Here is a 114,679-nt window from a genome sequence, read left to right as displayed (position 1 = left end):
TCGCCAGCCGCGTAGGCCGTATCACTTGCCAGCTCAAAGCTCGTGCCTGAGCCCGTCGTCCAGTTATCACCACCGTCTAGGGAGTATGCCCAGCTCGCTGCATCTGATGCCAAGGTCACGTTAATGGTGGCATCATTGGTCAGGCTATCGGTTGCAGAACTGCCGCTGTCTGTCGCTAACACAAAGCTTGGTGCGGCAATCGTCACATCTGTTTCAATGGCATTCGTGTTACTGGTTACTGAAGAGGTATTTCCCGCAGCATCGGTTTGACGTACTTGAATGTCGCCAGCCGCGTAGGCCGTATCACTTGCCAGCTCAAAGCTCGTGCCTGAGCCCGTCGTCCAGTTATCACCACCGTCTAGGGAGTATGCCCAGCTCGCTGCATCTGATGCCAAGGTCACGTTAATGGTGGCATCATTGGTCAGGCTATCGGTTGCAGAACTGCCGCTGTCTGTCGCCAATGCGAAGCTTGGTGCAGCAATCGTCACATCCGTTTCAATAGCATTAGTGTTGCTGGTTACTGAAGAGGTATTTCCCGCAGCATCGGTTTGACGAACCTGAATATCTCCAATGGCGTAGGCCGTATCACTCGCCAGCTCAAAGCTCGTGCCTGAGCCCGTCGTCCAGTTATCACCACCGTCTAGGGAGTATGCCCAGCTCGCTACGTCTGACGCCAAGGTCACGTTGATCGTCGCATCGTTGGTCAGGCTATCCGTTGCTGAACTGCCGCTGTCTGTCGCCAATGCGAAGCTTGGTGCGGCAATCGTCACATCCGTTGTAATGGCATTCGTGTTACTGGTTACTGAAGAGGTATTTCCCGCAGCATCGGTTTGACGCACCTGAATATCGCCAGCCGCGTAGGCCGTATCACTTGCCAGCTCAAAGCTCGTGCCTGAGCCCGTCGTCCAGTTATCACCACCGTCTAGGGAGTATGCCCAGCTCGCTGCATCTGATGCCAAGGTCACGTTAATGGTGGCATCATTGGTCAGGCTATCGGTTGCAGAACTGCCGCTGTCTGTCGCCAATGCGAAGCTTGGTGCAGCAATCGTCACATCCGTTGTAATGGCATTCGTGTTACTGGTTGCCGATGACGTATTTCCCGCAGCATCGGTTTGACGCACCTGAATATCGCCAGCCGCGTAGGCCGTATCACTCGCCAGCTCAAAGCTGGTTCCTGAGCCTGTCGTCCAGTTATCACCGCCGTCTAGGGAGTATGCCCAGCTCGCTGCATCTGACGCCAAGGTCACGTTGATGGTCGCATCGTTGGTCAGGCTATCTGTATCGCTTGCTCCCGTGTCACTCACCAATGTCATCGTAGGCGCATTCGGCGCAGTAACATCACTTTGCAACACGTTTATTAACACCCCATTACTCATCTGATCATCAAGGGTGTAATTTACTGAAATACTGCCATCACCAGCAGCTTCAACTACCGCAGAACTAATCTCTAACTGCGCAGTGCCATCCGAATTGATATCGGTTTCAGTGATCGTGTATTCAACGTCTTCACTTCCCCAATGCAATGTGAGCACGTCACCCACATTGAGTCCATTTATAGAAACGAATACACCACTTTGTACCTCTTCAGCAGATAATCCACCAGAAGCATTTAACACGACAGGAACTGCAAGTGATGCCGCCTCTACAGTCTCAGTCCCGTTTGATTCTGCTGCGGTGTTATAGGTATCTTCGCCTGAATCGAGTAGGTCCAAACCTTCCTGAGTTAGCGTAACGGTTCCGTCGTCATTTACGATGATAGCGCTCGCTAATTGCGCTAAGGTATCAGCAACACTACCAGTACTTGCGTCAACACCAGACAATATAGCTAATACCTGGCCATAAAGCTCCGCTGCATTTACACCATCACTTGAATCAAAATTACTATCTAAAACATCAGTAGCGGGGTCGGTTACAGAAACTAAATTAAATAACGTTGCAACAACATCGTTACTCGCCATCTGTGTTTCAGTGACTTGGTTGTCGTCTTCCACGCCTCCCATTATAGCTGCGAGTTCAGTGACTGGGGTAACGTTAATAGTGACATCCGATTCACCATCTACACGAGCCATTGCACGCAGACTAGAGCCCAAGCTTACACTTGTATTAGTGGTTTCGTCGTTATAGTCCCCTAAGTCACCGTTTATATCGGTAACCTTAACCAGTAACACACCTGAATATTCCGATTCATTAGCAAAAACATAGTCACCTTCACTAAAATCATGTTCAGTTTGTACAAGAACATTACCTTGTGCGTCATAAACTGTTACCTGCATAACTGAAGTAAAAGTACCAGCTGTTGCACTAATGGTAATATTGGATGGCGGGTTGGTTTCAATCGCGTCTATATTGGTCGCGACACCGCTCATGTTGCCCGCTACATCTGTCTGTCTAACCTGAATATCACCTGCCGCATATTCAGTATCTTCAGCCAATTCGAAACTCTGTCCTTCACCTGTCTGCCATGTAACACCACCATCAACAGAATACTCCCAACTTGAAACATCCGAGGCCAACGCCACGTCGATAGTTAAGTCACCGTTATAAGTTAATACGGCATCACTTGGCGGAGTTGTATCTGTTTCGATCGCTTGTTGGTTAGAGGCCGCGTCTGATACATTGCCCGCTGCATCGATTTGTCTAACCTGAATTCGTCCCGCTTCATACTGGCTGTTTTCAGCCAGTTCAAAAGAGTGGCCTTCACCTGTGTTCCATGTTTCCCCGGCGTCTAAGGAAAATTGCCATGTATCGGCATCATCTGCCAATTCAACCGTGATTTGTTGACTATTCGTCACCCCATCACTATCGCTGACACCCGAGTCATTAACTAAATAAAATGAAGGTGCCGGTGGCGGCGTGTTGTCTTTATGAGATGAAGGGTTGGTTATTGCGCCCAATCCAATAGCACCAATCGCGGCTCCCCAAAGAGCCTCACCTTTACTAATATCACCCACAAGAGGCTCAGCTAACCACGAGGATGAATCTGAGTGTTCCGCGCTAATTAATGTAGAATCGATATCATCGACAACCGCAACATTTTGCTCAAGGGATACCTGAATTGCATTGTCGTAGAAGTCTGCAATGACAAGAATAACGACGCCATTGTGTACAACTTTGAGGTCTTGACCATCACGTACTCCTGTGAGGTTTTCTGCCGCCTGACCAGTGTCGGCGTTGCTCACCAGTAAAGACATACCATTTATGGCTTGTATTGTTGTAATTTTTGAGTCTGAAAGTACTTGAGGTGAAGCGGTATTGTGATCAATGACGAGATGTAGCTTAGCCATACACATATTCCTTTAATTACGGCAGAAAGAGATTTTAGGCAGATGATTGGTATTCAACCATTGCTAGCGCGTGATAGATGATAATAATAAAAAAATAAATAGATTCAATACAATTTACATCATGCCCTTTTAAAACTGATTCCTTTGTCTTTACAGAGCAATAACCAACCGTCAGGCTTGGATACCCAAGCCCTCATGGCGCGACATCGCGCGGTTGCAGCACAGTTGGTGAGTTAGCACTCACCTGCTAATGTGAGTTTGTAATGAGACAAATAGGTGTCAACATCTACGTCACAACACACTTTTTGTACAGGGAAATCTGCCCATTCGTCGATGGGATAGCGTTTTTCTGCGACTTTCTGAATAGTGTGCCCAATGGCTGGTCCATCGGTTACCACTCGGATCGGGCCGGAAATGGTTTGATATAATTCTGGGGCGATGACGTACATCACTGCTGAAGAATCGTGTACGTAGATGCCATCTACCTGATCGGTTTTTTGATGGAAATCAGCATAAAAGCGAGTGATATCATAAATAAATGCACCGTACTTGGGCGAAGATTCACGCAAGTCAGCTAAGTAAGCATTACTCATGATCGTTTTGGTGGTGACATCTAACCCAACTACAGTTACGGGCCAATCTGCAGTGAGCACCTCATCAGCAGCATGGGGGTCGCCAATAATATTTGCTTCAGCAAAAGGCGTCACATTGCCGGTTTTCCCGTGATGACCAAAGGCGCCGCCCATGATCACAACCTGTTTAACCCATTGGGTGATTTCGGGGCATTTTCTCAGCGCCAACGCCAAATTAGTCATTCGCCCCACAGCAACAAGGGTAATCTCACCTGGGGAGGCTTTTACTTTTTCTATAATATAATCATGAGCTGGCAATTCGACCGTAGCGGGAAGATCGCTCTCATCAATGTCGATGTTGCCTAAGCCATTATCACCATGAACAAAGTCTGCTGGCTCGTCAACGGGAATAACAAGAGGCTCAGCAGCGCCACGAGCCACATCTGCCGCAAGACCAAATCGCTTCTTGAGATACAAAGCATTACGGGTGGCCGTTGCAATATTCGCATTACCAAACCCTGTAGTAATACCTATTAAATCTATTGATGCACTCGCCTCGGCAAATAAAATAGCCATCGCATCGTCGATACCTGGGTCGGTATCAAAAATTATCTTTTCCAATTCATCCTCCTCATGAAGTTGACGATGCTGGTGCTTTTCTTTCGATAGCCAAACACATGCCAAAGCATAGCGTGACTAAAGCATAGCCCAACCACGTCATCACAATTGCGCTTTTCACGCCGGCCAACTGTACCACCCAGCCAGACAAAGCGGGCGCTATAGTACTTCCAACACTACCGCTAAACAGTAGGAAAGTAACCAGCATCGCGGGCGCTCTAGCAATTTGCTGAGACCCAACCGACATCGCGATTTTATAAATACAGGTTGTTAATAAGCCAAATAAGTAGCTGGTACCCAAGAACCATTCTGCCGAGTCGGTCAAAACAAAGTTCAAGGTAATCACACACGAAACCAGCGCAACAATCATTAACAGCCAACGCTGGGGGACTTTATTCACGATAAATGAGGCGGTAATTAAACCGAATATCGACATCCCCCAGTAGTTGCCTACTACCGCTGCGGAAGCCTTTTCTTCCAGAGAAAAGGCCAATTGAAGGTAATTGGGTGCCCACGTCAAAAATGATGTTTGAGCTATTAAGTAAATACACACCCCGACGGCCATTAACCCCACTCTTGGGGTTAAAATAGACATAAACTGTTGCAGTGCATTCCCAGCGTCAGCGTCACTCGCTTCGGTCGACGGGAAACGCAAAAAGAATAACAGTGCCCAAAGCATCAAGGCTAATACGCCCACTGTGGCGTAACTCATCGTCCACGAAAAACCGGTAGCAACAATCGCTGCCGCGAATGAGGGAAAGAGATAACCCGCCGCACTAAAAGAACAGTCAGTGGCGATAAAAGCCGACGCCCGTTGCCCTTCGTGATAGGTTTTAGAAATAATGACAGCGCCACCAGAAAGGCCGCAACCACAGCCAAAGCCGAGCAGTAATAACATACTTGCTAGCACACTGAATTGTGTTGGCTGAATGAGAACAAGCGCCAACATTACTCCTAAGAACACGCTGTAGTTAGTTAACAACACCGGCTTAATAGGGTAGTTGGCGTAAAGAAAAAGGGAAGCAAATGTGCCGCAAAGTGCACCACCCGTTAACCAGGAGAACACAACCACAGTCTGTTCAGGTGATGCACCAAGCGACGCTGACACAGCATTGAGAATCACACCAATCTGGGTCAACAATCCTGCCATCACCATATAACTCATAAAAGCTACAGCGGTCAGAAGCACTCGGTTCATAATGTCTGATCCATGACGACGGCAAAACAATGTTATACCCAGTTATTGCCTAAACAACAATCCCTAAACGCCATTTTCTGGACCATTTGGTCAAATTTTTAGACCACTGCTTTATTTTGGGTAAGACGCACTATTATGGACCGCAAAAGGTACATTTATTTAACATTAAAATTACGTTTTTATGCTTAACCATTGAGCCAATTGGTGCAACAAGTAGAGTCAGTGGCATCTTATTAAGGGAAGCCACATCATGAAAAAAATTGCTTTGTGCGTCATCACCGGTTTAATGGTGGGAGCATGTGCGCCACCAGAGCACACCACTACGCAAGCGGTTGTAGAAAAACCACTTTATCTCGACACCACAGCGACCATTGATGACAGAGTGGCCAACTTAGTCTCTCGTATGACGTTGGAAGAAAAAGTTTCTCAAATGTACAACGCGGCGCCCGCTATTCCTCGTTTGAACATTCCTGCCTATGACTATTGGAACGAAGCATTACACGGCGTGGCCCGAGCAGGTAAAGCTACGGTTTTTCCTCAAGCAATTGGTATGGCGGCCATGTGGGACAAAGACCTCATGTTGGACGTGGCGACGGCCATTTCTGACGAAGGCCGAGCCAAGCACCATTTTTTCTTCGACAATAATGTGCACTATCGCTATACCGGCCTAACGTTTTGGTCACCGAACATCAATATATTCCGTGATCCTCGCTGGGGTAGAGGTCAAGAAACCTACGGTGAAGACCCTTTCCTCACTGGCGAACTGGCCATCCCATTCATTCACGGTTTACAAGGTGATGATGACAAATACCTAAAAACAGCGGCAACAGCAAAACACTTTGCCGTTCACAATGGCCCAGAGATTTCACGTCACTCAGACAATTACGTGGTCAGCGATCAGGATTTGTACGAAACCTATCTCCCAGCTTTTGAAAAAGCCGTGGTCGATGCCGATGTAGAAGCGGTAATGTGTGCTTACAATCGGGTTAACGGTTTGCCCGCCTGTGGCAGTGAGCAATTGTTAAAAGATGTGCTGCGAGGTGAATACGCATTCGATGGACATGTGATGTCAGATTGCGGCGCCATTGCCGACTTTTACGACCCCAAAGCTCACAATGTGGTTGCGGCACCCGCCGTTGCCGCAGCATGGGCTGTCGCCACAGGCACAGACCTCAACTGTGGTACGGGTAGACTCAGTACCTTCGCCAACCTGACCTATGCTGTTCAAGAGGGTCTGATTGATGAGTCTCTCATTGATCAAGCCGTTACTCGACTATTTAAAACCCGCTTTAAGCTAGGAATGTTCGACCCCAAAGCAGACGTTGCGTACGCCAACATTCCGCTGTCGGTTGTCGGCTCGCCCGCGCATTTATCGTTGGCCGAAGAAGCATCTGCACGCTCGCTGGTTTTACTCAAAAATGATGGTGTTTTACCCTTAAAAGGCGCGCCTAAAATAGCCGTAATTGGCCCCAACGCCATCAACGAAGATGTGTTGTTAGGGAATTACAACGGTTTACCCATTAACCCTGTCAATACACTACAAGGGCTGAAAAATGCCTTCGGCGAAGACAATGTTACGTTTGCCCCGGGGAGCGCCATTATTGCCGATGTCTATGGGCACTACACCACAGTGCCAGCTGACTTATTTACGTCAACAAATCAAGCCGGCATCGCAGTACAAGGCTTGCAGGGACATTACTTTACCGTAGTTAAAAATGCGATATCAGACTACACCCAGCTCGACAGCGCATACGACTTTGCTACCACGCCCTCCATGATCCGCACCGACGCCAATATAGATTTTTATTGGGAGCGCTCACCGCTGGATGACAAAGTAATGAGTGAGTTTGGCGTGAAATGGCACGGCACGCTGACACCAAAGATGAGTGGTGATTATCAGTTTAATGAAGTAGCGACGGTTCGTATAAACGGTGAAATAGTTAACGGCACTGTGAATTTACAAGCCGGGAAAGCCTATACGTTTGACGCAGAACAGCTCTTTTTACGCAATCCTTGGAATAACACCGTACCGGCAATTCAACTGCAATGGGTGAACACATCTGAGCCTCTGCTTCAACAAGCACTCGCCACGGCAAAGCAAGCTGACGTCATTGTAGTTGCAGCGGGAATATCACCGCGCGTAGAAGGCGAAGAAATGCCAGTTAAACTCGAAGGCTTTAATTACGGTGATCGCACCGACATTGATTTACCAGCAGAGCAACAGCGGCTAATAAAACAACTTCACACGCTGGGCAAGCCAATGGTGTTGGTCAACTTTAGCGGTAGTGCTATGGCGCTCAACTGGGAAAATAACAACCTCAATGCCATTGTGCAGGCGTTCTACCCAGGTGAAGCAACGGGAACCGTTTTAGCGCAAATACTCAAAGGCGAACGCAATCCATCCGGTCGCCTGCCCATTACTTTTTATCATGGAATTGAAGGTTTTGCGGCGTTTGATGATTACGACATGACAAATCGCACCTACCGCTTCTTTAAAGACGAGGTGCTGTATCCGTTCGGTTATGGCTTGAGTTACAGCCACTTTACCTATAGTGATCTCAAATCGCCAAACAGTATCACAGCGGGACAAGACTTATCTCTGTCTATAACGCTGAACAACCTTTCAGATATGGCAGGAGATGAAGTAACACAAGTGTATGTAAGCATGCCAGATGCGCCAGTGCGCACACCACAAGTTGCTTTAAAAGGCTTTACTCGCACAACAGTGTCAGCCAATGGAACACAACAAGTGAGCATCACGGTGCCAGCTGATGAGCTAGTCTACTTTAACGAACAGGGTGAAAAAGTACCCTACACAGGCAAACTACAGGTGAGTGTAGGCAGTGGTCAGCCAGCTTACACCGCTGAAACGGCAAAACAGACCGCGGTTGTCGTCATTCAATAAAAAGTAAGACGCACCTACGCGATATTACTGCGTAGGTGTGGTCTCACTCTCGATAGAGGCAACCAATGTCTCAATCGCGTCGACAACTAAGTCTGGCTGAAACTTGTGTATCCCATGCTGTTTTTCTCTCGTAAATATGACTGTACTTTCTGATGAGCGGCCAGCAATATCTTCTTGCAACAATGCCCAGCTATGTTCTCTTTTCTGTTCTGGCTTTAACTCAACAGAAGGTACGCCACGCGCTAGCACCACTACAGGTAAAGCATTAAATTGGGGGTGTAACGATGCGAGTTGAGCCAAACTCTCGGGGAATAATGCGGCTTCATCTAGGCTTGTGTATTGATGTTTTGTCGTGCTTTTTTTCGCTTTTTCTTCAGGGTTTTTATTCGACAAGTACAATCTAGGCAGCCCCAAGGGCGCAGCCCACATGCCAGCTCTAACCACTGCTTTTTGGATCAAGCTGGGAGATGGCATGTCTTTAATTTGGCGTTCATGTGCAGAGTCAACCAACACCAACCCAGCAACCTTGTCAGAATAAGACAAAGCATAATATTGCATTGTAATCCCCCCCATTGAATGACCAACAAGTATTATGGGGCCGCCAACATCTAATTGTGTTAATAGTGCGTGCAGCTCGGCAGCGATTGTTTGCGCGTCACGTACTGACTGGCTTTTTTCGCTCCACCCTAGCCCAGCACGATCATAGGTGATCACTGTTGCAAACGACGACACGTCAGCGGCAACGCGGTGCCATACTGACAAATCATCCCCCATACCAGACTCAAACACCACGGTTACGTTACCTGAGCCAGATTGCTCGGTATACAATTGAACCCCACCCACATCGACAAATTCACCCGACGGCCGGAATGCTTTTTTATCTGAGTAAGTAGCAAAGGATTGATAGACTCCACCCACAATAGCTAGAGTAATCACGCCTACCAGTATCAATTTAACGAGCATTTTCACTGTAACTTTTCCTTGTCAAAATTGTCTTTCTCGCTACATCTTGCCCTAACTGATAGAGATGTAAATCTTCAATAGCGACAACAATTCAAGGTTTCTGTCCGTGAAACCCACTGCACAATGCTTACTACCACTGATAGTTCACGCTGAGCATGAACTGACGAGGACGTCCCGGAAAATATCTATCGCCGCTGAATCCTGTGTAATCCGCTCGTTCGGCATAGTTTTCATCAAATAAATTGGTCACACGTGCATACACCGCCAACGACGGTGTGGCTTGCCATTGACCTCTAACACTGAATAAATCATGGCCCTCGTATTCATGCAGGTTTTCGGGATCAGTGTAGTACTTACTCACATGTTGCCACTCGATACTGACGTTTGCCGTACCCGTTGGTGACCAACGCAAACGCGCGTTAGCTTGGGTTCGCGGTGCTGAATCAATGTCGTTGCCATTGATATTTACCTCACCTGAAATCACATCATACTCATAAGTGTGACGTGCATGGGTTGCTGCCACAGCAATATCCCAAGTGGGAGATAACTGGTAGTTAACTTCCACTTCAATACCTTGATGGCGAGTTTGCCCATCATTCACGTTGAAATAATCACTGTCGCGGAAGATCACATTGTCTTTGTCCATCCAAAACGCTGAAACCGTATAAGTGGCATTTTCGGTTGCCCCTTTTACGCCAAACTCCACACTATCCACCGTTTCAGTGTCTAAATCTGCCACTGTTTGCGCCCGTTGTAGGCGATACAATTCGGTGGCTTGGGGGGCACGGTAGCCGCGCGACACATTGGCGTATAAATAATGGCCCTCGTCCAACGCATAACTCACACCTAATTTAGGCGATAAGTTGGAAAAACCGTCACTGCGGCTTTCAGGCCGTGTGTATCGACAGCCCCCCATTCCACAGGTTGTGCCATCTTCACGAACACGACCACTGTTCATGTTATTGGTGTAGTCGTATTGCATAGATTCAAAGCGCGCACCGGCTGTGATCAACCATGCATCAGCGTGCCATTCCACCTGCATAAAAGGCGCGATCGAGGTTGCATCTACGTCGTAATCATAATGCTTGCCTTCAGGCACGGTTTCGACCAAAAACGCCGAGCCAACCGTAGGCCCATCTTGATATTGCAGCAAACCGCCACGGGTAAACTCTGCATCAAGCCCCATGCTTAAGCGCGTACTCGCAGAGAACTGATGGTGCCACACACTCTGTACGCCCACGCCTTGCTGATTGTTTTTTTCCATCGGCGTGCCGGGCAAAAAGTGCATTAAAAACTGCATGTCCTGATCGCGTGCATAAGGCGTAATCACAAATTCGTCATCGCCATTTTGCCAACTCACACGAGACCACAAACGCATGGATTCTGCTTTGCGAAATGCTTCGGGGTTTTCGTTACTACGTGCTAACGCGTCATCTTTGTAACTCTCGAATCCCGTAATATAGCCAGCGGTTTCCTGATCAAGGTTGGTATAGGTAAACCCGGTATCCACCTGTAATCCATTTCCACGCCATTGATGACGAAGATTCACTTTTTCTTGGTCTACGCTCTCTTCATTGCGATAACCGCCATCGCGAGTCACACTTGCATTAACCCCCACACCGCCATTATCGAGAGCGGTGCCGGCGCGCAATTTGCCCCGAACATAACCATAAGACCCCACATCAAGCCCTAACATGCCACCACCTGCGGTGGTGTCGGGAGTAATCACATTAATCACACCATGAATGGCGTTAGCACCGTAAAATGCACTGCCAGGGCCTTTTAATACATCAATGCGCTCAGCCATTTCAGAATGTGCTTCAAACAATTCGTTGATGTTACAAAAACCCGCAGCGCGCAGAGGAATACCATCTTCGGCAGTTAACAAGCCACCGCAAGCGCCTGCACCCGAGAGTACGGGAGAGCGCAAAGCGGGCAAATACTCCATACCATTACCACGATGAAAGGTCGCGCCTGCCACATATCGCAACACCTCTTCGATATGTGTTAGCGCTGTGCGTACTAGGGTGTCTTCACCTAGGGTACTAATCGCTAGCGGCATGGCATTGGTGGCATCCGCAGTACGCGTAGCGGTTGTTGTGATCCGTTCTATTGAAGGCGCTTCTTCAGCTAGGACGTCCGCTGTACCTAATGCGCTTAAAACAGATAAAGACAAAAGGCGTATTGCCCACTTTTTTGGTTGCATCATACGTGTACTACTCATAACGATTACTCTCGAACCTACGTGGCTTTATTCACATTCTTGTAACAACTTATGGTAGGCAGTCGTTAAAAGAAAAGATAGCGCCGTAGTCTGCACTTTGAGTGGCATAAATCTAGTACTTTGATGCCAGCTACTGCTGCCCTGTCAGCACTACTCCTAAAGTAGTACTCCCTTTGACCCCCACTATTTGCCAACTAAAGTGTGAGACAACCTACCCGAATGAGGAGTACCCATTTTTCTTCATGCCCACAATACTCAACCCATAACAAAAAAGTGTGACGGCATGACCGATCACCAGTGAGAGTGACCATTGGGACAGGCAGTACCGGTGCTCCACGCAAAAATAACAACTTTCTATGAGGTTACATATGAAAAATAACAATTTTGCGTTCAAGCCGCTATCTATTGCCTGTCTAACATTGCTCTCATCCGCCGCGCATGCAGGAGTCACCATTTATGATGATCCTGAGGTTGCCACAGTGTCGGTGGATGCATCTTTCAACACCTTTTATGTAAACAGTACCAGTGAAAACCTTGCAACCAACGAAGAACGAGACCAGTCACGGGTCAAAATGGGCTTTTTGCCAAACTGGCTCGGTATGTCTTTTAGTAAAGATATGGGTGACGTCAAAGTGGGTGGCCGTTCGTCATTTTGGGTGACGATTAACGACAGCAATACAGGCGTTACATCAACGGGTATCGATGTGCGTCAGTTTTACGCCACCCTCGACTTTGATTGGGGTCAAATATTGGTCGGAAAAGATTTTACTTTGTTTAACCGCAGCAATATTTTTCTCGATGAGATCTTGCTGGGCTACGGCAACGTGAATGACACACTCGGTTTAATTGATGGCCAAGGCGTGTCGTTCGGCAATATCGGAACGGGTTATACCTATCCTTTCCCAAACGCGCAAATTCGCTATACCTCTCCTGAGTTTGCAGGCGGGTTTAAATTGGCGATTGCTGCTGTCGATCCTTCACCGGTGAACAACGCCGACGACCGACAAGAATCGGCTCCACGTTTTGAAGGGGAGCTTACTTATAACACCAAGTGGGACAACAGCAGTCTAAACGCATGGGTAGGCTTTTTGTCACAAACCAGTGAGTCTGACACCGCTGGCGATATTGATTCTACCGGCCTGTCCTATGGCGTAAAAGTTGGCATGGGCGGATTCTCGCTACACGCATCTGGATACAGTGGCGAGGGTATTGGTTTGCTATTGGGGCCAACAGAAGTCGCACTCACAACTGGCTTTATGTACGACACCAACTATAACGAATTAGACAGCGAAGGCTATTTGCTTCAAGGCGCATACACCATGGGAGCCAATCGGTTTGTCTTGTCATACGGACAAAATGAAATTGGCGACAAGGTATTGGTACAAGAAGGTATGCAAGCCGCAGTATTCCACAACTACAACGCGAATGTGACCTTCGTTTTGGAGTACTCAACAAATGAAATCGAAAACGTTGAAGATTCAGACACCATTGCCCTTGGCGCAATTGTGAATTTTTAACGCTGCTTTGGGTGCCAGATAAAGCAGCAATCAATCGGTACGGCTGTTAGAGCCGGTTGGTGCGGACTCAAGTTCGCGCCAGCACATCTAACAAATCTGGCAACGCTTTTATAACTGAATACCGGAGTAAGCAAAATGATTTACGCAGCACCTGGACAAGAAAACTCTGTCGTAAGCTTTAAACCTCGTTACGCAAACTTTATCGGCGGCGATTGGGTCGCCCCTGTTAAAGGCCAATATTTCAACAACGTATCACCTGTTAACAACGAAGTGTTTTGTGAAATTCCTCGTTCTAGCAAAGAAGATATCGAACTAGCACTCGATGCCGCGCACAAAGCAAAAACCGCATGGGGCGAAACATCGGTGACTGATCGCTCAAACGTGTTGTTAAAAATTGCCGATCGCATCGAAGCCAACCTCGAAGCCCTTGCTGTAGCGGAAACTTGGGATAACGGCAAAGCGGTTCGTGAAACCTTGAATGCAGATATTCCGCTGGCCGCCGACCACTTCCGCTATTTTGCTGGCTGTGTACGCGCACAAGAAGGCTCAATCGGCGAAATTGACAAAAACACTGTGGCTTATCACTTCCACGAGCCGCTAGGTGTAGTCGGTCAAATTATTCCTTGGAACTTCCCACTATTGATGGCAGCGTGGAAAATCGCACCAGCACTAGCGGCGGGTAACTGTATTGTGTTGAAGCCTGCTGAACAAACACCAGCCTCTATTCTTGTATTAATGGAAATCATTGGCGATTTACTACCGCCGGGTGTGCTGAATGTGGTTAACGGCTTTGGTAGAGAAGCCGGTGAAGCGTTGGCGACCAGCACGCGCATCGCGAAAATTGCCTTCACAGGCTCTACACCTGTAGGTTCACACATCCTAAAATGTGCTGCGGAAAACATCATTCCATCAACCGTTGAGCTAGGTGGTAAGTCGCCTAACATCTATTTCTCTGACGTGATGAAGCACGAAGATGAATTCCTCAGCAAATGTGTGGAAGGCACTGTACTGGCGTTCTTCAACCAAGGCGAAGTATGTACTTGCCCATCCCGTGCATTGATTCAAGAAGACATGTACGACGACTTTATTTCATTGGTTATTGCTCGTACACAGCAAATCAAGCGCGGCAACCCACTCGACACAGACACTCAAGTAGGCGCTCAGGCTTCTGCTGAGCAATACGACAAGATTCTTGGTTACCTTGAAATTGGTAAGAAAGAAGGCGCACAAGTGCTTATTGGTGGCGGTCCAGCTAATGTTGAAGGCTTCAGCAAAGGCTTCTACGTTGAACCTACGCTGTTGAAAGGCACCAACGATATGCGCGTGTTCCAAGAAGAAATTTTTGGTCCTGTTGTGGGCGTGACTACCTTTAAAGATGAAGCAGAAGCGTTAGCCATTGCTAACAACACTGAGTTTGGTTTGGGTGCAGGTGTGTGGACACGTGATACTAACCGTGCATATCGCATGGGTCGTGGTATCGAAGCGGGTCGTGTGTGGATGAACTGCTACCACGCCTACCCAGCACACGCAGCATTTGGTGGTTACAAGAAATCGGGCGTAGGTCGTGAAACGCATAAGATGATGCTAGATCACTACCAACAAACCAAAAACTTGTTGGTGAGCTACGACGTTAACCCACTGGGCTTTTTCTAAAAGCGTTGCCTGAAAAGGCGTAAGTCGGGGCTCCCGCTGTATTTGTGGGAGCCTTTTACCCGTTAGCGGGGCGGTAAAAAAACCGGAGTAACCATGAAATTTGTGTTGTGTATTTGGTTATCTAGTCTCTTTTTCTTGGCAGCCGCGCACGGGGCAACGCCAACGGTCAAAGTGGGCGTATTGAAATACGGCACCCTGAACTGGGAAATGGACGTCATCCGGCAACTCAACTTAGAGCAACAACACGGTATTAAACTAGAAGCTGTTCCACTGGGCTCATCACAAGCTTTACAAGTCGCCCTTCAAGGCGGGGCTGTCGATATGATTATTGGCGATTGGTTGTGGGTTGCACGACAAACCGAGATGGACCGCCACTTCTACTTCTACCCTTATTCTTCTGCTGCGGGCGTACTTGTCACTCACCCCGACGCAAATATCCGGTCTCTTGCTGACCTAAAAGGCAAAACCATTGGTATCGCAGGGGGCAAAGCCAATAAAAACTGGGTGCTTTATCACAGTTATATTGAACAACAAACCGGGTTGGATATCAGCAAAGACGCAACAGCTAAATTTGCCGCGCCACCAGTGCTTAATGCGCTGATCACACAAGGCAAACTCGACGCCGTCATCAACTTCTGGCATTACGGCGCGTTACTCAATGCGGAAGGAATGCCTACGTTACTCTCTATGCACGACGTACTCAAAGGGATAGGCGTTGAAAAAAACGTGCCCTTGTTAGGTTGGCTGTTTCGTCAAGATTGGGCAGACAAAAACGCAGAGTTGGTAGAGCGATTTTTAGCCTTGTCTTTTGCCGCAAGACAAAAAATGCAAAGGGATGACACACTATGGGCCACCTTGCCGTCATTCACACAGAAATACGATAAAAAAGCGCAGCCTTATCTTATCAAGGCTTACAGAGCGGGAATTCCAGCGCAATTTAACGCCAAAGACGTTACCCAATTAAAGCGCCTATTTGCGGTATTAAAACAACACGAAACCAAGCGCGCACTCACCGGCGACTTAGCCGCATTACCACCAGCCATTTTCTGGTCGAGCCACGTGCTCCCCTAACCTAAGACGCTTATGGAAGTTAACCAGTATCGTTCTCTCATCACGCGTATTGCCGCATTATCATTACTGATTTGCCTATGGCAAACCGCGGTATTCTGGTTACAACCTGCCATGCTACCGGCGCCCAATGCAGTGCTAATTCGCTTGGTTGAGCAGATACAAAATGGCGAACTTCCGTATCATCTGGCTGTCACGATCCAACGCGTTGCCGCGAGCTTTTTTATTGCGCTAGCTCTAGGAATAGTCATTGGTTTAGCTATGGGACATTTTCGCAAAGTGAACGATTGGCTAGACAGCTTGCTCGTGCTCGCGTTGAACATTCCGGCATTGGTTACCATTATCCTGTGTTTTATTTGGTTTGGACTAACCGAAACGGCGGCGATACTGGCTGTTGTACTGAACAAAACTCCCAATGTGATCGTTACCCTACGCGAAGGCGCAAAAGCCGTCGACCAACAGCTGCTCGACGTGGCTCGTTGTTATCATTTGCCGTTTACTCGCACACTCACCCAAGTGTATCTACCCCAGCTTTACCCCTACATACTCGCCGCGAGCCGAGGCGGCTTAGCACTGGTCTGGAAAATTGTCTTAGTTGTAGAGCTACTCGGTTGCAGCGAAGGGGTAGGATTCCAGCTCGGCATGTTTTTTCAATTCTTCGATATCACGAGTATTTTGGCTTATACACTCGCCTTTGCGGCGCTGATTTTAGCTTTAGAAGCAGGCGTATTAATGCCTATAGAACGCAAGATAAACCGGTGGCGATCATGATCAGTATTCGGATTAATCACAAGGCTTTTAGCGGCCAAGATCCCGTGATTCAAAACTTTAAATTGGATATATTGAAAGGCGAAATTGTCACGCTTATTGGCCCGTCAGGTTCGGGAAAAACCACACTTCTCAACCTTATCGCGGGTCTCGACCAATCCTACAATGGCTTTATCCATCTGCCTGACGACAACCGCACTGCCTTGATGTTTCAAGAGGCGCGTTTAATGCCTTGGCTAACTGTACTCGACAACGTGCTGCTGGTTAACCCCACCGTCTGTGATGCTAAAAACACAGCACTGTCGTTACTGGACAAAGTCGGTTTACGTGAACATGCCGACACCTTTCCCAATGCATTGTCTGGCGGCATGAAAAAGCGTGTCGCTCTGGCGCGCGCTTTTATGTATCAACCCAATGTGCTGTTACTCGACGAGCCATTCGCATCACTCGACAAACCTGCCGCTCAAGGGTTACGCGACTTAGTGATCGCACTTGCCCAACAACATGCCACAACCGTCGTTTATGTCACCCATGACTTGAACGAAGCCGTGAGTATTGCAGATAGAGTAATACTGTTGTCGCCCAACCCTATGACCATTCGCTCAGAAGAGGAGATATTACTCCCACGCCCCAGACACATCGACAGCCCGGCAGTGAACCTGCTTTGCCAACAACTGCGTCAGTGCTTCCCCGACTTACTGTCAGCACCTGACGAATACGCACGACAAGCGGCGGCTACGCGTGAAACCTCTTGTTAAGCAATTGTGAAAAAGATAACATTGCTTTACATATTCGGAGATTTTATGCACAGCCAATCTGTAAGACAACTGGATGTAGCCGAGCGCTCGGCTTACACCGCACAAGCCGGCTCTGAACAGTCTGACCCCGTACTAGCTGCACAAGAAATTTATCAAGCACTAGCCTCGGTAAAACCCGCTTGTGTGGTGTTTTATTGTTGTACCAGTTACTCATTGGAAATATTGTCTCAAGAGCTGCAAAAGTACTTCGGTCATACCACGGTTATCGGATGTACTTCAGCCGGCGAAATTACCCCGATGGGCTATCGCAAACACGCCGTCAGCGCCTTTGCGTTAGGTCGCGATGACTTTGCTATTGACTCAGTATTAATTGAAAACCTCGCAACCTTCACCAAAGAAGATGCCGAAGCACTGGTTACCACCATGTTGGCAAACCTCGAAGACCGAGCTGTTACGTCTGCTCCCATCGCGTCACAATGCTTTGCTATGACGCTACTCGACGGCCTGTCGGTAAGAGAAGAATTAGTCATTAATGCGTTGAACATTGCATTACAAGACATTCCTCTGGTTGGTGGCTCTGCGGGTGACGACCAGCATTTCGTCGATACTCAAGTGTTCTACAACGGGCAATTTTATAGCAATGCCGCTGTGTTTATGTTGGTGAACTCGCGTTGTCAGTTCCACGTATTCAGCTACCACCATTTAGCCCCGCAAGAGGAAAAATTGGTGGTCACTCAGTTAGCTCCGGGCCAACGCGTGGTGCAAGAATTCAATGCAGAGCCGGCAGCCCTTGAGTATTGCCGTATTAACCACTTAAGACTCGAAGATCTCAATTCGCAAGTATTCGCCATGCATCCTTTGGCGGTGCAAATTGGTGACAATTTGTATATTCGCAGTATTCAACAGGTCAACGACGATTTAAGTTTAACGTTTTTCTGTGCCATCGACGCTGGCATAGTGTTAACCAATATGCGTAGTAGTGGTTTGCTCGCGCACTCCAATATGGTTTTAAACGAACTGTGCGACAAAGTCGGCGAGTTAGAATTAGTGATTGGCTTTGATTGCATTCATCGCCGAGCTGAAAACGACCAACTCGACCTCGGTGCGCAAATGTCAGCACTTTATCGTCGTCACAACGTAATTGGCTTTAACACTTATGGTGAGCAAATCGATGGCCTACATCTAAACCACACATTTACCGGTGTGGCGATTGGAGCGCCGTTTGACAACACAAGCCCAACCTTCTAGTGCAATTGACGATGGCGCTCACCACGAAGAAGTGGAACGCTTGCGTTATGAAAATGCCAAACTAAAAAAAATTAACGATGTTCTCATGCGCCGTGTGGAAATGGGCTGGGGCAATCACAGCGACGCTTATCAGTCTTTCGAAGATGCCGCCATGCTGGCAGATAAGGTAAAAGAACGCACCTATCGGCTACAACAAGCTCTGCACAATCTCGAAGAATCCAATCGCCAACTCGATCGCGCTCGACAAGATGCTGAACTCAACCGCGCAGAATCAGAACAAGCACGACAAAACCTCAACGACGCAATTGAGAGTATTTCAGAGTCTTTTGTACTCTTTGACGCAGACCGAAAAATGGTGATGGTGAACAGTCGCTGCGCCGATTTTTGGCGCTATCACAATATTGAATTCGAGCTAGGAAAAACCACTTTTCAGGAAATTACTGCTGCCTCCTTGGTGCTGGTTGACGGCGAAGCCAAAGCGCAAAAAAAAGTCGGTGTGTTTCCCGACCCCATTACCCAAACCATTTTTAAGCTCAAAGACGGCACCTGGATACAAATGTCGGAGCGAAAAACTGATGAGGGCGGCCTAGTCGTGGTGTACACCGATATCACTACGATAAAACAAAGCGAAGAACTGCGATACGAAAACGCCATGGCTGAACAAGCCCAGCTGCTAAAATCGACCTTGGAAAACATGACGGAAGGCGTTGTACTGATCAACGACCAAAGCGAAATAGAAACGTGGAATCAACGCTTTCTTACCCTATCTGGACTGCAAGAGCATGCCATTCATCGCGGCCAAACCTTTAACACGGCCATTGAACACAGTTTACTGGCGAATACCCTCACCAGTAGTCAAAGCGCGGTATATGAAGAGCAAGAATACCACTTGGCCAACCGCACTATTGTATTAGTGAAACGTCAGCCTATTCCCACAGGCGGCTATTTGTTTACTTATGTCGACATTACCGAGCGTAGCTTACACCAGCAAGCGCTTAAAGAAAGTGAGCAACGCATTCGGTTGATCACCGATGCCATGCCTGCGCTTATTTCATACGTCAACAAAGACATGTGCTACGAATTCGTGAATCGCGAGTTTGAGCGCTGGTTTGAACGCTCACGTGCATCAATTATTAATCAGCACCTTAGTACCGTACTCGGGGATGAAGAATTCAATAATTTAACCCTTTACATCAAACGCGCCATGCTCGGGCAATCGGTAAACTTCGAGGTTGAGCACCATCGTTATAACAGTGACACTCGCATCTCGAATAAAACCTTTATTCCACACTTTAACGAACAAAAACAAGTTATTGGTTTTTTTGCACTAGAACAAGACGTTACTGAACAACGACGCACAGCCAAAGCCCTCAAACACGCCTATGATTACATGGAGCAAAGGGTTAACCAGCGCACGCGTAAAATCTCTGAAATTAATGCCCAACTACGCAATGAAATTGCCGAGCGTCAAACCGCAGAAGTCAAACTGCTTGAAGCGAAACGAGAGGCTGATTTAGCAAACGAGTCTAAAACCAAGTTTTTGGCTGCCACCAGCCACGACTTACTGCAACCAATGAATTCGGCTCGGCTGTTTGCCAGCGCACTGGTAGAGTTACCGCTAACCGATGAAGCACATAAGTTACTGTCTTCACTTAGCTATTCATTAGAGAATGTGGAATCTTTGATCACCGCGTTAGTGGATATTTCGAAACTAGAGGCCGGTTTAATAGAGCCGGTCATGGATGACTTCCGCGTGAGTCAATTGCTGCAAAACCTGACCAACGAATTTCAACCTCAAGCCTTACAAAAAGGGTTGCGGTTTCGCATGCAGGGCACACATCGCATCGTCAGGTCTGATCCTTACTTACTCGCGCGTATCTTAAGAAACCTGCTGAGCAATGCAATTCGCTATACCAATCAAGGCAGTATTCTCATTGGCACTCGTCATCGGCAAGCCGGCGTTGAAATTCAAATTATGGATACAGGCATTGGTATTCCAGAGAGTAAAATCAACGAAATTTTTCATGAGTTTAATCGGCTCGACGCCAAACAACGCCGTCACGATCAAGGCTTGGGCTTAGGACTTGCCATTGTTGATAAACTAGCCACCGTAATGGGGCATAAAATATCGGTACAATCGATAGAGGGGCGCGGCTCCTGCTTTAGTTTGTTGCTTCCTTATGGCGATAAACAGACTATGGAAAACACCCAGAAACAGCAGGTCACAGACAGGTTTAATAGCCATCTCGACAACGCTAAAATTCTGATCATCGACAACGACGAATCGATTTGCAGAGGCATGGCCACCTTATTAAGCGGTTGGGGCTGTGATGTGACAACAGTGCAAACGCTCGAACAGTTATCTGCTCCTGATTTTTTAACCCGCCTTGCCCCCGACCTTATTGTCGCTGATTACCATCTCGACGACGGTGATACCGGCTTTGATGCACTGGCAATTACAAAGCAACAGATCGGGGCGCATGTCCCTGTGATTATGATTACTGCAAACTACACCAATGAGCTTCGACAAACCGTAAGAGAGCAGGGCTATTCTCTGCTTAATAAGCCAGTTAAGCCGCATAAAATGAAATTAGCCCTCTCAAACTTGTTAGCCAAAGCAAACTGAGTAGAATTAACCCCTTTCACTATGAAAGTGGTTAATTTATTTCTATAGTAAATAGGTTACCGCTTACCAAGGAATCAGTGGTTTGCTGAGCAATATTTCACACCGCATTATTTTTATATCGCGGCTAATTTTGTCACTGTCCTACCCTGTTGCTTCACCTGCGGTTGAAGTAGATGCATACCCACAATTAATTGAAGACACGCAACTGTGGTACCCTGTAACCACCCAAGACAACGACATTCCAAGCTTTCAGCAGCTGCAACAGCAAATACAAGCCTCAGCCCCAATACCAAGCCTGATGGGGAAACAAGGGGCGTTTGTCACGGCAATTCCCATTACTTTTTCACCTAATGCCGACCCGGTAGAGTTTGTCCGTATTTATGCTAACTACCTAGATATTGGCGTGGCCTACTGGCAACCGAGCCAACAGGATGTGTCTCCTGCCATGGTGTTCAGCCCACTCTTGCATCACTCTCCTCATTTAGCGCACAACCAAATAGTGACGCTCAGTGAGTACAACGGTGAGCGCAAAGGCACACTGTGGATCTATATTCGAGCCAAACAGTTCGCCGTTCCAGCGAACATAACGCTATTTTCTCAAGCAACGTTTTTTCACTATCAATTAACCACCAATGCCATCACGATCCTGAGCGTTGGGGTTATGCTCACACTCGCGTTAATTTCTTTATTTGTGTTCATCCGAACCCGTTATCCTGTGGCTATCGCGTGTACCGGCTATATTGGTATTCATGGCATAGGTTGGTTTGCGGCGGCAGGCACTTTTGGTGCGCTGTTCCCATTTAGCACCTACAACACAACGTATTGGGGAATGAGTTTATTTCCTTTTGCCATTTCTGCGGCCAGCCAGTTCACAAAGTATCTGTTTAGTTGCCAAACGCAACACCCGACACTTTGTCGGATTTTTAACGGCTTAAGTGCCTTAACACTGATCGCCGGTATTGTTTTGCTGGCTGCGCCGTTCCCGTTAATATTTGTAACCTGTCACATTATTGCGACCACTTGGGGAATTCTGTCTATTGGCACCGGGATATACATGGTGCGCGGCGGCGACTATCGTGCCTATTACTATTTGGTAGGTAACCTAATTTATGGTGTATCACTGATTTACTTTGTTCTCTCCCACGTTTTCCCCCATGCCAGATCTTTCTCCGCCGAACTCATGGTAATGGTGGCCCTCACACTAGATTGTGTGTGTATTCTGTTATCGATGTCGTCTTGGTTACACAGACAACAAACAGAGTACCTTCATAACTTCACGCTTTCACGAACCGATCCGCTTATCCAAATTGGTAACCGGCTTGCCTTTAATGAAACCCTCAACAATGAAAAACACGCTTTTTGTTTAGCCTTCATTGATGCTGATGGCCTTAAGCGAATTAACGACAAACACGGTCATAACCGAGGTGATGCGTTTTTGATCACGTGTTGCGAATTACTGCAACATCGATTGTCTAAACACAGTGCCTTGTTTCGCGTTGGCGGCGATGAATTTGTTTGGTTTTACCCGATTCCGATTACCACAAACACTGAAAACGCGCGTGAGGAAATGCGCAAAGGCATTTTAAGTGCTGAAAAAGCGTTACTCACAAGCGGCTGGGAAGAAACCGGACTGAGTTTTGGGATCGCCAGTAGCGAAGAAGGCGCCAGCCCATCAGCTTGCCTAACACTAGCTGACGAACGTATGTACGCTAATAAGTTGGCAAAGAAAAAGGCGGCAAATGCCGCCTTCCCACCAGCTAACACCGCTTAGTTGCCCCAGATCTCACTCACAAAATCAGGGTAGTCAACAAACGGGTTACGGTTACCTTGAAAACTTTCCGCTGCGTCATTGCGGTCAATTTCTTTCTGGCTTACAGGGTCTTGTGTATGCCATTCAAGTAACATTGCCAAGAACCAGTCTTCGAATACTTGATCGCTACTGCCATCCAATACCGCATCACCATAGGTTGTATTGCTTTCCCAACCCGAAATGACATTTTCGTAGCGGGTCGCCATATAAAAATACGCACGAGCAATATCGCCTTTAAACGCATCAATAGGTTCAAATACTGTGCCGCTGTAACCTAAGCCAGATGCCGCCGAACCTAACTTAGAACCATTGTCCGACGTATAAGTCGCGCTGCCTACTTCGCCATAGGGATAGCTACTGCGACGAGAATTCACATAACCGTCGGTTGGGAAGATATGGTGAATGTCAGTATTCATAGGAGACACCGCACCACCAAACCAGCTTCGAGGGAAGCTATGCTCACGGTTATAACAATCACCTTCGCCACTGTAATTACCGCATTGATCACTCGACGGGGTAAAGGTGTACGAATCAGAACCAGACGGATTCTCTGAATAGATATCAATAATAGTACCGTCGTTTTCATAGTAGCTGTCTAAACCATACGACACATAAAAGGTCCACAATGCTGAATAGCTCTGTGTACTGTGGTTGTTAATGATGTTGTACAGCTCAGTTTTTAGCGCGTAACCCGTTAGCCCTTCAGCACTTGAGTAGTAGTCGGATAGGCCGGTACTGCCACCGCCCGTACCAGAACCACCGCCAGAGCCGCCACCTGAACTTCCACCAAGGGTAAACGACGTCGATTCACTGCTACCAAAATCTCCGCCACTGGCGACTGTGGTTCCTTCAATCGTGAGCGCATAACTTCCCGAACCCACGTTACAACAGATTCCATCGCCATAGCTATCTGAAATAGTGAAGGTGTACGAGCCATCGTCTAAGCATATGTCTTCGCTGTAGCTGCTGTTATTGCTGTAACCGCTGCCTGAATACAATTGCTGGCTACTACTGTTAGTCAACGTCCAACTAGTTTCACTGCCATAATTGTCAGTGACTAAAGACAAGCTGCCACTGTTGGTTGAACACGCACCAGAGCTACCGCCGCCCGAACTGCTATCGGTAGGTTCAAAGCTATCAACATACACAACTTCAGAACCATCAAAACCCGACTGGTCATAAAAGCGCAAACCCACTTCAATGCTCGACGAAGAGGGCGTTAAGGTATAGCTCAGCTGTTGCCATTGCCCTGTGGTACCGGGTGTGGAATACCCTTGATAACCATCCACATACAAGCGTGCAGACACACCGCCTTCCGTATGATACACCCACACACTAAAGGTATAACTTTGGCCGCTGGTTACACTGACTGTTTGTCGAAAATCGGTAGAGCCTTGGGTGCCGGTATTCACCGTAATGGCGGCGGCACTGCTACCGCCGTAAACAACACTAGTGGATTCACTCACGCTAATGCCTGAATCAATGGTTGTCCAACTGTCGGGAGTACCACTGGTCCAAGATTCAAAGTTACCATTGCTGACTTGAGAAAAAACTGGCGTAGAAAGTAACAGTGCCGACAGGCTCAATCCTGTCGCTATTTTATTTTTCATTGTGTTCCCTATTGTTGTTCTCGTCACTGCAATATTGCAGTAAATCTAATATTGCATACTAATTCATCGATGTGAATGAAATTTGACCATTCAGTCTGATTTCAAAATATTCAGAATAGAACGCAGGTATTAGATGTAATACGTTTGAAATTTGAACAGATTCGGGCCAACAAAAGACGCCTGCTTCAACGTAGGGACACAAAAAAGCCCCACTGCATAACACAGTAGGGCGGCAGTAATCGGTGGGTTTTAGCGCATTAAATACTGGTTAAAATCGATACTGGCCGCGCATAATGCCGCCTGAATACGGTTGTGCACGTTTAATTTGGTCAAAATTGCGGAAACATGGGCTTTTACTGTGGTTTCTGCGATGTTGAGTTCATATGCAATTTGCTTATTCGATTTGCCTTTAGCAATACACTCAAAAACCAACAACTGACGCCGTGTTAGCGCACCAATTAACTTGGGGTCTATTTGTTGCGAAGCCGAGGTTTCTTTCGGCTTGTTATTGTCATTATTGCGAATAATATCTGGCGGTAAATACACTTGTCCCGACAGCACTTGCTGAAGGGCTTCTACGATATTTTCGCAACTGGTCGATTTAGTAATAAAACCCACAGCGCCATAAGTAAACGACTGCAACACCACGCTTTTATCTTCTTCGGCAGAAACAATGACTATAGGAATTTCGGGATATTGGTTTCGAAAACGCACAATACCATTAAGGCCATCCATGCCCGGCATATTCAAATCTAACAACACCAAGTCGATATCTGGGTTCTGTTCTGCAACTTCAAGAGCCGCGTCCAGATCAGTGCAGGTGATGGTTTTCGTATCGGGAATGTTGCGCTCTACGAAGTCGGTAATCGCATAACGAAACAACGGATGGTCATCGGCAACGAGTATTTCAACCATAGGGATATCCTACTAATTATAATAATATTTTTACGCGCCCAGCTTTGCATGCCCACACTGAGAACGCCTGTAGTAACAGAGTACGCTCAACCACTGTACGTGATAATACTCAACGCACATATCGGATAAGCACCTCACCCCATCACCTTTTTTTGTACCATTCCCCATCTCGGGTCATAGCCCCACACGGCAGCGACAGTCAATAACACTGTACACCCCAGCGTAACGCCAAACGCCGTCCAGTTGGACGTTTGGTACAACATAAACCGCACCAGCTCTACCCCGTGAGTGAAGGGGTTAAACTGACATAAATAATAAAGTGCTTCGCTCGACTCGCGCATCTTCCACAAAGGGTATAGAGCAGATGACAGGAAAAACATAGGGAAAACGACGAAATTCATTACGCCGGCAAAGTTTTCCAATTGACGAATCATCGACGACAACAACAAACCCAAAGCGCCTAACATCAACGCCATTAGAAAAATAGCAGGCAAGGCCCACAAGTACCCCCATGCTGGCGCCTGTATATCTAACAGCCAAGCGAGTGCAAAAAACGCGGAAACCTGAATCACCGAAATTACAGCACTGGCGATCAGCTTACAGAGTAATAAATAGCCTCTTGGCATTGGGCTGGTCAATAATACTTTCATACTACCCATTTCTCTGTCATACACCATCGACAGGGAACTTTGCATGCTATTGAACAATACGATAATGCCCGCTAGGCCAGGCATAATGTACACTTCGTAAGTAATATACGTGCTGTAAGGCGGCACAATGGCTATCCCCAACGCTGCCCGAAAACCTGCGGCAAACACCACTAGCCACAGCAAAGGTCTTACTAATGCACTCACTAAGCGAGCCCGTTGATGCCAAAATCGCAACAGTTCGCGCTGTAAAATGCCATTAAAACAAATCAACGCGTTATTCATGCGGCGGCCTGCTGCTGGGTAAGTAAACGATAGAGCGCAGGTACGCTCGATAGCGCATATGTTCTCATGGCGTCTTCGCAAGGTGCATCTAACACCAGCTTCCCACCAAGCATAACCAGTAGGTGATCTTGTCGACGAATTTCATCAATCAGGTGAGTAGAAGACAATACCGTTACGCCCTCGTCTTCGCACAAGCGACGAATATGTTGGTTGATACTCTCTCGGCTGGGTAAATCTAGCCCGACACTGGCTTCGTCGAGTAGTAATAATGAGGGCTTGTGCAGTAAGGCACGGGCAATTTCAACGCGACGTCGATGCCCCCCATTTAATGCACGCACTTTGGTGTTGAGCTTGTCGGTCAATGACAAGCGCGCGAGTTCTTTGTGTATTGCCAGTTGTGCCTGCTGCTTATTAAGGCCATGTAAGCTGGCGTGATAACGCAAGTTCTGCTCTACGGTGAGGTCGAGGTCTAGGGTAGATTGCTGGAACACTATCCCTATGTCCCGCATGGCGATATGCGGTTTTTGCGTGACGTCCTTCCCCTTGATAAAAACACTTTGCGGACTGGGTTGCAGCAGCTGACAAATCAACGCAAACAAGGTGCTTTTTCCCGTGCCGTTCGGGCCGAGTAGGGCGTAATATTGGCCAGCTTCAAGGGCGACGTTTATCTGGTGCAATACTGGTTTGTCACCGTAAGCAAAATCTACATTTTTGATCTCCAAGATGCTCATGGTAATACTGCCAACCCCCAAGGGTAACGCCCAACCTTGATACTTTTGATCACAGAAAGCGCATTCACGTCAATCACTGACACATCGCCGCTTACACCATTGGTAGTCAGTAATTTAGTTTGGTTTTGAGCAAATGCCAGTTGCCATACACGTCGCCCAACCAATAAATAATCCAGTACTTCGTAGGTGTTCGGGTCGACCACGGCAACATGATTAGCAGGCCCCAAAGCCACAAAAGCATAACGGCCGTCGTCGGTGAGTTTAATGCCCACCGGTTGGATTTTATCTCTGTGAACGCCGGGTATTTTAAATGTAAGTGTGTGGACAATTTGGCGTGAATCTGTATCAATGATCGAAACAGTGCCACCTATCTCAGATGAAGCCCAAACCGACTTGCCATCTTGGGTAAATTCCACATGGCGCGGGCGCTGATCCACCAGCGTGTTGTCGACGAGTTGATAGGTAGAAGCGTCAATCCAATGGAGCATATTGGTGGTTTCGGACGTATTAATAACCCATTTTCCGTCAGGGCTAACGGCCATCCCTTCAGGCTCAACCCCCACATCAATTTGTGCTTTTAGCGTGCGCGTTTGGGTATCGACAACCGTTACAACGGCATCGTCTTCATTAGCAATGTAGAGATCACGGTCATTGGGGTGCAGGGCAAACTGCTCAGGGTCTTCACCCGACGGCAAATTGTGGATAATGCGCCCACTGGCGATATCAAATACTTGCACAGCATCAGATTCACTGGCGCATATGTAAAGGTGACGATGATCTTTGCTAAACAAAATACCGCGGGGTCGCATGCCGACCTCAATGGTATTGACAACACTGAGCGAATCCATATCAATCACCGACAAGGTGTCGCTTTTTTCATTCGACACAAACACCTGTTCCGCATGCCCAGTAGAAACCAATAACACGCTCAGTAAAGTCAAAACTGCCAAGGGTTTTATCATTGTGATTATTCCTGTATTGGTTTCATGCTGCACTGAACTTCGGGTTTGTCGTATCCCAAGGTATCGAGTTCATTAACTGGGTGAAGAAACCCATTTTGCGGTGACTGTGTCACCACACCTTGCGGGTGTACTACAGCAATAGGTTGTCGAAGTTGCCCATTCCACTGGCGAAAGCTCAACTTACGGCCTTTAAACGCCGCCAATTCAAAGTCTTCTGACAACAGATAACGATAGAGCAATTGAGCATCGACAGAACGCGTGCGCGTCGCCGCTTCTGCAACACTGCGCACCGCCACCCACGCGGCATAATCCATACTGGTCATCGCCCGAGAAGCAATAGTGAAAAACCGATTTTGCAGTTGTACTGCGCCCCATTGCTCAAAGGTCCAATGCCAGGCAACAGGCGACATGCCTGCGTTGCCTGCAACCGGACGTGGTAACCATGTACTGTAAGGTAAGTATTGCGCGAAAGACTGGGCTTCATCGGCTACGATCACCACATCATAGCGGCTACTTTGGGTGAACAAAGGCATATCTTGCTGTACCGTGCGACGCATGTCGGTATCGAACTGCCATGCTTTTTGTGCATCCCATTTGCCACCAAAACGTTGCCCTGTGCGCTCATAAGCGGCTTTTAATGCGAGGTCATCTTGGCTATCGCCATACACCATAAACCACCGTTGCCAACGTCGAGCAAGTAAGTATTGACCTAGGCCATCAGCCAGCATCGCACGGCTCGTTGCGGTATGAAGCAACCCATACTGACACTGCTCAGTTCGCCATTTATCGTCCTGATTCCCCACATTAATAACCAACTGACGATAGTGCTCAGGCAAGCTTTTAAGTAGGGTTTGCAGAGGTGCGGTGGGTAAATCCACAAGCAAAGCCGAGTAATGTTTTGGGGAGTGCGCTAGCCCTGTAATTAGCAAATCAACTGCGTCGCCTTCAATCACATCCAGCGAGAACACTTGTTGTGTAAATCGTCCGGTTGTATTGCTGTCGTCAATCGCCAATCTGGCACCGTCGATACCCAAATGCAGCGGCGGCTTTTTTAACCGTAGCGGCTGAGCGCTGGCGGCGGGTGTTAACCGTAAATACGCTAAGCCGATGTGCTGAACCTCGGTATCAACAGCGGCACTTCCACTAAAAGTAGCGCCCAAAAACAACACACTACACCACCGTGAAAATTTACGTTCACGGGCATGTTTACGCCATCTCATCTCGGTTATTGCATGTAGCAGTGATACAAACTTCAAACGCACTACAGCCTCGCTAGTCGATGAATCTGCACTCAATACTAGTGCAAGAAGGCAAGGATCTGTATGAGCAAAAAGGATGAAAGCTTTACTACCTAAGTACAATTGGAAGGCATTGGGTGATCACCTACCGTTTTTAATAGAGCGAGGTTGTGTCGAAGAATGGCTGACATTTAATCGATATGAGTTGTCTGCAACCGGCTCAAATTTCTGACTGTGACAACTCGCCGGAGAAATAAAACATGAACACCCTATCCAGATTTCGCAAAGCCTCTGCGGCCCTGCTCTGCGCTCTAGTGCCGGCGGCTGTCATAGCACACGGTAACGTCACTCCCCAAGCAGTAGACGTTAGTACTCTGCCCAAACTCGGGGAAGAATGGTTACCCACTAACCCGTACACAGGTAACAAAGACGCCATCAAAGTAGGCGACTCAGCGTACAACCAAAACTGTGCGCGTTGTCACGGCTTAGAAGTCATTTCAGGGGGGATTACACCCGACTTACGCAAGTTAAACGACCCCAATGAATTTTTTAGTGCTGAAGAAGCCGACGAATGGTTTATGACCCGCATTCGCCATGGTGCGGTAGTCGATGGCCGTGTATATATGCCGCCGTTCGAAGGCATTTTGAGTCAGGAAGCGATGTGGGCAATTAAAGCCTATATTGAAACCAGACCACCCGAAGAATAAAACCTATCAGCCATGACTCGACTCACTCGTTTGTTTATTTTCACCATCAGTTGCCTGCTGCTCTCTGCAGGCACTGTCGCTCGTAGCTACGAAGACATTGTGGAATCTGGCTACATCACGTTTGCCATCTATGAAAACTTCCCTCCCTATTCCTACCAACAAGACGACAAGCCTGTTGGTATTGATGTGGATGTCGCCCAACACATTGCCAACGAGCTTGGCGTTGAAGCACGTTGGTTGTGGTTAACCGCAGATGAAAACCTTGAAGACGATTTGCGCAATGCAATTTGGAAAGGGCATATCATTACCAAAACCAAAGCGGATGTAATGATGCGGGTACCTTACGACCGACGCTTTAGCTATGCCATTGACGGCTATGGCCAAGCTAAAAACGAACTGGTGGTAATGTTTGCCCCTTACCACCGCGAAAAATGGGCGATTCTTCGAGATCGCAATAAAACCAAAGACATTCGCACGCTGGCGATTTTCCAATACGAGCCAATCGCCGTTGAACTTGATTCCCTGCCCAGTTTTTTCTTAGGTTCGACCCTTGGTGGACGCTTGCAGCCGCATTTAGTGCATGTGCCTTCTACCTTCGACGGTATCGCACAGCTCAAAGCGCGAAAAGTCGCCGCAGTAGCAGGATTACAAAGCCAACTGCAATGGGCGATGGCACCATTGCCGAACCATTACGACATAAGTGCTGACGGCCTAGCGGCCATGAGTATTAAAAGCTGGGATATCGGCATGGCAGTGAAAACCGATTACCGCGAATTAGCTTATGCCATTGAAGCGATTATTGAGCCAATGACCCAGTCTTCTGACCTCCCAACACTGTTTCAAAAACACCACGTGAGCTACACAGTCCCCGACTTGTACCAACAACAGTGACACTTGCTATACGCTCAATGTGAAGGCGGAGATTCAAGCTCCGCATTACCTCTCACTCTCTCACCTCGGTATTTATTCTCCTGCTTTTGCGCTCCCAAACTCGCCGCCATCACCGGCCAAGCCCAGATGTTGACCGAGTAGTACGACTAAGGGACTAAAAATGATAATCCAAGGTGTAATGGTTGTTAACAAGTTGTTCTTTGATACTGAATCTATCCCCTTTTATACCAATGTGTAGTGCTGAAAACGCTAACACTCGGGGAAATAAGAAAACGTCACAACTCGCGCTTTGCCATGCAGTAAAAGGGCGTGCGTTAGCGTTATAGGCATGTGCCAAAGTACCTGTTGCAAAACTGGAGAAAACCAATGAAAAGCAAGCAAGTCACTGGATACACCCTCGGCTCAGCACTCGCCGTGCTGCTCTCGCTCGGTGCCCTTTCCAGCAGCGTTCAAGCCGGTGTCACCGACAAAGAAATTCTCGCCGACCAAAGCACCACGGATGACGTTGTTTCTTACGGCTTAGGCCCTCGTGGCCAGCGTTTTAGCCCGCTCGATACAATGAACGATAAAAACGTCAAACAAATGCATCCTGTATGGGCATTTTCTTTTGGTGGCGAAAAACAACGTGGTCAAGAATCTCAACCTCTCGTGAAAGACGGCATGATGTTCGTAACGGCATCGTATTCACGTATTTACGGTATTGATGTCGCGACGGGCGACGAAGTGTGGCAGTACGAAGCGCGTTTGCCAGACGGAATAATGCCTTGCTGTGACGTGATTAATCGCGGTGCAGCCTTATACGACGACTTGGTTATCTTCGGTACGCTCGACGCTATTTTAGTGGCGCTTGACCAAAAAACCGGTAAGGTAAAATGGCGTAAGCGCATGGGTGACTACAAAGCGGGTTACTCTTTCACCGCCGCGCCAATGATTGTAAAAGGCATGGTGATCACTGGTATTTCAGGTGGTGAATTCGGGATTGTAGGCAAAGTAGAAGCCCGCGATGCCAAAACCGGTGAACTCGTGTGGACACGTCCTACAGTTGAAGGCCATATGGGCTATCTCAATGGCAAAGAAAACGGCATTACCGGTGGCGAAGCCAATAAAACCTGGACCGGTGATCTGTGGAAAACCGGTGGTGCTGCTACCTGGTTAGGCGGTACTTATGACCCTGACACAGACTTGATCTTCATGGGTACAGGTAACCCAGCCCCGTGGAACTCACACTTGCGCCCTGGCGATAACCTGTACAGCTCATCTCGTCTAGCCATCGACCCAGATACCGGCAAAATCGTTTGGCATTTTCAAACTACACCGCATGATGGCTGGGACTTCGACGGCGTAAACGAACTCATTGCGTTCGATTACAAAGACAAAGGTAAAACCGTGAAAGCGGCAGCAACGGCCGACCGGAACGGTTTCTTCTACGTGCTTAACCGTGAAAACGGCGGCTTTATTCGCGGCTTCCCGTTTGTCAGTGGTATCACCTGGGCCAAAGGCTTGAATGATGACGGCACGCCCATCTATTCGGAAGACGGTCGCCCCGGTAACCCTGCCGAGAGCGAAAATGGCGAAAAGGGCAAAACGGTCTTCTCGGTGCCTTCGTTCTTAGGCGGTAAAAACTGGATGCCAATGGCGTACAGCCAATCAACCGGGCTTTTCTATGTACCTTCAAACGAATGGGGTATGGACATTTGGAACGAACCGGTCAGCTATAAAAAAGGCGCGGCTTACTTAGGCTCTGGCTTTACCATCAAACCAATTTTTGAACACATTGGCTCATTGAAAGCCATCGACCCTAAAACGGGCGAAACCGTGTGGGAATACAAAAACAATGCGCCCTTGTGGGGTGGTGTGTTAGCCACGGCGGGTAACCTTGTGTTCACAGGTACACCAGAAGGTTACTTGTTAGGCTTTAACGCGAAAACCGGTGAAATTGTTTATAAGTTCAACACAGGTTCGGGCATCGTTGGCTCACCCATTACATGGGAACAAAACGGCGAACAGTACCTGAGCATAGTGTCTGGCTGGGGTGGTGCGGTTCCATTATGGGGCGGCGAAGTTGCCAAACGAGTTAAAGACATCAACCAAGGCGGTACTGTGTGGACGTTTAAGTTGCCTCGTCGCTAATCAGGCAGCGCGATATCGTGTGCGTCCCACCGCGGCATCGCGTTTTTTTATCTCAGCAGGTTGCGCTTTTGTAGCCTGCTTCTTAGAGGTAAGAGTATGAAGCGCTTAATGTTTGTTATTACGCTTTTAGTGCTCAACGGTGTATTAATTGTTTGGGAATGTGCCGCTGCGCCCACACCCACTACGGAGCAACAAATTCACGCTTTATTCCCCAAAGCTACCCGTATTGGTGAGCCACTCGACATCGCCCCCGTTTACCCTGTTTATCAATTACAAGCCTTGCTAGGCTACGTATTTCAAAGCCAAGATCTGGTTAACATTCCGGGCTTTTCTGGCGACAACATCAATTTATTAATTGGCTTAGACACCCGAGGAAGAATCAAGGGTGTACAGGTACTCACCCATCACGAACCTATTTTTCTTCACGGTTTAGGGCCTGAGCCATTGCAACAATTTATCGCCCAGTTTCGCGGTGCAGATATACGAAAACGCATTATTGTCGACGGTGCTCACCACGGCGAAAACGACACCACTTTGCATATTGACGGCGTGACCAAAGCCACGGTGTCGGTTATTGTGATCAGCGACACCGTATTACTTTCAGCCCTTAACGTGGCCCGTAAAACCTTATCTGATTTTGCCCAATCGCCGCTTGCAGAGCCAAAACAAGACAACTTTATTCCAAACGCATTCGAGAACTTGATTGCCCAAGGCTTAATCCTCGACTGGGAAATCACTCAAGCAGCACTCAAACGCGCACTCCCTGTTGCTCTAGCTAACTATAACGACGCCACACTGGATACCCAGAAGAGCGACACTAGCCACTTTTACTTGGCTTATTTAAACAGCCCTGTGATAGGACAAAACCTGTTAGGCGAAGCAGAATACCAACGACTTCGACAAACTCTCAAACCCAACCAACACGCTTTTTTGATCATGAGCAAAGGCTTTCTAGACTTAGTGCAAGCAGACTTTAAACCCGGCACGGTTGCCAACAGACTTAGCCTTGCACAAAACCAGTTGCCTCTTGTGTTACGCGATCTTAATTTTTTCTATGAGGGCGTTCCTGAGACCCTGCTGCCATACGCCGACAACGCTCGGATTTTCACGTTGGATGCCCAGTCTGGTTTTAATCCTGGTGCAGAAACCCAACTTCAATTGAACCTCTCTCTCGCTCGTAACCCGATACTACTGGACACATTAACTCTATCAACCTCTTATCAGTTGCCTAACCGTTTATTTAATCTTGTCTCACCACCTGAAATAGCTGAGCCGACACCTCCTTGGCTGCGCTTATGGCAAAGCCGAATGATAGAAGTTGTAATATTAATCATTGGCTTGGCAACGTTAACCGTGACTTTCTTTGCTCAGCACACCCTGACTCGTTATCCGCGCTTGTTCCAGCGCTATCGCTGGACCTATCTGCTGTTCACGTTATTTTTTATTGGTTGGTACGCCCAAGGGCAGCTTTCAGTGGTCAATATTTACCCTATTGTTCAAAGCCTTTGGCGCGGGTTCGACCTCAACGTGTATTTAATGGACCCCATGTTGTTTCTGCTGTGGAGCTTTGTCTTCATTGGGGTATTTTTATTTGGTCGCGGGGTATTTTGCGGCTGGCTATGCCCCTTTGGCGTGCTGCAAGAAATAGTAGGCTGGGTAGCAAAACGCTTTAGAATTCGGCAATGGAGAATACCAGAACGACTGCATCGCACCCTGACTTTGCTTAAATATGGGATACTGATTAGCTTAATAGGGATGTCGATACAGTCGCTGAATCGGGCTGAGGTATGGTCTGAAGTCGAGCCATTTAAAACCGCCATCACGCTACACTTTATCCGCGACTGGCCATTTGTGTTGTATGCCGTCACCTTGTTAAGCATAGGTTTGTGGGTGAATAAATTTTATTGTCGTTATGTCTGCCCCTTGGGTGGCGGGCTGGCGATACTCGGTGCATTCCCCCTTCTCAAGTGGTTAACTCGGCGGCAAGAATGCGGCTCGCCATGTACGCTGTGCCACCACAAGTGTGATACCAAAGCTATCGACACTCAGGGTAATATCGATTACAAAGAGTGCGTGCAGTGTTTAGTGTGTATTGTTTACTACAACAATGACACCTTATGCCCACCGCTCAAGCGACAGGCTAAAAGCATCTGCATCAAACAACTTGCTTAGGGTGCGTCTGTGTCGAGCAAGGCATTCACTTCAAACGTAATTTGTACCTGATGCCCAGTGGCATTAATTTGATGATCGTAACCCCAATTGAGTTGCTGCGTGAGCCTGCGCACCATTTGCAGCCCCAACCCATAACCGAGATCGCCATCTGCAAGCGTATTGGTTGTATTCGGCGTGTCGTCTTCGCAATTATTGATACTTACTCGGTTTCCGTCTTGCACAATACTCACCTCTCCGGCCTGAGTATGTTGAAACGCATTGCGAATTAAATTACCTAACACAATACGGCATGCCGTTTTCGGCAGCATGATGGTAGTGGGTGTAGTAAGCAAACTCACCGACACAGGTTTATTGACCAACAAATAACTGAGATCTTCTTTAATTTGCTCCAGCAAACTGGCCAGTGCAACGGGCTGACTGCTGAGCTCTGTTTTGTCTTTTTTCCCTAACCACAGTAGAGTTTCGGTGAGGTCTGCCATGGTATGCGACGCATTATCAATACGACGTATGGCATTTTTGCCTTTACCTTCTTCGGTCAAATTTAAGCGCGAAAGTAACTCAACGCTACTGCGGATAACAGCAATAGGAGTACGCAGTTCATGACTGGCATGACGCACAAATTCTTCTTCTCGTTTCACGCTCTCGGTCACATCAATCATGCCTTTGTGAATGAGTGTGGCGAGGTGGTTAAGCTCTTCGTATTGAAAGTCAGGAATAGGTTGGTCTAATTGACGCTTATCGATGGATGCCGCCCAACTATTTAATTTTTCGACCGGTTTAGCGACACTGCGCATCAACAAAAATAAAAGCAATGAGAAACCCGCCAACGCAGCCACGCCAATCACGGCAATCCACGACTCGCGACTCAATAAAAAACGTCGTTGGTTATTTTGCTCGTCTGGCGAGTGGAACACCTGTGTCACGTACTTTTCAGTGCCGTCTTCTGCCTCTAGCTTCACCAGAAAATACACGCCATTAGGGCGCTCTAAAAAGGTGTCGCGGTCAACAAATTTATACAGGCCATGAGTATGTAAAGTTTGCCCACCAAAGCGAGCGCGTATTTCTGGGTCTACATCGTCCCAGCTTGCTGCAACATTGAATCGCAACACTTGCTTTGGCGCACCGGGCTGCACATCAACCGAGCGACCAGCTGAAATCATTGTACCGCGTAGCATGCCATCCATTCCTTCAAAGAAATAATGGCCCGACAACATCGACATCGCCCCAATCACAATGGCTCCCATCAAGAGCAAGCAAATCATGACGTAACGACGCAGGTTGTTGTTGATATTACCTATCACCTAAGCTTGCTCCTGCAGTGCGAATTTAAACCCCACATGCGGTTGAGATTGCAATTGCACTAGGTCGCCATGCACCCCCAGCGCTTTTCTGACATTGTGAATATGTACCTTAAGACTATTACTGTCGGGGCAGTCATCTCCCCAGATAGCTTGAATCAGAGATTCTCGACTCACCGGCTCGGGCGCCACACGCAACAAACGCTCAAAAATCACTAACCCAATGGGTGACAGTTTAAGTAACGCCTCATCAAACTTCGCTTCTTTTAATCGCGCATCGTATTGCAAAGGACCATACCGAAGCTGTGTCACTTGCCCGCTACGACGCTTCGCCAACGCGTGAATTCGCACAATCAGCTCTTCCATCGCGAAGGGTTTAACAAGATAGTCATCGGCTCCGCGCTCAAAGCCGGCTAACTTATCATTCAACTGGTCTCTGGCAGTGAGCATGATCACCGGCGTGTCGTTACCCTGTTTACGCAGGGTTTCACACACGCTTAGCCCATCCAAACGCGGCAGGTTAATATCCAACACCACAACTTGGTACTGCTGTTGAGAGAGGAAATTCAAGGCCGCTACGCCGTTGCTGGCGTGGTCGCACACAATATCCTCTAACTCAAGGTAATCCATGATGTTGCCAGCAAGATCGAGATCATCTTCCACCAGCAATGACTTGATCATGCTTGTCTCCTTGCTTTCCCGTGATCGTTTGCATCGTTTTGTTTATGAGACGCTTAGCGTCTTCTTGAATCATTAGTAGAGAAGGGATCAAAAGCAAGGTGATCACCGTGGCAAACAATATGCCGTATCCCAATGATGCTGCTGCAGGGATCAAGAACTGCGCCTGCTTAGATGTTTCACCTAGTATAGGATATAACCCTGCAAAAGTAGTGATAGAGGTGAGTAATACAGCGCGTAAACGGCTGCTACACGCTTCCATTATCGCCTCGACCACAGTGTATCCTTCTTCACGTAAACTATTGAAACGCGATACTAATAGCAAGCTATCGTTTACCACAACCCCACTCAATGCCAAGATACCGTTTAGGGACAAAATACTTAACATTAAGTCATTGCTCCAGTGGCCTAAAATAGCGCCCACCACACCAAACGGAATCGCCGACATAATAATAAGTGGCTGAATGTAAGACTTTAACGGAATGGCCAGCAACGCAAAAATAGCAATCAACGCCATCACAAACATGGTTTCCATCGAACTTTGCGTTTCAGCTTGTTGTTCAGCTTCACCAGCAAAGTGAATAGATAAGTCGGCATGTTGACGGCTTAACGTAGGCACTAAACCATTGTTGAGGGTTTGCACTAATTCAGTAGCCGTTAATACATCGGCATCTACCGACGCTGTCACAGTAATCGCACGTAGACCATCGATACGGGTGATTTCGCTTTGTTGTGAATCGGGAATAATACGCGCAACCACATTCAGAGGCACTACGGTGCCATCGTCTAATCGCACCCGCGCGTTAAGAATATCAGCGGGGTTACTACGTTCATTTTCTGGGTAACGCACCCGCACTTTCACTTCGTTTTTGTCGCGTAAGTAACGCTGCACAATTTCACCGCCAAAGGCGCGTAATAACTGCCCCGACAGGGTCGATGTATCCATTCCCAAAGCGCGACCTTGCTCCGTTAATTCAAAGCGCATCATCGCTTCGCCCGGCGTGAGTGAACTTTCGATACTGGTGATCCCGTCCATCGCTTCTAGTTCTTCGACAAATGCTTGCTCTGCCAACTCTAGGGTTTCGTCGCTAATACTTTTTAGTTCCACTCGGAACGCATCTACCATTTCACGACGCGACTGGATTTTTAACTGTTTTACGCCTTCGGGGTTGCCTGCAAGCTGACGCCATTCATTGGCAAGTTCGTCTAAGCTATACGGTTTGTCCTGACTCAGTTCAACGGTAATACTGCCGCTCTGGTCACCCGTCGCCAATACCTGCAAACTCTGAATACCTGAGCCGTCGTAGTGATGTTGTTTAGCCAATGTGTTGTCAGCTTGATTCAACGTCTGTTCTAACCACGTCAAATTACGCTCGTTCTGCCCGTAGCTGGCATCGCTTTGTAAGGTCATGGTAGCGCTAACTGTATCGCCGGGCATACTAGGAAAAAAGCCAATACGCACAGTGCCGTTCATTGGCATGCCAATCACCGCAATAAATACGGCAATAAATGCAAGCACCATGGCATAACGATAAGTCACAGAGAACGCCAACGCGGGCTTATACATACGCTGATTAAACCAGTTGAGTCCCGAGTCGGCTTTGTGCTGAATATAACCCCATGCCGCTTTAATACCCGAAGCCGGTACTTTTTGGGTTTTTAAGTGCGCAAGGTGAGCGGGCAAAATTAACTTGGATTCCACAACCGACAACAGCAGACAAATACTCACTACAGTACCAAACTGGGCATAAAGATTACCCAATCCACCTGACACATTCGACAATGCACCAAAGGCAGCGACTGTGGTAAGCACACCAAATAGCGTTGGTATTGCAACCTTCATGGTGCCCTTCACCGTGTTAGCGAGGGTATCGCCCTCCGCTTGCCGCGTAGCGTACACACTTTCGCCCACCACTACGGCGTCGTCTACCACTATCCCCAGCGCCATGATAAAACCAAAGGTAGTCATTTCGTTGATCGTCAAACCGGCATAGCTGTCGGTCATAAAAAACAACGTACCAAACAGGATAAATGGCAAGCCCGCCGCAACCCAAAAAGCAACGCGCAGGTTTAAGAACAAGGCTAATACGATAAATACCAAGGCGATCCCGGTAAACGCGTTTTTGGTTAATAGCGCCAAGCGGTCTGTGATCAGGGTACTGCGGTCGTACCAAGACTCGATATACACGTTTTGTGGCAACAGGCCTCGTGATTGCCAATCAGCAACTACCTCATTGGCTTGTTGTACGATGTTTTCAACATCGCCGTATTCATCCATCACTAATTCTATGCCATAGCCGTTGTAGCCGTTATAGCGTGATAACGCGTAGCTATCGTCGGCAAACATGTCGGTAATAGTGGTGACATCGCCCACGGTGAGATAGGTTCCACTTTGATCTGCAAGCAACGGAATATTGGCAAAATCTCTTTTGTAATAGGCTTGTTCAGAAGCCTTTAAGCGGATCACTTTTTCTTTGTTGCGCAAACTGGTGGTTAACGCTGTAGCAGATTCATTGTTTATCGCGTCAGCAATGTCCGACATTGTCAGGCCATATGCTTGTAGCTTAGCCTCATCAATTTCGATAGACATCATGGGGTCGCGAAACGCCGAGGTGTTCACCGTGGTAATGGCGTCTTTCGCTAACAGGTCTCGCTCTAACTGCTCACCTAATGTTTGTAAAGTAGCGTGATCAGCATCGCCGTATAACTGTACCCACAACACGTGATCTTCGCGACGCCCTTTGGTAATAACCGCTTTTTCGGCGTCAGACGGAAAGTTGTAAATCGAGTCTACCTCGTTTTTCACGTCTGTCATTAAAGTGTCTAGGTCGTAATCGGTTTGCTTCTCAATTTGTACCGAGCTTCCGCTGGCAGAAGACGTAGAGGTAATGCGCTTGATGCCGGGCACCGACTCCAACGCATTTTCAATTTTAATCGCAATGCCTTCTTCCGCTTGCTTTGCATCACCACTGTCATAAGTCATGGATACACGCACATAACGCGGCTCCATACTCGGAAAAGCCTCTTTTCTCAATTCAGTGGCAGATAAAATACCCACCACTATCATGCCCAACATCAATAAATTGGCCGCAACTGGGTTTTGAGCAAACCAAGCAATAATGCCTCTGTTTTGGGGGTTCATTACTCATCCCCCTCTGCTAACACATTTACCTTTGTACCGACCAAATAACTATTAAGAGGGCGCACCACAATTTGTGCGTCTTCCATCCCTTTGATTGGTGTGATGTAGGCATAGCTTTGGTCTTGAAACAGCACCTCAGGGGTCACTTTATCCAATGTACTTTGCGCCGACACAAACCACACTTCTTGCTTTTGTGAAATCGCGCTTGATGGTATTTGCCACACTTGCTCCCACGTTTTACCGGCAATGTGAGCAACCACATAAGTACCAAAGTACAAGGGCTTTTCTGCGCTTAAAGGTTGTGTAATCGTGACAATGGCAGAGCGTTGACGAGTCGCAGAATCGAGGTGTTGTTCAACACGGGTTACTTGCCCCTGCCACGTAACCATTCCATCCATGTCGGTTAAGGTTACCGACCAAGGGTGTTGTGCAAGCGTGTCGATTGGTGGCAGGTTTTGCCACTGTGACGCAGACAATGGAATGGCAACCTCTGCCTTGTCAGTTGAGAACAAAGAAGCAACCGTACCTCCCGCTTGCACGTAACTGCCTGGCTGAACATCTCGGGTGACAATCACGCTGTTAAACGGTGCGCTGATGTGAGTATTGGCCAAATCACGCGACGCACTTTGCTTTTGTGCCAAGGCTTCTTTTACATTAGCTTCCGCGGCTTTCAGGTAAGGCCCACGTAGCACGAGATCTGAAGTTGGTTCACCCTCTAAACCAGAACGTGCCCATTCATTTCTGGCTTGTTCACCCTGTAGTTTTTCTTCTTCCAACTCAACCAAGGCTTGCTGGTACAAGGCTTCTGCACTGGCAAGTGCTTGGCGATAATCGGCGTCGTTGATTGTGGCAAGGGTTGTCCCGGCTTTTACTTGTTTACCGGTTTGAAATTGGCTGCCTAACTTGTCAATTTGACCAGACACTCGCGCAGTCAACGTCAGCGAAAACTCCGGCGACACCTCACCATAGCCTTTTACCGAAGCCGTGTAAGACTGACTTGCCACATTTACCACACCAATCGTGGGCAAGGTCGCTTCGCTCGCTTGGCTGCGTTGAGGGTTATTTTTCTCTGGTCTCGTAGGCGGGTTAGCTTGCGCTTTGTTCTGCTGAGCAGGCGGTTTGCCACCGGGAGGGCCCATCTGATCGCCAGAGCCACCGCCTAAACTGGCTAACGCGCCAACAATTAACAGCGCGGCACCCGCAGTATAGATAATGTTTTTCTGAAGATTAGTCATGTGACACTCCTAGGCCGAGGGCAAGGCCTAAATCAATTCGGTTAGAAAGTTGGTTAAATTGGGTTTGAATGAGTTGTGATTTCAAGTCAAAGCGCGTTTGATAAACACTCAACAAGTCGAGAATATCCACTAACCCTTGGCGATATTTATCTGAGTAATTCGTCGCGCTGCGATCTGCATTAACAATGGCTTCTGCAATCGCGTCGTATTGGGCTGAAAGGCTTTTTTCTTGGCCTAGCGCATCTTGCACTTCTTTCACCGCAGTAAGTAAGGTGTCTTGATATGCCCACCATGTATTTAATGTATCTAGCTCCGCCGCATCTAAATTGGCTTGCAGTTGCCCACCTTGAAACAGCGGAGCAGTGATTTGACCAAGTAAACTCCACACGGGGTTTTTCAACAATGATTCAGCTGGCGTGTCGCCTGATTCGGTTAATGCAGCAGTTAAATCAATGCTGGGTAACAAGTTTTTGAACGCCACTTTTTCACGGTACTCATTGGCTTCAATCGCGCTGTATGCCGCAACTAAATCAGGGCGACGGGCTAAGTCTTGCTTGGGCAACTGTGTTAATGGTGTAAAAACATTTGGGAACGATGATTCTTGTAATCGTTCAACAAGGCTTTCATCGAGCGAATGCTGACCAAGCAATAAGGCCAACGCACGTTTGGACTCAGCCACGGTTTCGGTATATTCCGCCACGCTCGCCTTGGCACTCGCACTGTCTGTGCGCGCACTGTCTAGGTCGTCGAGGCTCCCGGTTCCAGCCCGATAGCGGTCGAGAATTACCGTCTCATAATTTTTCAATAGGGTATAACGAGCCTGCTCAACGTCGAGTAACGCGTTGTTGGCAATAACTTGTAGATAACCTCGCATAATCTCGGCCGCGAGTTCATTTTCTACCGCCATAAGATTGGCTCGACTGGTGGTAATGTCCCACTGAGCTGCGCTGGCATTGTCTGCAAGCTTCATCCATAAATCTAGCTCCCAACTCACAGTCACCGATGAAGAATAAGAATTCTCACTGTCTGCTTGGCGATTACCCGAAAAACTCGCGCTTGCTTGTGGCACCCGTGCGGCGTTGGTTACACGCTTTTGAACCTGTGCCGCTTTCAACGTAATAAGTTGCTGTTGTACGCCAGGGTTTTGGTTTAGTCCTAACTCAACAAGCGACTGCATCGACATTTCTGGCATCAGGTCATACAAGGTTGTCATCGCTTTAGCTTGATCACTTTGCGCGGCCCATTGCACAGCCTCGCCTGTGTGTTGGCGTGCCTTTTCACTCAGAGCTGCGTCATCGTAATTGGCATGGCTGGCACAACCCGCTAGTGCCAACGCTATCGCTAGATAGGTGAATCGCATCTTTCTTCATCCGGTTTTTTTGATGCTGGGAGTGTATAAAAGTGAGGGTTAAGGCAGGGTTAAGGAACAGGAAAAGAGTGCTAAGCCTTTCAATTTCTGTGATTTTTAATGGTAACTCTGTAGGCTTTAAACTAAGCTTTAGCTACAAAAAAGCTAATGTGTATTTTTCTAGGAGTGAGCGTTGGATTCTGCATTGCCGAGCTTGTCACACATCATTGAACTCGCCGTCGCCCCTGTTTTTCTACTCGCAGGTATTGCGGGGTTTTTAAATGTTATGTCTGGTCGGTTAGGGCGTATCACTGACCGTGTACGTGGTGCAGAACGAGAACTTCTCAGTATTAGTTATCAGCCCATTATTCAATCTCGCCGTGAAGAGATTTTATTATTGTGGCGCCGTATCAAAGTGATCAATTGGGCCATTGCACTGTGTACAGCTTCAGCATTGATGGTATGTAGTGTCATTGTGAGTTTATTTACCGGTGAACTCTGGCACGTTAACCTTCATGTACTGGTGGTAACCTTATTTGTTTTTGCCATGCTGTTTTTGATCACCGCATTACTGTTATTCATTCTCGAAATCAAATTAGCCACACTGACCATTCGATTATCAAGAACGGTACGCTAAACGGGTTGTTTAGCGTACTTTTGCTTAAACTCGTTGCGGTATTGGCTTGGGGTCTTGTTGAATTTTTTCTTAAATAGCGTGTTGTACACCGACTTACTATTAAAGCCCGCATCGTAAAAAATGTCCGTAATACTCTTATCAAAGCACATAGGGTCTTCCAGTAAACGCTTGGCCTCTTGAATACGGTAGTTATTAATGAACTCGTAAAAATTCACTTCGTAGTGCCGGTTAATGGTGTTCGACAGCTCTTTAATGGGAATATCTAGCTTTTCCGCCAAGCGTTCAAACGACAAATTTTGATTCAGATAAGGCCGTTCCGCTTCCATAGTAGATTCAAGGCGCTCGACTAATTCCATACTCACGGGTTCTTTTTCTGCCGTTTTGACTTTCGGCACACCGGCACGCAAAAAGTGCGATGCCGACATAAATATCACGGTATTGAACAAGGCAAACTGCATGTAATACGACGTTAAACCTATGATTTCAACAATGTCGTAATACGGGAACACATACAGTGAGTGATAAACTTTGATCAAGCTCAGCATGGTTTCCCAGACTAAAATCCCGGTCAGCACCATTAGCACTTTGCCTAACCAAGGCGGCATATTGAATTTGTCGGTGTGTTGCGTATCTGCATTCAACACATATAACGTCGCCAATACCGCAAAAACCACACGCGCACTCTTGGCCACTAGGTCCATAAACACATAATTAAAGTCGGCAAACGAATAATCTTTGATCAACACCACCTTTTGTTCATGTGGCAACGAGTAAAAATGCAGATAAATAAACACCGCGAACGCTACTGCGGGTAACGCAAACAAACCATGCCAACGCTGTAATTTGAATCCAGATTGCGTGATCGAGAGCGCAAACAAAAACAATAAGGGGCCATCAAGCCAATACGCAAAATTGAGGATAAAAAAGAAATTCGGCGACGCTTCTAATACCCAGTATCGGAAGGTACTGCCCCATAACACCAACTCATTTAGCGCAATACCCGCATGAACCGCGAAAAATGCTATCAGTAAAGTGGTAGGTAAACTCGGCTTCGGGCGGTTAAACCCTACATAAAACGCTACGGCGAGACACTCAAAGACTATGAGTAGGAGAACCAAGTCATGTAAGTTAAATAGTGTTTTATCCATGATTCTCTGCGCACGCGTAGTTGTAATTATGGTGTTAATGGATCGTCAGGATGTTACCCAGTCTGCCAACCGAAATCAATCGCCAGAAATCGCTTAAAGCGTTAATCCGAACGTTCGTTTAAGAGGGGCGAGTGAATTTTTGTGCGATTTTTTATCATACAATTGCTTTTACCTTTACGACCCGATGTATAGATAAAAATATAAATTTCATTAGGTTACAAGTTCTTTTCATAAAACGAACGTTCGAATTGCCCACTCATCTCTGGCGTAAACGACTTAGCGTGCTAATCCCCCTACACTGCTTCGCAGTTTTTCGTGTTGTAACAAAATTGCTAACAACACGGCCCGATTAATAATATGAAGGAGTGTATTTTGACAAAGTCGACCTATCGACAGAGTGCCATTCTCTCAGGCGTGCTATTTGCCTTAGCTGCCTGTTCCGGCGCTCCGAAACAACCACAAGATGAGGCGATTGGGGTAGTTCACCCAGAAAAGTGGCCAAAAGTCACTAGCCCAATCAAGCAGAACCCAGAAACCGAAGCCCAAATAACCCAGTTAATCGAAAAGATGACCATCGAGCAGAAGGTGGCGCAACTTATTCAACCCGAGATTCGTGATTTTACCGTTGAAGAAATGCGTCAATATGGGTTTGGCTCTTATTTGAATGGCGGCGGTGCGTTCCCAAACAATGACAAATACGCCACTATGCCTGACTGGGTAGCATTGGCCGACAAAATGTACCAGGCGTCAATCGACAGCAGCATCGATGGCATCGACATACCCACGATGTGGGGAACCGATGCAGTGCACGGCCATAACAATGTGATTGGCGCGACCATATTTCCCCACAATATCGGCCTAGGTGCTATGCACAACCCTGCACTGATGGAACAAATTGGTGCTGCGACTGCGAAAGCGGTACGTGTGACGGGTATTGACTGGTTGTTCGCACCAACCGTTGCCGTAGTACGCGACGACCGCTGGGGCCGCACCTACGAAGGCTATTCTGAAGACCCTACCATAGTGAAAGATTATGCTGCGGCCATGGTACGCGGTATACAGGGCGCGCCCGGCGAGCAGTTTCTATCTGATACAAAAGCCATCGCGACGGCGAAGCACTTTCTTGGTGACGGGGGCACCAACCTAGGTGTCGACCAGGGGAACAACTTGTCTACCGAAGAAGAGCTGATCAATATTCACGCTCAGGGCTATGTAGCCGCTATCGAAAATGGCGTACAGACTATTATGGCGTCATTTAATAGCTGGCACGGTGAAAAGATGCATGGCAACAAAGCCATGCTGACCGACGTATTAAAAGAGCAAATGGGCTTTGACGGCTTGGTGGTAGGAGACTGGGATGGTCACGGCCAAGTGCCCGGTTGCAGCAATAGTAGTTGTGCACAAGCGATCAACGCTGGTGTCGACATTATTATGGTTCCTACTAATTGGAAGGCCATGTATGAAAATACGGTCGCCCAAGTCAAAAGTGGTGAAATAACCCAAACACGCCTCGACGATGCCGTACGCCGCATTTTGCGAGTAAAATTCCGAGCGGGTTTGTTTGATGGCATTGCGCCAAAAGACCGTGGCGTTGCCGGTGACCAATCACTCATTGGCAACCAAGCGCATCGCGAAATTGCACGCCAAGCTGTTCGTGAATCATTGGTGCTACTCAAAAACCAATCTCAACTGTTGCCACTCATGCCCAACCAACACGTATTAGTCGCTGGAACCGGCGCTGACAATATCGGCAAACAATCAGGTGGTTGGACTATTTCCTGGCAGGGTACGGGGAACCTCAACAGTGACTTCCCTGGCGGTACCTCAATATATGATGGCATTAAGTCTACGGTTGAAGCTGCTGGCGGCACCACCACATTAAGTAAATCTGGCGTATTCACCCAAACGCCAGATGTCGCCATTGTTGTGTTCGGCGAAAACCCTTATGCAGAAGGTGCGGGGGATAGAGACAGCATTGAGTATCAACGCGGTAACAAACGCGACCTTGCCATGTTGCGCAAGCTCAAAGCACAAGGCATTCCTGTGGTTTCTGTTTTCCTCACTGGACGCCCCTTGTGGATTAACGCCGAGCTGAATGCATCTGATGCCTTTGTGGTGGCATGGCTACCTGGCTCAGAAGGGCTAGCCGTCGCCGACGTTCTATTTAGTGACAACCAAGGTAACTTACAACACGACTTTACGGGCAAATTATCTTATTCATGGCCAGCGCTGGATGACCAAGTGGTGTTGAACAAAGGTGATGCTGACTATGCACCGCTCTTTGCTTATGGATTCGGTCTCACATATCAAGATACGGACACCTTAGGCGATGACCTCAATGAAGTGCCTGCTATTCCGTTAGAAAAAGACAACTCTCAACCTTATCCCTTGTTTGATACCGTTCCGCAATCAGACTTAGCTTTCTTTTTGGGAGATAGAGCAAGTTGGGCAGTACCCGTTGCTACCAGTGTTGTTACCACACAGGGTTCAAATAATCTCACCCTATGCACTGAAAACATGACGGTACAAGAGGATGCGCGCCAATTAACCTGGGCGGGTCAAAGCCTAGCTCGTGCTTTCCTAGGTTGGAGTGAACCTCGTACCATTGCTGAGTATTTGGATAGCCATAGTGCGTTGCAATTCAGCGTAAAAGTTACCCAAGCGCCCACCGCCAGTGTACAACTCGGTGTTTTATGCGCCGACGATTGCCGTGGTACGGTAGACGCGCAAAGCGCCCTTGCTAATCTAACCACTGATCAATGGCATACGTTCAGCGTAGGTTTGCAATGTTTGGTTGAGGCTGGCGCGAGTTTTGACAGCGTTACCGCTCCTTTCGTGATTGAAACCTCTGGAGAGATGCAAATTTCTGTGGCTGACATTATGTTGCAACCAGAGGCAGCATCAAACGCAACCATAGCTTGCCAGTAATCTAAGTCCCTCGGTTTAAAGTGCCCCAAAGCGCTACTCAACTTAGCACGGTTTGCTAAGCGGTAGCGCTTTTTTGTGGCCACGCCCATTTGATATTATCTTGTTAATAAATTACGAGAAAAATCCTGCGCTAAACAACAAGGTTCACTGTTGTTCTTCCACCAAACAAACTCATCATACCTCCTTTAAAGTATGATACTTGCTGCTTTCCTTTCCGTAAGGTGATGTTTTACCATTGCCCCGCAAAAACACTAACCAAATGAAATAAAAGAGGTTTGCAAAGTTCGAACGTTCGTTTCGTGAATACGAACGTTCGTATTCACGGTTTTAGCATGAATAAAACGACTTATAGATAGCGCAGGCGTAGGCTTCGCCATGCTTTTCAAAATTGTTAATGGAAAGTTTAAAATTTGCGTGCAACACGAGCACAACACATAAGCTATCGCAAGGGAGAAAATAATGAAAACTCGCCCCTTTAATAAAAGCCAAATCGCCTTATCGGTGTCTTTGGTTTTAGGTTCGGCGATGATCACCAGCACACAGGCTCAGGAAGCAAACACTGACAGCGAAGTAGAAGTTATAGAAGTCAGTGGTATTCGTGGCAGTATGATACGCGCTATGGATATGAAACGGTCTGGTGATGGTATCGTCGAGGCAATTTCAGCGGAAGATATCGGTAAATTCCCCGATACTAACTTAGCGGAATCGCTTCAACGTATTACTGGCGTATCAATTGACCGGTCTGACGGTGAAGGCAGTCGCGTGACAATTCGTGGTTTTGGTGCCGACCGCAACATGGTGCTGTTAAATGGCCGTCAAATGCCCACGCCTACGCGTTCTTTTGACTTCGCCGACCTCGCCTCTGAAGGTGTCAGCGCCGTCGAAGTGTATAAAACTGGCCGCGCCTCCATCGCCACGGGCGGCTTGGGTGGAACCATCAATATCATCACGCCGCGACCGTTGGCGAACCCCGGCCGTCAAGCAAGCCAGGGTTTTAAAGCTGTGCATGATGGGTCAACCCAGAAAGGAGATACCTGGACTCCTGAAATTTCTGGTTTGTACTCCGAAACCTTCCTTGATGATAAGTTTGGCATTTCATTAACGGGTAGTTACCAGAAGCGTGACAGCGGCAACAGCAATGCCTCTGTGGGTTCTGGTTGGCGCTCCTTTATCTCTGGTCAAGACGAAGGTGGCTGGGGTAACTTGCCATCGGAAGATCCAGACAATTCTTATTTGAATAAGCCCGCTGACGGTGTCACTTACGCGGTACCTCAGAACTTGGTTTATCAATTTAACGAAGCGTACCGCACACGTATTAACGGTCAGTTGACCCTTGAATACCAAGCGACAGACAAGTTAAAAGCGCGTTTAGATTATACCTATTCAGAGCGTAGTATCGACCGTGAATTGACGGATATGTCTACCTGGTTCTCGTTCAACTACAACAACGCGACTATGGTATGGTCAGAGCCTAATAGTGAAGGCATCTCTTATCCCATCCAGTACCAAGATACAGATAACTATAGCGAAGATGCTCAGCGCGGCGAAGGAATTGGTATTAACTCTGGCCGCGGCTTCTCGGCAACGAAAAATACCAACAACTCGATTGGCTTGAACTTGGAATATCAGGTTAACGACAATCTATTGGTCGAGTTTGATTATCACGACGCGTCGGCGAAACACGAGCCTAACAGCCCTTACGGCAGTTGGGGTTCGCTTGCGATGATCTCTAACAACCGTATTCGTACCACGGTAGATTTTTCACAAGTATTGCCAGTATTAAGCATTGAATACCCTGAAGGTGTTGATGGTTTTGAACCAGCGGATATGATTGGTGCGGGCAGTAATTTCGGTAACAACCACGAACGCTCTGACCTTGAACAAATTCAAGCAAGCGGTACCTATACCTTTGATGCAGGCATTATTGAAAGTATCGACTTTGGTATTTCGCAAACCGAAACCAACAACCATTCAAAGTACGCCAGCGCGACTCGCGGTACATGGAGTGGCGTAGGGGAGCCTGAAGATTGGGAAGACAGCTGGTTTACGCAACGTTCGCTCGGCGATATGTTCGACAATGTGCCCGGTCATGCTGACCCAGACCTTGAGCCATACTATATCGATTGGGATTTCGAGCAGATAGCCGAGTTCACTGCGGCTAACTTCTATAACGAAAATGCCAACGAATGGCCGTGCGGCCCGCGTTTCTGCGGCGGCACAAATTATACCACCGACCGTTACACCGATGAGAAAATGCAGGCTGCCTACGTGCAAGCAAACCTCGTATTTGATATCGGCGATATGCCAGCAGAAATGATTACCGGTTTGCGATACGAGAAAACCGATACGCACGCTTCGGCGCTCGTACCGAGTTACGATGGTATTTCGTGGAGCAGCACCAACGAATTGGTGTTACAGCCTACCGGCGATTCCGTGTTTACCGACGAGTACGGTGATTACGACAATCTATTGCCAAGTGTCGATTTTAAAGTGGATTTAACCGACGATCTTGTTGCCCGTGCGTCATTCAGCAAAACGATTTCGCGTCCGAGTTATGGTGATATGCAAGGGGGTAAAACCCTAGGCGGCCAAATCACCACAATCCAAGGTTCAGGCTCACGGGGTAATCCTGCGTTGTTACCACTAGAGTCGACCAACTATGACTTGTCTCTAGAATGGTATTACGACGAAGCCAGCTATGCTGCCATTGGCTGGTTTAACAAAGACGTTAAGAACTTTGTCGGCCGTCGCACAATTACCGAAACCGCGTTTGATTTGCGTAACCCTGCTCAAGGCCCGAGAGCAGACGCTGCTCGCGCCGCTGGTTTTACTGGTAACGCTGAAATCAGACAATACATTTTAGACAACTATCTCGATAGCGACCCGAATGTATATCTGAACGAACACGGCGACGTGGTGATTGATGCTAGCCCTGAAGATGAATTAGCCATGTTTGAAATTACCATTCCTTACAACCAGCGCGATAACAATGTGCATGGGTGGGAAGTGGCCGTTCAACACATGTTCTGGGATAGCGGTTTTGGTGTGAATGTGAACGGTACACTGGTAGACGGCGACTTGTACTACGACAATGCGTCTCTCGAACCACAGTACGCCCTTACTGGCTTGAGTGATTCAGCTAACTTTATCGCCTTCTACGAAAACGATGTGATGTCGATTCGTGTGGCCTACAACTGGCGCGATAAATTTTTGGCCTGGATTGGTGACGGCTCAGGAGACAACCCAGTCTACACCGAAGCCTATGGCCAGTGGGACGTGAACATGAGCTACGACGTGAACGAAAACCTGACGGTATTTGTGGAAGGGATCAACCTGACCAACGAATATCAGCGTCAGCATGGTCGTCACAAACAAATGTTGATCAACCTACGTCAGTCATCTCCTCGCTATAACGTTGGTATGCGTTATACCTTTTAATTAGCGATTAACGATGTCCCGTGCTGTACGAGAAGCTGCTTGTTTTGCAAAACGCTTTTCGTACAGCTTTTTGCGTTTAAATTTGGCCCAATATATAGGCCACCTATAACAAGAAAAGGAGCCACTATGGCAAACCCAGTTGTACTTAATAACGTCGAGCATAAAGACTTACGCGTTATTCGTACTCACTCCAGCCAAGTGAACGAATCCACCAACATTGCCCTTGCGATGCCTTTTGAGTTTCGCAGCTTACAACACGAATACCCCATCGTTTTTTACAAAGACGATAAAAACCAGTCATTTCATGCCGTAGTGCTATTAGGTTTAGCGCACAACGAAAACCTCTATCTGAGCGAAGAGGGCTGGGATGCCAACTATGTGCCCCTGATGATCGAACGCCAGCCATTTTTAATTGGTATGCGCGGGCCTGATGCAACGGGCGAACGCCAACCCGTATTGTTAATCGACCTTGATAGCCCAAAAGTCAGCCACAATGAGGGAGAAAGAGTGTTTTTACCTCACGGCGGTCACAGTGATTACCTGCAACACATCACCGACATTCTCAGTGCCATTCGCGAGCGCGAGGAAGAAACCCAAGCCTTCCACAATGCCTTGCTAGAATATGACTTACTCGAAAGCTTTTTCTTAGATATCAGCTTGTTCGGTGAAGACAAAAACCGTTTGAGTGGTTACTACACCATCAACGAAGAAAAACTCAACGCGCTTGATGACAATGTAGTTTTGGATTTACACAAACGTGGCATGTTACAACTCATCCATTTTGTGATTGCCAGCCAAGCGAATTTTGCAGATTTGATCGACCGTAAAAAGGCTCGTGTAGGTCATGCTGAGTGATACTTTACCCCATAGTAAGTCGGTCGCCCTTGCGCCGGGCAGCCCGTTACCTCACACGGTACTTGCCTCTCAGCAACCGTTAATCCTGCGTGGATACATTAACCATTGGTCCGCTGTATCACGAGGAAAAATAAGCAACGAAGCAATATGTGAGCACTTACTTCAATTCTATACTGGCGAGAATATGGGCTTTTTCTTTGGTGATCCCAGTATCAAAGGTCGTTTCTTCTATAACGAAGATATGACGGGGTTTAATTTCGAAAAAGTCGCCGCCGATTTAGGCTTGATTCTTAGAAAATTAATCGAAACTGAAAGTATGCCAAACAAACCATCGATTTTTATTGGTGGAACCCACTTGCAGCAGTATTTACCCGGTTTTCACGACCACAACCCAAAAGTACCAGTTCCTCATGACAACCCGCGAAACGGGCTTTGGGTAGGCAATCAAACTCGTGTCGCCATTCATCAAGACTTACCTCTCAATATCGCGTGTTGTGTAGCAGGTAAGCGACGTTTTACCCTGTTTCCTCCAGAACAAACGCCCAATTTATACATCGGCCCGTTGGAGCACACGCCTTCTGGTCAGCCCGTGAGCTTAGTCGACATGCACGAGATTGATCACGCCCGATTTCCCAAATTCCAGCATGCGTTACAACACGCACAAGTGGCAGAGTTAAACCCAGGCGATGCATTGTTTATCCCCAGTATGTGGTGGCATGAAGTGGAAGCATTGGCTCATTTCAACGTACTCGTCAACTACTGGTGGCGTAGCACTCCTGATCACATGGATGCCCCCATTCATGCTCTACATCACGCATTGTTGAGTATTGCTCAGCTGCCGAGCGCAGAAAAAGCTATTTGGCAGGACATTTTTAATCACTATGTGTTTAACCAAGATGACAGCCATCTTGCCCATATTCCCGCAGAAGCCCGCGGCGTACTGGGCGAAATGGACGAAGCCAATGCTCGACGGTTGCGAACCCTATTACTACAAGCTTTGAATCGATGAATACAGCAACACAACCGATTAAAAATATCGTCATCGCCGGAGGCGGTACAGCCGGATGGATGACCGCAGCCGCATTGAGCCATACCCTCGGCAAACAACTCAATATTACATTGGTGGAGTCCGAAGCCATTCCTACCGTGGGCGTTGGCGAGGCGACCATCCCCACCATGCAGTATTTTCATCGTTTGCTCGGTATTGATGAACGTGCGCTCATGGCTGCCACCCACGCTACCTTCAAGCTAGGCATCGAATTCAACCACTGGCGACACCAAGGGCATAGTTATCTTCATGCCTTTGGTCATACCGGGCAAGACTGCTGGGCCTGCGGCTTTCAACACTTCTGGCTCAAAGGTAGACAGATTGGTATAACTCATGATTACGGCGACTATTGCCCCGAGCATCAGGCGGCCATCGCCCAGCGCTTTGCGCATACTAAACCTCAAAACCTCAATTATGCTTACCACTTAGATGCGGGAAAGTACGCCCAATTTTTACGTAATTTCAGTGAGCAGCGAGGCGTTAAGCGCATTGAACGTAAAATTGCTCATGTTGGGCTTTGCCCTCAAACCCAGTTTATCGAGCTGCTGAGATTAGACGATGGACAAGTAATTGAAGGCGATCTCTTTGTGGACTGTACCGGCTTTAAGGGATTACTCATCGAACAAGCCTTGCGAACAGGCTATGAAGATTGGTCACATTGGCTGCCTTGTGACCGGGCTATAGCCGTGCAATCTGAACATTCGCACGCGCCCTTGCCTTACACCAAAGCCACGGCGATGCCCTATGGTTGGCAGTGGCGTATTCCATTGACCACTCGACAAGGCAATGGCGTTGTGTACGCGAGCAATGCGGTTTCAGATGAGCAAGCCCTCGACGATTTACTCACTGAGATTCAAGCAACCACGCTCACTGAACCCAAAACCATTCGATTTAAAACTGGAAAACGCCGCCAACAATGGAATAAGAACTGTGTGGCGATTGGCTTGTCTTCAGGTTTTCTAGAACCCCTGGAGTCGACCAGTATTCATTTAATTTCGTCATCAATACTGAGGCTGCTGGATCTATTCCCTCATCAAGGCATTCAACCAAGTGAAGTACATGAGTACAACAAGCAAAGCGAACTCGAATTAATCGGTATTCGTGACTTTGTGATTCTGCACTACAAGGTGACGCAACGTAACGACAGCCCCTTGTGGCAATATTGCCGCTCGATGACGGTGCCCGATACCTTGCAAGACAAACTCGACCTTTTCACCCAAACCGGTCGCGTGCTGAAAGAGCGCAATGAATTGTTTGAAGACTCGTGGCAACAGGTAATGCTGGGGCAAGGCCTCGTTCCCACCAATTTCCACCCTATTGTGAATAACATGTCAGATAACGAACTGCGAAATTTTCTCGCCCAAATACGCACCCAAATACAAAACCGTGTGGCGCAACTTCCTGCCCATACCGCTTACTTGCAAGGATATTTGCAAAGCTAATTCGTATCACTGCACAGTATTTTTCAGCGGATCGATGCGGTAACTATTAACAATTCATATCACCAAGGCTCAGTGCTCATCACTGGGCCTTTTTTAGTGCTTTCCCGCTAAAACAAACGTTCTATCGCTAATTCGAACGTTCTAATTGGCGTTTTCGCGCCCACTAGGAATCGTCTTCGCCGGATTTTTGGTTAACTGATTGTTGCAAACTTGTTGATTCAAGCGCGCCGACAACACCAATGGAGCAACTCGGAGAGAACCGGTGAAAACAACAAATAAACAGAATAAGTTTACGCTTAGTAAGTTAGCACAACTTGTTGCCGTGAGTGGCCTGGCACTCACTATAACAGGTTGTGGTTTAGATGAAGCCAGTGATGCAGATAAGCACAATGGCGAAACCGTTTATGATTTTGCCCCACCGACACCCAAAGCCGGTGAGGAACAATACAGCATGCTCAAACAAGATCGCGAGCGCTGGATGAACGAGCAAGGCGAGATCGTATCATTACGCGGCGTCAACCTCGGTAACTGGTTGATGATGGAAATGTGGATGCTCGACAGTGGAGACAACCCTGTCGGTGAAGGTATCGAAGACCAATGTACCTTTGAAGCCACATTAGAGAGCCGCTTTGGCGCTGAAGAAAAAGCGCGCTTGATAGACGTTTACCGCGATAACTTCGTCACCGAAAGAGACTGGGATATCCTGCAAGATGCCGGATTCAATCTTATCCGCCTGCCTTTCCCTTACCAGTTAATCGAAGACGACGCCAACCCTATGACCTTGCGCGATGACGCATGGCAATACCTCGATTATGCCATTGCTGAAGCCAAAGCTCGCAATATGTGGGTGGTACTCGACTTACACGGCGCAGCGGGCGCACAAGGTTGGGAACACCACAGTGGCTGTGCTGGTAAAAACGAATATTGGGAAGGCGACAACGTAGCTGAGAATCAAGCGCGCACAGCCTGGTTATGGCAACAGATCGCAACGCGCTACAAAGATGAACCCGCTGTTGCTGGTTATGGCGTACTCAACGAACCTTGGGGAACCGATGCCGAAACCTTGGCAGCAAATGTGACAGAGCTATATCACGCTATTCGTGAAGTAGACCAAGATCACATTGTTATTTTACCCGGCCACAACAGCGGTGGCATAGATGCTTACGGCGATCCAGAAGATGCCGGCATGACCAACGTAGCATTCGAAATGCACTTCTACCCCGGTATTTTTGGTTGGGGTGAGATTGGCTATGATGTTCATCGTGACTGGCTGACTTGCGGGCAAAATGGCACCACAGGCGTGTGTGAGTGGGACGAAAAAATCCGTGAACTCGATACGCCGTTCCTCATTGGTGAGATGCAACCGTGGACTGGTTTGGGTGATCAAGGTGGCCTGATTACTCGTGCCACTTTCGACCGCTACAACGAACTGAGTTGGGCCGGTACTGCTTGGTCGTACAAGGTGTTAACTACCAATGGTGGTCAAGGCAATGGCACATGGGGTTACGTAACCAATAAAGGTGAGCGCTTACTAGCTAAAGCAACCACGTGGAGTTGCGACGGCTGGGATGATGATTTATCTGAGGCCTGTGAAACTCCTGCAAAAATTGTCACGCCCACAGACACCGACCAAACCTTCTATCTGATCATTAAATCAGGCGCATTAGGTGGGCAGCACGATGTATCCTTTGACAACCTAACACTCACAGCCCAGTCCACCGGCGAAGATATTCTCACCAATGGCGCATTCGACATTGACTCAGGATGGATCGAGTGGAGTGGGACTAATGCCACCCCAGAAGACGACAACCTAACTGCAGAAGTGGGGGCAACACTCGGCGAAGACAAAGTACTTCATATTACTGCCTCAGACGGCTTCTCAAACGGTGGTGTATACCAAGCCGTAGAATTGAAAGGCGGTGAGTCGTATTTGCTCGGCGGACACTTTACCGATGTGAACTCTTCCGATATGTGGGCTGAAATCTACCTCTTGCCTGCGCCACCAACAAACGGTCAAGACGTTAGCGCCGCGGCCATGGCGAAGATTGATTTAAATAGTTCATCTAAAGAAGAAATCGAAGCCTATTTTGCCGGTATGTCGACTGTTGAATACGAAGTAAATCAAGTTGTTTATGACGCATTGACCGCCAGTGAACCAGCGGACATTTTTAACTTTCCCAACGCACCGCAGGAGCTCACGTTAGAGAAGACAACGGAAGGCATGAGCCTAGTGTGGATGGGCGTATCTGACGCCACTTACAACGTGTATCGCACCACGTCTTCTGGCAGTAACTATCAATTGGTTGCCGAAGGTGTAGAAACAGAAATGTATCTGGATACCACCACCACAGAAGGCGTGACTTATTACTACATTGTTACGGCTGATAACGGTGAAGAAAGCTATGCGTCTAACGAAGTGGCGACAGAAATATTCTACGCCACCATACCCGGACGTATCGAAGCTGAGCACTTTAGCGGCCAATCAGGGTTCCAAGTTGAAGATACCCAAGATGTCGATGGCGAGCAAAACCTCGGTTATACCGATGCAGGTGACACGCTGACATACAATGTAGAAGTAACAGAAGCTGGCGAGTACACACTTACTTTGCGAATAGCTAGCTCAGGTGGCTCCGAAGGTATTGCCTTTACCATGGACGGAAACAGCATTGGTTCAACAACCGTGCCTGATACGGGTGATTGGCAAAACTGGCAATCAATTAGTACCACAGTGACACTAGAAGCCGGCGAACAAGAGCTTCAGCTAACCGCTCTCGGTGGTGCATGGAACCTGAACTGGATGGAATTTACTAAAAACTAATCCAACAGGTTTGTCCCAACCTTTGCCAGCAAGCGCATCATATGCCTTGCTGGCTTTTTCTGCTTTTACAACCCGACACATGAGTACAAACACTCAAGAGATCTCGTTTTCATGACATTACGCCATCTATTAATTTTCGGTTGCGCCTTATTTGCAACTCACCTTCATGCGACTTCACAGCCACAAGCCTGGGCTTCCAGTGAACTTCACTCAAATGACAAAGCTTGGTACACCACGCCGTGGCCTGAAAGTGATATCGCCTATCGACTCACACCAATTACGGTAAAGCAAGTCGATACCATGGACAGTTCAGGCATTCACATTGACCCGACTCATTCTTATCAACGCATACTGGGCCTTGGCGCTTCATTTGAACATTCCACCGTATACGCCCTGCGCAAAAACAAAAACGCAGCACAGCAAGAAGCAGTATTACGTGCGTTAATCGACCCCAAAGCCGGTATTGGTATGAATTTGTTTCGCATCAGTATTGGCACTTCTGATTTTTCAGATGGCACCTACGCCGACACCCCAACAGACAACGCCAAAGGCTGGTATAGCTTTCAAGATACGCCAACTAGCCCCTTTAGCATTCAGCGCAACATTGAACTGGGTATTATTGATACATTACAGATGGCGATAAAAGTCGGCCACGATACACATAACCCCATTAAGTTTGTTGCCAGCCCTTGGAGCCCGCCGGGTTGGATGCGAGAACACAACAACATGGTGCAAGGGGGCACGCTAAAACGCGAATATTACGCCGACTACGCACAGTATTTGCGCCAGTTTATTGAAGCGTATGATGCTCAGGGCATTCCCATTCACGCGATAACGTTACAAAACGAGCGCCAATTTGAGCCACCCGCTTATCCCGGCATGGTGTTAAGCTGGCAGCAGGAACGCGACTTACTCATTGAAATTTATGAAAATTTCCACAACATCAATGGCGAGCACGGCAAACCATTAGCAGTAAAGCTATGGACGTTGGATCACAACTTCAACTATTGGCAACAAGCAGTAGACCAACTTGACTCCTTTAAGTCATTAGGAAAAAGCAATTACATAGATGGCACCGCTTTTCACCATTATGCTGGCGATTCATCGGCCATGGCTAAAGTGCATCAAGCCCACCCTGACAAAGACGTGATTTTCACTGAAGGCAGTGTTTGGGGCGTGGGAAATGACAATCCTAATCGCGGCTTTCAATCAGTCATTCGTCATCTAAGACACTGGTCTACCGCTTACATCTCATGGGTCACCATGCTGCCCCAACAGGTTGATGAAGCAAACCAAGGCCCTTACAACAAGTTAGGCGTGGTTGGCCCTACTATGCTGATCCAAGAAAAAGGCGCTAGCCCGAACTGGTACAAAACACCAGAGTACTGGCTTATGGGGCAGTTCTCCCGCTTTATTCAGCGTGATGCACTACGCATTGAAAGCAACGACATCAGTGACAAGGGCATTGAAAATGTCGCGTTAAAAAACCCTGACGGCAGTATTGTGAGCATATTGACCAATCCGCACGACAAAGCCGTTGAGATCACGCTTACGCTTAAGGACAAAGCTTGGCTAGTCACCTTGCCACAGCACGCCGTGACGACGGTTGTATGGCCTCATTAATTTGAGGCTTTCTCCTCAAGGCTTAAGTCGAGGCTAAGTCGCTAATAAGTCACGAGAAACATTGGTCATGTGTCGTAAGGAGTTTACATGTATTCACCCGCGCTAGCGCTCAACCCAGATGCCCGTTGGCACTTATTAAAAATAGGCCGAGAGCAAACCCGTGTATTGCTGATCGATAAAGTATTTACCGACCTTGGCGCGGTTCAAGAATTAGCCAAAGCCCAACCCTTTGAAGCAGAAAATGCCACATACTACCCCGGCGTGCGAGCACCATGCCCCGATGTATTGCGCAATGCGTTGTTGGGTATGAGTGCTGGTGTGATTCACCAAGCCTATGGTATTGCTCCCCAACGAAAAATGACCGATCAAGGCTCTTGGCTCAGTTTAGCGTCAACCCCAGAGAAAGAACTCCATCCGCTACAATGCATGCCTCATTTTGACTCTCAGCATTCCACCGACTTTGCGATTATGCTGTACGCTAGCGACCGTATTTTTCAGGGTACGGGGTTTTATCGCCACAAGCCCACTGGTTTTGAAAACATTACCCCTGAACGCTGGCCGACCTTCGAGCAAAGTCGCAAAGCCTTTGCGCAAGCACAAGGTACGGTTAATCAGGGATATTTTGGCCAGAGTAATGCCGAATATGAACTGATGGGCAAAATTGATTATCGCCCCAATCGGATGTTGGTTTATCCAGGTACCTTGCTGCATTCTGGTTTAATCGACGCCGACACTGATTTATCCACTCAGCCACAGACTGGGCGGCTAACGGTGAATGTGTTTGCAGGATTTGATAACTAGCTAAGAGGGTAGACCAATCGGACTACCCTCTTAGCTGTTGATAAACACAGACTATTGAACAGGTGAGAACCACCAAGCTTGGGAGTCAGCACCATTCGCACTCGCGGTACGTACGTTAGTACCGTTGGCGGTGGCACCGTATTGAGCTTCCATCAGCTCTTGCGAGCCTTGTGAACGAATGCGATACGCCCCATTGGCTAACCCTTCGATGATCCAGCGCTGGTTACTGCTACCAAAACACGTCCATTGATGCACATTGTCTGAGCCATTGTCCGCATCTAAACAGCTGCCACTGTGTTGACTGACCAACTCAAATACATCAGCGCCTACAGACACGGCTTGCCAGCGTTGGTTGGCGGCATCGAAGTTGTCCCATAGCTGAATATTCGCTCCATCATTCGATGACACACCAGCCACATCGATCACGCGCCCACTCGCCACATTACTGATAATGTAAGTTCCAGCCTGCAAGCTAGCAGGTGCACTGCTGGAAAACGCCACCCAATTCACATTAAAACCTCCACTAGGATAAGCAAGGCGCAAATGGTGGTCCCCCGCATTCAGATAAAGTGTGGTTGAAATGGTTGTGAATGATTGCCAACCGCCGGTTACCGGCGTGGTTAACGCACCTATCGAACTGCCATCAACCTGCACATCGATTTGACCGGAGGTATCTTGTGAGGCCACGCGTGCTTCGAAGGTATATTGACCACTAGAAGGCACATAAATGTTGTAATCCGTGTAGTCACCGCCGTCTAAATAACCGATGTTTTGGCCGCCACCACTGTCAGAAGTGGTTTCTACTTGTACGCCTTGTTGCGCACAAAATTGCTCAGCTTCTATTTGCCTCGGCAAAGTAAAACGCCCCGCTGAGCTACAATTGGCTTGCTGAGGGTCGGGCTTTACTCCATCATAAAACCCTTGATGCCACACATGGCTGCTGTGTCCGTTGCGTATATTGTTTTGCGCAAAACTGATCATGGCATCGTATAAATGGGTCGGTGGCGTTCCGCCATTATTGATATAGGCTTTTACCTGTTCGTAATCATTGTTAGTGGGTATCGTCCACAAAGTACGGTCGTGAGACATCTTTTTAAATGACCACGGGAAGTAGCCCGCTAGATTTTGCTTGGCCCAATTGGTAATGGCCAAGAGATTGGCTTCATCGGTTTCACCATATTCACCGATAATCAGTGGGATATTCAGATTATTAGTGATGTTTTCGCGCCCCATGGTGTCAGCTACAGGGCCGTAATGATGAATTTGATAAACGAGTTTGTTATCCCATTGGTAATTCACGCCCGTGCGATTTTGCGTTTCAGTATTACTCCAATCAATCTTGGATAAATCAGAGCCCCACCAGCTTCCTTCCGCCACGATAATATGATTGTTGTCCACCTCTCGAATCGCATTGCGCATAGTAATCAATGAGGGCAAGAGTTCGTATTCACGACCATCCTGAGTCACTGGCTCGTTAATAAGGTCGTACCCCCACACTACGGGTTCGTCTTTGTATCGGTTAGCAATATGACGCCAAATGGTAGCCGCAATTTGCACATTGTTACCGTCCCAGAAAGTCACACTATCTCGGGGCTGACTGGCATTTGAATTTACGTTATCTGCGTGATCGCCGGGGTTTTGGTAACCCGGTGCACCATGCATATCAAGTAACACATACATATCGTATTTGCGGCACCATTCAATTACGCGATCAAAGTATTCAAACCCATTGTCACGGAGTTGGTTGTCCCACCAAAACAGGTTGTAATTAAAGGGCACACGTACTGAGTTAAAACCCAGCCCCTTTAGATCAGCAATCGCTTGTTCATCGACATAATTGAGCCGCCATTGGTATTCAAATTCAGCAGCGCGGTCTGAACTGCCCAAGGCACCTGACAGTTCGTTGAAGAATTGGGTGTGAGTGCGATAGTTAAAATCGCCCATCATCAGGTATCCTTCCCACACTAACCAATTGCCAAGGTTAATACCGCTGAGAAAGAGTTCGTTGCCCTGCTCATCGACGATTTTTGTACCATTGGTACTCACGAAATTTGCATAGGCGGATTGCGCGCCAGACAACGCTAACATGGCGGTGCAGGCAACAACTTGAGAGAATTTGGCCAACTTGCGCTGACCGAGTAACTTGGGTGTTGTTAATTTCATAGGTAAGCCCTATCAGTCATTTTTATTTGGGATTTACCTGTCACTCCTCAAACAACAAAGCAGTGACTCAGGCCCTAAAAAATTAACAAACTCATTACATTTTAGCGTTCGTGTATCGGTGATATCCGCTAACTAGAACGTTCTAATTAGGCGTGGCGCTAAGCCAAACCTAATCATTCAATACGGGCTTAACCCTTTGTAAATATGCTTTTTTCAATGGAGCTAGCTTATTTTCCCGAACTTTCGCCACTTGGTGAACCGACTTGTCTATCACCAACCAGTTTTCATCGTTTTCGGTTACCGCTTGCCACATAGGCAACCCTTCTCCATTTGGATTTCCCGTTTCGATAAAGTTACGCCAATAGCGCTGCATCATTTGCGCGGCTTCAGAAGATTGTGGATGGAAGATACTGCCCACTTCACTGCCATGGGGCGCACCGGGTTGGCCGTTTTGCGATAACGCATAAAAATAGCGGTATCCTGGTGCAGGTGAATGTTGCATTGCCGCTGTTGTAACCTGGCCTGCCAACACGTAGCGCATGTCGCCAAATAGGTGTTGATAAGACAAGGATTGAAACCCAGGGTTGGCTAATTGATAGGCCGCTTGCACCTGACTTCGCTGCGCTCCAGTTAACCAAACCAAGCGTTCAGGCTTTACCCCCGAATAGGGATAAACACTGCCGTCGTAACTATTCCCACCACTGATATAAGGCACAGCATGCTGCTTACCTTGCATAAACAATACACCCGGCTCTTCAGGCAAAGTCTTACCGTCGATAATAGGTAAGTGGAATCCAGAAACCGCCTCCACCAATGCCTGAGGAGAAAGCTGCATAATTTCAGCTCGGGTCAATGCTTTCTGTGACCGGCTTCCCGCAGCTCTATTCACAAGTTGCTCGGCTAAGTCATGGGCATTGGCACTGCCTTTGAGCGGCTTAACACCATTAACGCGCGGGAATGGCCAAGTACCATAGCCACTTTGGGCAATCGCGCGATGAAATAACCCCTCACTTTGCGGCGTTACCATCAACATTTGAATAGCCATACCACCGGCAGAACCACCCGCGATAGTGACACGATCAGGGTCTCCCCCAAACTGATGAATATTGGCGTTAATCCAATTTAGCGCCGCTACCATATCCATTACACTGAAATTTGCGCCCTCTGGTGTGGGGATGTTCGGGTGAGATAAAATCCCCAAAGCTCCCAATCGGTAGTTGAATGACACAAACACCACACCTTGGTTGACCCAGTGCGCGATAGTGTCGTCACTCATATTGCCAGAGCCTCCTACATAACCACCGCCGTGGATCCACACAAACACCGGTTTCTTGGCTTTTTTATCAAGGGATGCATTGGCAAACACATTGATAAACAAACAATCTTCGCTGGTTACAGCTTGAGTGCGCTGAGGACAATGGGCACCAAAGTGCGACGCATCAATATTGCGCTTTGATTCGGTCAAACCACGAGGGGGTTGCCAACGCCGCTCGTCTACGGGCGCCAATGCGTACGGCACGCCTTTGAACATGGCTATCTCGCCCTGCTGCTCACCAATCAATTTACCCTGCGGCAAGGTCACCATGACAGGCTTAGCGTGAACTTGAAAAATCAATACGCTTAGCAGGGTCGCCAGTACTGGTATTAATCGCATATCCATTGTCCTTTTTCGTTTTTATGTATAACGAGTCTCGTCGTTTATTCCACTATCCCCAGAGGACTAAACGTAAGATAAAGTAGCGCAGTTAACAAGATACAAACAAGACCAGCTATTCTTGCACCCGCAGAACGGGTTAACACCACGCTGGTATTGGCCTCTAGTTTAAAGGGTTCAGCTAGCGGCTTAATCAGTGTCATTGCAATCATAATAGCCAAGCACAAGCCAAAACAAATGGCCATTCGGTTAAGGAAGTTAATATCTGGGCAAAGTACTTTGAGTAACGGATAAGCAATAATATTCGTTACCAGACCGACAATCCCTGCTGCTCTCGGGCAACGCTTAACCCCCAACCCCATAATAAATACCGCTAACACGCCAGGTGAAAGTAAACCCTGGCCTTCTTGGATAATGGTAAAAATGGAGTTTGATAGATTGGGGTTCCCCAACATAGGGGCTAATACCGCCGCGATAAGCGCAAACACGACTACACCTCTGCGGCCCACTTTCACAAGCGTTTGTGAGCTGGCATCACGGCGAATGTGTTTGTTGAAAATATCCATGGTAAAAATAGAACTTGCGGCGTTGAGCATAGCCGCCAAAGAACTAATTACCGCGCCCAATAACGCAGCCAATACAAAGCCCACTAAACCACTGTTGTTGGGCAAGGTTTGCGCCAACAGCTGGGCCAATGCGGTATCGTATTTGTAGCCAATCAAGGCTTGGGTACTCAGTTGACCCTGGTTTTGCTCAGCGGCCTTTTCTACACGCGTGTTGTAACCTTGAATTTCTTTGGCCAATTCAAGATTGAGGTGCTGCCACGCACGATCAGCATTTAGGTCGAAACGCTGATAAACCGCTAAGTTTTCGTGGAACTGTTGCAATTGTTGTGCGGTCAATGGCAAAACAAAGGGGTTTCTTATTAATAATGCTTGTTGTGTGGCCTGTGCTGTTGGATAGGTGGCAATGAGATATCGCGGCCCTTGCCACTGCTTCACGGCGTCTAGAGAAGGCGCTTGTTGAGCAACCACAAACTGTGAATCTGGATTGGCGGCTTGGTACATCACCATGGCTTTGGTTTGGTCTTGCCTAGCTTCCAATCGCATGTCATCGCTGTATAGGTTAAAAGCAATCATACCGGGGATAACAACCACAAAGGGGATCACCAATTTAAGATATGCTGCGAATACAATGCCTTTTTGCCCGTCGGCAAGTGAATTAGCGCCCAAGGTGCGCTGAGTGATGTACTGATTCAACCCCCAGTAATAGAAGTTGGGTATCCACAGGCCCAACAGTAACGCCGTCCAAGGCAGTACGCTGTCGTCTGCAGGCAAAAACATGTTTAGACGGTTGCTGTTCAGTTCCGTAAATCTCGCCAACGCGCCAGCGTCAGGCTGCAAAGGAACTTGGGCAATTTCACCCGTAGCAATATTTGTCACCGTCGTGGCTGTGTCGGCTGCGGCCAGCATATCAAAGGCAAAATACAGCAAAATTGCGCCACCAATAATCAATGCAGAGCCTTGAATAAGGTCGGCCCATACCGCTGCTTTAAGGCCACCAGACACCACATAAGCCATAGCGATAACGGCAATCACCACTGACGGCATCCACAAGTCGATAACAATACCGGCATTAGCGAGCAAGGTTTTCATGGTAATAGCGCCGGAATATGTCACCGCACCGAGTAGCAACATATAAATCAGCACCGTAAAACCGGCCATTACACTGCGGGCAGCAGCACTAAAACGTCGCTCTAGAAACTCAGGCATGGTGTAAATGCCCGCACGTAAAAATGTGGGCAAAAAGGCGAATGCCACCACAATCAGGGTAATCGCTGCCATCCACTCATAACTGGCGATTGCCAAACCAATATGACTAGCCGCCGAGCCACTCATACCGACAAACTGCTCGGTAGAAATATTTGCAGCGATAAGTGAAAACCCAATCAGCCACCACGACAATCCGCGGCCTGCGAGGAAAAACGACGATGCTTCTTTATTGCCACCACGGCTATGACGAAAGGCAATAAAAACGACACCGATGAGAAAAATGGTGAATACCAAAATATCCACCGCGCCCAAATACTCCATGAAAGGCTCCGAACCTGAATGTGTTAAGTTGCGCGGTATGTTAATGGCTTGTGTGCCATTGTCGTTTTAGCGCACGGAGAGTGAGTAATTAGAACGTTCGGGTAAGCATTAGAACGCCGTAAGACCGACGATTCGATGTTGCTTACCCATGATTGTTGACCCGCAAATAGCCGCTAAGGGCGGGCCATAAAAAAGCGGTTATCAGCAGAAATCGTGTAATAGTCTCCCGGACCACCAGCGCGCAATAAAGGCATGGCTAGATCGGTTTGAAATACACCGTCTTTTAGCAAAGATTGGTCAATGTGAACGCCGACCACTTCCCCCAGCACCATCCACGATTCAACCTTGTCTTGCTGGGCATTTTGCAATTGGATGATTTGGGTCTTTTTACACTCCATCACCACGGGACTCGCCGCCACATGAGGTACCGCAACTTGGTGAGACAAACGTTTTTCCAGCCCAGCAAGTTCAAACTCATCCACGTCAGGCGCAACGGCTTGGCAGCTTTGATTCATCGCATCGGCAAGAGGCGCATTCACAAAGTTCCAGCAAAACTCCCCGGTTTCTTCGATGTTTCGCACCGTATCCTTATACCCAATACTCGAAAAGCCAATAATGGGCGGGGTGTAATTAAAAGCATTAAAAAAGCTATAGGGCGCTAAGTTTACTTCTCCTTTTCCATTCATGCTGGAAATCCAACCGATGGGGCGAGGAGCAATAATGGCGTTAAAGGGATCGTGTGCAAGATTGTGACCGTCTGCGGGCCGATAAAAATGCCGAGAGTCAGTGTTTGAATGAAGCATGAAACCCTTCCTGTTATCGTTAAGAACGCGTTTTATACTAACGAGTTACCATTACAATGACGAGGGAAGGCGCGAGGAGTCGCTATAAATATCCGATAATTAGGGCGCTAAGCTCAGCGCCCTATACAAAATTACTTGGCGAGTTCGTCTAATACAGAGAACAACACATTCGCGCCTACACGAGACACTTCTTTGTCGTAAATATGCTCAACGTTAACGCCTTCTTGGCCGCCCGCTAAGTCACTGATCGCACGAATAATTACCCAATCCATGTCGTTAATGGTACACACCTGACCTACCGCCGCTGATTCCATTTCTGTAACTTCAGCAGTAAAGACTTCGCGCATCCATTTGCGGTACTCGCGGTTATCCATAAATACCGAGCCGGTTACACCGTTGCCGCCCACTGTGAGTTTAGCCGGGCGTTCACCAAGAATAAGTTGCTCCGGCATAGCTGCCATGGCTTTCTCAGCCGCCTTTAGCAAACGTGGAGTAGCAGAGAAATACGGTGTGTCTTGGGGTTTGTCCATACCGTCTTTGATAATCAATACTTCATCTGGGTGCACAAAACGAAAAGCTTTGTACTTTGGACGATGAGGGTCTTGCGCTAAACGAGCTGGCTGTTCAGCCATAAACTTGGCGTAGTACTCTGGCAAAATATACTCACCTGGATTCTCAGGGTCGGGGTTCGCATATACGCTTTCATCATGGTAATACCAACGCTCTGGCACAATCACGTCACCCGGTTGCCATTCTGGGTTTACCGCACCGGCAATACCCATGTACACCACTTGCTTAATGGGGAAATAATCGAATGCCATTTGCATGCTCATAGCAGCGTTGGCAATACTCATACCTGTAGCAAAAATCACAATTGGCTCGTCGTGATAATGACCTAAACGGTAGGTAATGCCTTTGTAGGTAACGGTTTTTTCAATTGTTGCGTCTGGATCTGCATCAATACGGCCGAGAATACCCTGCATTTCTGGGCCATAAGCCACAACAATTGCGGTGAGTTTTTCAACGTCATCGGAATAACGAGTTGGGCCAAAATGAGTTTGCGAAGTGGTTGCACAAGCACTCACTACACAAACTACAATAAACATAGAGAGTGTACGAAAAACGGTTCTTGTTGTGTGGTTCATGAGTTCGCCATGGTTGAATAATTAGTATTGTCAGAACAATCAACCAGAAGGCTGATTGGGCTCCGCTATCACGACGAGTTAAGCGGCTCGTCAATGGCTCCTGCTGTGGTTACAACACAAAAACAGGCAGAATGATAAGCGGGGTTGGTCGTAAACAGTACCAGCTTTCTCTGGGGTTTACTGCTGTATTTGTGTAAAAAATCTAGCCATTTACTGTTAAACAGGCAAAAAAAAGCAGGCCGGGCGGCCTGCATGGGTCCTATTAGAGGAAGACACATATAAAGAACTCGAGAAACATACTACCCCCTCAAACAAGCGAATGCAAATGATATTCATTCTTATTTGATAAAAAATATTGATTGTCATCATTGATGCAGTTGATTAGTGCCACATGTACGATAAAAGACCAATCTAAGCGGTCAGGTTCAGACAAGGAATATTTGGTTACATATTCAGAACCTGTCGATTTTTAAAAGCTGTTATATTACGTCGGTTAAACCCGATAAAAATCCTAACGACATCAACACCAAAGAGAGTGACACTATGAAGAAGTTCCTTGGATGGGTTGTGGGCATGATGCTTTGTGTAAGTACACAAGCATTTGCAGACGTTGACTACCGTTTGCCTTCCACTATTCAACCTAGTTTTCAGCAAATTCATTTAAATATCGACCCTGACAATCCTGACTACTCAGGTTCAACGGTGATTGATATTGACGTTTTAGAAGCAACCGACAAAGTAGGCTTTTATCAACTCGACATCGACGTAACCAAAGCTGAGTTACGTCAAGGCGATAAGGTTATCCCACTGACTGTGACCATTGGTGATTACGACATCAACTGGGGTACAGCTGCATCGACCATCGCTGCGGGGAAATACCAACTCGCGATCACCTTTGAAGGTAAAGTAAACACCTCTTCTGACGGTATGTATTTAAGTGCCTTTGAGGGTAACAACTACATTTTCACCCAGTTTGAAGACATGCACGCCCGCCGCGCATTCCCGAGCTTCGATGAGCCAAGCTTTAAAATTCCTTATCAAATGACGATTACGTCACCTGAAAAGCAAACGGTTGTGTCTAACACCCCAGTAGAAACACGTACTGTTGAAAACGGCATGCAAACGGTTAAGTTCATGAAAACCAAAAAGATGCCGACTTACCTGATTGCTTACACGGTTGGCCCATTTGACAGTGCAGAACTCACTGGCTTGTCGGTACCGGGTAAAATCTACGTGCCAAAAGGCTATGCTGATAAAACCAAATTTATCGTTAAGCACACACCCGAAATTCTTCAGTCGTTAGAAAACTTCTTCGGTATTGATTATCCCTATCGCAAACTCGATTTTGTCGCTGTGCCTAACTTTACTCACGGCGCAATGGAAAACGCGGGTCTGATCACCTATCGCGACAGCCTATTGTTGCTAGAAGACAACCCTGGCCTGTCTGAGCGTGCGTCACCATTGAACGTTGTGGCCCACGAACTGGCTCACCAATGGTACGGCAACCTTGTCACAATGGCTTGGTGGGACGACCTGTGGTTAAACGAAGCCTTTGCCTCGTGGATGGCAAGCTACGTGATGATGGAGCTGTATCCTGAACTGAACTTCAAAGATCGCATTATTCAAGAAGGCGCATTCAGTGCAGATGCTAGCCCAACCACCAAGCCTGTTAAGAAGATTGTGCGTTCTCAACCTGATGTGATGGACGGTTTGGGTCTAAACTACTCAAAAGGTGAATCAATTCTACAAATGATTGAGTCACTCATTGGCACTGACAACTTCCGTACTGGTATTCGTGCTTACATGAAAAAGCATGCGTGGGGTAACACAGAAGCCAATGATCTGTGGGCTGCACTCGACAGCGTGTCTGACTTCAACCTTAGCGTGATGATGAAGGCGTATTTGGAACAGCCGGGTTATCCACTGCTTAAAATTGAAACAGACGGCACTATTACCCAGCAACGTTATCACTTCGCTGGTGCAGAAGTTAAAGCGCAAAGATGGGCTGTACCTTTAAATATCAGCTACAAGAAAAACGGTAAAATTCACCGAAAAGTAATTTTTGTAGATGATAAAACCACTAAAGTGGCTGAACTGGCCGAAGCCGATTGGGTATTCCCGAACGACAACGCGACAGGTTACTTCCGCTGGGAAATTCCTCAAGCGCAAATGAGCAGTTTACTGAGCGACCTCAGCACCTTAAACAACCGTGAAAAGAAAAACGTGTTGTACAACATGCAAGCCCTGTTAACCGCTGGCGAAGCAGGTATTGACGATGTCATGCAGGTACTGAATGCCATGGCGGCAGACGAAGACACTGTGGTTATCCGTTCTGCCGTTTCTATTATTGGTGACTTCTTGTACCTAGTAAACGACGACAATGAAGCGGCCTTCGCCAAATTGCTCACTGAAAACTTTTTGCCACTACTTGATAAACTCACGCTAACACAAGGCGAAGACGACGACACAAGCACTATTCAACTTCGCAATAGCTTGTACTCTTTGCTTGGCTCACATGCCGACAGTGACAGTTTAAAAGCTAAGAGCGAAAAAATTGCCAAGCAGTTTATTGCCGATACATCTAGCATACCAACAGGTATTGCAGGTACAGCCATCCGCGTTGCTACCAAAGACGCAGGGGCAGACATGTACAATGCCTTGCTTACAGCATTCCGTGCCAACGATCTGCCGAATATCAAACGTACCTTGTTGTTCTCGATGCGTTTTGAAGATCCTGCCTTGGTAGAAAAAATGCTCGACCTTGCATTAAGTGATGACATTACTCCAGCTAACGCAATTTATATGGTTGGCATTGCTGGTAGCATTCTGGATGACAAAACCTTGTTCTACACTTGGTTGAACAAAAACTTGGACGGTCTGGTAGCGAAGATTCCTGCGTACCACTTGGCTCGTATGCCTGAGTTTGTATCAAGTGCGTGTGATGAAGATTCACTAGCAAAAGCGATTACTTTCTACGGCCCAATTAAAGAAAAGTACGAAGGTATGTCACGTAGCTACGAGAAGATGATGGACGGCGTAAACCAATGCTTGCGCTTGAAAAATACTTACCAAGCCAAGTTTGATGCTTACCTAGCGAGCGCGACTAACTAAACGCGACACTAGGATGTAAAAATAGCAAAAGCCGAAGTGATAATAATCTCTTCGGCTTTTTTATTCCTGCTCATCATTAAAACTGCGCCGCCGTCAGCGACACTTTTTCTGCACTGGTGCGTCGTACTAACAAAGCTTCAATGTGGGTGGCTTTCGACATCGCAGCAAATGTCATGACATCCTGCCCATTGCAAACCAACTTATCAGTAACAACTTGATAGCTCACCCTCGCATTTTTCATGGCTTTACGCAGTGCGGCGCGATCGTCAGCTTGTACCGCTTCACATATACCCACTAATTTATCTTCAAATTGAGAGGGCAACTTAGCCGCCGAAACGGGGGCTGTTGCAACGAAACAAAGCGCTAAGCTAGCACCAATGATGGCGCGAGAAGTGAGAGATACGGTTTTCATACGTGTTCCTTTTTGGGTTTATTGAAAAGACACACATACTTTAGAAAAGCCCTACCAGCCCCGCTACTGTACCGATTACTAGAAAAAGGGCAGGTATGAACCGCTTTCCCAAGGGCCAAGAAAGCGGCGATACCGGTTAGAAAGCGTAATTCACAAACACCCGGGTATACATAAGATCCGCATCTTCATAAACCGCATCGTTATAACCCGCATTAGCGACATTTAAACGCATAGACAGCCCTTCGACACTCTGCACTTTGTATTTAATATCTGCGCTAATTTCATATGAATCGTCGAAGTTAAAACCGCCATTTTCGATCCCCGCAGCACTTTGCGACAACTGAGTATAATTCAGGTTTGCGGCTAAGCCTTTTACCCCAAAATCATAACCTAAGTTCAAAGACACACTGTCTACGCCAGCGTAAAACTCTGTGTCTGTGATCGTGTTGGTATACGCTCTAAATAGCGGAACATGGCCCAGTGTTCCGGGCAAGTTTGCATCGTCATCAACCGTGGTATAAGACAAAGTCACGCGCACTGGCCCAAGGTTGGTCGCCGCTTTAACACCCCACAATGAAGTATCGGCAGAGTTGTCAAACGCCGCGCCCATATACTTAGCACCAAGGGCAACATCGGTACCGGGAATGGCATAATCTGCTGCAAAAAAAGTGGTTGAATAAGGGCCGGACGCAGGCACGGCTGTTGGCGGATCACCCACAGGCCCCGTATTGTCATTCGATAACCACTGGGCTTCGATATTCAGCCCCTCAATAGCTTTAGAATTGACATACAAGGACACCAAAGGGTGTTCATAGTTAATGTCATTTTGCGTCACTGAGTCGCTGGCATCATCCCCATAACGCATCAGCCATTTGTTGATATACATGACTTTCAGCACCGTTTTATCGATGTCTGAATTGCTGATCACCACGCCTTCAAATGCGTCTTTTACCGGCTGCAAGCCACTGCGCATAAGCAAGGGGCTAATAATATCCTGCCGGCCAACACGCACATTGGTTTTAGACCCCTGCGCAGCAAAGGAATAATCTACATAGGCGTTCTGCAGGTTAACCGTTGATACGGTTAATCGATGGTCATCTTCTCCCCCCGCGATAGTCAAACCGGTACTTTCGTCTTGAATCCCCCAGTCCCAGCCTGCTTGAAAAACGGTACCAAACGTAAACCCTCGGTAAGAATCAGTTTGATACTTCAACTCTAATACCGATACGCCCGACTTTGAATTATTAAAAGGGCCTGCTTCTTTGATAGCATCGGTGTAAGAAGCAAACGCAGCCGCGTTGCGGATTTCACCAGAAACCTTGCCATTTTCAATGGCGTCTCTAAAGCTTGAGGTTTCAGCGAAGGCGTGGGTCGATAACAAACCCAGCGCCAAAAGTGGGGTAATTGTTCTTTTCATAGTTACTCCTCCTCGGCAAACATTACGTTGATACTTGCTCGAATATTTATTTTTAGGTACGCCCCAACGTCACTATCCACCGAGGATAACCAGAGCCTACCGCTCGCTTTGTCGCTATGAAAAAGCGATGTATACAATATTTTTAAAAATTGTTAACGGGTAATTACTTTTTAGGTGATCGCTATTCGATTTTTAAAATAAGGCGAGTATTACGGAAGAGAAAAACCACATCGTCTCAATGTTAACCAAGCTTTAGAGAAAGTGATAAAAAGAGTCGAAACAACAAAAATAAAAGTCTATTTTTGAAATAACAAATATAGATAAGTATATGTTTATATTTAATTTAACAACAAATATCGAATAGAAAAAACAACCAGCTATATCAAAAACAAATAGCTCAATTAATTAACGAATTATTAACTTGGAGTGGTTAATGCTAGGTTTGTCTTCGAAAAATCGCCCCAAAGAAAATGGGATAAGGGATAAATGCTGATTACTCGGGGAACATTGTCAGCTAAATCCAGAATTAAAGCTTGGAGTCTATGACTATGAAAAACATACTAAAACACGTTACCTCTTTAGCGTTATCCACCGCCATTCTGGCCAGCATTCCAGCGCATGCAGCCGACTATACCTTGCGCTTTGCGCATCACTTTCCAGCCGTTTCTGCTCCCCACAAAGAAATATTTCAAAAATGGGCAGACAAAGTAGAGAAAGAATCCGGCGGACGCATTGAAGTTGAGATTTACCCGGCTTCTACGCTGGCGAAGCCACCCGCTCAATATGACGCGGTGAGTCGTGGAATTGCCGATATTACCGCCACCATTCAGGGTTACACCGCTAATCGCTTTCCGTTAACACAAATTGTTGAATTACCTGGGTTGGCACAGAATGCGGCTCAAGGCAGTTGTATCATTCAAGGCCTCTACGACGAAGGCCTCATCGACCAAGAATACAAAAAAACTCACCCACTCTTTTTGTTCACTCATGGTGCTGGGCACATTCACACCACGAATAAGCCGATTCAGGTTCCTAGCGATTTAGAAGGTTTGCGAATTCGCCGTCCATCGGCGGTCGTAGCGTCAATGTTGGAAGGGCTAGGGGCACAACCTGTTGGCATGCCTGCACCTGAAGCATATCAAGCAACACAACGCGGCGTTATTGATGGCGTGAGCCTGCCTTGGGAAGGTCAATTAGTGTTTCGTTTAAATGAATTAACACCGTATCACACGGAAGTGGGCGGGCTATACGCCTTGTCTTTCGTCGTTACAATGAACAAAGCAACCTACATGCGTATGCCTAAAGATCTACAAGCGGTATTGGATAACAACTCGGGCAAAGTGTGGTCTGACATTGCAGCGTCTGTGTTCGATAAACTGGATGCCAAAGGTCGACAACAAGCCGTTGACAACGGTGACCAAATTATCGTGATCGACGGTGGAGTAGAAAACCCAGACTGGAAACCTGTGCTCGATAAAGCCACTGAAGCATACTTGGCTTCGCTAGAGAAAAAAGACCTGCCCGCACGAGAAGTCTATGCTCGAGCAAAATCGTTAGCGAGTACGTGTCAGTAACTTATTACCCTCACCGCCCTTCAAGATGGAAGGGCCTTTGCGGAGTTTGCAATGAAAACTGTTAGCCTTATTCTGGAAAAGCTAACCGCTGTAATGAATTTGCTGAGCGGTGTAATGCTTTTAGTCATGATGTTCTCTACCTTAGCCGATGTGGTTAGTCGGGCGGTATTTGAGCTAACAGCGGGCGATATCGATTTTACATTTATTGGGGGCGTTGAAATCACGCGGTATAGCTTGCTAATCGCTGTTTTTTTCTCGCTTCCCTACGCAGTTGGGCGCGGTCAGGTGATTGTCGACCTTTTCTCAGGAAGTTGGTCACCGCGACGAAAAGCCCTTGTAGATGCACTGTTTATGTTCTGCTTTGTGCTGTTTGGTATGGCAATGTGCCAACAGTTTTTCCTGATGATCGAAGAGTCAACATGGACTGAAGAGACCACACAAGACCTCCTCATTCCACTCACTTATTTTTACTACCTAACTACGTTTGCCAGTGGCGTATTGGCGTTATCCGCCTTCAATGAAACCTGCAAACTCGTGAATACGGCTATTAGAGGAGTACAGCAATGAGCCCCAATATGATCGGTTTAACCTGTATTCTTGTGATGCTAGCGCTAATCGCATTTCGGATGCCCATTGCATTGGCAATGGCTGCGGCGGGCTTTATTGGCTTTGTCAGTATTGTTGCCTTTGAACCGGGTTTAAACATTCTAAGTTCTGGGCCTTTCGAGGTCATGTCGAGCTATGGTTTTTCTCCCATTCCGATGTTTATTCTGATGGGGGTGTTTGCGTCAAAAGCAAAAATGTCGCAAGAGCTCTTTGACGGTGCTCGCACGTTATTTGGTAGTTGGCGCGGTGGTATGGCGCTCGCGGGTGTCACCTCGTGCGGAATCTTTTCTGCTATTTCTGGGTCTTCTCTTGCGACTGCGGCCAGTATGTCTCGGGTAGCATTACCTGAAATGAAGAAGAATGGTTATTCTAGTTTGCTTGCCACAGGTACACTCGCTGCTGGAGGCACATTGGGTATTATGATCCCGCCGTCTATTGCCTTATTGCTCTATGCCTTGATTACCGAACAGTCGGTTGGCGATATGTTCATCGCAGGGATCGTACCAGGGCTGCTGGGTTTGGGTCTGTATTTTGTCACTATCGCGATTGTGGTTTCACTGTATCCCCATCTCGCCACGCCCGGTGAGAAAACCACGTTCAAGCAAAAGCTGGTAGGCTTGAAAGGCTTAATTCCTTTTACTGGTGTCTTTGCGCTCATTATTGGCGGTATTTACGCTGGCTTTTTCACCCCCACAGAAGCCGCCTCGATTGGCGCTTTTGGCACCTTTTTAATCGCCTTAATTCGAGGCATGCGTTGGGAAGGGTTAAAGTCTGCAATCCAGGAAAGTTTAGTCATGTCATCAATGCTGTTTTTTATGATTATTGGCGCTGAGATATTTGGCTACTTCCTGTCGGTATCACGCATTTCATATTCGCTAGTCGACTACGTTGACAGCTTACAGCTCACGCCTTATATGGTGCTTTTTTGTGTACTTTTGCTTTTTGTTTTACTCGGCTGCGTAATGGACAGTTTAGCTATGCTACTGCTCACGGTACCCGTGGTATACCCCTTAATTGAAGCCGCCGGCTTTGATCCGATTTGGTTTGGTATTGTGGCTGTGATTACCGTTGAACTCGGTCTCATCACACCTCCGGTTGGCATGAATGTTTTTGTTATCAAGTCAGTTGCGCCAGACGTGCCGATTAAAGACATTTTCAAAGGCGTTTTACCTTTTGTGCTATCCGACATTGTGCGTCTTTTATTAATTATCAGCTTCCCTGTTTTAGCGGTAGGCTTAATTTAACTTCTCAGCGAGCAATCCGCTCGCTGCGGTCCCATTTGGAGAATAAACATGGCAAAGATCGTTGGCGGCATTGGGGCGTCTCACTCGCCTACCATCGCATTTGCGAAAGATACCAATAAGGCATCTGATCCTGCGTGGTCACCTATTTTCGATGGCTTTAACGAAATACAAAAATGGGTCTATGAAAAGCAAGTAGATGTGATGTTTGTTATTTTCAATGACCACATTACGTCATTTTTCTTCGACCATTACTCTGCTTTCACTTTAGGCGTTGATGATCACTATGAAACCGCAGATGAGGGGGGCGGCCCGCGCTTGTATCCTGCTGCGAAAGGCCATGCAGAACTCTCTCGACACATTGCCAATGCGCTGGTTGCCGACGAATTTGACATGTCTTTGTTCCAAAAACGCCCCCTCGATCACGGCTTCTTTTCGCCGCTGTCGATGATAGCGAAAGACCACACGGTTGGCTGGGAAGGCACAGTAGTGCCTCTGCAAGTGGGCGTACTTCAACTCCCCATTCCTTCAGCAAAGCGCTGTTTTAAATTGGGTAAATCTTTGCGTAAAGCCATTCATTCATTTGATGAAGATCTCAATGTCGCGATTGTGGCAACTGGCGGGCTGTCGCATCAAGTGCACGGTGAGCGCTGTGGGTTTACCAATGAAGCCTGGGATGAAGAGTTTTTAGATTTGCTTGAAAAGTCTCCTGAAAAACTCACCGAAATGACCTTGGCTGAATATGCCGAAAAAGGTGGTTTTGAAGGTGCCGAAGTGATCATGTGGTTAATTATGCGCGGCGCGTTGTCAGACAATATCAGTTGTAAACACCGCAGTACGTATTGCCCGTCGATGACCAATATTGCCACTGTGATATACGAAGAAAACGAACAGCAAGCGAGCGACGAAAGCAACGCCGTATATCGCTCTCATATTAATCATCAATTGGCTGGTGCTGAGAAACTTGAAGGTTCGCACCCATTCGATCTTGAGAAGAGTCACAAGGCATACCGCCTCAATCACTTTTTACACAAACTCACTCAGCCTGAGCATCGCGCGCGTTTTGCCTCTGACTTAGAAGCGCTAATGTCAGAATATCAACTCACTGATGTTGAAAAAGACCTTGTTCGCAATCACAAATGGATTGAAATGATCCATTATGGCGTTATCTTCTTTGTATTAGAAAAAATGGCACCCGTTGTCGGCGTCACAAACCCAGAAGTGTATGCGAGCTTTAAAGGCATGACATTAGAAGCATTTCAGCAAACACGTAAAGTGGCGATTAAATATTCTGTGGCTGGCGGCGATAAAGCCAGTAGTCTCGACGACTAAGTCTTGTACAGTGTAACAAGGGCACCCTAGCGGTATGACTAAAGCATTGCCAAACATTCGATATTTACGCTGCTTTTTAGCCGTTGCCGAGTGTAAAAGTATTAGTAGGGCCACAGAGAAAGTATTTCTTTCTCAGCCCGCTATCACACAAGCAATCAGTAAGTTAGAAGCCATCGTTAAGGTGGTGCTTTTCGATCGCAAAAGCGATGGTATGTATATTACTGAGCTGGGGCAGGTGTACGCTGAACGGGTTGAGCGCGCCATGCAAATGCTTTTCGACGGCGTTCATGACGCGATGAAAAGCGCAGGTAATAGTTCGTTAACCCAGGCACGCCACCGCTTTAACTTAATGACCACCACGCAATTACGCGCGTTGATAGCCGTTGCGGCGGCGCGTAACTTTAGTGTGGCCAGTCGCAACATCAATATTTCCCAGTCATCACTTCATCGCTCAGCGAGAGACTTAGAAACCTTGCTGGGTATTAGCCTGTTGGAAAAAGTCAGTACTGGTATCAGCCCAACTAAGTCGGCGTTGTATTTATGCCGAGCCGCCAAGCTCGCATTTTCTGAAATTACCCAAGGCCAGGACGAGATTCAGATCTGCCAAAACAAAGAAGTCGGCGAGATTAAAATAGGCAGTATGCCCTTTGCCCGCACGTCTATTTTGCCTGGCAGCATTATAGATTTTTGTAATCGCTACCCAGACTTTAAAGTAACCGTTACCGACGGCCCTTATGCCGACTTACTCACCCACCTTCGAGAAGGCGATTTAGACCTATTAGTAGGAGCGCTACGCAACCCAACCCCATCGGAAGATGTGGTGCAAGAAGAGCTGATCACGTCGCCATTAGTGATAGTGGCTCGACGCGAACACCCATTGCTCAACGTGGCGACCTTATCGCTACCGCTATTGAGCAAAGCATCATGGGTGGTGCCAATGAAGAACACACCAACAAGAGCTATTTTTGATAGTTTGTTTACCAATCAGGGTACCGATATACCTGAGCGTTTGGTCGAAACTAGCTCTCAAGAAGTCCTCAAGTATTTGTTGAAAGAAAGCGACCGCCTTACTGTCATTTCTACCCATCAAATTACCCACGAACTCGCCAATGGCCAATTTAAAATTCTGCCATTTGCGGTTACTCATGGCGCTAGACCTATCGGGATAACAACGCGTAAGAGCTGGCGTCCTACAACCAATCAGCAGCAAATTATTGAGTTATTGCGGATTAAAGCGGCGCAGTTTTCCGAAACACTGCAACTACCTGCTCAGCCCTAAATCACGAACCACTAGCCGCAAGCTCAGTCACGTGTTCTTGCAATAACGAAATATACAGAGACTGTAATCGGGTTGGGGTCCAGTTGTTCCTCACCGTATAACCAATTTGCCTTGGCTCGTCGTGAAGGTCGATATTGCAAATAGCCAGAATTCCCGCTTGCACGTCTATTTCCACTTGCCGTGCCGGTAACAAGCTAATTCGATTGCTATTGAGCAACAAACCTCGAATGGCGTCTAACGAACTACACTCGATAACCGCTGTGGGTTGGCTCAACCCCAATTGACAGAACATTGCGTCAAACACTTTTCTCGCCGGTGTTCCTTGTTTTGGGGCAACCCAGTTTGCATCGGCCAAATCAGCAACCGTTACCGCCGTAGACCTTGCCAGAGGGTGGGCCGTATTAACAACCAGCGAGAGCGTATCTTGAAACAAAGCAGTTTGAGTAATTTCGTCACTCATCACAGGCTCTCGCAAAGCCCCTACTATGATATCGAGCTGACCGTGAAGTAACGCAGTGAGTTGCTCTTCGTATGTTCCATCAACAATCGACACCTCTGCGTCGGGGGCCGCAGCTAACAATTTTAATACTGTTTTAGGTACAATTTGCGTTCTCGCTAAGGGCAAACTACCCACCTTTATTGTACCGCTGAATCCCCCTTTTAAGGCGGCAATTTCATCTACCCCTTGGGCCAATTCCGCAAAATATAAACCCGCCCACTTTTTTAACTGCCTGGCACGCCAAGTAGATTCAACACCCACAGGAGAGCGTGTGAACAATTTTAACCCGCATAGCATTTCGAGATTTTTAATTGTGCGGTGTAACGTGGGCTGCGCCACGCGCATTTCTGCCGCTGCTGCGGTGTAATTTTGTTTGTCACATACCGTGATCAACGCTGCTAACTGCTTAGACGTTACGCCGCGCTCGAATGCCGAACGTGCACTTTTATCCGCGACAAATAACGCCGCCGCGAAAGATTGTAAATGCGAAAATGCTCGACTAAATCGCGATAAGAAAACTTCGCCCTCACGGGTTACCGACATGCCCGCCACATTGCGGGTAAATAACTTATGCCCCAGTTCATCTTCAAGCTTAAACAAGCTTTGTGTTAATGCACTTTGCGTTACGTGCACTTGGCGAGCCGCCTCAGATAAGTTTTTTAACTTCCTGACTTCTAGTGCGTAGCTTAAATGTCGAATACTTAATAGCAGCATAAAAACATCAAAATAGAAAAATCTAATAGCATTTTACATCTTTCTAAAGGGATATCCACATCATAAAAGCGCATACTTTCATCACAAAATGAGCAGAGGTAATTCACTATGTCTATTTGCGTGACAAACTGTCCTCGCCCCAGTGAAAGCACACTGGCAAAGTATGACAACGCCGAAGTCGCTACCGTCCACGAAGCCCAAGGTCGAAAAGGCCTGATGGCAGAATACATGCGCCCTATCTACCGTTCAGCGATGATCGCAGGACCAGCAGTAACCTGCGAAGTGGCACCGGGTGATAACTGGATGATTCACGTTGCTGTGGAGCAATGTCAGCCGGGCGACGTACTCGTTGTTAAGCCCACCAGCCCGTGTATAGACGGATTCTTCGGTGATTTGCTCGCCACCTCGTTGAAAGCTCGGGGTGTAAAAGGCCTGATTATCGAGGGTGGCGTACGCGACACTGCCACATTGGAAGATATGGCGTTTCCTGTTTGGTCAAAAGCGGTATTTGCTCAAGGTACGGTTAAAGAGACCATTGCAAATGTGAATGTGCCCATTGTTTGCGCTGGTGCACTGGTTCACCCTGGAGACATAATCGTTGCCGATGATGACGGCGTAGTGGTGGTACCGCGAGAAAGCGCTGATGACGTGCACGAAAAAGTACTCAAACGCGTTGCCAATGAAGCTGAAAAACGCGAACGCCTTGCCGCTGGAGAGCTGGGGTTAGACATTTACAATATGCGTGAACGTCTGGCCGAGAAAGGACTGCGATATGTTGACTTCAATGAGGTTAAGGCATGATAGCCACACCTTGTTGTGTGATCCGTGGAGGCACGTCTAAAGGGCTTTACTTCCTTGCCAGTGACCTGCCTTTACAACGCGAAGCCCGAGACACCTTTTTGCTCAAAGCAATGGGCTCGCCTGATCCACGACAAATAGACGGTATGGGAGGCGCGCATCCTCTCACCAGCAAAGTGGCTATTGTCAGCCCATCAACTCACCCTCTAGCAGACGTTGACTATTTGTTCTTGCAAGTGATGGTTGAGCAGGCCGTTGTATCAGATAGCCAAAATTGCGGCAACATCCTAGCGGGTGTCGGCCCATTCGCCATTGAGACCGGTTTAGTAGCAGCCAATGAAGGTGAAACCGATGTACGTGTTCACATGGTAAATACCGGCGCGCTAGCCACCGTTAAGGTCAATACAACACAGGGCAAACCTTGTTATCGCGGTAATACCGCTATAGACGGCGTACCCGGTACAGCCGCTCCCATTTTGATTAACTTTCACGATGTTGCTGGGTCGTCGTGTGGCGCATTATTCCCCACCGGAAATACCACCGACGTGTTCCAAGGGATCACAGTTACCTGCATTGATAACGGTATGCCGATTGTCATGTTAGATGCTGAATCCTTAGGTCTGAAAGGGGATGAATCGCCCTCGGCATTAGAAGCTATGTCGCATGTCAAAGCGCGTATTGAAGCCATTCGGTTAGAAGCCGGAAAAGCCATGAAGTTAGGCGATGTGAGCAACAAAACCGTGCCAAAAATGACATTAGTTTCCTCTCCAAAGCACGGTGGCGTGATCAATACTCGCTCTTTTATTCCTCACCGCGTACATGACGCTATTGGCGTATTAGCCTCGGTCAGTGTGGCTACCGCCTGTGCGGTCAGCGGCACGGTTGCCGCTACCTATGCGCCGCCCACCAATCACCTAGGAGTGATCACAGTAGAACATCCTACGGGGCAATTCGATATTGCGATGGAAGTCAGCGGTGCAGCGGCTATCGACACACTACAAATTACACGATCTGCGCTTGTGCGCACCGCGCGCTTACTAATGCGCGGCGAAATATATGTCGACTAATACCTCTTTATGCGTATCGGTCGTGAAGTACCCATTAATAAGAGTAGGTAAACCACATGATTATTGATTGCCATGGTCACTACACCACCGCTCCCGAAACGCTGCAATTGTTTCGCGATGCTCAATTGAAAGCCTACCAGCAAGGTGGCGTTCTCCCCGAAGTACCCTACATTAGCGATGACGAGATTCAAGAAAGCATTGAACAAAATCAGCTAAAGCTTCTGATAGAACGCGGCTCTGACATGACGATTTTCTCGCCCCGAGCATCTGCTATGGCTCACCATTTAGGTGATGAGCGAGTGTCCAAACAGTGGACGAGTGCATGTAATGACTTAATTAAACGAGTGGTCGATCTTTACCCCAAACAATTCATTGGCGTGTGCCAACTGCCTCAATCACCCGGTGTGCCAATTAAAAATTCTGTCGATGAATTAGAGCGTTGTGTAACCGAACTGGGCTTTGTGGGGTGTAATTTAAACCCTGACCCTTCTGGTGGACATTGGACATCAAAACCACTCACTGATGAAAGTTGGTATCCGTTCTATGAAAAAATGGTGGAACTGGACGTCCCGGCTATGATCCATGTTTCAGGGTCGTGCAATGCGAACTTTCATGCCACTGGTGCCCACTACATGAACGCCGATACCACGGCGTTTATGCAGTTCCTTCAAGGAGATTTATTCAAAGAGTTTCCAACCCTGCGGTTTATTATTCCTCATGGCGGCGGCGCGGTGCCATATCACTGGGGGCGCTACCGAGGCCTTGCCGATATGCTGAAACAGCCACCGTTACGTGAACACGTGATGAAAAACGTCTTCTTTGATACGTGCGTTTATCACCAACAAGGCATCGATTTACTCTTCAATGTTATCGATATCGAAAATATTCTTTTTGGCTCGGAAATGATAGGCGCAGTGCGTGGTATCGACCCAGAAACAGGCTACTACTTTGACGATACAAAGCGGTATGTCGATGCGTTGAATTTGCCCACGGACAAACGTGAGCTAGTTTATTCAGGTAATGCGCGACGGGTTTACCCAAGGCTAGATGCAAAACTCAAATCTATGGGCTTGTAGTCTCAACCTCAGTCTCACCGTTTTTCCCTTTTTGTTTCTCGGTGAGGCTGCTTTTCCCTTATTCACACCTCTCCATCACTGCGGGTACACAAATTCTTTGTTATCATCACTGCGCATTAATGAGGAGTGCAGCGGTTATGGCAAAACACAAACCTGTGGTCGAAATGGTCAGTTATGGCATTCATAGTCAATGGGATGCTGAGGACAAATCGCTACCAAAAGTAAAAGAATTTACCACCTCAATCCCGGCAGAGATTGATATTGAGTTTGGCTTTGTCGTGAATATCAAAAAGGCCAAAGGGAAAGTGCTGCACTATTGCATTTATCACCCCGACATTCCTGACGAAGACGGAATTCCTATGCCGCCATTTGAAGGCCGCGAACACGTGCGCAATAACGACTGGAACTTCTACCTAGGAGACACCTTATGGGAACCAGTCAGCAATAAAATTGGCAATTGGCGCATGACACTCACCCTAGACGATACCGTGATTGCAGACAAAACCTTTTGTGTCGAGAACGACTATCCCTACGAAGGCGCGCAGTTTTGGACTCGCCGAAAGATGAAACACAGACCAGTATAAGCGCAATGCTAATGCTGCATGAGAAAACGATGCGCTAGAGAGTTAATTTAAAAGGTGTCGTATACCTTCTGTACTGTGCGCTCTGCACCACTCACTCGGATAATTTTGCCCTTTAATCGCAAGGTGACAATATCATTCACTTCAGCAATCACTTCACTGTTTGCATAAATCACATCGTCTAATGGTTTACCAACTTCAATGCGTTGCTGCCAATCTTTTGGCAACGCGGGAGGCGGTTGTTGCTTCTTCACCGCTTTGGCATCTAGCTCAGCTTGAGCACTAGATATGGGCGGTGGTGTAGCTTGTGCAAACTGTACCACACTCGCCAAACCCACGGTTAATAAGGCTTTCATTACTGCGTTACGTGTCATGATGCAATTCCGGCTCTTTCCAAACTCTGTTGAGTTATTAGCATACCTGTTTAACTTAAACAAAATATGAACGACGAATGTACAAAAAGTAAATGTTGGCGTGTTCCTTGAAATATCAAGCTATCGAAGGATGTTTTAAGCCCAAAATCCGTTTTTGCGACGGAATTATGACGTTGAGAAAAAGCTATGCTCGCCAATCACACACTCGCTGCGCCGATTATTGTCGTTCCACCATCGCCTATCAAATCGCCCATCGCCCCTCAACGCGGCAATGCAGATATTCTGGAACAATTACTCCCATCATTAGTGGCGATGAACAAACCCGCTGTGAATTTGCAGCGAATTGATCACTATTTGCTAGAGGAAACAGAGCAAGCGCTGATACGTATGGCGAGAATATGCGGCGAATTTGAAGCGGTTAACTACACAGAGAAACGCGGCTTTTTCTGTGCAAATAAACATCAAAACGACGAAATACAACCTAAAATAACGACCCTGAACAAAGACCAGAAATTACAGCATTTGTGGACGTGGGCGCTTCCCAACCTCAATGGTTTAGCCTGGTCACAAGAGCATATTCACTTTGCTGAACACTATGAGCAGGATCGCGATCAAGCCAAGAGTCGGTTTAGTCACCTGACTCATGGGAAACGCGATATTGTCGCCACCATTAAGCACGCAAAAAACACCCTGTCTCTGGTGTTGCAATCACCTACAACACAGTACTTAGTGACTGAATTAAGTACCGCTTAAAAAACGTTTTAAACTGTCTGACTCGTTTAATCGTAGGAATTAATCATACAAAACGAGAAAAATGAATACACATTTATGCAAATGATAACTATTATCGTTAATGTGTATTGATGATAATGAAGGCAGATTGTGAACACGAGCCAAATGACAGCAAGATTTAAAGGCCTTGCTGGCAAACAAAGACAGTTACTCAACAAGCGCTTATTGTTACCCGCGTTGTTAATCGCGCTGTTAGCCGCATCTGACACACGTGCCATTGTGCTACAAGTGTTGTCAGACGCTTTCCTACAGGTGTCAGCTTATGTTTTCGCGTCGCTCGCGGTCTACTACGCGCTTACGCAAAAATTGAAGCCTGAAACCGTTGGCGCTTTTATGAAGGCTCACCCTTTTTATGAAGTTATCATCGCAACGGTATTAGGCGCTCTGCCAGGGTGTGGTGGTGCCATCATAGTTGTCACTCAATTTACACGCGGCGTTGCCAGCTTCGGCGCCGTGGTCGCTGTATTAACCGCAACCATGGGCGACGCGGCATTTTTGCTGTTAGCCCAGTCTCCTTATGACGCACTGGTAGTCATGGGTATCAGCATGGTTGTAGGTATATCTTCGGGCCTCATCGTCAATACTATCCACGCCCGCGATGCGTTTATGCCGGCGCAAGACACGCTTAATTCACATGCGTCCGACTGTAACGAAAACTCACTCACTTACGTGCAAGCAACGTCGGTCAAGTTCTGGCGAGTGGTGTTTATCCCTGCCGGAATCTTTGCTGTGCTATTGTCTTTTCAAGTAAACATAGAACAATCGCTCGGCCTTCCTGCCCAGTCAGTTACCCTGTTTGGTGCGCTTTGCGGGCTTCTGGCCGTTGTACTGTGGGCACTGTCGTCATCGGGGAAGAGTTACGCGTCGGTTACCGCTGAAGAACCCATTAGCGCAAATACAACCTGGCTAAAAAAAGCGGCACTGGATACACAGTTTGTCACCAGTTGGGTAGTGGTGGCTTTCATCGGCTTTGAATTAGTTGTGCATTGGTTTGGGCTTGACCTTGCTGATATTGCCTCCCATTGGGGAGTACTTACGGTCATAGGTGCGGTGACTGTGGGTTTATTACCGGGTTGTGGGCCTCAGATCATGGTAACCACTTTGTACTTAAATGGTGTTTTGCCGTTTTCTGCTCAAATTGCCAACGCCATTAGCAATGACGGCGATGCATTGTTCCCCGCAATTGCATTGGCTCCCCGCGCTGCGCTATTTGCCACTTTGTACTCAACCATTCCCGCGCTCGTAGTGGGCTTAGGCTATTACGCCTTGTTTGAGATGTAAGTTCGCCGCTCCTCTTTTCAGGTTCGAATCAGGGGAGCGCGAATCCTTCGAGCATCAATCCATAGTCACTGCGCGAACCTAACACCATTACTTTTCCCCGCTCGGGAAAATGTTCTCGCTGTGTACCCGTCATACACAAATTGCCATCTTGCAACTCATCGGTTTCCATTATTTCTAATCTATTGCGGCAGTGTTTTTTCCCACCTCGCTTGCGAAAGTCCATATACTCTTGCACGTCAATTTGGGCCGATATCAAATGCAGCCCTATCGGTAACCCTCGGCTGATGGAAATCCAGGTCATCATGAAAAATATGAAAGGCATCAAGCCAATAGACAGCTTTCCTTTATAGTTATGACCCAAACGCTGATGTAATTTAGGATCTTTAGCCAAACACACAAACCACATCACTGTCATCGCTAGACCAATAAACCAAATCAGCCCCGAGGTGCTATCTGCCCACCATTTCGCCGTCATAAATTCATAGAACATCGCGGGAATCGTGAGCCCAACCATGGCAAAAAAGGTGCCCATGAGTATCTGAGTGATCAGTAATTGTTCCGACCATTTTGGCTTTTCTTCTGGCTCTAAAAAGGCTTCTTCGTGCTCACCCTCAACGTTACCGCGCTGTTGCTTCTTTTCTTCCAACATCGCCAAAGCGGCAGTATACCGTTCGGGGTATTGCGCTTGATTGACACTGGCGACAACGTCTTCGAGTTCTTCAATAGTGTACTGACTATAATCGGGAGCTTGGTTATCGTTATTCACTTCCACATCCTTGGCTTCAATCTCTACATGACGACTGAGTAGAGCGCTGAGAATCTGTTATCTCGTTAATGATGTCAACAAGTTGCTAATGCATTGCAATACTTGTTATTGAACGTTTCGACTGTCGAAACAAGACGAAAAATAGCTGATGAATAACCGCAATTCTGTGACTAATAGCAGTATTCTTCACCGTTTGAATTGTCGTATAATAGAGCAGCAATCAACGGAATGTATTCATACAATATCCGACTCGTTAAGCACTCACCACAACGATGAGTTCAACGATGCAAACGAGTCGTCCCTACAAGAATAATCAATAAAGTTCACAACAATCATTGTCCTGTTTTCGCCCACTGGCGAATAGACAGCACGATGTGTTTAATCGTTTTTAATCAGTGTTAAGGGTGTCTATGTCATCGCAACCAGTGCCTCAACAGCAGGCGCATTTCTGGCCAATTATTATTATGGCAATGGGTACGTTTATTCTTGGGTTAACCGAGTTTGCGTCCATGTCTATGCTGCCTTTAATTGCGGCTTCTTTCGATGTCAGTCCTTCCATGGCGGGAAATGTCATCAGTGGCTATGCCATTGGTGTAGTGATTGGTGCCCCATTGTTTATGTTGCTAACAAACAAAACCAACCGCCGAACCGCGCTGATTTTATTCGCAACCATGATGTTCATCGCCAATGGCTTGAGTGCAATAGCGTCTTCACTGACAGAACTCGTTGTCTACCGCGTATTGAGCGGGTTACCTCACGGCGCATACTTTGGTACGGCTTTATTAGTGGCTTCGGGCATGGCACCGAAAGGCAAGCGTGCTAGCTATATGTCGAAAGTGTTTGCCGGCTTGACCATTGCTACCATCGTGGGTGTACCTATGGCGACATTAGTAGGGCAAGCGATGAGTTGGCGCGTGTGTATGGCTATCGTGGCAGTACTCGCCCTTGCCGCAACGGTGTTAATTTACTTTGTGGTGCCGAGTAGTCCGGTAACCGAGCCTACCCGTTTGCGAGAAGAATTCAGCGTGCTTAAAAACAAATTGGTGTGGTCTATATCCGGTATCATCTTTATCGGTTTTGGCGGCGTATTTTGTATTTATACCTATTTGGCCGACACCATTATTAATGTGACCGAGTCACCAGAAGTCACCATCTCTGTTGCTATGATGATGTTTGGTATTGGCACCACAATCGGCAATTTGGTATGCGGCCGTTTGGCAGACCGTTCACCTATCGCTACAACGGGTATCGCCCTTTTGTGTAGTGTGGGTATCTCCATCATGTACGTGTTCGCTGCGCACAACATATATTGGCTTTACGCCAGTGTATTTTGCCTCGGCGCAAGCGTAGGTTTAGCCTCTGTTATCCAATCGATGCTACTCGACGTGTCTCCCAAAGGTCACGCCATGATAGGGGCATTAGTGCAGTGCGCCTTTAATACGGCCAATGCAATAGGCCCTTGGGTTGGCGGCTCTTTACTTGCGACCGGTGCCACCTTCAATATGACAGGCTACGCGTCTGCAATGCTGTTCTTTGGCGGCTTTATTATGTGGGGCTTAAGCTACATGCAAATGCGCCAACGCCCCGCGCTTTGCACAGCTTAGAATACCCTTCACTCGTACTCACACGTTCTCCAAGAGGGCTTTAATTTGCTGACGAACCCACGTTCGCAAAGGGTCTTCTTGAGTACGTGGGTGCCAAACCTGTTCCACTTTAATATCAGGCACACTGATTGGTGGAGGCTGACAAATAAGGTCATCACACAGCCCCGTGGCGTGTTGAGCTACAGGTTGTAGGCACGTGAGTAATAAGTCACTGTGACGAATAACATGGGGCAACACTACAAAGCTCGACGCCCCGGCGATCACTTCTCGGTGTTTGCCTTCAGCAGCCAAGGCTTTATCCACCACACCATGCAAATCTCCGGTTAAACTCGTGACAACATGCTGGCCGCTCAAAAAGCTCTCCAGCGTGAGTTTTGGCTTGCACAATGGGTTGTGTTTGTCGTGCAGCACACAAAATGGAAAATGCCCTAAAGTCTGACGATAAAATTGGTTCGGCAGATCTTTGTAAAAGCCCGCTATGGCAATGTCACACTCGCCTTGCTCTAACGCCCTAAGCGGTAACTGCCCCCCTGTATTGTGGGTAATAATTTTCACTTTCGGGGCTTGGGTACGCACCAACTCAATTAACTTGGGTAACAAGATCAATTCCATAAAATCTGTGGTGTAGATATGAATTTGATCGTCGCGATTCAGTGCATCTTGAGCATCCGACTCACGATAGAAGCGCTCCAAACTCTTCACTAAGCAACACACTTCTCGCGCCATTTTGTCGGCTTTGGGCGTGGGCGTTAAGCCTCGACCTGTGCGCGCAAAAAGCGGGTCTTCGAACTCGCTGCGCAATTTGTTGAGTTTATGGCTAAGCGCTGGCTGACTTAAGTTCATCCGTGCTGAAGCACGGCTAAGGTTGCGCTCTTCATACAACACAGTGAACAGATATAGGAGGTTAAAGTCTTTACTCGCGATATTCATAATTTGGAATACTTTTATTAAAAACATTCATTTTAATAAAGTAAACCTCACCCCTATATCATTAGTCAAGATGACAAATAACGACAGCGAGGATTTTCATGACTCAACTTTTTGACGAGTTTTCTCTAAAAGGCGTAACACTACGCAACCGTATTGCGGTGCCCCCGATGTGCCAATACAGCGCAGAAGATGGATTCACCAATGAATGGCATCAAGCACATTATACGAGTTTAGCTCGGGGTGGAGCTGGCTTGGTAATTGTTGAAGCCACTGGCGTTTCACCTGAAGGCCGAATTTCACCAGCTTGTTTGGGGCTTTGGGATGACGCTCATGTGTCTGGACTAGAAAAAATTGCCACCAATATCAAAGCAGCAGGCGCGGTACCTGGCATTCAAATTGCCCACGCAGGTCGCAAAGCCAGCGCCCATAAACCTTGGGAAGGCGACGACCATATTGCAGCCGACGATCCAAGCGGTTGGGAGCCTATCGGGCCTTCGGCTGAAGCCTTTGGCGCCAATTTACCACGCACACCCAAAGCCATGACTCACGATGATATTCATCGGGTGAAAAACGACTTTGTCGCAGCCGCTAAACGTGCTCTTTCTGCAGGTTTTGAGTGGTTAGAATTGCACTTCGCTCACGGCTACCTTGCACAAAGCTTTTACTCACCGCACGCCAATAAGCGTACCGACGAATATGGCGGTGATTTAGCGGGAAGAAGTCGCTTTATGCTGGAAACACTCGCGGCAGTGCGCGAAGTATGGCCAGACGAATTTCCGTTAACCATTCGCTTTGGTGTGATCGAATACGACGGCGACGACGAACGTATGCTCAGTGAATCGGTACAAGTATCTAAATGGTTCAAAGAAGGTGGTGCTGACTTTATCAGCGTGAGCATTGGTTTTAACACGCCCGATGCCAATATCCCTTGGGGGCCAGCATTCCTTGCGCCTGTGGCAGAACGCATTCGCAACGAGGTAGACATTCCCGTTGCCAGTGCGTGGGGTATCGACACACCCGCACTCGCTAACGGAACCATTGAAAAGTCGCAGCTTGATGTAGTAATGGTAGGCCGAGCATTATTGGCTAACCCTCATTGGCCATACTATGCGGCGAAAAAGCTGAATGTTGAAAACCCATCTTGGGTATTGCCTGCGCCTTACGCCCATTGGTTGGCTCGTTATGCGCCAGCTGCTGAAGAATAAGCATTCTTAAGATAATATTTCAGTAAAAACAATGCCGTAACAGTGATGCTGATACGGTATTGTTAATTTTTAAACGCGCCTCGTTTTTTGCTAACCGCAACGATCCACCGGCACATTACTCGGTGCAACCATTTGCGCTTCGCTCTTATGAACTGGCACATCTACTTTGCCACTGGCAATCACTTCACCTAATTGCCATAGCCGCCATTCGCCACGCTCGTATATATCCCATTGTTCATCGTGGGTCAGTGGTTCGGTAGCAATGATGCTCACCACATCTTTGGGCGTGGTTTCTGAAGCAAAATCAATTTCTACTTCAACGTCTTTTAAACAAGCTGGACCAAATGGCGCTCGGCGCGTAATACTGGCTAACTTGGTGCTACAGAAAGTAAACAGCCAATCGCCATTGCTCAGTAAGCAATTAAACACACCTTGCTCGGCGTATTCTTTTGATAAAGCCACCAGCATGGTCGCTAACTGTTCTGGCATGGCGTCGCGGGGTAAGCTTTGCCGAACCTGATTCATCAGGTCGCAAAACAATTCCTCACTATCGGTGTCGCCAATGGCTTCATACATTCCCACTCGACGGGTAAACCCCGGGATTTGCCCATTGTGAGCGAACACCCAATAACGCCCCCACAGCTCTCGAGTAAAAGGGTGAGTATTGGCGAGATTGATATTACCGACATTGGCCTGTCGAATATGGCAAATGGCCGTTTTACTTTTAATCGGAAGCTTGGAGACAAATTCAGCAATTTGCGAGGTGGCGCAGGGTTCGGGGTCGTGAAACAAACGTACGCCTTTCCCCTCGTAAAAGGCGACGCCCCAACCGTCTTTGTGCGGGCCGGTTTCACCACCACGGCGAGTTAGGCCCGTAAAACTAAAACACAAATCAGTGGGGGTATTGGCACTCATGCCAAGTAACTCACACATTTCACTTTCTCCTAGGGCGCTGTATGCCTGAAGCATAAACAAGCCACAACAGCGATTCAACTCACTTTACGCATTGCGTAATTCAGTCATTGCCCATAGGTGAACAGTAATTGGAACAAAGCCCCTGCTGGGGGCTATCCTGTAATGCTTAGCAAGGCATATACATACGCATTTCACTACAGATAATTAACGCTTGGGTTTGTTTTTTAAATTGCTCAAAATGCCCAGCCACAAAATGTTGCTCTAAATCTTCTTGGCTTCGCCAACGCTCAATGACCACGTACTCTATAGAGTCTTCGTGCGAGCGGCGCCCTAAGTCATATTGTTCACATCCCGCTTCTTCTCTGGAATGTTGTTGTAGCGTTTTGAGGGCCGACAATAAGGCCTCTGCATTAGCAAAACTGCAGTTTAATGTCGCAGTCACTTGAATCATATCTACACCTCTCTATCGGTATACATCATTGATGAACACCGATTATTATTTGTCCCACACGGGTGAAAAGTCAGGCGTTGCTTGGCGATCACCACAATCTAAACCGTCAATGGCTTTCATTTCTTGTGTCGACAAGGTTAATTCAGCGCCTTTGAGGTTGGTTGCCAAATTCGCTTTTTTGGTAGAAGAAGGAATGGTTGCCATACCGTGACCTAACTCCCACGCCACTACCACTTCTGCTGGCGTTACCCCGTGCTGCTCTGCAATATCTTTAATCAAGCGGTCTTTGAGTACTTTTCCTACAGCAAAAGGCATATAACCCGTAATATGAATACCTTGTGATCTACTGTAATCACGTAGAGTTTGGTTTACCAAATACGGATGAACTTCTACCTGATTAGTAAAAATGTCACTCGCCGATGCCACTTGTTTGGCTTCTTCTAAATGGGCAATAGTGAAGTTAGACACCCCCATGTGCTTAGTGTACTGCTTTTCTCGCGCTTCAAGCATTTGAGTTAAATATGCTTCCATTGGTTCATTATTTGGTGGTGAAGGCCAATGCACCAATAGCAAATCTACATAATCTAATTTGAGTTTACGCAGACTTTCTTCAACACTTGGCAGTACTTTTGACTGGGTGAGCTGGGCATTCCATACTTTGGTAGTGACAAATAAATGGTCGCGATCAATACCACTGTCTTTGATGGCTTGGCCAACCGCTTCCTCATTACCATAAATTTGCGCAGTGTCGATGTGGCGATAGCCCAAATCTAGGGCATCCATCACAGATTGATAAGCCACTTGCCCCTCAAGGCGGAATGTACCTACCCCAAGTTGCGGCATAGCCGTGTTTGCTGTCGTCATTGTTTATCCTCTTATTTTATCCGTTTGTTGTTTGCTACGATGTCGCCGTAATTCAGATCGCTATGCGACTAGTTGTTGTTATTTATGCACAAACTATCAGCTAGGTTCTACCGCACAATACGCAGATTATGGCCGTTTAGCGATACATCTCATCAACAACATAAGATAATGAGTCGGGCTCAAATTACCTTTGTCGCGCTATTTCATAGTGCATATAAAAGTGTTATTTTTTAGCCTGATTTTTGTCAGTACTGAAAGGATTCTTATGAATACTCAATTATTTAAGCGTTTACTTATTGGTTCTTCTGTCACTTGTGCTTTGTTGTCAGGCTGTTCAGCAACAGATTCATCTAGAAATGATGCCGCAACATCAAACTATACGCCCTCAGCCAGCGCTCCAGCTGGGAAAACCATTGTACTCCCCAATTTGGTCAATTACGCCGAGAATGCGTCGGTTCCACAAGCAGTAAAAGATGAATGTAATACGCCTAACCAATTTGCCGACTTTTTAAAAACGTTTAGCCAAGCAAATGGATACACTGTTGTGAGTGCTGATCAAGCCAATAGCAACACCTTGGTACTGGATGTTGAGATAGATCAGGTGCATGCTCCTGCCGGTGGTGCTTGGTCTGGCCCTAAATTTGTTATTGCTAGCGGCACATTGCAAAAAAATGGTGAGCAGCTTGGTGACTTTAAAGTACGCAGAACAACAACAGGTGGCGCGTTTGCCGTATTTAAAGGCGTATGCTCGTTGGTAGGTCGAGACGTGAAAACAATGTCTAAAGACATCAGCACTTGGTTAGACAACCCGGCCACAAACAGCCGTTTGGGTGAGCTCTAAAGCCAGATAGAGATTAGACAAGAGTCACCCACACACCAATAAGGTGACTCTCTGCGTGATACATTTTTACAATCGCGTTGTTAGTATCTCAACAACGCGATTGTAGATGATTTCATGTGCATTCCATGAATATCCGCCACTGGTATTCACAAACTGCACAACCACAGTATCAAGACTGGGATGATAACGCGCGATACTGGAATAACCCGGTAAGAGCCCGGTATGTCCTCGAACGTAAATTTCATCATAAATTGCTTGTTCAGCAGGGGTAAAAAGTTGGCCCTTGTTTAACGCTCGAATAAACACACCAACATCGCTGATGGTCGCAACCATAGAGCCGGGAGCGGTAACATAGTTAATTTCAGTGAGCGGGCCGTCGTAACCTTTGATATAACCACTGACTATCTCATCTTGATCTAGTGGCTCCATCGAACCAAAAGTCTGCGACAACCCTAACGGCTTTACAATATGTTGCTGAATGTAATCTTGATAGCGATAGCCCAAAGCCCTATCGATGATCTCTCCGATTAAAATGTAGTTGGTATTGCAATACTGATAGTCAGTACCGGGCACAAACTCGGCAGGTTTATCATAAGCAAAAGCTAATGCATCCTGCGCATTTTGGGGCGGCTCAAACCATGGGAATCCTTCTGCGTCACTGTGATTGGGAATACCACTTCGATGCTGCACCAACATACGCAGCGTAATCTTATTGGCATACTCGAAATGGTTTGCAATATCAGGCAGTAATTGAGCGAGAGTATCATCTAGCGACAAGGTATCTGCTTCAACAAGTTTCGCTACGGCAGCCGCAATATAGAGTTTACTAATACTGGCTATTTTAAAATAAGCGTGAGGGTCTGCTGGCGTTTTTGCATCCCTGTCTTTCCACCCACTGGCATACAATTCAGGAGCTTGGTTACCCTGCTGAATATAAATAATAATCCCGTCCAACTGGCGCTCTATTGCTTCATCAGCTTGCGCTTGCACGTTCGACGGAAGGGGTGAGAAGTAAGTTTGCAGTATTAACCAAGGAACAAAATAAAGTGACACGGCAATGATGCTCATTGCAACGCTCGCCCTTACCCAAAATGCGCGACTTTTATTCATGATCATAAAGCTTGTCTGTCGCCGCTTTTAATTTGGCGTGAGGTAAGAACTGATCAGTAATGGTCAAAATAGCATGTAAGTTGTTTTGCAATTTATCTAACGCTATATCTCCGGGTTTGACCGCCGTTTGTAACAAATGAATAGCCATATCGGCCAACAACAAGCGTTGCTTCTCTAACCACGCATCGTCGCCTTTCGCGGCGGGATGTACCAAATAGCTCGACTCCACCACACTGTGTAGTTCCCAGCTCGTTTTTATGAAGTTGGCGCGTTGTTCTTCAGTCATGGGGGCATCCTTTCTGTTCCAAGACAAGAGTACACAGCTTTGGGTGACAAGGTCGACTGCTAATGCGTAACAAACTGTTTAATTGCCATACCATCACACCGGACACGTGACGTACAACTGTAGATAAGGTATTGTATTTAATGAACTATGGATTGAGTGGCGCAATATGGGCGCCATGCATATAACAGCAACCAAGGAAGTAATAATGCAAGACGACAACAAACTATATTGGGGCATGCCCCTTAATACCTACTGCATGCTCCTTCACCTTAGTCAGTTGAGCAGTATTGTGATCCCAGGATTAGGTTTCATTTTACCTATCGTATTGTGGGCAGCGAATAAAGACCAACACCCCGACATCGATAGACACGGCAAAGTTACCGTGAACTGGCTAATCAGTGCCTTCATTTATTACGTTGTCTGTGTCATCTTGATTGTTATGTTTGTCGGTATTCTCGGGATCATTGTACTGGGGATTTTGAATCTTATTTTTGCTATCGTCGCAGGAATAAAAGCCAACAATGGTGAACTTTGGGTATACCCACTGAGCTTCAAGTTTTTTAGATATTGATTCAAAATTTTTTTATAAAAAAGTTAGTGTATTTCATCACGCCCAATCGTTAGACATTTGATAACGTAAGTTTAACAGGGTGTAAAATATGAAATATGCGATATTGGCTGTACTGGCCTTTTTTGGCGCGCTGGTACAGGCAATGCCACTACAGTCATCACTTTTTATTAAAACAGCGGGTAACCCCGCCGAATCATTCCCCCTCACGTGGCACTCACTCGACCAGCATACATGGGAATTAAAAAGTGATTTTCAGGGATTAACAATCCAAGTAAACCAAAAGCAGAATGTGTGGGAGTTTTCGCTGACTGCCAACCAAACACTTCACTTCAATCTGCAAAACCGTTACCTCACACAGTTTGCTTACGATGAGTCGGAATTTTTAATGCCCGGGCTGTGGTATAAGAAAAACGACCGTTCATCACTCGGCGCACCGTCTATTAAAGAGGCACAAAGCTGGAGTTTTAGAGAAGACCGCTTGAGCACACCAATTACTGGCGTTTTTGACGTAAAAAGTGGTCAAACGGTGACAATCCTTCGCGATGATATCGCCCAAACAGATTCACTCGCAGTGCCGGTTACTGGTGAAATTATGCTGAATAGCCACACCGATCTTGGCAGCTTGGGTTTTGGTGTTGAGCAGGGTCGGGCGTATTTGCAATTTGGTTATCCCTATGAAGAGGCACCTAAAACCTACATTCGAAAACTCACCCTCGCCCCGCAATCACAAGCCTTTATGGCTATGAAAAAAGGGCAAACCATAACATTGCGCTATCAAATTCAAACCCAACACGCTGACAATTTCTCAGATTTTGTTCGTCAGACTTGGCAGTACAGTATTGATAATAAGCAGCCTCAGTCAATTGCTAACGCAATGAGTACTGACGACGTGAAAGCGTATCTCAGCCAGTTTTATGTGCAAAGTTACATTGAAAATAACGAACTTGCGGGATTTTCCGGCGTCCACTTAACCACCGCCAATGCAGAAACCAAACAGCTTTATGAAATAGGTTTTGTCGGACGTGTGTTATTGAATGCCTTCAATGCCATGGAATATGGCGAGCAGGTAAATAACCCTCAACTTATTGAAATGGCGAAGAAGACTTTCGACGCGTATCTGAAAAATGGTTTCAATAAACAGGGCTTTTGGCGTGAAGTGGTCGACTTTGATCACCCTCGCGAAGAGTTAGCCAACACCCTATCAATAAGAAGACAGTCTGAAGGCATTTACGCAGCACTGCTGTATATGCAATATCAAAAGCACAAAGGTATTGATATGTCTGTGTGGGACAGCAAAATCCACCATTTGCTCAACCAGCTAGCAAGGCTACAAACTCAAGAAGGAGCGTTTCCTCGTAAATTCACACCAAAATCGGCCATTATCGATGGTTCTGGTGGTAGTTCGCCGTCTGCCGTTTTGGCTTATGTTATGGCTTACAAATACTTCAATGAGCCCAAATACTTAGCCATTGCCAAGCACACGGCTCGCTATCTCGAAGCAGAAATTGTGCAACCGGCGGAGTATTTTTCTTCCACACTTGACGCTAACTGCGTAGACAAAGAAGCCGCCTTTTATACAGCAATGGCATTTTATTACCTTGCTCTAGTCACCGACGACGCTGAGCAACAGCAATACACACAACTCACAGAGAAAGCGAATTACTTTGTGATGTCTTGGTATTACACCTGGGATGTACCTTTCGCCAAAGGCCAAATGTTAGGTGATGTAGGTTTTAAATCCCGCGGATGGGGCAATGTTTCAGTAGAGAACAATCACATCGACGTGTTTATTTTCGGCTACCTCGATGTGTTGAACTGGTTAGCAGAGAAAAAAGGAGATACTCGCCTAGCAAACTTTGCTGATGTCATTGAATCTTCGATGAAGAGTCAGCTACTGCCACGAGAAGGACACATGTTCAACATTGGTAAAGTGGGTTATTACCCAGAAGTGGTGCAACACACCAATTGGGATTACGGTCACTTTGGTAAAGGGTTTTACAACGACATTTTCGCGCCGGGGTGGGTGGTAGCATCGTTGTGGGAAATGTTAACTCCGCATCGAGCAGCAGATTTTCTGCAAGCAAAGCACTCGCAGCGTTAACAGGCTCTAAATACGACTATTAATCAACCAGAATTTCACTAAACAAGGTGAAATTCTGGTTTTAGATTGCAAGTTACCAAAGTGTTAAATTACAATCATTTTGTTTACACAAATACCCCAAACTCAGGCCTGTATTGATTCCATGAAGCGGTTCGCAGCGATAGTAAGTGCGTTCACATTAGCACTTAATGTGTCGATAATTTCTCCTTTAAGCGCCGCAGAAACCAAAACCATACAGTTCAATATTACCGAAACTCGTGCCGAGTATTCACTGTTGCAATTTGCCAACCAAGCGCAGCTGTCGTTCGCCATTTCCTATGAGCAAATTGTCGGTATAAAAACCCATCCCCTTGTAGGCAGCTATACTCTAGAACAAGCTGCAAACATATTGTTTACCAACACGCCTTTAGAGGGCGTCATAGATAGTGAGGGCAGATTTACTCTCCAAACCCGCCAAGCATCGACAAACATTACTAAGCCAATCGGCACAACGCCATCATCTTCGCCTAAAGAAGAGCGTGGAGAATCAATTGAAACCATTGAAGTAGTAGGCCTGAACAACGACCTACCGAGAAATTTGCGGCTCAAACAAGTCTCCGATGTCGTGCAAGAGTCAATTAGCCAGGAACAAATAAGTCGACAGCCTTCAAAAAACCTCGCTGATAACTTGCAGAAGAGTGTGGGTATAGCCATTACCAGAAATATCGGCGAAGGTGGTGAAGTATCAGTACGCGGTTTCGGGCCTGACTACAATGTCACCACGCTAAACGGGCGCACAATGGCCACCAGCAAAGAAAGTCGTAATTTTGATTTTCGCATTTTCCCCGGTGATTTTGTGAAGAATGTAGACATTGTGAAGTCTGCTCCAGCTGATCTCACAGCCGGAAGTATTGGCGCAAATATCGATATTCGCACGGCTCGCCCTTTTGATTATGATGGCCTACATATCGATACCCGCGTGGGGTTAAATACCAGCGAGTTAAGACCTAACTATGGTATACATTTTTCAACCCTGTTTAGTAACACCTATTTTAATGATCAACTCGGCGTCATGATCGGCATACTACACGACCGTTCCCAATATCGTGTAGACAGATACACAACCCAACGACTGGCACAATCCAACATTCTACCTGAAAATCTACAACAGCCTGTGTTGGACCAACAAGGTAACGCTGTCGAACTAGATACCTTGCGTCGCCCTTTACGGATGATTTTTGATGTACAAAAGGGTGAAAAACAGCGGGAGACGATAAACACGGTTTTGCAATGGCGCAGCCCAAGTGCCACTGTGCACACGTTAGATCTTATTTACGCAAACTATCGACGAGATTCCTTTTCGTCTGGCATTCAAATTCCGGGACAATCACCCAATTACCAAAACGTTGTCGTCGACCAAAACAGTACCTTGTTGGAAGCCGATATCTTCGATAATAATTTGGATGCGGTATTTGAACAGCAAGTAGAAGACATCAACACGCTAGCCATAGGCTATAACGTAAAATTCAATGTTGCTGGGTGGTGGTATAACCTCGATATTTCCCATTCAACGGCTTCCGCCTTTGAAACCTTGAATGCATTGATCCCACACTATGTGGGCGCCGATAACAAAAACATTCATCTCGACTTTACCCAAGGGGATGTACTGTCAGCCTCAACCAACATTCCCCTCGGGGATGTGTCGCAGATCAGTGCCCATTGGAATGGTAAGTTAGACTATTATCTCGACGATAAAGTGGATGAAATTAAACTCGATAGCCACTATCTATTCGATGACGGTTTGGTGGAATCGTTTAATTTTGGCATCTCTTATTTTATTCGCGATAAGTCTTTTGACCAATATAAATGGAACGATGACTACCAATGTGCGCCCTGTGGCGGCCAGGTAGACCTGCCTAATTATCTTTTTGAAGTAATTGAATACCCAGACTTTTTGGCGAATGCGTCGGGTGAACGACCGAGTCGATGGTTAATGCTCACTGATATCGAAGCTTACAACCTCAAAATTCAGAATATTATGGAAGCCCAGGGGATAGTGCCCGACGGAGTGAGTTGGAATGAGACCATTTTTGACCCATCCGCCTCCTACCAAAACCACGAACAAAATGTGTCGCTATACAGTAAACTCAACCTCACTGGCGAGTTTCACTCTTTCGATTGGCGAGCAAGCATTGGGGCGCGCTACCTAACCTTTAAAAATGTGTCTGACGGTTTTATTCAACATATTGAGCGTATCGATATCGATCCCAATTCCAGCGACAAAGAACTGCGTTTAAAGCTCACGTACAGTGACGCCGAACCGGCACAAGCCAAAAGTAAACGCTATTACTTTTTACCCAGTGCTAACCTGTCTGTAGACCTAAAGGGCGGATACCAATTCAAGGCAGCGGTAGCCAGAGTTATTAGTTTTCCCAAAATCGAAGAGCTGGGTATCAATAAAAAATTTACCTCTGATGACAGTGGAACCGTGTTACTCAGCGGGGGGAACCCAGACTTAAAACCATACTCTGCTACGCAATATGACCTTGCACTGGAATATTATGCACAACAGGGCCATGCATATTCAGCAACGCTATTTCACAAAAATATTGATACATTTATTTCCACATCGAGCTATGAAAGGCCTTTTCAAGGCGAGGTCAGTGATGATGTAAAACAAAGGCGAGAGCAAATTGTAGAGCTCGTGAATACCAGCGAAAATATTTCCGGAGGCTCGGTACTCGGCGTTGAACTCTCATCTAGAGTCAACCTAACACCTTGGTGTGGTTTCTGTCAGAGTTTGAGTACCGAATTTAACTACACTCAGATCATTAACAACAAAATCAACTCAGACCCCATCGATTTAGTATCAGTAAAAGAGCCAAAAAATATTATTGAAGGCCTCTCTGAGCGCGCGCTAAACGTTAATTTGGATATACGCCTAGGCGGTTTGTACAGTTTCTTTTCATACAGCTGGCGAAGTGATTTTCTGCATGCGCGTCAGGGCATAAGAACTGGAGGTATCCCCGAACACACACAGTCTTCAGGCCAATTGGATGGGCGTGTAGGTTACCGCTTCAACGATAATTTCGATGTGTTTTTAGATGTGTACAATTTAACCAGCTCAACCCACCTAGAATACGCTGATGTACGCAACCGCGTCACTCATTTTGAAGACACTGGCCTAAGCTACCACTTAGGTATTCGCATGCGGTGGTAGTGTGTTTTTATTTCTGAATCGTTAGAAGAGTATAAAGGTCGCGCCCTGAATATCTGTAGAGTATTACATGAGTAACAAAGAACACGCTTTCTTAGCGCCATTTATGGCGTTACGGAAAAATATTGCCCATTGTATTTCGCGGATAGTTCCGCCTGCTGATGTAGAAGATATCGTGCAGGATACCTACGTTCGTCTATGCTCTATCGAAGACAAAGACCCGAGTAAGTACAACAAATCGTTTCTATACACGGTTGCGCGAAACCTAGCCTTCGACCATCTCAAAAAAGCCGAAAACAAACTTACCGACAAGGTCGAAGATGAGTCTGAATTTCATGTAGAAGATAACGATAAACTCTATGACGAGGCGGTGACCAACGAGCAATTTGGTCACTTTTGTAAGCTGGTTCAGCAAATGCCCGCACAAAGTAGAAAGGTTTTCGTCTTACGAAAAGTGTACGGCTTTAGCCAACAGGAAATTGCCGATCAGCTAGGCATTAGTATTAATACTGTTTCAAATCAACTCGTCAATGGGATGAAGCGTTTTAGTGCGCTTCATCAAGCCAATATGAATATCGAGCCTGTGTCTGTGCAGAATGTTAAACGAGGTGGTTCCAATGAAAAATAACGTCATTCAAATGCCACAGCCCCACGCCAAGGCACAAGAAAAAATTGACGAAACAGCGCTGCATTGGTTGATGGAAATCGATAGAGGAGCTCTATCTCCCAAGCGTAAAGCAGAACTTATCGCTTGGATAGAAAGCGCTCCAGCGCATAAAGTGAGTTTTCTCGCGCACGCCAAGTTATGGGATGAATTGGATGTACTATCTGAATTATCCAACATCATTCCGTTTGAGCAACAACAAACCAGTCAGCAAAAGTCGCCCAAGTACTACTTGTACGCCGCTTCCGTTATCTTTGTGGTGGCTTTTGCTATGCTGTTCGTTCGGTTTAATTTACAACCCACCGCGTTGGGCGTGCCCGCCAGCCAAATCGCGTTCAAACAGAGTTATCAAACTAATACTGGTGAACTAAAAACGATACAGTTACCTGATGGCTCCGCGTTAACGCTCAATACCAACAGCCGTGTAACCGCGCAGTTTGATCAAAACTATCGCAATGTTTCATTAGAATATGGCGAGCTGCATATTCAGGTTGCTCACGACCATGAGAAACCACTCAACATCTTAGTTAACGACAAGATGATTCAAGCTGTCGGCACCTCATTTAATGTGCAATACCTGTCAGATAAGGCAATTCAACTTATCGTGTCAGACGGTAAAGTGATGCTAGCAAACAGTACGCTTTTGAACGACAAGGTAAACTTCGCAAAATTAACCAAGCCACTTAACCAAACATTGATGCTCAAAGCAGGGCAAAAAGTGTCAATCAATGCGACTCGCTCTATAAACAGTTTAAAATCAGCGGTCGAGGATGTGTCTAACAAACTCGATCTGTCTTTGTCATGGCTCACGGGAAGCTTAACTTTTGCGGGCGAACCTTTAGAGCAAGTGATCGCTCAGGTCAACCGCTATCTCACCCACCCCATACATCTAGCCAATGATGATGTTAGATCGGTGCGGGTTATTGGCCGCTTTGAACAAGGCAAACTAGATAATTTTCTGACCGACTTACAACGCAATTTCAATGTCCATTTGTCACATAATGCACAAGGAGAAATTATTCTTAGTAAAAAATAAGTTTTTTTTCACAGGTGTTAGTGTATTTTGACCGCCTGCTCGTTTATGTAACTGAGATGTAAACATCTTATTTAAAATGTTTGTTTTAAGTTTTGTTGCTGTAACTAAACAATCTTAATTAGATATAAACGAGAAAGAGAACAATATGAATGCCTCAAAAATGCACTTTAAACTTTCCGCACTAGCGCTAGCTACCTTTACCGCATTTTCAGCACAACAGGTCAGTGCAGCACAAGACGATAACGACGCTGCAAAAGAAAAAGATCCCACTGAAGTCATTGTGGTCACAGGGTTGCGAAACAGTCTTAACATGGCCGCAGACCTTAAACGCAATTCAGACCGAGTGATCGAAGCCATTGTATCTGATGATATTGGTAAATTTCCGGACACTACCACTGCCGCAGCCCTACAACGAGTGCCAGGCATTCAAGTTGTTATGGGAGATAATAACGAAGTGGTTAGCCCACTTATCCGCGGTATCGGTGACATCCTTACTACCCTTGATGGACGTGAAATTTTTACTGGCGTAGGTCGTGGTTTTGCTTTCCAAGACTTACCCGCAGAAGCACTTGCTGGTGCAGAAGTGTATAAGTCTAACACTGCCGATTTGAACGAAGGCGGTGTAGCGGGGGTAATAAACCTAAAACTACAAAAACCTCTTAACTTCAAAGAAGGGTTAACTACTGCAGTCAACGTACGAGGTTTCAAAGGCAGCAACGAAGATTCTGCAAGTTACGCCACCGGTGCGTTAGTTTCAAACCGCTGGAGTAGCGGTGAAGATGAATTTGGCGCTCTGTTCAACATCTCTTATTCAGACATTAATTTCGACCGTCCAGTGTCATTTAACTGTGACCCTCGTTCTGGGTCGAATGGCCCAGCAGGCGGTGACGGTGTAATCTTACCCACGTGTGTAGGTGGTGTAAGCCAGTTTGGCGACTACCAGCGCCCGCAATTCAACACTGCATTTCAATGGCGTATGGACAATGGCCTAGAGCTATACCTTGACGGTCTATATACCGAATACAAATCGCGTTGGGAATCAGACTTCATCTTCTCTGATATTTTTGCCGCACAAAGTATTACCAATAAACAAGCCGGTAGCGACTGCGCCACTTATAGCATTGATGGGGCAGGGTTCTACGCACCAGAAAACGGTCAAATGCAAGACTTGTGTATTGCCGATTCAGCCACCTTTAACAATGTACCTGGGCTAGCCAGTACTCAAGCCAAAGATAGCGGGACGGACCAATACTTAATTGGCACAGGGGCGCGTTTTGTTCAGGATGACTACGAAGTAGACTTTGATGTTTCATATCAACGCTCTCACACCCACAACCGCACAATTATTGTTGATATTGGTAAGCAGATTGATCAAGTCGATGTAGTCGTGGATGCAGGCGGTTACGGCACCACAACTATGCCCGGTGATCCCTTGAGCTCTGCCGACGATTTCCGCTTTGCCAACGGCTTGTTCCAAGATTTAAACGACGCTGTCGGCACCATGTTCGCCATGGAATCTAATGGTAAATACTACCTCGAAGACAGTGTATTTGAAGAAGTACAGTTCGGCGCCCGTTACGCTGACCGTGAATCAGTATTCCGTGCAAATGCACCGGGAGGCCCAGCTGCCCCGGGTGGCAACCGTGTAACTTTAGTCGACTCAGTAGGCTTGCCCGATGACTTTTTGGTGAAGTCACCAACTAGCATTCCCTACATCAATGGCGGGCAGCACTGGATGACGCCTGATCGTGATTTCTTATTGGATCACACCGATGTACTGCGTGAAATTTACGGCGCTCAACCCGGCGACCCTGACTGGGCACCAGAACGGAACTATGACGCCACCGAACAAACGTTATCTGCCTACTTACAAGGTAAATACGCCGTTAGCTTAGGCGACTATTATATTGATGGTTTATTGGGTTTACGCGTTACTCGTACATCTCGTGACTTGACCGGCACAGGCCTAGTTAGAGCAGCCCCCACAGACGAGAACCCGAACCCAGCTGCAGAGCCTACCACGGTGACAAATTCTACTAGTGATACTAGCTTACTGCCTAACATTAGTGCGCGTGTAGAGTTAATGGATGATTTGCAATTGCGTTTTACTGCGGCAAAAACCATATCTCAGCCAGCATTTGGTGACTTGAACCCAGGTTTGACCTATGAAGTACCATTGAACGCCAATATTCGCCCCAATGGTGGTGGTGGTAACCCAGACTTGAAACCGCAGAAATCCAATGCCTTTGATGCAACGCTAGAATACTACTTTGCGCAAAGCAGTTACGTATCAGCTGCCGTGTATTACCGCACATTGAAAGACCGCGTTATGTCACAAACTACCACAGAAACCATTGATGGTATTGAGTACAACATCACACGGCCTCGTAATGCCGCAAACGCCACCTTGCAAGGGATTGAATTATCTTCGCAGTTGTTCCTCGATTCTGTGTTCGATAGTTTGCCTTCGGCCCTTGATGGCGTGGGTATTATGGCCAACTTCACTTTAGCAGACAGTGAAATTACCACCGACGGCGACCCACTAGAAGGAGAGCCGTTACAAGGGGTTTCTAAGTACAGCTACAACTTAGGTTTACTCTATGAGAACCACGGTTTTACTGGCCGCTTGGTTTACACCTATCGCTCGAAATACAGTGAAGCTTTGTTAAATACCATTCGACCTGTAGGCGCAGGCCCGCAGTTCAACATGGTTAAAGCCACTGGCCGACTCGACTTCTCATTAGGCTATGACATCAATGAGAACCTTACCGTATCTGTAGATGGCACCAACCTAACAGGCAACAAATACTACAGCTACTTCGAAACTACGGCTTTCCCACACGATGTACGTGATGACGAGAAAACCCTTGGTATGAGCTTACGCGCCAAGTTCTAAAACCCTCCTAAAGCCAAGTAGCTCCGCGCTACTTGGCTTTTCATCATTTGAATAAGTGGAACCTAGAGATGAAGTTACCCAAAATACTGCTTATGGCCCTTTTGGCGTTTAACGCCACTAGTTTCGCCGGCCAGCCCAATCCTCCAGGACAAGTTACCGATGGCGAAAAGCCTGTTAACGAAGCCTATTTGTTTGCTCATATGACTCATGCTGATTACGGCAGATTGTACTATTCAGTGAGCGTAGACGGCCTGCATTGGTTTCGATTAAACCAAGGTGAAAGAGTCTTTAATGAGTATCAAGGTCATCCTGATATCACCCGTGGCCCTGATGGCACCTACTACATCGCAGGCAATACAAGCGATGCCTCGCCGGATATCAATATTTGGCGTTCACAGGATTTAATCACCTGGCAAAAACACACGGTTTATCGCCCCGAATTATCAGCAACCCCTAACTATTCTCGCGCTTTACAGCGCATTGGTGCGCCAAAACTGTTTTACGACAAGGCCTCTGCACAATTTGTGATGACATGGCACACTCCGCATTTGGAAGGCACCGACGACGACCCAGAGCGCTATTGGAATAGCCAACGCACCTTATATGTCACCTCAAAAGATCTACGACACTTTGATGCGCCGCCTAAAATGTTGTTCGATTGGGATATTGGCACTATCGATGTGTTTATCCGTCACGCCGAAGGGCAGTACTGGAGCATCATTAAAGATGAACGTTACCCCACTCTAGATTGGGTAACCGGAAAGACCATTCGCATTGCTCACGCCGATAATTTGCTTGGCCCCTATACAGAATTAAGTGCGCCTATTAGCCCCAATTTCCGCGAAGCCCCCATGCTTATTCCCTCGCCAAACGGAAAAGCCTGGTACATGTACTACGAGCAATATCCTGGGGTGTCTTACGGCTTGTCTGTCGCGGACTCACTAAAGGGCCCTTGGTACCAAATTTCAGGTTATACCTTTTTTGCCGATTGGGATAAGTATTCCATGCCAGCAAAGGTTAGACACGGCGCCATGATCACAATCACTAAGTCGCAATACAACCAACTCGTCGAGCACTTTGGCATCGACAAAAGCGGTCAATAATTTCTTAGGTTTATGAACAATATGAAACTGTCAAAAATCACAACAACATTAATACTGGGATTAGGTTTATCAGGCCTGTCTGCCTTTGCCTACTCGGCACAACTATCACTCAATAGCATCAAAATTGACGATAAGAAAGTCAGTGCTCCCGCAACGGTGAAACACGCTGAGCAGGCGCTTTATATTACCGATGAAGAAAGAAGCAGCTACTTATTGACCGCAGATATTAAACTGGATGGCCTCAATGGCGAGGTAGGCTTTGTCTTGCGCACAGCAAATGAAGAAAAAGGCTACACCACGGGCATAGACGGTAAACGCCAACGGGTGTTTTTAAAAACCGAGCAAGAAATGATCAGCGAAAAAGCACTGCACGCCAAGGCAGGTCAATGGTACAAAGTCAGGCTATTGGTTCGTAATAACCATTTTGTGCTGTTCCTAGATGATCACACCATCACTGCAGACACTTTCCCTCAATACGATGCCGTAGACGATAGCTTTAGTGCCGGTAAACTCGGGTTTTACACGACCTCAGATAAGGCACAAATTCGCAATGTCACCATCAGTGATTATCCTAACGCTGAACCACAACTTAGCTACACAAACCCGGTACAACTCAATTGCGCTGACCCTGGCGTATTAACCTATCAATCGACTTACTACGCCTATTGTACCTATACACCTGACTTTCCCATGATGCGTAGAGGCATTCGCTTGTACACATCAAAAGACTTGGTTAACTGGCAAGATCAAGGCTTTGTATTGAAGAACGAAGATTCTTGGGGAACGTCACGGCATTGGGCACCCGATGTAACGGAGAAAGACGGCACATTCTATATGTATTACGCCGTAGACGAGCGCATTGCAGTAGCCACTTCCGATTCACCGATGGGGCCATTCGTGCAAGATATTCAAAAGCCGATGGAGCCAGACTCAATTAAAATTGATGCCCACGTGTTTACCGATGATGACGGCAAACGCTACTTCTACTATGTCGGGTTTGATAACGGTAACCATTTATGGGGAGCTGAGCTTAACGATGACATGATGTCGGTTAAAACCGATACCATGACCCATTTGATCGCCCCCACAGAGCCTTGGGAAACCCACATGGCGAATGTCGCTGAAGGGCCGGTGGTGTTAAAGCACAAAGGTTTATACTACATGACTTATTCGGGCAGTCATTTCGAAAGCCCCAACTATTCTATTGGCTATGCCGTAGCGGAACACCCGCTCGGACCATGGAAAAAATACGCCGACAATCCCATCATGAAATCCACGTCTTTTGCTCACGGCACCGCCCACCACAGCCTAGCAAAATCTCCCGATGGCAAAGAGTGGTTCGTGATTTACCACCAGCATTTTAGTCAAACGCAAACAGAGCCTCGCAAAATTGCGATCGACCGCATTCGCTTTGTGCCCCAAGACAATGGCCCAGATATTTTGCAAACCTGGGGCCCTACACTCACGCCTCAACCTCTGCCAAGTGGTAGTGCGCAATAAGTTTGATACGACATCAGTTTAAGCGGCGCTGAACTCTGATGTTCGCGCCCGATTTTATGGAGAATACAATGAAGAAGTCACACCACCTCGGGCTCGCGTTTGTCACGCTGACCCTAGCGATGCTTGTAGGCTGTCAAAAGCCTGTACCTAAGGCTAATCAAGTACAGCTAGAAGTGGAAAAATGGGGTGAAGCAGACGGTCAACCTGTGCACTTATATACCCTGCGCAATGCCAATGGCATGACGGTAAAAGTGTCGGATTGGGGCGGCTATTTGCAGTCAATTTTAGTGGCCGACAGAGAGGGTAAATTTGAAGATATCCTCGTGGGACACGACAACTGGCAAGACTATTATCAAGATTGCTGCTATGCCGGCCCCATTGTTGGTCGGTTTGGTAACCGTATTGCCCAAGGCCAATTTTCCATTGACGGAGAGCGCTATCAACTAACCAAAAACAATGGCGGCCCCAATAACGACTTAAACCAATTACACGGTGGCTTAAAAGGTCTGCACAAGCGTTTGTGGGACAGTAAAACCATTCCCAATGGCGTGGAACTAAGCTATTTGTCGAAAGACGGTGAGGAGGGCTACCCGGGCAATTTGCAAATTCGTGTGAACATTACTTTGTCGCAAGACAACGCACTCACGTTCGAATACTTTGCACAAACCGATAAAAAAACCCACGTCAATCTAACCTCACACACCTACATTAACCTGCACGGCAATATGGCCAGAGATATCGAAGACCATGTATTGCAGATAAAGGCTGACAAAATCACCCCTGTTGATGAGTATTTAATCCCAACGGGTGAGCTTGCCTCTGTGGCAGGTACGCCTTTTGATTTCACCACCCCCAAAGCCATTGCCAAAGACATTCGTGCTAACAATCAGCAGCTAAAATACGGCGGTGGTCAAGATACCCAACACGGTGGATACGATCACAACTGGGTGTTTACTGATTACGATGGCAGCCTCAAAAGCCAAGCAAGTCTGTACGAACCAGAAAGTGGTCGCTTACTTGAGATCTTCACTCAAGAACCTGCAATTCAGTTCTATTCCGGCAACTTTATGGATGGCAGTATGACGGCCAAAAATGGCAAGCCCGTGCTATTTCGCTATGGCTTAGCACTCGAGCCTCAGCACTACCCAGACTCGCCCAATCAACCGAATTTTCCGTCAACATTGTTAGTACCGGGTGACACTTACCACACCATTTCAACTTACAAGTTTAGTGTGAAATAACGGACAACAAGGCAAGGAATAGAACAATGAAAAACACAAAATTTATCCCAACGGTACTTTTTAGTGCGCTATTAGCCGCCTGCAACAGCTCTTCAGGTTCGAAACAGGTCGAAACACCAACGCAGACGCCACCGCCTGGCAACTCACTGACCGTGCAAGAACAATGTGAACTCGATACTTTTACCAATGCAGAACAAGGGGCTGATATTCAAATTGAATGGCAGCAAGACACCGTACAATTCGTCAATGGCGGCGTGTATTCACGGGTACATAAACTCGCAGACGGTCGCTTAATTTTGGTCTACAGCGAAGGCCCAGCGGTTGTGTATCGGATTAGCGAAGACATGGGCGCAACTTGGCAAGCTCAGCAAACTGTAGCCAGTGGTGGCGATGCCTACAACTACACCAATGCTGAGTTTATCGAACTCAGCGACGGCACTTGGATCTATGGCTGGAATGCAAGACCCAAGCAAGAACACGGTGATGAGACCTTCCAGATAAAACTGGCAATCTCTTATGACAAAGGCGACACCTGGCAAGACGAACAACTCATCTTTTCTGCGGCGAACAAGTTTGATCAAGGTGCGTGGGAGCCTGCGTTCCTACAGTTACCATCGGGTGAATTACAGCTGTATTTCGCTAATGAGTTTCCCTATGGCGATACTAACCAAGATCAAGAGATCAGCATGGTGCGCTCATTTGATTCAGGTATTACCTGGGGTGACGTAGAAACCTTATCGTTCCGCGAAGGTAGCCGCGACGGTATGCCGGTGCCTATTCTGTTACGGGACCAATCTGACATCGTATTTGTGATTGAAGACAATGGTATTAACGGCAACTTTAAGCCGGTAACTATTCGAACCAGCTTAAACGATAACTGGATGTCGGGTGTGGTAGATGCCAACAGCGACAAACGAGCCCACGCATTAAGCCCCGAGTTTCAACTCGACGGCGGTATATATGCTGGCGCGCCTTATATTGCTCAACTCCCCACAGGTGAGACCATTTTGTCTACCCAGACATCTCAATGCCGTAAAGGGACGCTTGCGTACTTACGGGTATATATGGGCGATGCTGATGCCAGAAATTTTGCTTACCCAACAACGCCATTTACCACGGATTTGGTGAAAGAAGATGGCGAAGCTCTGTGGAATGGCATTACCGTGCTAGACGAAAACACCATTATGGCAACCAGCTCAATTAACACCGGAGACCCTTCCACACCCAACGGCATTTATGTGGTAACAGGCAAGATCATTCGAAACTAAACCCTTGTTGAATGCCAAACAGCGAAAGTCTTGGGGCTTTCGCTGTTTCATCAAGGCGCTAAAACCCAACCAACATAACGCCATATATGCTTTTTCCTTTACCAAGAGCATGTTAACCTTCCGCCTCAAATTGCGTTCAAGGTTAACACTGCCAAGTGTTGCCTATTCATCTCTCGGAGTTTCTCAGCGTTGTCGTTTAGCTATCCTTTCAAGTACCTTCAGGCACCATTATTGTTTATTTTGCTTTTCACATTATTGATCCCCACCGGGTTACCTTGGTGGCTGCATAGCGTAGTAATGAACCACGGGCTAGTAGTAGGCATCAACACTATCCCGTTGTTGTGCTACCTCGTGATCATCGTCAGTTATCGACCGCGTAATCACAATCGTATTTTTGTCCGACTTGATAACCCGCTAAAACTACGGCCAGATGACGACAAAGCCGGTTTAGGCTTTTTTATCGCACTTTATTTAGGGGTGGTTGCACAGACTATATCTGTTATCGCAACCGTGTTTTGGGGCTAGCAACGGGCCGATAGTAATACGTATCGACCCATCATGTGTATTGAGGTGTAGGCTTAAAATTAAGCACTTAACGCTGTTTCACTGTGTGTTCCGATTAGCGGTATTGTTTAAGTACACTGAGCAAGCGATAAGTTAGAAACAGTATCGATAAACCAACTGCGATCCCCACCGGAACTAGCCACATGCCGAACACTTCTTGGCTTGCAGTTGGCACTTGGTCGACGATACCCACAACAACACTTTGGCCATGTTTCTTTGACCAAACACCCACAGATTCTGGTAGGAATATTTTTAAAATGCCGACAATGACCAGTAACGCGCCTAACAAATAGCCCATAGCTCCAGAGCCATAGAACACGCCTGCGGTAACGCCTTTTTTAACCTTTCGCAACGCAGAGAAGCCCGACGGAGGTGGTGTGCCCATCAACAAATGGTCACTGTACTGCTGAGCAAGTTCTCTTGGAGAGCCAAAGCGCGCCAACACTTCATCAATGGCAATCGGGTTACCCTGACTCTCAGCATTCTCAATAACATCATAAATATGACTTTCGATCTCTCGGATAACTTCATTAACTTGTTGAGCATCCAAACGAGACATGTATTTAGCGAGCGTAGTTAGGTACTGGTTAATTTGCGTATTCTGATTCATAGTCATTTCCTTACTGTTAAAAAGTCGCTGGTCCGGGATTAGCGAGTAAAAATTCCATATCGCTGACTGATTTGCGCCAGCGCTCCGTTAAAATGTTGAGCTTTGCTTCCCCTTCTGCTGTCAGGGAGTAATATTTACGGGGGCGAGTCGTACCTTCTTGTACCCACTCTGCGTTTACAACGCCCTCTTTTTTCAAGCGATCGAGCAGTGGATACAAGGTGCCTTCGGTAATTGCGGTGGTTTCTAACTTTTGTAGCAGGTTTAACAATGCCAAACCGTACAAAGACCGCCCCTTAAGCGCGGCAAGGACGACCATTTCAAGGGTTCCTTTACGTAATTGCACATCCCACTTTGCTGCTGAATTATCTTTTTCCATTCGATGTTCCGCCTAATTAATGTACTATTTGTTTTATAATGCAATATACCTTGTTATGCAAGGTATATTATTAAACAAAGTTAAAAGTTTTTATCTCAAAAGGAAAAATGACCACGAGGAGGGTATGTAAGCGTCCGGTAACCCCACCTATTGTTGAGCAAGCAAATAATTATGGATGTAACTAATTAGGGGAGGTATACATTATCAACAGCTTGAAGATGTCTAGAAAACTGGGGGCTTACCAAATCAATTAAACTGATAGAAAAAAGCACCATTAGTAATGGCAATAATGAGAAAAATCACAGCAAAAATATTACCACCAACCCTAAAAAAACCTTCAATTATAGCGACCATTAAAGAAGTAATAATTAAATAGCTCAAAAATAAAAATGTAATAACCGCTAGCACACCATTTATATATGCGATTGAGGAAAAAAACGTCAACATTACTATAGACAACACAAAACCAACTATCGCAGAGTGCGCATCAAACTCACTTCTAATTTCAAATAAACTATGAAAATCATTTTCTTCATCTTTTTTAAACTCTGATTTATTGTCGTTTTGTTTTAACATGAACTTTTGGGTTCCATAGAAAAACAAATAAACAGAAGCTCCACACATAATGCACCCAACAATAAGTTCGCCTATGTTTTTATAATCAAATACAATGATTATTGAGAGCAACAAAAACACCACGCCTAGCATCAATCCCAATATCCCAAATATGACACTATAAATTTTAAATCCGTGATTCATAAACTCTCAACACCCTAACCAACTGTAATTCCAGCCAAACAATTCATCTTTGCTTCCGCAACATAACCGACTGCAAGAGCACCTGCAAATAAAAAACCAGCTACAAAATGCAGCTGGTTTTTATATTGTTCTAAAGAGACATGAACATGACTATTAGGTGTTTAGATACACCTGCGTAAATAGCTACTTTCCAACTTTGTTTGTCACTTTCCATCCTTGTTTATAGCTTTCCAACTTAGTTTGGATGTGACATAAAAAACGCACATTTACTCTTCATCACTCCACCGTCACACTCTTGGCCAAATTGCGGGGTTGGTCTACGTCGGTCCCTTTTATCAAGGCGACATAGTACGACAACAACTGTAATGGCAAGGTATAGATGATTGGCGCGATTGGCGCTTCGCAATGTGGCACATTGATCACGCGCATGGTGTCGTCGCTGGCGAAGGCTGCGTCTTTATCGGCAAATACATACATGATCCCGCCGCGAGCGCGCACTTCTTCCACGTTAGACTTGAGCTTTTCAAGCAGTTCATTGTTGGGCGCTACCACAATCACGGGCATCTCTTCGTCAATCAGCGCTAACGGGCCGTGCTTTAGCTCGCCCGAAGCATAGGCCTCAGCGTGAATGTACGAGATTTCTTTAAGTTTCAATGCCCCTTCCATCGCTATGGGGTATTGATCACCACGACCTAAAAACAGGCTGTGATGTTTGTCGGCAAACTCTTCGGCTAAGTCTTCAATACCTTGAGTAATGGTCAAGGTCTCTTCCAACTTAGCGGGTAGTGAATGCAGAGCGTCGACGATGGCTTTGTGGTCGGTATCACTCATGTTGTTGTGCTTGCCCAAAGCAAGGGTTAACATCAAGAAAGCAGTAAGCTGAGTAGTAAAGGCTTTGGTCGATGCCACACCAATCTCCGCTCCGGCTTTGGTCATAAAGGCCAAGTCTGATTCACGCACCAATGAAGAGCCGGGCACGTTACAGATAGTCAGGCTCGACATATAACCGAGCTCTTTCGCCAATCGTAATGCCGCTAGCGTATCTGCTGTTTCACCCGATTGAGAAATAGTGACGAGTAAGCTGTTCGGATATACCACCGACTTGCGGTATCTAAATTCAGAGGCAATTTCTACGTTACACGCAACACCTGCGTATTGTTCTAGCCAGTAGCGCGCAGTCATACCGGCGTGATAACTGGTGCCACAGGCAATAATTTGTACGTGCTGCACGTTGGAGAAAATTGCTTCAGCACCTTCACCAAAGACATTTGGCAGCAGGCCACTTTCATCAACCCGTTGATGCAAGGCATTGCGAACAACGGTAGGTTGCTCGTAAATTTCTTTTAGCATGTAATGGCGATAACCGCCTTTATCACCTGCATCGTGCTCAATGTTCGACTCAATCACGTCGCGGTCAACGGCGTTACCTTCACTATCGAAAATACGCACTTCTCGGCGGGTAATTTCCGCCACATCACCTTCTTCTAAAAAGATAAAGCGGCGAGTCACAGGTAGTAACGCCATTTGGTCTGAAGCAATGAAGTTTTCACCCAAACCCAAACCAATGACCAAGGGGCTGCCTGAACGCGCTACAACGACTCGTGATGGGTCATTGGTGTCCATGACCACAGTGCCATACGCACCGTGAAATTGCTTAACAGCACTTTGTACTGCACTGAGCAGTGAATCGCACTTTTGGCGTTCTGCGTGAACAAGGTGGGCAATGGTTTCGGTGTCGGTATCACTGGTAAAGTCATACCCTTGAGCAGATAGTTGTGCGCGCAGAGCTTGATAGTTTTCAATAATACCATTGTGTACAACGGCAATATTGTCGCTCGATACATGGGGGTGAGCATTGTATTCTGTTACGC

The 114,679-nt window shown here is 47.0% G+C and carries 85 protein-coding genes (1 of these 85 cut by a window edge); 48 read left to right on the top strand and 37 right to left on the bottom strand.

All coding sequences use genetic code 11. The features are described 5' to 3' along the window. The 3 genes from ACXAH6_RS05135 to tsgA all read right to left on the bottom strand — a co-directional run. Nucleotides 1-3,284 (bottom strand): beta strand repeat-containing protein (locus ACXAH6_RS05135; protein ID WP_474875565.1); only part of this gene is annotated, 3,284 nt, incomplete at its 3' end. Between the two features lie 233 nt (nucleotides 3,285-3,517). Beyond that, nucleotides 3,518-4,477: a nucleoside hydrolase gene (locus ACXAH6_RS05130; RefSeq protein WP_474875564.1), complete on the bottom strand. Its 960-nt coding sequence runs from the start codon at nucleotides 4,475-4,477 to the stop codon at nucleotides 3,518-3,520. Between the two features lie 10 nt (nucleotides 4,478-4,487). Then, nucleotides 4,488-5,672, bottom strand: coding sequence for an MFS transporter TsgA (gene tsgA / locus ACXAH6_RS05125; RefSeq protein WP_474875563.1), 1,185 nt, complete (start codon nucleotides 5,670-5,672; stop codon nucleotides 4,488-4,490). 250 nt (nucleotides 5,673-5,922) lie between these two features. Between tsgA and ACXAH6_RS05120 the strand changes: the two genes are divergently transcribed. Continuing rightward, on the top strand, nucleotides 5,923-8,577 hold the full coding sequence (locus ACXAH6_RS05120) for a glycoside hydrolase family 3 C-terminal domain-containing protein (protein WP_474875562.1): 2,655 nt from the start codon (nucleotides 5,923-5,925) through the stop codon (nucleotides 8,575-8,577). Between the two features lie 24 nt (nucleotides 8,578-8,601). On the opposite strand, the gene ACXAH6_RS05115 is transcribed toward ACXAH6_RS05120, so the two are convergent. Continuing rightward, the gene (locus tag ACXAH6_RS05115; protein WP_474875573.1) at nucleotides 8,602-9,540 is read right to left on the bottom strand and encodes an alpha/beta fold hydrolase; all 939 of its coding nucleotides are present in this window, start codon (nucleotides 9,538-9,540) and stop codon (nucleotides 8,602-8,604) included. Nucleotides 9,541-9,670: 130 nt separating this feature from the next. Next, entirely contained in the window at nucleotides 9,671-11,764 is a 2,094-nt protein-coding gene (locus ACXAH6_RS05110; protein ID WP_474875561.1) for a TonB-dependent receptor, read from the bottom strand. Between the two features lie 368 nt (nucleotides 11,765-12,132). Between ACXAH6_RS05110 and ACXAH6_RS05105 the strand changes: the two genes are divergently transcribed. The 8 genes from ACXAH6_RS05105 to ACXAH6_RS05070 all read left to right on the top strand — a co-directional run bounded on the left by ACXAH6_RS05105 (nucleotide 12,133) and on the right by ACXAH6_RS05070 (nucleotide 23,173). Then, nucleotides 12,133-13,281 carry a porin gene (locus ACXAH6_RS05105; protein WP_474875560.1) on the top strand — a complete coding sequence of 383 codons (1,149 nt, stop codon included), beginning with the start codon at nucleotides 12,133-12,135 and terminating at the stop codon, nucleotides 13,279-13,281. A gap of 135 nt (nucleotides 13,282-13,416) precedes the next feature. After that, nucleotides 13,417-14,934 carry an acetaldehyde dehydrogenase ExaC gene (exaC, locus tag ACXAH6_RS05100; protein WP_474875559.1) on the top strand — a complete coding sequence of 506 codons (1,518 nt, stop codon included), beginning with the start codon at nucleotides 13,417-13,419 and terminating at the stop codon, nucleotides 14,932-14,934. A 93-nt stretch (nucleotides 14,935-15,027) separates the two neighbouring features. After that, on the top strand, nucleotides 15,028-16,005 hold the full coding sequence (locus ACXAH6_RS05095; protein WP_474875558.1) for an ABC transporter substrate-binding protein: 978 nt from the start codon (nucleotides 15,028-15,030) through the stop codon (nucleotides 16,003-16,005). 12 nt (nucleotides 16,006-16,017) lie between these two features. Beyond that, nucleotides 16,018-16,773, top strand: coding sequence for an ABC transporter permease (locus tag ACXAH6_RS05090; protein WP_474875557.1), 756 nt, complete (start codon nucleotides 16,018-16,020; stop codon nucleotides 16,771-16,773). Further along, nucleotides 16,770-17,528: an ABC transporter ATP-binding protein gene (locus ACXAH6_RS05085; RefSeq protein WP_474875556.1), complete on the top strand. Its 759-nt coding sequence runs from the start codon at nucleotides 16,770-16,772 to the stop codon at nucleotides 17,526-17,528. Before ACXAH6_RS05090 ends, ACXAH6_RS05085 begins: the two co-directional genes overlap by 4 nt. A gap of 45 nt (nucleotides 17,529-17,573) precedes the next feature. Then, the gene (gene nosP, locus ACXAH6_RS05080) at nucleotides 17,574-18,776 is read left to right on the top strand and encodes a nitric oxide-sensing protein NosP (protein ID WP_474875555.1); all 1,203 of its coding nucleotides are present in this window, start codon (nucleotides 17,574-17,576) and stop codon (nucleotides 18,774-18,776) included. Next, nucleotides 18,751-21,402, top strand: coding sequence for a PAS domain-containing hybrid sensor histidine kinase/response regulator (locus ACXAH6_RS05075; RefSeq protein ID WP_474875554.1), 2,652 nt, complete (start codon nucleotides 18,751-18,753; stop codon nucleotides 21,400-21,402). Before nosP ends, ACXAH6_RS05075 begins: the two co-directional genes overlap by 26 nt. Nucleotides 21,403-21,484: 82 nt before the next feature. After that, the gene (locus ACXAH6_RS05070) at nucleotides 21,485-23,173 is read left to right on the top strand and encodes a sensor domain-containing diguanylate cyclase (protein WP_474875553.1); all 1,689 of its coding nucleotides are present in this window, start codon (nucleotides 21,485-21,487) and stop codon (nucleotides 23,171-23,173) included. Here ACXAH6_RS05070 and ACXAH6_RS05065 read toward each other — a convergent pair. The 6 genes from ACXAH6_RS05065 to ACXAH6_RS05040 form a co-directional block, all read right to left on the bottom strand. Continuing rightward, nucleotides 23,170-24,822, bottom strand: a complete 1,653-nt coding sequence (locus tag ACXAH6_RS05065; protein ID WP_474875552.1) for an endonuclease — start codon at nucleotides 24,820-24,822, stop codon at nucleotides 23,170-23,172. The genes ACXAH6_RS05070 and ACXAH6_RS05065 overlap by 4 nt on opposite strands. Before the next feature lie 249 nt (nucleotides 24,823-25,071). Continuing rightward, on the bottom strand, nucleotides 25,072-25,737 hold the full coding sequence (locus ACXAH6_RS05060) for a response regulator (protein ID WP_474875551.1): 666 nt from the start codon (nucleotides 25,735-25,737) through the stop codon (nucleotides 25,072-25,074). A gap of 134 nt (nucleotides 25,738-25,871) precedes the next feature. Next, nucleotides 25,872-26,669 carry an ABC transporter permease gene (locus ACXAH6_RS05055; RefSeq protein ID WP_474875550.1) on the bottom strand — a complete coding sequence of 266 codons (798 nt, stop codon included), beginning with the start codon at nucleotides 26,667-26,669 and terminating at the stop codon, nucleotides 25,872-25,874. Beyond that, nucleotides 26,666-27,400: an ATP-binding cassette domain-containing protein gene (locus ACXAH6_RS05050; RefSeq protein WP_474875549.1), complete on the bottom strand. Its 735-nt coding sequence runs from the start codon at nucleotides 27,398-27,400 to the stop codon at nucleotides 26,666-26,668. The genes ACXAH6_RS05055 and ACXAH6_RS05050 overlap by 4 nt, the downstream gene beginning before the upstream one ends. Next, a complete protein-coding gene (locus ACXAH6_RS05045) occupies nucleotides 27,397-28,362 on the bottom strand; it encodes a YVTN family beta-propeller repeat protein (RefSeq protein ID WP_474875548.1) in 966 nt (321 codons plus the stop codon). Before ACXAH6_RS05045 ends, ACXAH6_RS05050 begins: the two co-directional genes overlap by 4 nt. A 5-nt stretch (nucleotides 28,363-28,367) precedes the next feature. Further along, nucleotides 28,368-29,582, bottom strand: a complete 1,215-nt coding sequence (locus tag ACXAH6_RS05040) for an ABC transporter substrate-binding protein (protein WP_474875547.1) — start codon at nucleotides 29,580-29,582, stop codon at nucleotides 28,368-28,370. A 278-nt stretch (nucleotides 29,583-29,860) separates the two neighbouring features. Between ACXAH6_RS05040 and pedF the strand changes: the two genes are divergently transcribed. The 4 genes from pedF (at nucleotide 29,861) to ACXAH6_RS05020 (ending at nucleotide 35,500) form a co-directional block, all read left to right on the top strand. Beyond that, complete coding sequence (gene pedF, locus ACXAH6_RS05035) at nucleotides 29,861-30,307, top strand: cytochrome c-550 PedF (RefSeq protein ID WP_474875546.1); 447 nt, start codon at nucleotides 29,861-29,863, stop codon at nucleotides 30,305-30,307. Nucleotides 30,308-30,319: 12 nt separating this feature from the next. Continuing rightward, the gene (locus ACXAH6_RS05030; RefSeq protein WP_474875545.1) at nucleotides 30,320-31,198 is read left to right on the top strand and encodes a substrate-binding periplasmic protein; all 879 of its coding nucleotides are present in this window, start codon (nucleotides 30,320-30,322) and stop codon (nucleotides 31,196-31,198) included. A gap of 366 nt (nucleotides 31,199-31,564) precedes the next feature. After that, a complete protein-coding gene (locus tag ACXAH6_RS05025) occupies nucleotides 31,565-33,328 on the top strand; it encodes a PQQ-dependent methanol/ethanol family dehydrogenase (protein ID WP_474875544.1) in 1,764 nt (587 codons plus the stop codon). Between the two features lie 96 nt (nucleotides 33,329-33,424). Continuing rightward, entirely contained in the window at nucleotides 33,425-35,500 is a 2,076-nt protein-coding gene (locus tag ACXAH6_RS05020; RefSeq protein ID WP_474875543.1) for a 4Fe-4S binding protein, read from the top strand. Here the strand turns inward: ACXAH6_RS05020 and ACXAH6_RS05015 are convergent. From ACXAH6_RS05015 to ACXAH6_RS04995, 5 genes are read right to left on the bottom strand one after another with little or no spacing between them, the layout of a single operon-like run. Then, nucleotides 35,497-36,801 carry a sensor histidine kinase gene (locus ACXAH6_RS05015; protein ID WP_474875542.1) on the bottom strand — a complete coding sequence of 435 codons (1,305 nt, stop codon included), beginning with the start codon at nucleotides 36,799-36,801 and terminating at the stop codon, nucleotides 35,497-35,499. The two genes, ACXAH6_RS05020 and ACXAH6_RS05015, sit on opposite strands and share 4 nt — an antisense overlap. After that, entirely contained in the window at nucleotides 36,802-37,479 is a 678-nt protein-coding gene (locus ACXAH6_RS05010; protein ID WP_474875541.1) for a response regulator transcription factor, read from the bottom strand. Beyond that, nucleotides 37,451-40,618 (bottom strand): efflux RND transporter permease subunit, encoded by a 3,168-nt coding sequence (locus ACXAH6_RS05005; RefSeq protein WP_474875540.1) that lies wholly within the window; start codon nucleotides 40,616-40,618, stop codon nucleotides 37,451-37,453. Before ACXAH6_RS05005 ends, ACXAH6_RS05010 begins: the two co-directional genes overlap by 29 nt. Beyond that, nucleotides 40,618-41,853, bottom strand: a complete 1,236-nt coding sequence (locus ACXAH6_RS05000) for an efflux RND transporter periplasmic adaptor subunit (RefSeq protein WP_474875539.1) — start codon at nucleotides 41,851-41,853, stop codon at nucleotides 40,618-40,620. Before ACXAH6_RS05000 ends, ACXAH6_RS05005 begins: the two co-directional genes overlap by 1 nt. Next, nucleotides 41,846-43,213, bottom strand: a complete 1,368-nt coding sequence (locus tag ACXAH6_RS04995; RefSeq protein ID WP_474875538.1) for a TolC family protein — start codon at nucleotides 43,211-43,213, stop codon at nucleotides 41,846-41,848. Before ACXAH6_RS04995 ends, ACXAH6_RS05000 begins: the two co-directional genes overlap by 8 nt. Nucleotides 43,214-43,394: 181 nt before the next feature. Here ACXAH6_RS04995 and ACXAH6_RS04990 point away from each other — a divergent pair, with 181 nt between their 5' ends. Beyond that, entirely contained in the window at nucleotides 43,395-43,838 is a 444-nt protein-coding gene (locus tag ACXAH6_RS04990) for a DUF2721 domain-containing protein (protein WP_474875537.1), read from the top strand. On the opposite strand, the gene ACXAH6_RS04985 is transcribed toward ACXAH6_RS04990, so the two are convergent. Further along, on the bottom strand, nucleotides 43,835-44,986 hold the full coding sequence (locus ACXAH6_RS04985; RefSeq protein ID WP_474875536.1) for a helix-turn-helix domain-containing protein: 1,152 nt from the start codon (nucleotides 44,984-44,986) through the stop codon (nucleotides 43,835-43,837). The two genes, ACXAH6_RS04990 and ACXAH6_RS04985, sit on opposite strands and share 4 nt — an antisense overlap. A gap of 357 nt (nucleotides 44,987-45,343) precedes the next feature. On the opposite strand from ACXAH6_RS04985, the gene ACXAH6_RS04980 reads away from it, so the two are divergent. The 8 genes from ACXAH6_RS04980 (at nucleotide 45,344) to ACXAH6_RS04945 (ending at nucleotide 59,939) form a co-directional block, all read left to right on the top strand. Continuing rightward, nucleotides 45,344-47,914, top strand: a complete 2,571-nt coding sequence (locus tag ACXAH6_RS04980) for a glycoside hydrolase family 3 protein (protein WP_474875535.1) — start codon at nucleotides 45,344-45,346, stop codon at nucleotides 47,912-47,914. A 459-nt stretch (nucleotides 47,915-48,373) separates the two neighbouring features. Next, nucleotides 48,374-51,352 carry a TonB-dependent receptor gene (locus ACXAH6_RS04975; RefSeq protein WP_474875534.1) on the top strand — a complete coding sequence of 993 codons (2,979 nt, stop codon included), beginning with the start codon at nucleotides 48,374-48,376 and terminating at the stop codon, nucleotides 51,350-51,352. A gap of 126 nt (nucleotides 51,353-51,478) precedes the next feature. After that, nucleotides 51,479-52,207 (top strand): SapC family protein, encoded by a 729-nt coding sequence (locus ACXAH6_RS04970; protein WP_474875533.1) that lies wholly within the window; start codon nucleotides 51,479-51,481, stop codon nucleotides 52,205-52,207. Continuing rightward, a complete protein-coding gene (locus tag ACXAH6_RS04965) occupies nucleotides 52,197-53,216 on the top strand; it encodes a cupin-like domain-containing protein (protein ID WP_474875532.1) in 1,020 nt (339 codons plus the stop codon). Before ACXAH6_RS04970 ends, ACXAH6_RS04965 begins: the two co-directional genes overlap by 11 nt. Next, nucleotides 53,213-54,697 carry a tryptophan halogenase family protein gene (locus ACXAH6_RS04960; protein ID WP_474875531.1) on the top strand — a complete coding sequence of 495 codons (1,485 nt, stop codon included), beginning with the start codon at nucleotides 53,213-53,215 and terminating at the stop codon, nucleotides 54,695-54,697. Before ACXAH6_RS04965 ends, ACXAH6_RS04960 begins: the two co-directional genes overlap by 4 nt. A gap of 262 nt (nucleotides 54,698-54,959) precedes the next feature. Next, nucleotides 54,960-57,515, top strand: coding sequence for a carbohydrate-binding protein (locus ACXAH6_RS04955; RefSeq protein ID WP_474875530.1), 2,556 nt, complete (start codon nucleotides 54,960-54,962; stop codon nucleotides 57,513-57,515). A 111-nt stretch (nucleotides 57,516-57,626) separates the two neighbouring features. Next, on the top strand, nucleotides 57,627-59,138 hold the full coding sequence (locus tag ACXAH6_RS04950) for a glycoside hydrolase family 30 protein (protein WP_474875529.1): 1,512 nt from the start codon (nucleotides 57,627-57,629) through the stop codon (nucleotides 59,136-59,138). Nucleotides 59,139-59,225: 87 nt separating this feature from the next. Continuing rightward, nucleotides 59,226-59,939, top strand: a complete 714-nt coding sequence (locus tag ACXAH6_RS04945) for a DUF6445 family protein (RefSeq protein ID WP_474875528.1) — start codon at nucleotides 59,226-59,228, stop codon at nucleotides 59,937-59,939. A gap of 51 nt (nucleotides 59,940-59,990) precedes the next feature. On the opposite strand, the gene ACXAH6_RS04940 is transcribed toward ACXAH6_RS04945, so the two are convergent. The 5 genes from ACXAH6_RS04940 to ACXAH6_RS04920 form a co-directional block, all read right to left on the bottom strand. After that, the gene (locus ACXAH6_RS04940; protein WP_474875527.1) at nucleotides 59,991-62,102 is read right to left on the bottom strand and encodes an RICIN domain-containing protein; all 2,112 of its coding nucleotides are present in this window, start codon (nucleotides 62,100-62,102) and stop codon (nucleotides 59,991-59,993) included. Between the two features lie 169 nt (nucleotides 62,103-62,271). Next, nucleotides 62,272-63,756, bottom strand: a complete 1,485-nt coding sequence (locus ACXAH6_RS04935; RefSeq protein WP_474875526.1) for a carboxylesterase family protein — start codon at nucleotides 63,754-63,756, stop codon at nucleotides 62,272-62,274. Nucleotides 63,757-63,800: 44 nt separating this feature from the next. Next, entirely contained in the window at nucleotides 63,801-65,849 is a 2,049-nt protein-coding gene (locus ACXAH6_RS04930; RefSeq protein WP_474875525.1) for a sodium:solute symporter family transporter, read from the bottom strand. Between the two features lie 173 nt (nucleotides 65,850-66,022). Further along, entirely contained in the window at nucleotides 66,023-66,652 is a 630-nt protein-coding gene (locus ACXAH6_RS04925; protein WP_474875524.1) for a flavin reductase family protein, read from the bottom strand. A gap of 131 nt (nucleotides 66,653-66,783) precedes the next feature. Next, the gene (locus ACXAH6_RS04920; RefSeq protein WP_474875523.1) at nucleotides 66,784-67,797 is read right to left on the bottom strand and encodes a 5'-methylthioadenosine/S-adenosylhomocysteine nucleosidase family protein; all 1,014 of its coding nucleotides are present in this window, start codon (nucleotides 67,795-67,797) and stop codon (nucleotides 66,784-66,786) included. Between the two features lie 543 nt (nucleotides 67,798-68,340). On the opposite strand from ACXAH6_RS04920, the gene ACXAH6_RS04915 reads away from it, so the two are divergent. Continuing rightward, nucleotides 68,341-70,908, top strand: a complete 2,568-nt coding sequence (locus ACXAH6_RS04915; protein WP_474875522.1) for a M1 family metallopeptidase — start codon at nucleotides 68,341-68,343, stop codon at nucleotides 70,906-70,908. Between the two features lie 76 nt (nucleotides 70,909-70,984). Here ACXAH6_RS04915 and ACXAH6_RS04910 read toward each other — a convergent pair whose 3' ends face one another. Both ACXAH6_RS04910 and ACXAH6_RS04905 read right to left on the bottom strand, forming a co-directional pair. Then, nucleotides 70,985-71,320: a DUF3718 domain-containing protein gene (locus ACXAH6_RS04910; protein ID WP_474875521.1), complete on the bottom strand. Its 336-nt coding sequence runs from the start codon at nucleotides 71,318-71,320 to the stop codon at nucleotides 70,985-70,987. A gap of 136 nt (nucleotides 71,321-71,456) precedes the next feature. Further along, nucleotides 71,457-72,737, bottom strand: a complete 1,281-nt coding sequence (locus ACXAH6_RS04905) for a hypothetical protein (RefSeq protein ID WP_474875520.1) — start codon at nucleotides 72,735-72,737, stop codon at nucleotides 71,457-71,459. A 548-nt stretch (nucleotides 72,738-73,285) separates the two neighbouring features. Here ACXAH6_RS04905 and ACXAH6_RS04900 point away from each other — a divergent pair. The 5 genes from ACXAH6_RS04900 to ACXAH6_RS04880 are packed head-to-tail and all read left to right on the top strand — an operon-like array spanning nucleotide 73,286 to nucleotide 78,769. Beyond that, a complete protein-coding gene (locus ACXAH6_RS04900) occupies nucleotides 73,286-74,311 on the top strand; it encodes a TRAP transporter substrate-binding protein (RefSeq protein WP_474875519.1) in 1,026 nt (341 codons plus the stop codon). A 51-nt stretch (nucleotides 74,312-74,362) separates the two neighbouring features. Beyond that, a complete protein-coding gene (locus tag ACXAH6_RS04895) occupies nucleotides 74,363-74,878 on the top strand; it encodes a TRAP transporter small permease (protein ID WP_474875518.1) in 516 nt (171 codons plus the stop codon). Beyond that, nucleotides 74,875-76,161, top strand: coding sequence for a TRAP transporter large permease (locus tag ACXAH6_RS04890; RefSeq protein ID WP_474875517.1), 1,287 nt, complete (start codon nucleotides 74,875-74,877; stop codon nucleotides 76,159-76,161). Before ACXAH6_RS04895 ends, ACXAH6_RS04890 begins: the two co-directional genes overlap by 4 nt. Nucleotides 76,162-76,209: 48 nt before the next feature. Beyond that, complete coding sequence (locus tag ACXAH6_RS04885) at nucleotides 76,210-77,490, top strand: gallate dioxygenase (RefSeq protein ID WP_474875516.1); 1,281 nt, start codon at nucleotides 76,210-76,212, stop codon at nucleotides 77,488-77,490. Nucleotides 77,491-77,524: 34 nt separating this feature from the next. Continuing rightward, complete coding sequence (locus ACXAH6_RS04880; protein WP_474875515.1) at nucleotides 77,525-78,769, top strand: LysR family transcriptional regulator; 1,245 nt, start codon at nucleotides 77,525-77,527, stop codon at nucleotides 78,767-78,769. A 1-nt stretch (nucleotide 78,770) separates the two neighbouring features. Here ACXAH6_RS04880 and ACXAH6_RS04875 read toward each other — a convergent pair whose 3' ends face one another. Continuing rightward, nucleotides 78,771-79,982: a LysR family transcriptional regulator gene (locus ACXAH6_RS04875; RefSeq protein WP_474875514.1), complete on the bottom strand. Its 1,212-nt coding sequence runs from the start codon at nucleotides 79,980-79,982 to the stop codon at nucleotides 78,771-78,773. A 108-nt stretch (nucleotides 79,983-80,090) separates the two neighbouring features. On the opposite strand from ACXAH6_RS04875, the gene ACXAH6_RS04870 reads away from it, so the two are divergent. The 4 genes from ACXAH6_RS04870 (at nucleotide 80,091) to ACXAH6_RS04855 (ending at nucleotide 83,507) form a co-directional block, all read left to right on the top strand. After that, nucleotides 80,091-80,783, top strand: a complete 693-nt coding sequence (locus ACXAH6_RS04870; protein ID WP_474875513.1) for a 4-carboxy-4-hydroxy-2-oxoadipate aldolase/oxaloacetate decarboxylase — start codon at nucleotides 80,091-80,093, stop codon at nucleotides 80,781-80,783. Further along, entirely contained in the window at nucleotides 80,780-81,847 is a 1,068-nt protein-coding gene (locus ACXAH6_RS04865; protein WP_474875512.1) for a 4-oxalomesaconate tautomerase, read from the top strand. The genes ACXAH6_RS04870 and ACXAH6_RS04865 overlap by 4 nt, the downstream gene beginning before the upstream one ends. A gap of 56 nt (nucleotides 81,848-81,903) precedes the next feature. After that, nucleotides 81,904-82,923, top strand: coding sequence for an amidohydrolase family protein (locus ACXAH6_RS04860; protein ID WP_474875511.1), 1,020 nt, complete (start codon nucleotides 81,904-81,906; stop codon nucleotides 82,921-82,923). 137 nt (nucleotides 82,924-83,060) lie between these two features. After that, the gene (locus tag ACXAH6_RS04855; protein ID WP_474875510.1) at nucleotides 83,061-83,507 is read left to right on the top strand and encodes a DUF3859 domain-containing protein; all 447 of its coding nucleotides are present in this window, start codon (nucleotides 83,061-83,063) and stop codon (nucleotides 83,505-83,507) included. A gap of 47 nt (nucleotides 83,508-83,554) precedes the next feature. On the opposite strand, the gene ACXAH6_RS04850 is transcribed toward ACXAH6_RS04855, so the two are convergent. Continuing rightward, nucleotides 83,555-83,878, bottom strand: coding sequence for a hypothetical protein (locus ACXAH6_RS04850; RefSeq protein ID WP_474875509.1), 324 nt, complete (start codon nucleotides 83,876-83,878; stop codon nucleotides 83,555-83,557). Between the two features lie 186 nt (nucleotides 83,879-84,064). Between ACXAH6_RS04850 and ACXAH6_RS04845 the strand changes: the two genes are divergently transcribed. Then, the gene (locus ACXAH6_RS04845) at nucleotides 84,065-84,631 is read left to right on the top strand and encodes a hypothetical protein (protein ID WP_474875508.1); all 567 of its coding nucleotides are present in this window, start codon (nucleotides 84,065-84,067) and stop codon (nucleotides 84,629-84,631) included. 144 nt (nucleotides 84,632-84,775) lie between these two features. Further along, complete coding sequence (locus ACXAH6_RS04840) at nucleotides 84,776-85,951, top strand: putative manganese transporter (protein WP_474875507.1); 1,176 nt, start codon at nucleotides 84,776-84,778, stop codon at nucleotides 85,949-85,951. 28 nt (nucleotides 85,952-85,979) lie between these two features. Here ACXAH6_RS04840 and ACXAH6_RS04835 read toward each other — a convergent pair whose 3' ends face one another. Continuing rightward, nucleotides 85,980-86,717, bottom strand: coding sequence for a hypothetical protein (locus tag ACXAH6_RS04835; RefSeq protein ID WP_474875506.1), 738 nt, complete (start codon nucleotides 86,715-86,717; stop codon nucleotides 85,980-85,982). A 410-nt stretch (nucleotides 86,718-87,127) separates the two neighbouring features. Here ACXAH6_RS04835 and ACXAH6_RS04830 point away from each other — a divergent pair, with 410 nt between their 5' ends. Beyond that, the gene (locus ACXAH6_RS04830; protein ID WP_474875505.1) at nucleotides 87,128-88,321 is read left to right on the top strand and encodes an MFS transporter; all 1,194 of its coding nucleotides are present in this window, start codon (nucleotides 87,128-87,130) and stop codon (nucleotides 88,319-88,321) included. A gap of 18 nt (nucleotides 88,322-88,339) precedes the next feature. On the opposite strand, the gene ACXAH6_RS04825 is transcribed toward ACXAH6_RS04830, so the two are convergent. After that, nucleotides 88,340-89,251 carry a LysR family transcriptional regulator gene (locus ACXAH6_RS04825; RefSeq protein ID WP_474875504.1) on the bottom strand — a complete coding sequence of 304 codons (912 nt, stop codon included), beginning with the start codon at nucleotides 89,249-89,251 and terminating at the stop codon, nucleotides 88,340-88,342. 98 nt (nucleotides 89,252-89,349) lie between these two features. Between ACXAH6_RS04825 and ACXAH6_RS04820 the strand changes: the two genes are divergently transcribed. Next, complete coding sequence (locus ACXAH6_RS04820) at nucleotides 89,350-90,456, top strand: NADH:flavin oxidoreductase/NADH oxidase (protein ID WP_474875503.1); 1,107 nt, start codon at nucleotides 89,350-89,352, stop codon at nucleotides 90,454-90,456. A gap of 90 nt (nucleotides 90,457-90,546) precedes the next feature. Here ACXAH6_RS04820 and ACXAH6_RS04815 read toward each other — a convergent pair whose 3' ends face one another. From ACXAH6_RS04815 to dkgB, 3 genes are all read right to left on the bottom strand, one after another. Beyond that, entirely contained in the window at nucleotides 90,547-91,389 is an 843-nt protein-coding gene (locus ACXAH6_RS04815) for a class II glutamine amidotransferase (protein ID WP_474875502.1), read from the bottom strand. A gap of 148 nt (nucleotides 91,390-91,537) precedes the next feature. Beyond that, on the bottom strand, nucleotides 91,538-91,822 hold the full coding sequence (locus tag ACXAH6_RS04810) for a putative quinol monooxygenase (protein ID WP_474875501.1): 285 nt from the start codon (nucleotides 91,820-91,822) through the stop codon (nucleotides 91,538-91,540). A gap of 45 nt (nucleotides 91,823-91,867) precedes the next feature. Then, nucleotides 91,868-92,686: a 2,5-didehydrogluconate reductase DkgB gene (gene dkgB / locus ACXAH6_RS04805; protein WP_474875500.1), complete on the bottom strand. Its 819-nt coding sequence runs from the start codon at nucleotides 92,684-92,686 to the stop codon at nucleotides 91,868-91,870. Nucleotides 92,687-92,951: 265 nt separating this feature from the next. Between dkgB and ACXAH6_RS04800 the strand changes: the two genes are divergently transcribed. After that, nucleotides 92,952-93,527, top strand: a complete 576-nt coding sequence (locus tag ACXAH6_RS04800) for a hypothetical protein (RefSeq protein ID WP_474875499.1) — start codon at nucleotides 92,952-92,954, stop codon at nucleotides 93,525-93,527. Between the two features lie 66 nt (nucleotides 93,528-93,593). Here the strand turns inward: ACXAH6_RS04800 and ACXAH6_RS04795 are convergent, their stop codons facing one another. Both ACXAH6_RS04795 and ACXAH6_RS04790 read right to left on the bottom strand, forming a co-directional pair. Next, nucleotides 93,594-94,637: a serine hydrolase domain-containing protein gene (locus ACXAH6_RS04795; RefSeq protein ID WP_474875498.1), complete on the bottom strand. Its 1,044-nt coding sequence runs from the start codon at nucleotides 94,635-94,637 to the stop codon at nucleotides 93,594-93,596. Then, a complete protein-coding gene (locus ACXAH6_RS04790) occupies nucleotides 94,630-94,923 on the bottom strand; it encodes a hypothetical protein (protein WP_474875497.1) in 294 nt (97 codons plus the stop codon). The genes ACXAH6_RS04795 and ACXAH6_RS04790 overlap by 8 nt, the downstream gene beginning before the upstream one ends. A gap of 205 nt (nucleotides 94,924-95,128) precedes the next feature. Between ACXAH6_RS04790 and ACXAH6_RS04785 the strand changes: the two genes are divergently transcribed. From ACXAH6_RS04785 to ACXAH6_RS04735, 11 genes are all read left to right on the top strand, one after another. Further along, entirely contained in the window at nucleotides 95,129-95,494 is a 366-nt protein-coding gene (locus tag ACXAH6_RS04785) for a DUF4870 domain-containing protein (protein ID WP_474875496.1), read from the top strand. Nucleotides 95,495-95,582: 88 nt separating this feature from the next. Next, nucleotides 95,583-97,595 carry a hypothetical protein gene (locus ACXAH6_RS04780; protein ID WP_474875495.1) on the top strand — a complete coding sequence of 671 codons (2,013 nt, stop codon included), beginning with the start codon at nucleotides 95,583-95,585 and terminating at the stop codon, nucleotides 97,593-97,595. A gap of 142 nt (nucleotides 97,596-97,737) precedes the next feature. Then, nucleotides 97,738-100,794, top strand: a complete 3,057-nt coding sequence (locus tag ACXAH6_RS04775; RefSeq protein ID WP_474875494.1) for a TonB-dependent receptor — start codon at nucleotides 97,738-97,740, stop codon at nucleotides 100,792-100,794. A 67-nt stretch (nucleotides 100,795-100,861) separates the two neighbouring features. After that, nucleotides 100,862-101,419: an RNA polymerase sigma factor gene (locus tag ACXAH6_RS04770; protein WP_474875493.1), complete on the top strand. Its 558-nt coding sequence runs from the start codon at nucleotides 100,862-100,864 to the stop codon at nucleotides 101,417-101,419. Beyond that, complete coding sequence (locus tag ACXAH6_RS04765) at nucleotides 101,409-102,491, top strand: FecR family protein (protein WP_474875492.1); 1,083 nt, start codon at nucleotides 101,409-101,411, stop codon at nucleotides 102,489-102,491. The genes ACXAH6_RS04770 and ACXAH6_RS04765 overlap by 11 nt, the downstream gene beginning before the upstream one ends. 145 nt (nucleotides 102,492-102,636) lie before the next feature. Continuing rightward, nucleotides 102,637-105,387: a TonB-dependent receptor gene (locus ACXAH6_RS04760; protein WP_474875491.1), complete on the top strand. Its 2,751-nt coding sequence runs from the start codon at nucleotides 102,637-102,639 to the stop codon at nucleotides 105,385-105,387. A gap of 68 nt (nucleotides 105,388-105,455) precedes the next feature. Beyond that, nucleotides 105,456-106,490, top strand: coding sequence for a glycoside hydrolase family 43 protein (locus ACXAH6_RS04755; RefSeq protein ID WP_474875490.1), 1,035 nt, complete (start codon nucleotides 105,456-105,458; stop codon nucleotides 106,488-106,490). A 21-nt stretch (nucleotides 106,491-106,511) separates the two neighbouring features. Then, nucleotides 106,512-107,990 (top strand): family 43 glycosylhydrolase, encoded by a 1,479-nt coding sequence (locus ACXAH6_RS04750; RefSeq protein WP_474875489.1) that lies wholly within the window; start codon nucleotides 106,512-106,514, stop codon nucleotides 107,988-107,990. Between the two features lie 68 nt (nucleotides 107,991-108,058). Continuing rightward, the gene (locus ACXAH6_RS04745) at nucleotides 108,059-109,231 is read left to right on the top strand and encodes an aldose epimerase family protein (protein WP_474875488.1); all 1,173 of its coding nucleotides are present in this window, start codon (nucleotides 108,059-108,061) and stop codon (nucleotides 109,229-109,231) included. Between the two features lie 26 nt (nucleotides 109,232-109,257). After that, nucleotides 109,258-110,499, top strand: a complete 1,242-nt coding sequence (locus ACXAH6_RS04740; protein WP_474875487.1) for an exo-alpha-sialidase — start codon at nucleotides 109,258-109,260, stop codon at nucleotides 110,497-110,499. A gap of 231 nt (nucleotides 110,500-110,730) precedes the next feature. Then, the gene (locus ACXAH6_RS04735; protein WP_474875486.1) at nucleotides 110,731-111,024 is read left to right on the top strand and encodes a hypothetical protein; all 294 of its coding nucleotides are present in this window, start codon (nucleotides 110,731-110,733) and stop codon (nucleotides 111,022-111,024) included. A gap of 94 nt (nucleotides 111,025-111,118) precedes the next feature. Here the strand turns inward: ACXAH6_RS04735 and ACXAH6_RS04730 are convergent, their stop codons facing one another. From ACXAH6_RS04730 to glmS, 4 genes are all read right to left on the bottom strand, one after another. After that, a complete protein-coding gene (locus ACXAH6_RS04730; protein ID WP_474875485.1) occupies nucleotides 111,119-111,673 on the bottom strand; it encodes an HAAS signaling domain-containing protein in 555 nt (184 codons plus the stop codon). A 16-nt stretch (nucleotides 111,674-111,689) separates the two neighbouring features. After that, the gene (locus ACXAH6_RS04725) at nucleotides 111,690-112,049 is read right to left on the bottom strand and encodes a PadR family transcriptional regulator (RefSeq protein WP_474875484.1); all 360 of its coding nucleotides are present in this window, start codon (nucleotides 112,047-112,049) and stop codon (nucleotides 111,690-111,692) included. Nucleotides 112,050-112,295: 246 nt separating this feature from the next. Then, nucleotides 112,296-112,808, bottom strand: a complete 513-nt coding sequence (locus ACXAH6_RS04720) for a hypothetical protein (RefSeq protein WP_474875483.1) — start codon at nucleotides 112,806-112,808, stop codon at nucleotides 112,296-112,298. Between the two features lie 276 nt (nucleotides 112,809-113,084). Then, nucleotides 113,085-114,679: the 3' portion of a glutamine--fructose-6-phosphate transaminase (isomerizing) gene (gene glmS / locus ACXAH6_RS04715; protein WP_474875482.1), read on the bottom strand. Its footprint extends 238 nt past the window's final position; 1,595 of the gene's 1,833 nt are visible here — the last part of the coding sequence; its start codon lies off the right edge, out of view; it ends in the stop codon at nucleotides 113,085-113,087.

The sequence above is a fragment of the Alteromonas sp. ABE4_545 genome (genome assembly GCF_056161325.1).
This window is presented reverse-complemented; position numbering and strand designations above follow the sequence as displayed.

Coding starts and splice junctions, on each gene's coding strand:
- tsgA (WP_474875563.1), bottom strand. CDS start 5,672: ATGAACCGAGTGCTTCTGACCGCTGTAGCTTTTATGAGTTATATGGTG.
- ACXAH6_RS05120 (WP_474875562.1), top strand. CDS start 5,923: ATGAAAAAAATTGCTTTGTGCGTCATCACCGGTTTAATGGTGGGAGCA.
- ACXAH6_RS05115 (WP_474875573.1), bottom strand. CDS start 9,540: ATGCTCGTTAAATTGATACTGGTAGGCGTGATTACTCTAGCTATTGTG.
- ACXAH6_RS05110 (WP_474875561.1), bottom strand. CDS start 11,764: ATGAGTAGTACACGTATGATGCAACCAAAAAAGTGGGCAATACGCCTT.
- ACXAH6_RS05105 (WP_474875560.1), top strand. CDS start 12,133: ATGAAAAATAACAATTTTGCGTTCAAGCCGCTATCTATTGCCTGTCTA.
- exaC (WP_474875559.1), top strand. CDS start 13,417: ATGATTTACGCAGCACCTGGACAAGAAAACTCTGTCGTAAGCTTTAAA.
- ACXAH6_RS05095 (WP_474875558.1), top strand. CDS start 15,028: ATGAAATTTGTGTTGTGTATTTGGTTATCTAGTCTCTTTTTCTTGGCA.
- ACXAH6_RS05090 (WP_474875557.1), top strand. CDS start 16,018: ATGGAAGTTAACCAGTATCGTTCTCTCATCACGCGTATTGCCGCATTA.
- ACXAH6_RS05085 (WP_474875556.1), top strand. CDS start 16,770: ATGATCAGTATTCGGATTAATCACAAGGCTTTTAGCGGCCAAGATCCC.
- nosP (WP_474875555.1), top strand. CDS start 17,574: ATGCACAGCCAATCTGTAAGACAACTGGATGTAGCCGAGCGCTCGGCT.
- ACXAH6_RS05065 (WP_474875552.1), bottom strand. CDS start 24,822: ATGAAAAATAAAATAGCGACAGGATTGAGCCTGTCGGCACTGTTACTT.
- ACXAH6_RS05060 (WP_474875551.1), bottom strand. CDS start 25,737: ATGGTTGAAATACTCGTTGCCGATGACCATCCGTTGTTTCGTTATGCG.
- ACXAH6_RS05055 (WP_474875550.1), bottom strand. CDS start 26,669: ATGAATAACGCGTTGATTTGTTTTAATGGCATTTTACAGCGCGAACTG.
- ACXAH6_RS05050 (WP_474875549.1), bottom strand. CDS start 27,400: ATGAGCATCTTGGAGATCAAAAATGTAGATTTTGCTTACGGTGACAAA.
- ACXAH6_RS05045 (WP_474875548.1), bottom strand. CDS start 28,362: ATGATAAAACCCTTGGCAGTTTTGACTTTACTGAGCGTGTTATTGGTT.
- ACXAH6_RS05040 (WP_474875547.1), bottom strand. CDS start 29,582: ATGAGATGGCGTAAACATGCCCGTGAACGTAAATTTTCACGGTGGTGT.
- pedF (WP_474875546.1), top strand. CDS start 29,861: ATGAACACCCTATCCAGATTTCGCAAAGCCTCTGCGGCCCTGCTCTGC.
- ACXAH6_RS05030 (WP_474875545.1), top strand. CDS start 30,320: ATGACTCGACTCACTCGTTTGTTTATTTTCACCATCAGTTGCCTGCTG.
- ACXAH6_RS05025 (WP_474875544.1), top strand. CDS start 31,565: ATGAAAAGCAAGCAAGTCACTGGATACACCCTCGGCTCAGCACTCGCC.
- ACXAH6_RS05020 (WP_474875543.1), top strand. CDS start 33,425: ATGAAGCGCTTAATGTTTGTTATTACGCTTTTAGTGCTCAACGGTGTA.
- ACXAH6_RS05010 (WP_474875541.1), bottom strand. CDS start 37,479: ATGATCAAGTCATTGCTGGTGGAAGATGATCTCGATCTTGCTGGCAAC.
- ACXAH6_RS05005 (WP_474875540.1), bottom strand. CDS start 40,618: ATGAACCCCCAAAACAGAGGCATTATTGCTTGGTTTGCTCAAAACCCA.
- ACXAH6_RS05000 (WP_474875539.1), bottom strand. CDS start 41,853: ATGACTAATCTTCAGAAAAACATTATCTATACTGCGGGTGCCGCGCTG.
- ACXAH6_RS04995 (WP_474875538.1), bottom strand. CDS start 43,213: ATGCGATTCACCTATCTAGCGATAGCGTTGGCACTAGCGGGTTGTGCC.
- ACXAH6_RS04985 (WP_474875536.1), bottom strand. CDS start 44,986: ATGGATAAAACACTATTTAACTTACATGACTTGGTTCTCCTACTCATA.
- ACXAH6_RS04980 (WP_474875535.1), top strand. CDS start 45,344: ATGAAGGAGTGTATTTTGACAAAGTCGACCTATCGACAGAGTGCCATT.
- ACXAH6_RS04975 (WP_474875534.1), top strand. CDS start 48,374: ATGAAAACTCGCCCCTTTAATAAAAGCCAAATCGCCTTATCGGTGTCT.
- ACXAH6_RS04970 (WP_474875533.1), top strand. CDS start 51,479: ATGGCAAACCCAGTTGTACTTAATAACGTCGAGCATAAAGACTTACGC.
- ACXAH6_RS04965 (WP_474875532.1), top strand. CDS start 52,197: ATGCTGAGTGATACTTTACCCCATAGTAAGTCGGTCGCCCTTGCGCCG.
- ACXAH6_RS04960 (WP_474875531.1), top strand. CDS start 53,213: ATGAATACAGCAACACAACCGATTAAAAATATCGTCATCGCCGGAGGC.
- ACXAH6_RS04950 (WP_474875529.1), top strand. CDS start 57,627: ATGACATTACGCCATCTATTAATTTTCGGTTGCGCCTTATTTGCAACT.
- ACXAH6_RS04945 (WP_474875528.1), top strand. CDS start 59,226: ATGTATTCACCCGCGCTAGCGCTCAACCCAGATGCCCGTTGGCACTTA.
- ACXAH6_RS04940 (WP_474875527.1), bottom strand. CDS start 62,102: ATGAAATTAACAACACCCAAGTTACTCGGTCAGCGCAAGTTGGCCAAA.
- ACXAH6_RS04935 (WP_474875526.1), bottom strand. CDS start 63,756: ATGCGATTAATACCAGTACTGGCGACCCTGCTAAGCGTATTGATTTTT.
- ACXAH6_RS04930 (WP_474875525.1), bottom strand. CDS start 65,849: ATGGAGTATTTGGGCGCGGTGGATATTTTGGTATTCACCATTTTTCTC.
- ACXAH6_RS04925 (WP_474875524.1), bottom strand. CDS start 66,652: ATGCTTCATTCAAACACTGACTCTCGGCATTTTTATCGGCCCGCAGAC.
- ACXAH6_RS04920 (WP_474875523.1), bottom strand. CDS start 67,797: ATGAACCACACAACAAGAACCGTTTTTCGTACACTCTCTATGTTTATT.
- ACXAH6_RS04915 (WP_474875522.1), top strand. CDS start 68,341: ATGAAGAAGTTCCTTGGATGGGTTGTGGGCATGATGCTTTGTGTAAGT.
- ACXAH6_RS04910 (WP_474875521.1), bottom strand. CDS start 71,320: ATGAAAACCGTATCTCTCACTTCTCGCGCCATCATTGGTGCTAGCTTA.
- ACXAH6_RS04905 (WP_474875520.1), bottom strand. CDS start 72,737: ATGAAAAGAACAATTACCCCACTTTTGGCGCTGGGTTTGTTATCGACC.
- ACXAH6_RS04900 (WP_474875519.1), top strand. CDS start 73,286: ATGAAAAACATACTAAAACACGTTACCTCTTTAGCGTTATCCACCGCC.
- ACXAH6_RS04895 (WP_474875518.1), top strand. CDS start 74,363: ATGAAAACTGTTAGCCTTATTCTGGAAAAGCTAACCGCTGTAATGAAT.
- ACXAH6_RS04890 (WP_474875517.1), top strand. CDS start 74,875: ATGAGCCCCAATATGATCGGTTTAACCTGTATTCTTGTGATGCTAGCG.
- ACXAH6_RS04885 (WP_474875516.1), top strand. CDS start 76,210: ATGGCAAAGATCGTTGGCGGCATTGGGGCGTCTCACTCGCCTACCATC.
- ACXAH6_RS04880 (WP_474875515.1), top strand. CDS start 77,525: ATGACTAAAGCATTGCCAAACATTCGATATTTACGCTGCTTTTTAGCC.
- ACXAH6_RS04875 (WP_474875514.1), bottom strand. CDS start 79,982: ATGCTGCTATTAAGTATTCGACATTTAAGCTACGCACTAGAAGTCAGG.
- ACXAH6_RS04870 (WP_474875513.1), top strand. CDS start 80,091: ATGTCTATTTGCGTGACAAACTGTCCTCGCCCCAGTGAAAGCACACTG.
- ACXAH6_RS04865 (WP_474875512.1), top strand. CDS start 80,780: ATGATAGCCACACCTTGTTGTGTGATCCGTGGAGGCACGTCTAAAGGG.
- ACXAH6_RS04860 (WP_474875511.1), top strand. CDS start 81,904: ATGATTATTGATTGCCATGGTCACTACACCACCGCTCCCGAAACGCTG.
- ACXAH6_RS04855 (WP_474875510.1), top strand. CDS start 83,061: ATGGCAAAACACAAACCTGTGGTCGAAATGGTCAGTTATGGCATTCAT.
- ACXAH6_RS04850 (WP_474875509.1), bottom strand. CDS start 83,878: ATGACACGTAACGCAGTAATGAAAGCCTTATTAACCGTGGGTTTGGCG.
- ACXAH6_RS04845 (WP_474875508.1), top strand. CDS start 84,065: ATGCTCGCCAATCACACACTCGCTGCGCCGATTATTGTCGTTCCACCA.
- ACXAH6_RS04840 (WP_474875507.1), top strand. CDS start 84,776: ATGACAGCAAGATTTAAAGGCCTTGCTGGCAAACAAAGACAGTTACTC.
- ACXAH6_RS04830 (WP_474875505.1), top strand. CDS start 87,128: ATGTCATCGCAACCAGTGCCTCAACAGCAGGCGCATTTCTGGCCAATT.
- ACXAH6_RS04825 (WP_474875504.1), bottom strand. CDS start 89,251: ATGAATATCGCGAGTAAAGACTTTAACCTCCTATATCTGTTCACTGTG.
- ACXAH6_RS04820 (WP_474875503.1), top strand. CDS start 89,350: ATGACTCAACTTTTTGACGAGTTTTCTCTAAAAGGCGTAACACTACGC.
- ACXAH6_RS04815 (WP_474875502.1), bottom strand. CDS start 91,389: ATGTGTGAGTTACTTGGCATGAGTGCCAATACCCCCACTGATTTGTGT.
- ACXAH6_RS04810 (WP_474875501.1), bottom strand. CDS start 91,822: ATGATTCAAGTGACTGCGACATTAAACTGCAGTTTTGCTAATGCAGAG.
- dkgB (WP_474875500.1), bottom strand. CDS start 92,686: ATGACGACAGCAAACACGGCTATGCCGCAACTTGGGGTAGGTACATTC.
- ACXAH6_RS04800 (WP_474875499.1), top strand. CDS start 92,952: ATGAATACTCAATTATTTAAGCGTTTACTTATTGGTTCTTCTGTCACT.
- ACXAH6_RS04795 (WP_474875498.1), bottom strand. CDS start 94,637: ATGAATAAAAGTCGCGCATTTTGGGTAAGGGCGAGCGTTGCAATGAGC.
- ACXAH6_RS04790 (WP_474875497.1), bottom strand. CDS start 94,923: ATGACTGAAGAACAACGCGCCAACTTCATAAAAACGAGCTGGGAACTA.
- ACXAH6_RS04785 (WP_474875496.1), top strand. CDS start 95,129: ATGCAAGACGACAACAAACTATATTGGGGCATGCCCCTTAATACCTAC.
- ACXAH6_RS04780 (WP_474875495.1), top strand. CDS start 95,583: ATGAAATATGCGATATTGGCTGTACTGGCCTTTTTTGGCGCGCTGGTA.
- ACXAH6_RS04775 (WP_474875494.1), top strand. CDS start 97,738: ATGAAGCGGTTCGCAGCGATAGTAAGTGCGTTCACATTAGCACTTAAT.
- ACXAH6_RS04770 (WP_474875493.1), top strand. CDS start 100,862: ATGAGTAACAAAGAACACGCTTTCTTAGCGCCATTTATGGCGTTACGG.
- ACXAH6_RS04765 (WP_474875492.1), top strand. CDS start 101,409: ATGAAAAATAACGTCATTCAAATGCCACAGCCCCACGCCAAGGCACAA.
- ACXAH6_RS04760 (WP_474875491.1), top strand. CDS start 102,637: ATGAATGCCTCAAAAATGCACTTTAAACTTTCCGCACTAGCGCTAGCT.
- ACXAH6_RS04755 (WP_474875490.1), top strand. CDS start 105,456: ATGAAGTTACCCAAAATACTGCTTATGGCCCTTTTGGCGTTTAACGCC.
- ACXAH6_RS04750 (WP_474875489.1), top strand. CDS start 106,512: ATGAAACTGTCAAAAATCACAACAACATTAATACTGGGATTAGGTTTA.
- ACXAH6_RS04745 (WP_474875488.1), top strand. CDS start 108,059: ATGAAGAAGTCACACCACCTCGGGCTCGCGTTTGTCACGCTGACCCTA.
- ACXAH6_RS04740 (WP_474875487.1), top strand. CDS start 109,258: ATGAAAAACACAAAATTTATCCCAACGGTACTTTTTAGTGCGCTATTA.
- ACXAH6_RS04730 (WP_474875485.1), bottom strand. CDS start 111,673: ATGAATCAGAATACGCAAATTAACCAGTACCTAACTACGCTCGCTAAA.
- ACXAH6_RS04725 (WP_474875484.1), bottom strand. CDS start 112,049: ATGGAAAAAGATAATTCAGCAGCAAAGTGGGATGTGCAATTACGTAAA.
- ACXAH6_RS04720 (WP_474875483.1), bottom strand. CDS start 112,808: ATGAATCACGGATTTAAAATTTATAGTGTCATATTTGGGATATTGGGA.